107 protein-coding genes and 1 tRNA gene (1 of these 108 running past the window's edge) are annotated in these 113,008 nt (G+C 64.1%); 78 read left to right on the forward strand and 30 right to left on the reverse strand.

Translation table 11 applies throughout. From position 1 onward, the window contains the following. Positions 1–976: 976 nt before the first annotated feature. Together K8M09_RS01685 and K8M09_RS01690 are read left to right on the forward strand one after the other, a co-directional pair. Positions 977–1,585, forward strand: a complete 609-nt coding sequence (locus tag K8M09_RS01685) for a recombinase family protein (RefSeq protein ID WP_160787564.1) — start codon at positions 977–979, stop codon at positions 1,583–1,585. A gap of 105 nt (positions 1,586–1,690) precedes the next feature. After that, positions 1,691–1,885, forward strand: coding sequence for a hypothetical protein (locus K8M09_RS01690; RefSeq protein ID WP_160787563.1), 195 nt, complete (start codon positions 1,691–1,693; stop codon positions 1,883–1,885). Between the two features lie 491 nt (positions 1,886–2,376). On the opposite strand, the gene K8M09_RS01695 is transcribed toward K8M09_RS01690, so the two are convergent. Then, a complete protein-coding gene (locus K8M09_RS01695) occupies positions 2,377–3,588 on the reverse strand; it encodes an IS256 family transposase (RefSeq protein ID WP_160788268.1) in 1,212 nt (403 codons plus the stop codon). Positions 3,589–3,869: 281 nt separating this feature from the next. Here K8M09_RS01695 and K8M09_RS01700 point away from each other — a divergent pair, with 281 nt between their 5' ends. From K8M09_RS01700 to K8M09_RS01715, 4 genes are all read left to right on the forward strand, one after another. Then, complete coding sequence (locus tag K8M09_RS01700; RefSeq protein WP_160786964.1) at positions 3,870–4,256, forward strand: hypothetical protein; 387 nt, start codon at positions 3,870–3,872, stop codon at positions 4,254–4,256. Positions 4,257–4,851: 595 nt separating this feature from the next. Next, positions 4,852–5,760 (forward strand): hypothetical protein, encoded by a 909-nt coding sequence (locus K8M09_RS01705; RefSeq protein ID WP_160786965.1) that lies wholly within the window; start codon positions 4,852–4,854, stop codon positions 5,758–5,760. Between the two features lie 191 nt (positions 5,761–5,951). After that, the gene (locus K8M09_RS01710; RefSeq protein ID WP_160786966.1) at positions 5,952–6,359 is read left to right on the forward strand and encodes a Rha family transcriptional regulator; all 408 of its coding nucleotides are present in this window, start codon (positions 5,952–5,954) and stop codon (positions 6,357–6,359) included. 20 nt (positions 6,360–6,379) lie between these two features. Further along, positions 6,380–6,553: a hypothetical protein gene (locus K8M09_RS01715; RefSeq protein WP_160786967.1), complete on the forward strand. Its 174-nt coding sequence runs from the start codon at positions 6,380–6,382 to the stop codon at positions 6,551–6,553. Here the strand turns inward: K8M09_RS01715 and K8M09_RS01720 are convergent. The 3 genes from K8M09_RS01720 to K8M09_RS01730 all read right to left on the reverse strand — a co-directional run bounded on the left by K8M09_RS01720 (position 6,517) and on the right by K8M09_RS01730 (position 7,767). After that, positions 6,517–7,200 carry a BRO-N domain-containing protein gene (locus tag K8M09_RS01720; protein WP_324256109.1) on the reverse strand — a complete coding sequence of 228 codons (684 nt, stop codon included), beginning with the start codon at positions 7,198–7,200 and terminating at the stop codon, positions 6,517–6,519. The two genes, K8M09_RS01715 and K8M09_RS01720, sit on opposite strands and share 37 nt — an antisense overlap. Further along, positions 7,156–7,231 (reverse strand) — tRNA-Ala (locus K8M09_RS01725). Before K8M09_RS01725 ends, K8M09_RS01720 begins: the two co-directional genes overlap by 45 nt. A 146-nt stretch (positions 7,232–7,377) precedes the next feature. After that, positions 7,378–7,767: a TIGR02300 family protein gene (locus K8M09_RS01730; RefSeq protein WP_160786969.1), complete on the reverse strand. Its 390-nt coding sequence runs from the start codon at positions 7,765–7,767 to the stop codon at positions 7,378–7,380. A 256-nt stretch (positions 7,768–8,023) separates the two neighbouring features. Here K8M09_RS01730 and aroA point away from each other — a divergent pair, with 256 nt between their 5' ends. The 3 genes from aroA (at position 8,024) to rpsA (ending at position 11,895) form a co-directional block, all read left to right on the forward strand. Continuing rightward, complete coding sequence (gene aroA, locus K8M09_RS01735; protein ID WP_160786970.1) at positions 8,024–9,391, forward strand: 3-phosphoshikimate 1-carboxyvinyltransferase; 1,368 nt, start codon at positions 8,024–8,026, stop codon at positions 9,389–9,391. Further along, positions 9,391–10,023: a (d)CMP kinase gene (gene cmk, locus K8M09_RS01740; protein ID WP_160786971.1), complete on the forward strand. Its 633-nt coding sequence runs from the start codon at positions 9,391–9,393 to the stop codon at positions 10,021–10,023. Before aroA ends, cmk begins: the two co-directional genes overlap by 1 nt. Before the next feature lie 165 nt (positions 10,024–10,188). Next, positions 10,189–11,895 (forward strand): 30S ribosomal protein S1, encoded by a 1,707-nt coding sequence (gene rpsA, locus K8M09_RS01745; RefSeq protein WP_160786972.1) that lies wholly within the window; start codon positions 10,189–10,191, stop codon positions 11,893–11,895. A 66-nt stretch (positions 11,896–11,961) separates the two neighbouring features. On the opposite strand, the gene K8M09_RS01750 is transcribed toward rpsA, so the two are convergent. Further along, positions 11,962–13,458, reverse strand: coding sequence for a flagellar biosynthesis protein FlhF (locus tag K8M09_RS01750; RefSeq protein ID WP_160786973.1), 1,497 nt, complete (start codon positions 13,456–13,458; stop codon positions 11,962–11,964). A gap of 406 nt (positions 13,459–13,864) precedes the next feature. On the opposite strand from K8M09_RS01750, the gene K8M09_RS01755 reads away from it, so the two are divergent. Beyond that, positions 13,865–15,247, forward strand: coding sequence for a nicotinate phosphoribosyltransferase (locus K8M09_RS01755; RefSeq protein ID WP_160786974.1), 1,383 nt, complete (start codon positions 13,865–13,867; stop codon positions 15,245–15,247). 57 nt (positions 15,248–15,304) lie between these two features. Then, positions 15,305–15,640, forward strand: coding sequence for a DUF6665 family protein (locus tag K8M09_RS01760; protein WP_160786975.1), 336 nt, complete (start codon positions 15,305–15,307; stop codon positions 15,638–15,640). A gap of 9 nt (positions 15,641–15,649) precedes the next feature. Here K8M09_RS01760 and K8M09_RS01765 read toward each other — a convergent pair whose 3' ends face one another. Then, positions 15,650–16,888, reverse strand: coding sequence for a hypothetical protein (locus tag K8M09_RS01765; protein WP_160786976.1), 1,239 nt, complete (start codon positions 16,886–16,888; stop codon positions 15,650–15,652). 79 nt (positions 16,889–16,967) lie between these two features. Next, complete coding sequence (locus K8M09_RS01770) at positions 16,968–17,594, reverse strand: ribonuclease D (RefSeq protein ID WP_160786977.1); 627 nt, start codon at positions 17,592–17,594, stop codon at positions 16,968–16,970. A gap of 108 nt (positions 17,595–17,702) precedes the next feature. On the opposite strand from K8M09_RS01770, the gene K8M09_RS01775 reads away from it, so the two are divergent. Then, a complete protein-coding gene (locus K8M09_RS01775; protein ID WP_160786978.1) occupies positions 17,703–17,987 on the forward strand; it encodes a hypothetical protein in 285 nt (94 codons plus the stop codon). A gap of 18 nt (positions 17,988–18,005) precedes the next feature. Here K8M09_RS01775 and K8M09_RS01780 read toward each other — a convergent pair whose 3' ends face one another. After that, positions 18,006–18,260 (reverse strand): GlsB/YeaQ/YmgE family stress response membrane protein, encoded by a 255-nt coding sequence (locus tag K8M09_RS01780; protein WP_160786979.1) that lies wholly within the window; start codon positions 18,258–18,260, stop codon positions 18,006–18,008. A gap of 586 nt (positions 18,261–18,846) precedes the next feature. Between K8M09_RS01780 and K8M09_RS01785 the strand changes: the two genes are divergently transcribed. The 13 genes from K8M09_RS01785 to visR all read left to right on the forward strand — a co-directional run bounded on the left by K8M09_RS01785 (position 18,847) and on the right by visR (position 31,410). Next, on the forward strand, positions 18,847–20,445 hold the full coding sequence (locus K8M09_RS01785; protein WP_229342088.1) for a globin-coupled sensor protein: 1,599 nt from the start codon (positions 18,847–18,849) through the stop codon (positions 20,443–20,445). Positions 20,446–20,583: 138 nt separating this feature from the next. After that, positions 20,584–20,883, forward strand: a complete 300-nt coding sequence (locus K8M09_RS01790; RefSeq protein WP_160786980.1) for an STAS domain-containing protein — start codon at positions 20,584–20,586, stop codon at positions 20,881–20,883. Next, complete coding sequence (gene cheY1 / locus K8M09_RS01795; RefSeq protein WP_024270516.1) at positions 20,880–21,245, forward strand: chemotaxis response regulator CheY1; 366 nt, start codon at positions 20,880–20,882, stop codon at positions 21,243–21,245. Before K8M09_RS01790 ends, cheY1 begins: the two co-directional genes overlap by 4 nt. Before the next feature lie 23 nt (positions 21,246–21,268). After that, positions 21,269–23,530, forward strand: a complete 2,262-nt coding sequence (locus K8M09_RS01800; RefSeq protein ID WP_160786981.1) for a chemotaxis protein CheA — start codon at positions 21,269–21,271, stop codon at positions 23,528–23,530. A 6-nt stretch (positions 23,531–23,536) separates the two neighbouring features. After that, positions 23,537–24,001 carry a chemotaxis protein CheW gene (locus K8M09_RS01805; RefSeq protein WP_160786982.1) on the forward strand — a complete coding sequence of 155 codons (465 nt, stop codon included), beginning with the start codon at positions 23,537–23,539 and terminating at the stop codon, positions 23,999–24,001. Further along, positions 23,998–24,903, forward strand: a complete 906-nt coding sequence (cheR, locus tag K8M09_RS01810) for a protein-glutamate O-methyltransferase CheR (RefSeq protein ID WP_160786983.1) — start codon at positions 23,998–24,000, stop codon at positions 24,901–24,903. The genes K8M09_RS01805 and cheR overlap by 4 nt, the downstream gene beginning before the upstream one ends. Next, positions 24,900–25,955, forward strand: a complete 1,056-nt coding sequence (gene cheB, locus K8M09_RS01815; protein ID WP_160787078.1) for a protein-glutamate O-methylesterase CheB — start codon at positions 24,900–24,902, stop codon at positions 25,953–25,955. The genes cheR and cheB overlap by 4 nt, the downstream gene beginning before the upstream one ends. Beyond that, a complete protein-coding gene (locus tag K8M09_RS01820) occupies positions 25,955–26,344 on the forward strand; it encodes a response regulator (protein WP_160786984.1) in 390 nt (129 codons plus the stop codon). The genes cheB and K8M09_RS01820 overlap by 1 nt, the downstream gene beginning before the upstream one ends. Beyond that, positions 26,341–26,895: a chemoreceptor glutamine deamidase CheD gene (gene cheD / locus K8M09_RS01825; RefSeq protein WP_117368153.1), complete on the forward strand. Its 555-nt coding sequence runs from the start codon at positions 26,341–26,343 to the stop codon at positions 26,893–26,895. The genes K8M09_RS01820 and cheD overlap by 4 nt, the downstream gene beginning before the upstream one ends. 84 nt (positions 26,896–26,979) lie before the next feature. Beyond that, the gene (cheT, locus tag K8M09_RS01830) at positions 26,980–27,369 is read left to right on the forward strand and encodes a chemotaxis protein CheT (protein WP_160786985.1); all 390 of its coding nucleotides are present in this window, start codon (positions 26,980–26,982) and stop codon (positions 27,367–27,369) included. Positions 27,370–27,637: 268 nt separating this feature from the next. Beyond that, a complete protein-coding gene (gene fliF, locus K8M09_RS01835; protein WP_160786986.1) occupies positions 27,638–29,332 on the forward strand; it encodes a flagellar basal-body MS-ring/collar protein FliF in 1,695 nt (564 codons plus the stop codon). A 579-nt stretch (positions 29,333–29,911) separates the two neighbouring features. Then, entirely contained in the window at positions 29,912–30,655 is a 744-nt protein-coding gene (gene visN / locus K8M09_RS01840; protein ID WP_160786987.1) for a transcriptional regulator VisN, read from the forward strand. Between the two features lie 11 nt (positions 30,656–30,666). After that, positions 30,667–31,410 (forward strand): transcriptional regulator VisR, encoded by a 744-nt coding sequence (gene visR, locus K8M09_RS01845; RefSeq protein ID WP_380735392.1) that lies wholly within the window; start codon positions 30,667–30,669, stop codon positions 31,408–31,410. A 48-nt stretch (positions 31,411–31,458) separates the two neighbouring features. On the opposite strand, the gene K8M09_RS01850 is transcribed toward visR, so the two are convergent. The 6 genes from K8M09_RS01850 to motA all read right to left on the reverse strand — a co-directional run bounded on the left by K8M09_RS01850 (position 31,459) and on the right by motA (position 36,626). Next, positions 31,459–31,905, reverse strand: coding sequence for a hypothetical protein (locus tag K8M09_RS01850; RefSeq protein ID WP_160786988.1), 447 nt, complete (start codon positions 31,903–31,905; stop codon positions 31,459–31,461). A gap of 5 nt (positions 31,906–31,910) precedes the next feature. Further along, positions 31,911–32,990, reverse strand: coding sequence for a flagellar biosynthesis protein FlhB (gene flhB, locus K8M09_RS01855; protein WP_160786989.1), 1,080 nt, complete (start codon positions 32,988–32,990; stop codon positions 31,911–31,913). A 96-nt stretch (positions 32,991–33,086) separates the two neighbouring features. Beyond that, positions 33,087–34,124, reverse strand: a complete 1,038-nt coding sequence (gene fliG, locus K8M09_RS01860; RefSeq protein ID WP_160786990.1) for a flagellar motor switch protein FliG — start codon at positions 34,122–34,124, stop codon at positions 33,087–33,089. Between the two features lie 30 nt (positions 34,125–34,154). After that, complete coding sequence (fliN, locus tag K8M09_RS01865) at positions 34,155–34,736, reverse strand: flagellar motor switch protein FliN (protein WP_160786991.1); 582 nt, start codon at positions 34,734–34,736, stop codon at positions 34,155–34,157. Between the two features lie 63 nt (positions 34,737–34,799). Continuing rightward, on the reverse strand, positions 34,800–35,744 hold the full coding sequence (locus tag K8M09_RS01870) for a FliM/FliN family flagellar motor switch protein (RefSeq protein ID WP_160786992.1): 945 nt from the start codon (positions 35,742–35,744) through the stop codon (positions 34,800–34,802). A gap of 3 nt (positions 35,745–35,747) precedes the next feature. Beyond that, complete coding sequence (motA, locus tag K8M09_RS01875; protein WP_160786993.1) at positions 35,748–36,626, reverse strand: flagellar motor stator protein MotA; 879 nt, start codon at positions 36,624–36,626, stop codon at positions 35,748–35,750. A gap of 171 nt (positions 36,627–36,797) precedes the next feature. Here motA and K8M09_RS01880 point away from each other — a divergent pair, with 171 nt between their 5' ends. The 16 genes from K8M09_RS01880 to K8M09_RS01955 all read left to right on the forward strand — a co-directional run bounded on the left by K8M09_RS01880 (position 36,798) and on the right by K8M09_RS01955 (position 49,645). Continuing rightward, entirely contained in the window at positions 36,798–37,577 is a 780-nt protein-coding gene (locus tag K8M09_RS01880) for a DUF1217 domain-containing protein (RefSeq protein WP_160786994.1), read from the forward strand. Between the two features lie 2 nt (positions 37,578–37,579). Continuing rightward, a complete protein-coding gene (flgF, locus tag K8M09_RS01885) occupies positions 37,580–38,305 on the forward strand; it encodes a flagellar basal-body rod protein FlgF (protein ID WP_160786995.1) in 726 nt (241 codons plus the stop codon). A gap of 60 nt (positions 38,306–38,365) precedes the next feature. Further along, positions 38,366–39,721 carry a flagellar protein export ATPase FliI gene (fliI, locus tag K8M09_RS01890; protein WP_160787080.1) on the forward strand — a complete coding sequence of 452 codons (1,356 nt, stop codon included), beginning with the start codon at positions 38,366–38,368 and terminating at the stop codon, positions 39,719–39,721. Continuing rightward, complete coding sequence (locus tag K8M09_RS01895; RefSeq protein WP_160786996.1) at positions 39,718–40,281, forward strand: flagellar protein; 564 nt, start codon at positions 39,718–39,720, stop codon at positions 40,279–40,281. Before fliI ends, K8M09_RS01895 begins: the two co-directional genes overlap by 4 nt. Positions 40,282–40,475: 194 nt before the next feature. Further along, on the forward strand, positions 40,476–40,856 hold the full coding sequence (gene flgB / locus K8M09_RS01900) for a flagellar basal body rod protein FlgB (RefSeq protein WP_160786997.1): 381 nt from the start codon (positions 40,476–40,478) through the stop codon (positions 40,854–40,856). Between the two features lie 3 nt (positions 40,857–40,859). Continuing rightward, positions 40,860–41,279: a flagellar basal body rod protein FlgC gene (gene flgC, locus K8M09_RS01905; RefSeq protein ID WP_160786998.1), complete on the forward strand. Its 420-nt coding sequence runs from the start codon at positions 40,860–40,862 to the stop codon at positions 41,277–41,279. Next, the gene (locus tag K8M09_RS01910; RefSeq protein WP_160786999.1) at positions 41,276–41,608 is read left to right on the forward strand and encodes a flagellar hook-basal body complex protein FliE; all 333 of its coding nucleotides are present in this window, start codon (positions 41,276–41,278) and stop codon (positions 41,606–41,608) included. The genes flgC and K8M09_RS01910 overlap by 4 nt, the downstream gene beginning before the upstream one ends. A gap of 9 nt (positions 41,609–41,617) precedes the next feature. After that, complete coding sequence (gene flgG / locus K8M09_RS01915; RefSeq protein WP_160787000.1) at positions 41,618–42,400, forward strand: flagellar basal-body rod protein FlgG; 783 nt, start codon at positions 41,618–41,620, stop codon at positions 42,398–42,400. A 20-nt stretch (positions 42,401–42,420) separates the two neighbouring features. Continuing rightward, positions 42,421–42,930, forward strand: a complete 510-nt coding sequence (flgA, locus tag K8M09_RS01920) for a flagellar basal body P-ring formation chaperone FlgA (RefSeq protein WP_160787001.1) — start codon at positions 42,421–42,423, stop codon at positions 42,928–42,930. Positions 42,931–42,974: 44 nt separating this feature from the next. After that, the gene (locus K8M09_RS01925) at positions 42,975–44,042 is read left to right on the forward strand and encodes a flagellar basal body P-ring protein FlgI (protein WP_229342286.1); all 1,068 of its coding nucleotides are present in this window, start codon (positions 42,975–42,977) and stop codon (positions 44,040–44,042) included. Continuing rightward, a complete protein-coding gene (locus tag K8M09_RS01930) occupies positions 44,039–44,569 on the forward strand; it encodes a MotE family protein (protein ID WP_160787003.1) in 531 nt (176 codons plus the stop codon). Before K8M09_RS01925 ends, K8M09_RS01930 begins: the two co-directional genes overlap by 4 nt. Next, positions 44,566–45,276 (forward strand): flagellar basal body L-ring protein FlgH, encoded by a 711-nt coding sequence (flgH, locus tag K8M09_RS01935; RefSeq protein ID WP_160787004.1) that lies wholly within the window; start codon positions 44,566–44,568, stop codon positions 45,274–45,276. Before K8M09_RS01930 ends, flgH begins: the two co-directional genes overlap by 4 nt. Positions 45,277–45,308: 32 nt before the next feature. Then, positions 45,309–45,836, forward strand: a complete 528-nt coding sequence (locus K8M09_RS01940; protein ID WP_160787005.1) for a flagellar basal body-associated FliL family protein — start codon at positions 45,309–45,311, stop codon at positions 45,834–45,836. Next, positions 45,833–46,579, forward strand: a complete 747-nt coding sequence (fliP, locus tag K8M09_RS01945; protein WP_160787006.1) for a flagellar type III secretion system pore protein FliP — start codon at positions 45,833–45,835, stop codon at positions 46,577–46,579. Before K8M09_RS01940 ends, fliP begins: the two co-directional genes overlap by 4 nt. Before the next feature lie 236 nt (positions 46,580–46,815). After that, complete coding sequence (locus K8M09_RS01950) at positions 46,816–48,036, forward strand: flagellin N-terminal helical domain-containing protein (RefSeq protein WP_160787007.1); 1,221 nt, start codon at positions 46,816–46,818, stop codon at positions 48,034–48,036. A gap of 406 nt (positions 48,037–48,442) precedes the next feature. Next, positions 48,443–49,645, forward strand: a complete 1,203-nt coding sequence (locus K8M09_RS01955; RefSeq protein ID WP_160787008.1) for a flagellin N-terminal helical domain-containing protein — start codon at positions 48,443–48,445, stop codon at positions 49,643–49,645. Positions 49,646–49,704: 59 nt separating this feature from the next. On the opposite strand, the gene glf is transcribed toward K8M09_RS01955, so the two are convergent. The 3 genes from glf to K8M09_RS01970 all read right to left on the reverse strand — a co-directional run bounded on the left by glf (position 49,705) and on the right by K8M09_RS01970 (position 56,898). Continuing rightward, positions 49,705–50,859, reverse strand: coding sequence for a UDP-galactopyranose mutase (gene glf / locus K8M09_RS01960; protein ID WP_160787009.1), 1,155 nt, complete (start codon positions 50,857–50,859; stop codon positions 49,705–49,707). Beyond that, positions 50,856–52,904 carry an O-linked N-acetylglucosamine transferase, SPINDLY family protein gene (locus K8M09_RS01965; protein WP_160787010.1) on the reverse strand — a complete coding sequence of 683 codons (2,049 nt, stop codon included), beginning with the start codon at positions 52,902–52,904 and terminating at the stop codon, positions 50,856–50,858. Before K8M09_RS01965 ends, glf begins: the two co-directional genes overlap by 4 nt. A 154-nt stretch (positions 52,905–53,058) precedes the next feature. After that, entirely contained in the window at positions 53,059–56,898 is a 3,840-nt protein-coding gene (locus K8M09_RS01970) for a beta strand repeat-containing protein (RefSeq protein ID WP_160787011.1), read from the reverse strand. A gap of 752 nt (positions 56,899–57,650) precedes the next feature. On the opposite strand from K8M09_RS01970, the gene K8M09_RS01975 reads away from it, so the two are divergent. The 20 genes from K8M09_RS01975 (at position 57,651) to K8M09_RS02070 (ending at position 75,772) form a co-directional block, all read left to right on the forward strand. Further along, positions 57,651–58,928, forward strand: coding sequence for a flagellin N-terminal helical domain-containing protein (locus tag K8M09_RS01975; RefSeq protein ID WP_160787012.1), 1,278 nt, complete (start codon positions 57,651–57,653; stop codon positions 58,926–58,928). A gap of 297 nt (positions 58,929–59,225) precedes the next feature. After that, positions 59,226–59,876, forward strand: a complete 651-nt coding sequence (locus K8M09_RS01980) for a hypothetical protein (protein ID WP_160787013.1) — start codon at positions 59,226–59,228, stop codon at positions 59,874–59,876. Beyond that, on the forward strand, positions 59,873–61,108 hold the full coding sequence (locus tag K8M09_RS01985) for a MotB family protein (protein WP_160787014.1): 1,236 nt from the start codon (positions 59,873–59,875) through the stop codon (positions 61,106–61,108). The genes K8M09_RS01980 and K8M09_RS01985 overlap by 4 nt, the downstream gene beginning before the upstream one ends. A gap of 3 nt (positions 61,109–61,111) precedes the next feature. Further along, positions 61,112–62,446, forward strand: coding sequence for a chemotaxis protein MotC (gene motC, locus K8M09_RS01990; RefSeq protein WP_160787015.1), 1,335 nt, complete (start codon positions 61,112–61,114; stop codon positions 62,444–62,446). Further along, positions 62,443–63,771: a flagellar hook-length control protein FliK gene (gene fliK, locus K8M09_RS01995; RefSeq protein WP_160787016.1), complete on the forward strand. Its 1,329-nt coding sequence runs from the start codon at positions 62,443–62,445 to the stop codon at positions 63,769–63,771. Before motC ends, fliK begins: the two co-directional genes overlap by 4 nt. Next, on the forward strand, positions 63,695–64,273 hold the full coding sequence (locus K8M09_RS02000) for a transglycosylase SLT domain-containing protein (RefSeq protein WP_160787017.1): 579 nt from the start codon (positions 63,695–63,697) through the stop codon (positions 64,271–64,273). Before fliK ends, K8M09_RS02000 begins: the two co-directional genes overlap by 77 nt. Before the next feature lie 281 nt (positions 64,274–64,554). After that, positions 64,555–65,229 carry a transcriptional activator Rem gene (gene rem / locus K8M09_RS02005; RefSeq protein WP_160787018.1) on the forward strand — a complete coding sequence of 225 codons (675 nt, stop codon included), beginning with the start codon at positions 64,555–64,557 and terminating at the stop codon, positions 65,227–65,229. A 109-nt stretch (positions 65,230–65,338) separates the two neighbouring features. Next, positions 65,339–66,634 carry a flagellar hook protein FlgE gene (locus tag K8M09_RS02010; RefSeq protein WP_160787019.1) on the forward strand — a complete coding sequence of 432 codons (1,296 nt, stop codon included), beginning with the start codon at positions 65,339–65,341 and terminating at the stop codon, positions 66,632–66,634. Between the two features lie 42 nt (positions 66,635–66,676). Next, positions 66,677–68,131 carry a flagellar hook-associated protein FlgK gene (gene flgK, locus K8M09_RS02015; RefSeq protein WP_160787020.1) on the forward strand — a complete coding sequence of 485 codons (1,455 nt, stop codon included), beginning with the start codon at positions 66,677–66,679 and terminating at the stop codon, positions 68,129–68,131. Positions 68,132–68,134: 3 nt separating this feature from the next. After that, positions 68,135–69,190 (forward strand): flagellar hook-associated family protein, encoded by a 1,056-nt coding sequence (locus tag K8M09_RS02020; RefSeq protein WP_160787021.1) that lies wholly within the window; start codon positions 68,135–68,137, stop codon positions 69,188–69,190. Positions 69,191–69,228: 38 nt separating this feature from the next. Next, entirely contained in the window at positions 69,229–69,579 is a 351-nt protein-coding gene (gene flaF / locus K8M09_RS02025; protein WP_160787022.1) for a flagellar biosynthesis regulator FlaF, read from the forward strand. Next, positions 69,576–70,022, forward strand: a complete 447-nt coding sequence (gene flbT, locus K8M09_RS02030; RefSeq protein WP_160787023.1) for a flagellar biosynthesis repressor FlbT — start codon at positions 69,576–69,578, stop codon at positions 70,020–70,022. Before flaF ends, flbT begins: the two co-directional genes overlap by 4 nt. After that, positions 70,016–70,438, forward strand: a complete 423-nt coding sequence (flgD, locus tag K8M09_RS02035; protein WP_160787024.1) for a flagellar hook assembly protein FlgD — start codon at positions 70,016–70,018, stop codon at positions 70,436–70,438. The genes flbT and flgD overlap by 7 nt, the downstream gene beginning before the upstream one ends. 9 nt (positions 70,439–70,447) lie before the next feature. Next, positions 70,448–70,714 carry a flagellar biosynthesis protein FliQ gene (gene fliQ, locus K8M09_RS02040; RefSeq protein ID WP_160787025.1) on the forward strand — a complete coding sequence of 89 codons (267 nt, stop codon included), beginning with the start codon at positions 70,448–70,450 and terminating at the stop codon, positions 70,712–70,714. A gap of 98 nt (positions 70,715–70,812) precedes the next feature. Further along, positions 70,813–72,900 carry a flagellar biosynthesis protein FlhA gene (gene flhA, locus K8M09_RS02045; protein ID WP_160787026.1) on the forward strand — a complete coding sequence of 696 codons (2,088 nt, stop codon included), beginning with the start codon at positions 70,813–70,815 and terminating at the stop codon, positions 72,898–72,900. Next, entirely contained in the window at positions 72,897–73,649 is a 753-nt protein-coding gene (gene fliR / locus K8M09_RS02050; RefSeq protein ID WP_160787027.1) for a flagellar biosynthetic protein FliR, read from the forward strand. The genes flhA and fliR overlap by 4 nt, the downstream gene beginning before the upstream one ends. A gap of 1 nt (position 73,650) precedes the next feature. Then, complete coding sequence (locus K8M09_RS02055; protein WP_160787028.1) at positions 73,651–74,049, forward strand: hypothetical protein; 399 nt, start codon at positions 73,651–73,653, stop codon at positions 74,047–74,049. Positions 74,050–74,309: 260 nt separating this feature from the next. After that, positions 74,310–74,861, forward strand: coding sequence for a rod-binding protein (locus K8M09_RS02060; RefSeq protein WP_160787029.1), 552 nt, complete (start codon positions 74,310–74,312; stop codon positions 74,859–74,861). Positions 74,862–74,876: 15 nt separating this feature from the next. Then, positions 74,877–75,245, forward strand: a complete 369-nt coding sequence (locus tag K8M09_RS02065) for a hypothetical protein (protein ID WP_160787030.1) — start codon at positions 74,877–74,879, stop codon at positions 75,243–75,245. Next, the gene (locus K8M09_RS02070; protein WP_160787031.1) at positions 75,242–75,772 is read left to right on the forward strand and encodes a hypothetical protein; all 531 of its coding nucleotides are present in this window, start codon (positions 75,242–75,244) and stop codon (positions 75,770–75,772) included. The genes K8M09_RS02065 and K8M09_RS02070 overlap by 4 nt, the downstream gene beginning before the upstream one ends. A 36-nt stretch (positions 75,773–75,808) precedes the next feature. On the opposite strand, the gene K8M09_RS02075 is transcribed toward K8M09_RS02070, so the two are convergent. After that, entirely contained in the window at positions 75,809–76,597 is a 789-nt protein-coding gene (locus K8M09_RS02075) for a WecB/TagA/CpsF family glycosyltransferase (RefSeq protein WP_160787032.1), read from the reverse strand. 319 nt (positions 76,598–76,916) lie between these two features. Between K8M09_RS02075 and folD the strand changes: the two genes are divergently transcribed. After that, positions 76,917–77,816 (forward strand): bifunctional methylenetetrahydrofolate dehydrogenase/methenyltetrahydrofolate cyclohydrolase FolD, encoded by a 900-nt coding sequence (folD, locus tag K8M09_RS02080; RefSeq protein ID WP_160787033.1) that lies wholly within the window; start codon positions 76,917–76,919, stop codon positions 77,814–77,816. 40 nt (positions 77,817–77,856) lie between these two features. Here folD and K8M09_RS02085 read toward each other — a convergent pair whose 3' ends face one another. Beyond that, a complete protein-coding gene (locus K8M09_RS02085) occupies positions 77,857–78,882 on the reverse strand; it encodes a substrate-binding domain-containing protein (RefSeq protein WP_229342091.1) in 1,026 nt (341 codons plus the stop codon). 327 nt (positions 78,883–79,209) lie between these two features. On the opposite strand from K8M09_RS02085, the gene K8M09_RS02090 reads away from it, so the two are divergent. The 6 genes from K8M09_RS02090 to K8M09_RS02115 all read left to right on the forward strand — a co-directional run bounded on the left by K8M09_RS02090 (position 79,210) and on the right by K8M09_RS02115 (position 86,154). After that, complete coding sequence (locus K8M09_RS02090) at positions 79,210–80,550, forward strand: ABC transporter substrate-binding protein (RefSeq protein ID WP_170299536.1); 1,341 nt, start codon at positions 79,210–79,212, stop codon at positions 80,548–80,550. Positions 80,551–80,687: 137 nt separating this feature from the next. Then, positions 80,688–81,698: a carbohydrate ABC transporter permease gene (locus K8M09_RS02095; protein WP_160787036.1), complete on the forward strand. Its 1,011-nt coding sequence runs from the start codon at positions 80,688–80,690 to the stop codon at positions 81,696–81,698. Between the two features lies 1 nt (position 81,699). After that, positions 81,700–82,845 (forward strand): carbohydrate ABC transporter permease, encoded by a 1,146-nt coding sequence (locus K8M09_RS02100; protein ID WP_160787037.1) that lies wholly within the window; start codon positions 81,700–81,702, stop codon positions 82,843–82,845. Positions 82,846–82,868: 23 nt separating this feature from the next. Next, positions 82,869–84,521, forward strand: a complete 1,653-nt coding sequence (gene bglA, locus K8M09_RS02105) for a beta-galactosidase BglA (RefSeq protein ID WP_160787038.1) — start codon at positions 82,869–82,871, stop codon at positions 84,519–84,521. Positions 84,522–84,543: 22 nt separating this feature from the next. After that, complete coding sequence (locus tag K8M09_RS02110) at positions 84,544–85,635, forward strand: ABC transporter ATP-binding protein (RefSeq protein WP_160787039.1); 1,092 nt, start codon at positions 84,544–84,546, stop codon at positions 85,633–85,635. Positions 85,636–85,719: 84 nt separating this feature from the next. Then, positions 85,720–86,154, forward strand: a complete 435-nt coding sequence (locus K8M09_RS02115; RefSeq protein WP_229342092.1) for a hypothetical protein — start codon at positions 85,720–85,722, stop codon at positions 86,152–86,154. 54 nt (positions 86,155–86,208) lie between these two features. Here the strand turns inward: K8M09_RS02115 and edd are convergent, their stop codons facing one another. The 5 genes from edd to K8M09_RS02140 all read right to left on the reverse strand — a co-directional run bounded on the left by edd (position 86,209) and on the right by K8M09_RS02140 (position 93,248). Next, positions 86,209–88,029 carry a phosphogluconate dehydratase gene (edd, locus tag K8M09_RS02120; protein WP_160787040.1) on the reverse strand — a complete coding sequence of 607 codons (1,821 nt, stop codon included), beginning with the start codon at positions 88,027–88,029 and terminating at the stop codon, positions 86,209–86,211. Between the two features lie 124 nt (positions 88,030–88,153). After that, on the reverse strand, positions 88,154–88,852 hold the full coding sequence (gene pgl / locus K8M09_RS02125; protein ID WP_160787041.1) for a 6-phosphogluconolactonase: 699 nt from the start codon (positions 88,850–88,852) through the stop codon (positions 88,154–88,156). Positions 88,853–88,861: 9 nt separating this feature from the next. Next, positions 88,862–90,334, reverse strand: a complete 1,473-nt coding sequence (gene zwf, locus K8M09_RS02130; protein WP_160787042.1) for a glucose-6-phosphate dehydrogenase — start codon at positions 90,332–90,334, stop codon at positions 88,862–88,864. Positions 90,335–90,430: 96 nt separating this feature from the next. Beyond that, positions 90,431–91,714 (reverse strand): NAD(P)/FAD-dependent oxidoreductase, encoded by a 1,284-nt coding sequence (locus K8M09_RS02135; protein WP_160787043.1) that lies wholly within the window; start codon positions 91,712–91,714, stop codon positions 90,431–90,433. Between the two features lie 94 nt (positions 91,715–91,808). After that, positions 91,809–93,248 carry a glutamine synthetase family protein gene (locus K8M09_RS02140; RefSeq protein WP_160787044.1) on the reverse strand — a complete coding sequence of 480 codons (1,440 nt, stop codon included), beginning with the start codon at positions 93,246–93,248 and terminating at the stop codon, positions 91,809–91,811. A 166-nt stretch (positions 93,249–93,414) separates the two neighbouring features. Here K8M09_RS02140 and K8M09_RS02145 point away from each other — a divergent pair, with 166 nt between their 5' ends. The 3 genes from K8M09_RS02145 to K8M09_RS02155 all read left to right on the forward strand — a co-directional run bounded on the left by K8M09_RS02145 (position 93,415) and on the right by K8M09_RS02155 (position 97,651). Further along, positions 93,415–94,596, forward strand: a complete 1,182-nt coding sequence (locus K8M09_RS02145) for a BaiN/RdsA family NAD(P)/FAD-dependent oxidoreductase (protein ID WP_160787045.1) — start codon at positions 93,415–93,417, stop codon at positions 94,594–94,596. Between the two features lie 154 nt (positions 94,597–94,750). Further along, complete coding sequence (locus tag K8M09_RS02150; protein WP_160787046.1) at positions 94,751–94,888, forward strand: hypothetical protein; 138 nt, start codon at positions 94,751–94,753, stop codon at positions 94,886–94,888. 240 nt (positions 94,889–95,128) lie between these two features. Beyond that, complete coding sequence (locus K8M09_RS02155; RefSeq protein ID WP_160787047.1) at positions 95,129–97,651, forward strand: methyl-accepting chemotaxis protein; 2,523 nt, start codon at positions 95,129–95,131, stop codon at positions 97,649–97,651. Positions 97,652–97,731: 80 nt separating this feature from the next. Here the strand turns inward: K8M09_RS02155 and K8M09_RS02160 are convergent, their stop codons facing one another. Further along, positions 97,732–98,184 carry an Lrp/AsnC family transcriptional regulator gene (locus tag K8M09_RS02160; RefSeq protein ID WP_160787082.1) on the reverse strand — a complete coding sequence of 151 codons (453 nt, stop codon included), beginning with the start codon at positions 98,182–98,184 and terminating at the stop codon, positions 97,732–97,734. A gap of 118 nt (positions 98,185–98,302) precedes the next feature. Here K8M09_RS02160 and K8M09_RS02165 point away from each other — a divergent pair, with 118 nt between their 5' ends. Next, a complete protein-coding gene (locus K8M09_RS02165; RefSeq protein WP_160787048.1) occupies positions 98,303–99,277 on the forward strand; it encodes a nucleoside recognition domain-containing protein in 975 nt (324 codons plus the stop codon). A gap of 78 nt (positions 99,278–99,355) precedes the next feature. Here the strand turns inward: K8M09_RS02165 and K8M09_RS02170 are convergent, their stop codons facing one another. Together K8M09_RS02170 and aceA are read right to left on the reverse strand one after the other, a co-directional pair. After that, positions 99,356–99,595 carry an SMc00767 family acetate metabolism repressor gene (locus K8M09_RS02170; RefSeq protein ID WP_023516665.1) on the reverse strand — a complete coding sequence of 80 codons (240 nt, stop codon included), beginning with the start codon at positions 99,593–99,595 and terminating at the stop codon, positions 99,356–99,358. A 47-nt stretch (positions 99,596–99,642) separates the two neighbouring features. Further along, the gene (aceA, locus tag K8M09_RS02175) at positions 99,643–100,932 is read right to left on the reverse strand and encodes an isocitrate lyase (RefSeq protein ID WP_117368275.1); all 1,290 of its coding nucleotides are present in this window, start codon (positions 100,930–100,932) and stop codon (positions 99,643–99,645) included. A gap of 219 nt (positions 100,933–101,151) precedes the next feature. On the opposite strand from aceA, the gene K8M09_RS02180 reads away from it, so the two are divergent. The 5 genes from K8M09_RS02180 (at position 101,152) to K8M09_RS02200 (ending at position 106,818) form a co-directional block, all read left to right on the forward strand. After that, the gene (locus K8M09_RS02180; RefSeq protein ID WP_160787049.1) at positions 101,152–102,567 is read left to right on the forward strand and encodes a helix-turn-helix domain-containing protein; all 1,416 of its coding nucleotides are present in this window, start codon (positions 101,152–101,154) and stop codon (positions 102,565–102,567) included. A gap of 184 nt (positions 102,568–102,751) precedes the next feature. Then, positions 102,752–103,846 carry a polyamine ABC transporter substrate-binding protein gene (locus K8M09_RS02185; protein ID WP_160787050.1) on the forward strand — a complete coding sequence of 365 codons (1,095 nt, stop codon included), beginning with the start codon at positions 102,752–102,754 and terminating at the stop codon, positions 103,844–103,846. Positions 103,847–103,937: 91 nt separating this feature from the next. Then, positions 103,938–105,080 carry an ABC transporter ATP-binding protein gene (locus K8M09_RS02190; protein WP_160787051.1) on the forward strand — a complete coding sequence of 381 codons (1,143 nt, stop codon included), beginning with the start codon at positions 103,938–103,940 and terminating at the stop codon, positions 105,078–105,080. A 3-nt stretch (positions 105,081–105,083) separates the two neighbouring features. Continuing rightward, entirely contained in the window at positions 105,084–105,995 is a 912-nt protein-coding gene (locus K8M09_RS02195; RefSeq protein WP_160787052.1) for an ABC transporter permease subunit, read from the forward strand. Between the two features lie 4 nt (positions 105,996–105,999). After that, positions 106,000–106,818, forward strand: a complete 819-nt coding sequence (locus K8M09_RS02200) for an ABC transporter permease subunit (RefSeq protein WP_160787053.1) — start codon at positions 106,000–106,002, stop codon at positions 106,816–106,818. 7 nt (positions 106,819–106,825) lie between these two features. Here the strand turns inward: K8M09_RS02200 and K8M09_RS02205 are convergent, their stop codons facing one another. Beyond that, positions 106,826–108,664, reverse strand: coding sequence for an AsmA family protein (locus tag K8M09_RS02205; RefSeq protein WP_160787054.1), 1,839 nt, complete (start codon positions 108,662–108,664; stop codon positions 106,826–106,828). Between the two features lie 179 nt (positions 108,665–108,843). Here K8M09_RS02205 and K8M09_RS02210 point away from each other — a divergent pair, with 179 nt between their 5' ends. Next, positions 108,844–110,796, forward strand: a complete 1,953-nt coding sequence (locus tag K8M09_RS02210; RefSeq protein ID WP_160787055.1) for an acetoacetate--CoA ligase — start codon at positions 108,844–108,846, stop codon at positions 110,794–110,796. A 220-nt stretch (positions 110,797–111,016) separates the two neighbouring features. On the opposite strand, the gene K8M09_RS02215 is transcribed toward K8M09_RS02210, so the two are convergent. Continuing rightward, positions 111,017–112,594, reverse strand: coding sequence for an ABC transporter permease (locus K8M09_RS02215; RefSeq protein WP_160787083.1), 1,578 nt, complete (start codon positions 112,592–112,594; stop codon positions 111,017–111,019). 241 nt (positions 112,595–112,835) lie between these two features. Next, positions 112,836–113,008 carry the 3' portion of an ATP-binding protein gene (locus K8M09_RS02220; RefSeq protein WP_160787056.1) on the reverse strand. It continues 3,373 nt past the right edge of the window, so 173 of the gene's 3,546 nt are visible here — the last part of the coding sequence; its start codon lies beyond the right edge, outside the window — the gene reads right to left on this strand; the stop codon is at positions 112,836–112,838.

Raw genomic sequence — 113,008 nt, forward strand, 5'->3', positions numbered from 1 at the left:
GAACATTGAATCGCGCGCCCAAGAGCGCTGACGGCCAGATAAAGCGGAATCGTGTGGTGAATCAGCCAATAGCCGCTTGCCGACTCTGCCGGAACCTAGTATTTAAGGAACAGTTATTGCTGGCCCACACTTATGCGGCACTCTTGAGTGTCTTGGGAGGGTGCAGCTTCGTCGCATACAGTGGCGAAGGGCTGGCGAGAGCGAGTCCTCCTGGCTCTCATCTGAGGAAAGGAGGCGGGTATGGCAACGCGAGTTTCATGCCCTGCATTCAGGCCGGTATCTGTAATCCAGTACCGGAGGTTCCGTCTGGGCCAATGGGAGACAGTGTGCTCTCATTGCCGCCGCTGGCCGCGCACGAACGCGTCAGCTGCGTAACCCAGACGTACCAAGTCGAAGCATGAGAAAGGCTCCCATTTCGGTGGGGGCCTTTTTTCCTGTAATCAACAGGATGTTGATTTTGTAAGCCATAGATTCGCGCTTGACAAGCGATTCCTGGACAAATTGTCCGGCGCAAAATCGCAATTTATTCAATGCGATTCACAAATATTCATTTAAATCAATGCCTTAAAAAATCTGCGCGGCTTTTACATGATGCTCTTTTTGGAGTCAAGATTGCCGCGGTGTGAATAGTGGGGACAACGCCTCCCTAGAGTTGGTATCCTTTAGCCTAAAAATGACGGAAAAATCCGAGGTATCGACCTCGACAGGTGATGAGCCGCGTTACCCCCCGTGGCCCCTTCTGTCTCACGATCCGTTGCCCGTTCGGGGCCGCTTTCCGGTCCATACCTGTCCCGGCCTACAGGCTCCACCTTCTTCCTCTTTCCGCGCCACTAGCAGGGCCAAGATAGTCCAGCAGGGCTTGGTCTAGCTGGACTGCTAGCCATCGCTCCTCAATAGTCCAGCACGAATTGATGTTGACTTTTTGGACTGTTTGTCCGAAAGGATCAATGAAGCTATTTGGACTACGGAGGCGCAAATGACCAATGCCAGCTATCGCGGACAGCTTGTCGGATATGCCCGCACCTCGACCACAGATCAGAAGGCAGGACTTGCCGCGCAGGTCCGGGACCTTGAGGCCGCTGGATGCGACAGGGTATTCAGCGAACAGACATCAGCGAAGGACGCTAAGAGGCCGGAGCTTCAAAGGGCGCTGGATCACCTCCGGGAAGGCGACACGTTCATCGTGACCAAGCTCGACCGTCTTGCCCGTTCGGTGGCTGATTTGGTGGCGATTGTCGGCACCCTGACGGCCAAGGGCGTGAGCCTCCGCATTCTCGCCATGAACCTCGACACCTCGACACCCACGGGGAAGCTCATGCTGAACCTCTTGGGGTCCATTGCGGAGTTCGAGCGGGAATTGATGCTGGAACGCCAGCGGGAAGGCATTGCCGATGCCAAGGCCAAGGGGAAGTACAAGGGACGCGCACCAACGGCCCAGAGAGAGGCCGAGAGGATCATTCAGCTACGGGATGAGGGAAAGACCGTCCCGCAGATTGTCGCCGCCACAGGGGCCAGCAGATCAAGCGTATTCGGCATCCTGAAAGAGGCAGGGAAGACGGGCAAGGCGGAAATAAGCTCCCTGTAATGGGACCAATCGTACAACCCGATCTTCCTTTGCTACACCCTCCGATGTCAGCCGCTTCTCCCACAGAAAATTTGTGGGTATCGGCACCATAAGAGGGAAAGTAGAATGAAGATCGCAGCCAATTCGACCGTCTCACCCGCACCGATAGCAGCCCTTACGGAAGCCGCAGAGTTCCTTATGTGCGCCGTTCGGGCGATGGCATGGGGTGCTGATGCGGACAGTCAGGAAGTTCGGCAGGTGGCCGCATGGGCCATGTCGAAGATCAAGGAAGCCGGGGTCGACCAATTACACCCTAGTTAAGGACGACACTCCCCGGATCAATTATTGATGTTGGACATGGGACATGGTGGACATCAGTGGGGGTAGGGGGCAGGTCCGGCACTCATGGGAACCCATAGTGGTGACGTATCGAGACACCCACGGGGATAGCTCCTCCTTGTTCCTCCCTCATCATTCATGATCGATCATCCCAATGCAGGGGGAGCAGAAGAGCAATTACACCCTAGTTAAGCTCTCTCGTCCTCATCCTCCTCACCTTCATCATCACGCATCGAAACACGACGCAAGCTCCTCTTGTCCTTGATCGGGAGGGGCTTTCGTGGCGTTTCAGGGTCATGAACGTCAACCGGAAGTGATGACGATTTCCATGCCCTGTTCGGCTTCAACTCCGGGCAGGGCTCTCTTCCTAGTGCTTTGAACACTAGCGTCCGTGTCTCCCTATCTGTTCGGCAGAAGCGAGATAGCGTCCGTCAAGTTGGTGTAATTTCGGGTGTAGGACCGGGCCGTCATGATCAGGCGGCTCTGGGTGTAATCTGAAGTGTAGTTTCCTCTTCGATTGTTGGTGGGTTTAGCTCGGCCATTGCCTCGACCTGCATGTATCGGCTCAGGAGCTGCCATTCGTCGTTGGCTTCGAGCAGAACCGCGCCGATGAGGCGAACGATGCTGTCCTCGTTGGGGAAGATGCCGACGACATCGGCACGGCGCTTGACCTCCTTGTTGAGGCGTTCGAGTGGATTCGTTGAATGTAATTTCGTGCGGTGCTGGGCGGGGAAGGCCATGTAGGCCAGCACGTCGGCTTCGGCATTGTCCATGAAGGTACCGAGCTTGGGCCATCTGGCGCGGAGCTGGTCGGCGACATGCCGCCAGGTCTGCACGGCATTGTCATGGTCGGGCTGGATGAAAGCCTGACGGATCGCGGCGGCGACCATGGTGTGCTGGCCCTTGGGAACGTAGGCCAGCGCATTGCGTGTCGCATGAACACGGCAGCGCTGCCATGTCGCGCTGAGGATACGGGTAATGGCCGCTTTCAGCCCTTCATGGGCATCGGAGATGACCAGCTTGACGCCGGTGAGGCCTCGGCGGACCAGATCACGCAGGAAGCTCGTCCAGAACGGCTCGGCTTCGGAGGGGCCGATGTGCAGGCCGACAATCTCCCTCTTCCCGTCCGTGTTGACCGCCACCGCGATTATCGCCGCCACCGACACGATGCGACCGCCCTCACGCACCTTCAGATAGGTGGCGTCGAGCCAGAGGTATGGCCAGTCACCGGAAAGGGGGCGCTTGAGGAAGGCGTTCACCCGCTCGTCGATATCCTTGCACAGCTTGGAGACGGAGGATTTGGAGATGCCGGTCATGCCCATGGCCTGCACCAGCTCATCGACCTTGCGCGTCGAGACGCCGTTGATCCACGCCTCCTGGATCACGGCCACCAGCGCCTTCTCCACCATCTTCCTCGGCTCCAGAAAGCCGGGAAAGTAGGCTCCCTGTCGCATCTTCGGTATCTTCAGGTTCAGCGTGCCGAGCCGGGTGTCGAGCGAGCGGTCGCGGTAGCCGTTGCGCCATGTCTGGCGGCTGTCGCCACGTTCATAGCGCCCAGCGCCGATCAGGCCATCAACATCGGCTTCCATGATCAGTTGCAGCACGCTTTCGGCAATCGTGCGCAGAAAATCGCTATCGCCACTCTTCGCGGCAAGCTCGGAAAGAGCTAATCTGTCGTCGGTCATCGGGGTTCCTTTCGGCTGGTTGAAGCTTTGCAACTCCACCTTCTCCGACAGGCCCGGTGCCCACCTTGCGCTCAACGAATTCGGCAGCTCATTCTCCACCGCCGTTTCCACCTCAATGCGCCTCCGAAATTACACCACGTGCGCGGACGCTACCCAGAAGCGACACCGGCGCACCACATCGGCCCACCCATCCCCCACATCAGCCGACCTTTCGTCTCCCGGAGCTATCCGCAGGAGCGGGGTCTTCTTTTTACTCATTTGCATAAGGAGCCTCCGAAGGCATGACCTCGCAGAACAATCGCCCCCAGTTCACCTCTTACATCGATACCGAAGGCCGAAAGGTCATGAGGGTTCCGCTCGACAAGCGCGGCAAGGAACACGCCACCGTTCTTGAACGGGATTACCTGAACGTCCGCCGCAGTGGTGCCACCGGGACATGGATTGCCCACGTCGTGAACGGGCGCACCTACGTCCGAACGAACATCCCGACAGGAGCCGGTTACACCCTTGGCACGGTCGCCCGTATCATCACCGGAGCGGGACGCGGGGTCGCCATCCGATACGCTGACGGAAACCCTTTGAACCTCCTCCCGGAAAACCTTGTCTGGCGAAAGGGCAAGGCCAAGAGGTGCGACCATGAGATTGCTTTGGCAGGAGCCGCAGCATGATCGAGTTCGGCCCCGATAATCGCCCCTTCACCACCATATTCGCCACCGGCACGGGCCACAATCAAGCCGAGAGGAAACACCAAGCCTACGCGGAAAGCCTTGTCGGCATCGGCATTGGGATTTGCCGGAAGTGCAAGACCCGTTGCGCCTCCGGGCCGGGGTGGAAGGGGATTTGCACCCGATGCGCCGCAGCGGCAACGCACGTCCACACGAATGGGCCACCTGTTGCCACCATGAGCATCACACCAGCGGCACCTGTCCCTGTTCGGGGACTTGGTGAGACGGTTTCATCCATTGAACCTCCCCTAGACCGCCACGGCTTGGACGGACTGGAGGAGTGGTGACAGTGAAGACTGACCACCCCCGCAAGCTTCATATCCCGAACGATGAATGGATCAGGGACGATGACCCCGACAGGGACCGCAAGATGGCGGATCGTCTCTCCGGTCGCGAACCCGGCATGAGATCGATGCACGGTCCCAACGGCTTCGCCCAACCTCACCTAGCACCGGATTGGTGGCGCGAGAAACACGGCCTCCTCTCCCTCAATAACCCCAAATAACCCGCCCTACAGGGCCACAGAAGGAAACATATCATGACCCACGTCACCTACAGCAATGACACCTCCCCGGAAGAACTGGACGCCCTCAAGAGGGAATACGAGCGGATCAATCCTCGACAGGACGGCAAGCAGGTCGTCGGCGTCTACGTCAACGGCGGCGGTACTCAGATCGATACCGTTGATGGAAAGCAGGTCGTCCAGAAGAAGTTTGAAGCCTCCGTCGCCGTCAAATCGGCATTGCGTCCCGGTCACATCATGATCGGCGGCACGGAAACCACCATCGACGCCGCTCTAGCAGCCGGTCTCATCACCCGCGAACAGGCGGCATCCGGTTCTTTTAATCTGCCCGTCCAGCCACAGGCCAAGGCTGAAACGGGCGTAGAGGACAAGGCCCAGGAACAGGAACAGAAGGAGCCGGAGGAGCTTTCGGAGGCCGCACAGGCGGCAAAGGAAGCATCCGAGACGCTACAGGAGCTTGACGCCACGGTAGGCGCTGCGGCGGTCGATGCTGCCCTAGAGAACGTGATTGAAAGCGGCTATCTCCCGGAGGCTGATGAGCTACCGGAAGGGGCAGACCTTGGCCATGTCGTGAAGATTACGGCGGGTTATGTCGCACAGGCAAACAACGTCCTTGCCGATGTTCACGCGAACGTACCGCTCCTCATGGACTTCCTGTCTGACGACGAGTTGCGGGACGCCAGACGAGCCACCATCGGCAACGCCCCTGACAGCCTCCGAGACCTTGGCCGGATCGCGGTTGATCGGCTTGCCATGCTCCCGCAGACGAACCCGGAGCGGTTTGCCGAGCATCTGGAGGGGATGTCCCCTGCCGAGCGCAAGGCACTCAGGCGGACCCCGAACGGGGAATGGACGGTGACTGTCCCCGGTTATCCCGAAATGGGCTTTGGGGCCGCAGTACGGGCCGGGATCGTTCGCCTATGAGGGAGCTTGTCACCACGAAAGGGGCCGCGATTAGCGGTCCCTCTGCTTCCGGGAATAGCCTTGATCTGTCCAAGGGTGACGACAAAGCCAAACTCAAATTTGAGGTGGGGTATGCGGTCCCGATAGACGAACTGAGATTTCAGTCGGTCTCCCCCGATAGTGTCCCGGAAGTGTGCCGAGGGGTGCCCTTCATGACCTCCCTTGAAATCGCAGCGATGACAGGGAAGCGGCATTCCGATGTTCGCCGCGACATTCAGCGGGAGCTTGCCAAGATCGGAGAACCCGAACGCAAATTTGCGTCGGGGTATCTGGACGGCCAAGGCCAGCGCCGCCCATGCTACTGCCTCCCCGGAACCTACCTTCTCTTCATCGCATCGGCCTATGACGCCAAGCTGCGTTTCCAGATCATTCAGCACTGGGAAGCCCTGAACAACGGCGCAGCGCAGCCGGTCAGGGACGCCGCCAATGTTTTCGTCCAGCGTCTTGTGAACGGCGGACGCAAAGCCCGGATGCTGGAGCTTCAAGAGGCCGAACAGCGGGCAAGGCTGGACGGTAGGCTTCTGACGGCCAGAGAACGCAACCTCATCCTACTCCCCTGAAACCAACCAAAGGAACCGACATGACCTCAATCGAACGCCAGCCTTCCGAGGCCGAATTGTTCATCATTCACGGCACCGCCAATGACCGGCAGAAGGCCGACGAACGGGCCGCAGCACGGGCAGCAGCAGAGGCACGGAAACAAGCCGAACGGGACGCTTACACCGCCATGGTGGCGTCTATTGCCCGCCCTTGACGCGAGGTAATGGTGTGGCCCAACCACACCTTTCGAATTCCCCACACCCGCAGTGTGGGTAAGCCTGTCCCGTGCCTAGTGTGGTTTGCTCTACCTTGGACCTTCTCCTCGCCCTTGATGTAGGCCCCATCCTTCCTGATCGCCGGGAGGACTTCCTTCGTCACCCAGTCTTGGAAGGGCTTGGCTTCGGGCTTGTCGCTGCGGAGGACGAGCTTGTAGAGGCCACTTTCGGAGACAATCGAAACACGCTGCGGGCCTCCAAGGGTGTGTATCTGATGCACACCCTTTTCTCCGTCATCCAAATACCCAAGGGACCGAGTGGTGTTAGGCTTGCCGTTGGACCGGAGCCCCACTGTCAGAACTTTCAATGCGTCCTTCGCTACGAACCACGGCTCTCCCCCAATCGTCACCACCCTGATCTGGTGGCCTTTGAAGTCGAACAGGGAAACGTCAGGGGCGGCGGCAGCGAATGCCTTGTGGTGCGCCATTTCAGAAGCGTCTGCAAATTGGTCTGAAACATTGGTCTGAATTGGTCTGAGACCGAGACGAGCCGGTCGCCTAGTGGCTTGATTTTGCAGAAAAATCTTTAGTTCTGAGAAATTTGGTGGAGCTAAGCGGGATCGAACCGCTGACCTCTTGCATGCCATGCAAGCGCTCTCCCAGCTGAGCTATAGCCCCATAACGGGTCCGGCGGAGCCGGTTTCCGGGAACCGAAGCGGCGTTGCCGTTCGGTGTGGCGGCTTATTACTTCCGGGTTTCGGAGATGGCAAGCCGAAAAATGAAATCCGGCCGATTTTTTTGAAACCGGCCGGATTATCAAGGTCTTAAGCTTCGTCTTCGTCGCCGGTGACGCCGATGAGGTCGCTCATGTCGTCATCGTCGTCGTCTTCGTCCTGTTCCAGGAACGTGTCGTCGTCGTCGCCGTCGATTTCGACGTCGTCATCGCCGAGATCCGGCAGGTCGTCGCCGCCTGCTGCATCCTCGTCGGCGTCCTCGAGCGAGACGAGTTCGACTTCCGTGTTCTCGGTATCGACTTCGTTGGTGTCCTCTTCCTCTTCCTTCTCGAGAACGGCCGCAGCCGAGGTTTCCTCGAAGAAGGAGAGCGGATAGGTCTTGCCCGTGTAGGGCGAGACGATCGGGTCGCGGTTCAGGTCGTAGAACTTCTTGCCCGTTTCCGGGTCGATGCGCTTGGTGCCGAGTTCCGGTTTTGCCACTGTCAAAGCCTCTCAGGTGCCGTTCGTTTGTCGGCGGGGCCGGTGTTTCCGGCGCGTTGAAGGGGAAAATGATTAGCCGGACCCCATAATCGTCTTGGGCTATCCTGTCAAAGCCAAACTTTGCGGGAGCCGGCGACGGTCTTTCTGCCGAATGTTTTCGGGCGGGATGATGACGCTTTAAATCGTTTGTGATAGCAAGCCCGCACTTTCCCGGGCGATCCCGCCGGGGAACCGTGGAACTACAAGGAAGACGCCCATGTCGCACGGCGCCATCGCACGGCCCGCAACCGCCCGCAAATCCTCCGGCCTTTCCGGAACCGTCCGCATTCCCGGCGACAAGTCGATTTCGCACCGCTCCTTCATGTTCGGCGGCCTCGCCAGCGGCGAGACGCGCATCACGGGCCTGCTCGAAGGCGAGGACGTCATCAATACAGGCAAGGCCATGCAGGCCATGGGCGCGAAGATCCGTAAGGAGGGCGACACCTGGATCATCAACGGCGTGGGCAACGGCGCGCTGCTCGCGCCGCAAGCGCCGCTCGATTTCGGCAATGCCGGCACCGGCTGCCGCCTGACCATGGGTCTTGTCGGCGTCTACGATTTCGATTCCACCTTCATCGGCGATGCCTCGCTGACCAAGCGTCCGATGGGCCGCGTCCTCAATCCGCTGCGCGAAATGGGCGTGCAGGTCACCTCCGCCGAGGGTGATCGTCTTCCGGTGACATTGCGTGGGCCAAAAACGCCGACGCCGATCACCTATCGCGTGCCGATGGCCTCGGCCCAGGTGAAGTCCGCCGTGCTGCTCGCCGGCCTCAACACGCCGGGCATCACGACCGTCATCGAGCCGATCATGACGCGCGACCATACGGAAAAGATGCTGCAGGGTTTTGGCGCGAACCTGACGGTCGATACCGATGCGGACGGCGTGCGCACCATTCGGCTCGAAGGCCGCGGCAAGCTGACGGGGCAGGTCATCGACGTGCCGGGCGACCCGTCCTCGACGGCCTTCCCGCTGGTCGCGGCGCTGCTTGTGCCGGGCTCGGATGTTACCATCCTCAACGTGCTCATGAACCCGACGCGCACCGGCCTCATCCTGACGCTTCAGGAAATGGGCGCTGATATCGAAATCCTGAACGCACGCCTTGCCGGCGGTGAGGACATGGCGGACCTGCGCGTGCGCTCCTCGGCGCTCAAGGGCGTCACGGTGCCGGAAGACCGCGCGCCGTCGATGATCGACGAATATCCGGTCCTCGCCGTTGCGGCCGCCTTCGCCGAAGGCACGACCGTGATGAACGGCCTCGAGGAACTGCGCGTCAAGGAAAGCGACCGCCTTTCGGCCGTCGCCAATGGCCTCAAGCTGAACGGCGTCGATTGCGATGAGGGCGAAACCTCGCTCGTCGTGCGCGGCCGTCCGGATGGCAAGGGCCTTGGCAACGCCTCGGGCGCTGCCGTCGCGACCTATCTCGACCACCGCATCGCCATGAGCTTCCTGGTCATGGGTCTCGTTTCGGAGAACCCGGTGACGGTGGACGACGCGACGATGATCGCCACGAGCTTCCCGGAGTTCATGGACCTGATGAAAGGCCTCGGCGCGAAGATCGAGCTGCACGACACGAAGGCCGCCTGATGACCTTCACCATCGCCATCGACGGTCCCGCCGCCGCCGGCAAGGGCACGCTTTCCCGCCGGATCGCGGAGGAATACGGCTTCCATCACCTCGATACGGGGCTGACCTACCGGGCGACGGCGAAGGCCTTGCTGGATCGCGGCCTGCCGCTCGATGACGAGGCCGTTGCGGCCGATGTCGCCAGGCACCTCGATCTCGGTGGCCTCGACCGTTCCGTGCTGTCGGCCCATGCCATCGGCGAGGCGGCCTCCAAGATTGCGGTCATGCCTTCGGTGCGCCGGGCGCTGGTCGAGGCGCAGCAGGGTTTTGCGGCGCGCGAGCCGGGCACGGTGCTCGACGGGCGCGATATCGGTACGGTCGTCTGCCCGGATGCGCCGGTGAAGCTGTATGTTACGGCTTCGGCTGAGGTGCGCGCGAAGCGCCGCCACGACGAGATCGTCGCCGGCGGCGGGGTGGCCGATTACGGGACGATCCTTGAGGATATCCGCCGCCGCGACGAGCGCGATATGGGCCGGGCGGACAGTCCCCTGAAGCCCGCTGACGATGCGCACTTGCTCGATACCTCGGAAGTGAGTATAGAGGCGGCGTTTTCCGCGGCAAAGTCGTTCATCGACGCCGCGCTTAAGCGCTAGCAACGCCAGGAAAAGTGCGGAAGCGGTTTTCCGTCCGGTGTTGCGAAACATAAGAACAAGGCCTGTCCCCGCGCCGGATTTGCTGCCCAAGGGCAGCGGATGGAGCCTCGTTCATCACCAACGCTAACCCCCGGCGCCCGTGCCTTTGGCACATCAGGAGTTTCAATGTCTCAAGCAAACCCCACGCGCGAAGATTTCGCAGCCCTTCTGCAGGAATCCTTCGCCGCTAACGATCTCGCCGAAGGCTATGTCGCCAAGGGCATCGTTACCGCGATCGAAAAGGACGTCGCCATCGTCGACGTCGGCCTCAAGGTTGAAGGTCGCGTTCCGCTGAAGGAATTCGGCGCCAAGTCCAAGGACGGCACGCTGAAGGTCGGCGACGAAGTCGAAGTCTATGTCGAGCGCATCGAAAACGCGCTTGGTGAAGCTGTTCTCTCGCGCGAAAAGGCTCGCCGCGAAGAAAGCTGGGCCAAGCTCGAAGTCAAGTTCGAAGCCGGCGAGCGCGTCGAAGGCGTCATCTTCAACCAGGTCAAGGGTGGCTTCACCGTCGATCTCGACGGCGCCGTTGCCTTCCTGCCGCGCTCGCAGGTCGACATCCGTCCGATCCGCGACGTCACGCCGCTCATGCACAACCCGCAGCCCTTCGAAATCCTCAAGATGGACAAGCGCCGCGGCAACATCGTCGTTTCGCGCCGCACGGTTCTGGAAGAGTCGCGCGCCGAGCAGCGTTCTGAAATCGTTCAGAACCTCGAAGAAGGCCAGGTTGTTGACGGCGTCGTCAAGAACATCACCGATTACGGTGCGTTCGTCGACCTCGGCGGCATCGATGGCCTGCTGCACGTCACCGACATGGCCTGGCGCCGCGTCAACCATCCGTCGGAAATCCTGTCCATTGGCCAGCAGGTCAAGGTTCAGATCATCCGCATCAACCAGGAAACCCACCGCATCTCGCTCGGCATGAAGCAGCTCGAGTCGGATCCGTGGGATGGCATCGGCACGAAGTACCCGGTCGGCAAGAAGATCTCCGGCACCGTCACGAACATCACCGACTACGGTGCGTTCGTCGAGCTGGAGCCGGGCATCGAAGGCCTGATCCACATCTCCGAAATGTCCTGGACCAAGAAGAACGTACATCCCGGCAAGATCCTGTCCACGAGCCAGGAAGTCGACGTTGTCGTTCTCGAAGTCGACCCGACGAAGCGCCGCATCTCGCTCGGTCTCAAGCAGACCCTCGAGAACCCGTGGCAGGCCTTCGCGCACAGCCACCCGGCTGGCACGGAAGTCGAAGGCGAAGTCAAGAACAAGACCGAGTTCGGTCTGTTCATCGGCCTCGACGGCGACGTGGACGGCATGGTTCACCTGTCGGACCTCGACTGGAACCGTCCGGGCGAGCAGGTCATCGAAGAGTTCAACAAGGGCGACGTCGTCAAGGCTGTCGTTCTGGATGTGGACGTCGACAAGGAGCGCATCTCGCTCGGCATCAAGCAGCTCGGCCGTGACTCGGTCGGCGAAGCTGCTGCTTCCGGCGACCTGCGCAAGAACGCCGTCGTTTCGGCTGAAGTCATCGCGGTCAACGACGGCGGCATCGAAGTGAAGCTCGTCAGCCACGAGGACATCACGTCGTTCATCCGTCGCGGCGACCTGTCGCGTGACCGTGACGAACAGCGTCCGGAGCGTTTCTCGGTCGGCCAGACCGTCGACGCCCGCGTCCTGAACTTCTCGAAGAAGGATCGCAAGATCCAGCTTTCGATCAAGGCGCTGGAAATCGCTGAAGAGAAGGAAGCCGTCGCACAGTTCGGTTCGTCCGACTCGGGCGCTTCGCTCGGCGACATCCTCGGCGCGGCTCTGAAGAACCGCAACAACGCCGAGTAAGCCTTCGCTTACGAGACAGGAAGCCCGCGGAGAGCGATCTCCGCGGGCTTTTTCTTTGAGGGCTGATCAGGTCCAGTAGTCGCCGAGCTTCTGATAGAAGACGAGGCCGGGCTCGATGACGCCGACCATCTCCGCCGTCTTCTCGCGCCGGCGCGCCATGTCGGGGCTTTCCGGCTCCGGTTCCCCGCCGCCTTGGTCCTCCTGCGGCGCATCGCCGTCCTCTTCGCCCGCTTCATCGTCCTCGCCGGTCGCCTCGTCCTCACCGGCCTCGCGACTTTCCGGCCATGCAATGTCCTCTTCCGCCGGCAGGTAGGGCACGAAGGCGAGGGGAACGCCCTCGCGTGGAATTGCCGCGGCGGGTAGCCGCTCCGGCAGGGCGTCGGCCATCGCCGCGGATTGGGCGGCAGCCCGGGCCTGTGGCGCGGAAGTGGCCTCGTCCTGTTCGGCGGAGGGGTGCGGCGTCGCCGCTTCCGGCTCGCCGGCCTCTAGGTGGGGCTTGCCGGCCGCCTCTTCCGCGTGTTCGCTGGCGATCTGGGCCAGTTCCTGCTCGATTGCCGGATCGAAGGGGTGTTCGAGCAGCGCCCGGATGAAACTCGCCTCTTCCGGCGAAAGGTTCTCCATCAGTTGCGCCACCGCCTGCATGAGCTGGGCCGGGGGCACGTCGCGGGCGACGGCCTGCAGCACGCTGCGGGCAAGCGCCTGTCCGGCTGCGTTGGAAATCGGCGCTCTGGCCGGAATCTCTTCCCGTTTCAGCGTGGGGGAGGCTGCCTGAGCGTCTTCCGCGCCGCCCTGATGGCGGATTGCCGACTGGGCCGCGTCCGCCGGCCGCTGGTCGGTTGCTCTTGCGGCCGGGTTCGGCAGGCGGGGTTCTGCCCGTGCTGCGGTGTTCCCGGTGCTGGAGACGGCGTGTTCCGCATCGCCCGACGGTGCGGAGGCCTGGCCGGTCATGGCGCGCGGCTTGCTGCCGCCTTCAAGGTCGAAAATGCGCTTGAGCGCCGTCTGGAGTGCGCGGGCGTCGCCAAGCACCTGCATCGCCTGCTGGGGACCGTGGCGGCCAACGGCGGCAAGCTGCTGGGCGGTGAGGCCGACAGGCTTCTGCTGGCGCTCCCCGGCGGCTGGGTCGGCGGGCTGAAGGCTCGTCGCAAGCAGGTTGGCGAGCTTCTGCGCCTCCGGCCCGTTCGGATTGCGCACGATCTCCACGAGGCTGCGCGTCGGCATGGCGGAAAGCACGGTGCCGATCAGTTTCTCCACGCTCGGGCGAAGCTCCGGCGGCAGTCGGGTGATGATGTCGGCAAGCTTGCGGGCATTTCCGCCCTCGCCGTCGGGCATCGCCTTCAGCGCGGTCAGAAGCGCCTCCAGAAGCTCCCGGCCGGGATTGGGTTCGGCCGTGCGCGGCATGTGCTTGAGCATGGTTTCGAGCAGGCGCAGCAGGACCTCGGCCCTGAGATTGGCGAGAGCGGCGGCGGAGGCTGGCGGTGTGGCGGCGGCATCGGCCGCCGCACCCGCCGGCAGGGCGGGGGAGGGCTGCGATACCCCTGTCGTCGGTGCCACGCGCGGCAGCATGATGCCTCCTGTCCGTCCTTGCCGATGCGGTCCGCATCCCTGGCCTGCGAATGTTCCATCGTTCGTCGGATGGCGCATCATGCGCGACGCTGCGAGATGAAGAGCTTTCGGCCCGGAAAGCCGGGCATTTCATGCGGGGAGGCGGCGGCGGGGCCGGCGAAACACTGAACCGCTGACTGTGGCCGGACGGGACGCCCCGATACTCCGAACAACTACTCGTCGTTACAATTGGCATTTTATGGTTAATGAAACGCTAACGCCGCGAAAGGCGCTTCGCATATGCAGCATTCCGCGCGTAATTTCCCTTCCGCCACGGCCTTGCCCCTTATGCTCAGCTCGCGTAAATCTTGCCGGCACTGTCGGCCGCCGGGGATTTGCGGACCGCGGATGCGGCGGAGACCCCTCGATGAACCTCACCAACCTCATCCTCAACACCGACAGCTACAAGTTCAGCCACTACCTGCAATATCCGCCGGAAACCCGGGCGATCTCCTCCTATGTCGAGGCGCGCGGCCATTCCGACCATGCGGAAGTGCTGTTCTTCGGGCTTCAGATGTTCCTGAAGGAGTATCTGTCGAAGCCGGTGACGATGCGGGATGTGGACGAGGCCGAGGGTATCGTCACGGCGCATGGCCTGCCGTTCAACCGCGAAGGCTGGACCCATATCGTCAACAGGCACGGCGGCTTCCTGCCGCTGCTGATCGAGGCGCTGCCCGAGGGAACGATGGTGCGCCGCGGCGTGCCGGTGGCGCAGGTCGTCAACACGGACCCTGCCTGCTTCTGGCTTACCTCCTATATCGAGACGGCCTTCCTGCGCGCCATCTGGTATCCGAGCACCGTGGCCTCCAACTCGCGCAAGGTGAAGCAGATCATCCAGCCTTTCCTGGAAAAGACCTGCGACGACCCGGCCGCCGTCCTGCCCTTCCGCCTGCACGATTTTGGCGCGCGCGGGACCACGAGCTTCGAGCAGGCGGGCATCGGCGGCGCGGCGCACCTCGTCAATTTCCTCGGCACGGATACGGTGAGCGCTGTGCTTTACGCCCGCCGCTACTACGGCGCCGAGATGGCCGGTTTCTCCATTCCCGCCTCCGAGCATTCGACCATGACCTCCTGGGGTCAGGACCGCGAGGCCGAGGCCTATGGCAATATGATCGACAAGTTCGGCGGCAAGGGTCTCTATGCCGTGGTGTCGGACAGCTACGACATCAACAATGCCGTCGCGGAAATCTGGGGCAAGCAGCTCAAGGACCGCGTGCAGGCGGCCGGCGGCACGCTGGTCGTGCGCCCGGACAGCGGCGACCCGGTGGAAACGCCGGTGCAGGTCCTGCGCCAGCTCGCCTATGCCTTCGGCACGCATCTCAACGCCAAGGGCTACAAGGTGCTCGACAACAGCGTGCGCGTCATCCAGGGCGACGGCATCTCGCCCGCCGATATCGGCCTCATCCTCGGCCGCATGGAAGCCTTCGGCTTCTCGGCGGAGAACATCGCCTTCGGCATGGGGGCCGGGCTGCTCCAGCGCGTCAACCGCGACACCTATTCCTTCGCCATGAAGGCCAATGCCCGGCAGGATTTGGATGGCAACTGGCACGACGTCTACAAGCGCCCGGCGACCATGAACCTCAAGGCCTCGAAGGCCGGCCGGCAGGCGGTGGTCGAGGGCTATATCGGCCTTGAAGCCGCGCGTGTCGACCAGCTTGCGGGCCGGCAGAACCTGCTGCAGCCCGTCTGGCGCGACGGCGAGCTTCTCGTCGACTGGACGCTGGATGCGGTGCGCGCCCGCGCGGCCTGATCCCTTGCAGTCCGGCATTTCCCGCTCCATCTTGCATTTTAAGACTGGAGACGAGAGATGACGGTTCGCCCGCCGCAGGCGCTTGCCCCTTCCTTCACCAAGGAAACGGGCCTTAATATCCTCGAATACGAGCTAATGTCCGAGCGCGCCGATGCGCTGGGCCGGCATGGGCTGAAGGTCGAGAAGGCGCTGGCGCTGCTGGCGGAGCGTCTGGCCGCCGGCTGCGGGGAGGAAGAGCGCGAAGGCCTGCTCGACGATGCGGCCGATAAGGTCTGGGCCTTCTTCATCCAGCGCGAAATGTGCGGCCTGCGCAGCCAGAAGGATGCGGTCCGCCGTTATGGTATCCCGCCCGAGGTCATGGCTCGTCTCGGCATCGTGCGCCGCAAGCCTTGAGTCGCGATCCTAAGCGACGAGCTGGCGGGTGATCAGGTCGTAGATGCCGTTGTCGTCGACACGCAGCGCGAAGATGCCCTTCTTCGCCTCTTCCCGTTCCTGCTGCTCGATCACGCCCGCCGCATCGAGATTGCGGACGGCCTCGCCGGTGCTCTCGGCCGGTGTGTCCGTTTCGGCGGAGGCGTCACGATCGGACTTTACGGGGGCCTTCTCGGCGATCTCGGTCGCCTCCGCGCCGGCGGCGAGCAACTGGATCGTGTCGACGGCCTCGGTCGGCGTCCGGCCATCGGCCTTGCCCTTCACGGCGTCTTCATTGGCGCGGCCGACGGCATCCTGAAGCTTTTCGACGTCCTCGAGCTTCTCGCCGGCCTCCAGCTTGCCGATGGTTTCCTCGCGCTCCTTGCGCGTTTCCGCGTCCTCGACGCGTGTCGGGTCCCGCTTCGTGCGTTCGAGCTTCAGTTCCTCGATCGACTTCGGGTCCGCCGCGTCCTCGAGCCGGGCGAGAACCTTGCGCATTTCCGGCGTGAGCGCCTTTTCCTCCTCAGCCTTCTCCGCCAGCGCGTCCTTCACGCGCTGGGCCTCGGTGCCGTAGGGGTTGCGGATCGCGCCGATGATGTCGCTTGCGGAAAGACCGAGATCGGTGAGGCCGGATTTCCTCTCCAGCGTCGCGACGTCCGCCGGCAGTTCGCCACGCTCGCGTGCCAGCATGGCGGAAAGGCGCTGCTCGAAATTGGCGTCAGCCTCGTCCTCGCCCTGCGCCACGCCCGTTGCCAGCGCAAGGCGTGCAACGAGATTGGCGGCGGCATCGTCGGAAGGGCCGCTCATCGCCTCCTTGACGGAGGAGAGTGTGGTGCCGAGCGAGCGCAGGCTGACATCGAGCGTGGTGCCCTTGGCCGCAAGCCCGACGCTGTCGACGAGGGTGATCCTGTCGGAAAGGCGCTGGGCGAAGGCGCGGGCGGATTCGCCGTCCTGCTGGGTAATGCCGAGCGTATCGCTGAAGCGGGCGATCACCTTGGCGAGCGTCTCGCCGCCGCGGGCGTTGCTGCCGAAGAAATGTTCGTTGATGCGGGCGTTCGCCTGGCGCGCGGTATCGTCCGATTGCAGATGGGCCTGCTCGCGGATGTCGTCGTTCTTGCGCCCGCTCGCCTTCTCCGCTTCCTCGCGGCGACGATCCTCGATCGTCTCGACGATCGACTGCATGGCCGAGATGGCGGCGGTGGACTGCGCGCTCTGCAGCGGTGTCAGCATGGCAAACCTCCAGTCAACCGGAGGATAAGGCCGAGGCCGTTAACCGGGCGTTAAGCCTGCACCCGCGGATTTGCGGGGGTCAGCTATGGGCGAAGATGTCCGTTTCATCCCAGCCGAGCAGATCGAGCTTGGCGCGGGTCGGCAGGAAGGCGAAGCAGGCGTCGGCGTGCTCGGCCCGGCCGTCGCGCACGAGGCGGGCGTTGAGCTTGTCGCGCAGCGCATGGAGATAGAGCACGTCCGAGGCGGCATATTCGAGCTGCGCCGGCGACAGCGTCGCGGCCGCCCAGTCGGAGGACTGCTGCTGCTTGGAAATGTCGACCTCGAGCATTTCCTTCAGATTGTCCTTGAGGCCGTGGCGGTCGGTATAGGTGCGGGTCAGGCGCGAGGCGATCTTGGTGCAGAAGACCGGCGTGGTGGTGACGCCGAAGGTGTGGAACAGCACGGCGATATCGAAGCGGCCGTAATGGAAGATCTTCTGGCGCGTCGGGTCTTCCAGCATAGCGGTGAGGTTGGGGGCTTCCTTCTGCCCGGCGGCGATGCGGATGACGTCCGCGGTGCCGTCGCCCGGCGAGAGCTGCACGACGCACAGCCGGTCGCGGCGCGGGATGAGGCCGAGCGTCTCGGTGTCGATGGCGATGGCGCCGGTATAGCGGGCCGCATCCGCCGCCGGGATATCGCCTTCGTGATACCGGATTGCACTTGCCATGAAAAACCCCATCTAAGCTGTCTGAATATCCGCAGGCCTATACCGCATGTCGCCGGCCGGCGGTATCTCTTTATGGATTGCGAAAGGCCGGCCCAGCCGGGAAAGACGATGAAGATACGCACCGCCCTCGTGCTCCTGGCCGTCCTTGCATCCGCCTGCGCCGGGCAGGCGCAGGCCTTCAAGGATCTTCCCGGCGTCGTTCCCTCCGACGCCACGGAAGAATACAGCAACAAGGACGCGCCGCGCTGCACCCAGCAGGTGGAGGTGCCGTCCAGCGACAGGACCCACTGGATGCCGCGGAGCGTCTATGTCTGCGAGAAGAACGGCATGACGTGGAGCAGCACGCAGCCGCCGCCGTCGAGCATACGCACCCTGCGCGGCCTGGACCGGTAGTCGCAGGGCGCTTGCCGCTCAGGCGCGCTTGATGACCTTGATCAGCACGAGCAGGATCACGGCGCCGATGGTGGAGTGGAGGATGGCAGCGACGATACCGCTGCCGAGGCTGACGCCGATGGCGGGGAAGAGATAGCCGGCGATGAAGGCGCCGACGATGCCGACGACGATGTTCCCGACGAGGCCGAAGCCGAAGCCCGAGACGATGAGGCCGGCGAGCCAGCCGGCGACCGCGCCGACGATGAGGAAAACCAGAATACTTTCAATGCCCATGATGTGCTCCCTTGGACGGTATCATTCCGTCGGGATGTAATCTGGCAGCCGATTTCGCGAAAGCAAGAGGGGCTTTTAGAAAACCCGCGCCTTCGCCTGTGTGCGCGCGGTCTCTATGTCGATGAGAAGATAGAGCGCTGCGAGCGTTACGGAAGCGATCAGTGTGGCGCCCAGTCCCAGAACAATCATTGCCTGTTCTCCCTGACATCATTGTCAGTTTACGGCTGCACACTACGCGCGCGGGCTTGCCCGTGGCTTACGTTGCGTCGGGTCGTGTTAATTTTAGCGAAGTCATAAACAAGGCGTGAACTATTAACCTTCAGGCAAGGAATTAACCATAAACATGGGTCTACACGTCGGAATGGGAAACTCGCCGTTTCTCACCCAGGCATGATGCCGAACCGCCGTACCGGAACAGAGCCGGTATTCGAGTTTCACCGAATTGATCATGGATCGACGGGAAGCCGGGCATGCCGCTTTGCGGCAGTGCGGGCCGGGCCAGACCTTTCCTCCATGCAAAAGTTCAGTCGGCCATCCGTAGCGGATAGCCGGGCATCGTTGGTTTGGGAGCGGATTGGTGCAGGAAATGCCGGCAGAACAGGCTCGAACGGGACAGGCGGCAAGCCTGCGCGACCGTTTGCGCTTTGCCGGGGTGGAAAGCGCCGACGGCGATATCCTGCGCCGCCACCGCCAGACGCTCGAACGGCATGTCGAAACGGCCCTGCGCGATCTCTTCCAGCGCTTCCAGACTTTTCCCGATGCCGCCCGCCATTTCCAGAGCGAGCGCCAGATCGACCGCCTGCACGACCTCCAGAGTTCCCACTGGAGCGTCCTGACCGACGCGCGCTTCGACGGCCTCTATGCCGAGCGGGTTAAGGTTCTTTCCGACAGCGAAAGCCAGATGGGCCTCGATCCGCGCTGGCGCATCGCCGGCCATTCGGTCGTGCTCGAAACGGTCGTCACCGGCCTCATCGAGGAATATTGGCCGAAATCCATCCTCGGTGGCGGCAAGGCCCGCCGCACGGAATTGACCGAGCTCGTCTCCGCTTTCCTGCGCACCGCCATGGTGGATGCGGAGATCGGCGTCTCGCTGCGCTTCAACGAGCTGCGCCATACCCATGCCCGCGCGCTCGGCGAACAGCGCCGCGAGGACCGCGCCGAACTCGACCGCGTCTTCGGCGACACCATCCGCGGCCTCTCGCAGCTCGATTTCTCCCAGCGCGTTTCCGGCGAGATGCCGGAGGCTTGGCGCGACATGGCCGAGACGCTGAACGGCGCGCTCGATGAGATCCAGTCCCGCCTTGCCTCCGTCGCCGACCGCGCCAATGAATCCGATCGCCTCGTCGGCACGCTGGCCTCCGGCGCACAGGCATTGTCCGTCCGCTCGTCCGAACAGTCGGCCAGCCTTATCGAGACCGCCAATGCCTTGGGCGCCATCGTCGAGCGCGTGCGCCAGACATTGGGCGAAACCCGCAAGGCCCAGGCCGCTGCTGCCTCCACGCAGGCCTCCGTCGCGCTCAGTGGCAGCATTGCCGGAGAGGCCATGTCGGCCATGGCGGATATCGAGGCTTCGGCTGAGAAGATCGGCCAGATCATCGGCGTCATCGACGAGATCGCCTTCCAGACCAACCTGCTGGCGCTCAATGCCGGCATCGAGGCGGCCCGTGCGGGCGACAGCGGTCGCGGCTTTGCCGTCGTCGCGCAGGAAGTGCGTGCACTGGCCCAGCGCTCGGCGGATGCGGCGCGCGAGATCAAGCAGCTCGTCACGGGCACCAAGGCACAGGTCGAGGCCGGCGTCGAACACGTCAACCGCACGCAGGACGCCATCGGCAATATCGTGCGTCAGGTCGAGGGCATCAACGAGGCCATCACCGGCATTGCGCGCGAAAGCGCTGTCGATGCCGACGGGCTGAACGGTGTTTCCGCCGAGATCGGCCGCGCCGGCCGTATGCTCGAAGCCGATGCTGCGGAAGCAGGCCGCTTCGGCAATGCCGGTGGGGACCTCCACACCGTCATCCTCGAACTCGGCCGCACGATCCGCGAATTCCACGTTTCGTCGCAGCGCGACCTTCGCCGCCCGGCTCGCCCCGTGCAGGCGGAGCCGCGCGCGGCGATGCCGGCGGGCGATGCGCCGTCCTCTCCCCTCGATTTCCTGACGGCGCGCGCTGTCGGCTTCGGAGGCTGAGATGGCGGCAAGGCAACCCCGGCACTGGTTCTCCACGGCGCGCAGCCGGCTTTCCGAGGAAGGCCTGCCGCCCGCTCCGACCGGCAGAACGGTGAATTCCGACAGACGCAGTCATTGCTTCAGACAAGGAACGCGATAATGGCGAGCAAGAAAGCCGCTCAGAAAAGTCTAAGCCTTGCCCCCGTCCTCGATCTCAACGAGGCGACGGCGCTGCATACGCAGCTCATGGGCCTCAAGGGCAATCCGCTGACCATCGACGCCTCGGCGGTCGAGCGGGTCGGCGCGCTCTGCGCCCAGGTGCTGATGGCCGGCGCCAAAAGCTGGGAAGAGGACAAGCAGCCCTTCACCTTCACCAAGGTGTCCGACCCTTTCATCAAGACAATGCAACTCATCGGCGTGAACATCGATCACTTGCTGGCACAGGAGGCTAGGCAATGAAGAAAAAAGTCCTGACCGTGGATGACTCCCGGACGATCCGGAACATGCTTCTGGTAACGCTCAACAATGCGGGCTTCGAGACCATCCAGGCCGAAGACGGCGTCGAGGGCCTGGAAGTCCTCGAGAATGCCAACCCGGACGTCATCGTCACCGATATCAACATGCCGCGCCTCGACGGCTTCGGCTTCATCGAAGGCGTGCGCCGCAACGAGAAGTATCGGGCGATCCCGATCCTCGTTCTGACCACCGAGAGCGATGCCGAGAAGAAGAACCGCGCCCGCCAGGCCGGTGCGACGGGCTGGATCGTCAAGCCCTTCGACCCGACCAAGCTGATCGATGCAATCGAGCGCGTAACCGCCTAATCCTCCAGTCCAGGATTTTCCCGATGGATATGAACGAAATCAAAGAGATTTTCTTCCAGGAGTGCGAGGAGCAGCTCGCGGAACTGGAATCCGGTCTCTTGAAGCTGAATGACGGGGATCGCGACCCGGAAACGGTCAATGCCGTGTTCCGTGCCGTCCACTCGATCAAGGGCGGTGCCGGCGCATTCGGCCTCGACGATCTCGTCTCCTTCGCCCATGTGTTCGAGACGACACTGGATTGCGTTCGATCCAACAAGCTGGAGCCGACCCAGGACGTGCTGAAGGTCATGCTCAAGTCCGCCGACGTTCTGGCGGACCTGACCAATGCGGCCCGTGACGGCGGCAGCGTCGACGAAGCGCGCAGCCGCACCCTGATCCGGGAGCTGGAGGCGCTGGCCAATGGCGAAGCGCCGGTTGCCGCCGCTGCCGAGGCGCCCGCGCCGAAGGCGGTCGCCGCCGCGCCTGCGCCGGTCGTCGTCGAGAAGCCCCCGGTCAACGACGAGGGCTTCCAGCCGATCCCCTTCTCCTTCGGTGACTTCGACGAGGAGGGCGCCGACCATTACGTGCCGACCGTCCAGATCGCGTTCAAGCCGAAGAAGGACCTCTACGCCAAGGGCAACGAAGCAGTCCTCCTGCTGCGCGACGTTTCCCGCCTTGGCGAGATGAGCGTCTACTGCGACATGGACGCCCTGCCGCCGCTCGACAAGATGAACCCGGAGGACGCCTATTTCTCCTGGAAGATCTCGGTGACGACCGACAAGGGCGAGGACGGCGTGCGCTCCGTCTTCGAATTCGCCGAATGGGATTGCGACCTCGATATCCAGACCGTCGAGGAAGATGTGGTCAGCGAGGCGCCGGGCGACGAGGAACTGCCGATGCAGCCCGTGCCGTTCGATCTGTCGATGCTGGATGACGGCGGTTCCGCCGCCGCTGAGCCGGCCGTCATGGAAAGCGATGCGGCCGCTGCGGTCGCCGCCGCCGAGACCGCCGCCAAGGTCGCGCAGGTCGCAAGCCGCGCCGCCGAGAACAAGGCCGCCGCTGCCGCAAGCGCCGCGCAGGCCAGCCAGGCCGCCGCCGCGGGCCAGACGATCCGTGTCGACCTCGACCGCGTCGACCGCCTGATCAACCTCGTTGGTGAGCTGGTCATCAACCAGGCGATGCTTTCGCAGAGCGTGGTGGAAAACGACAACAACGGCACGTCCTCCATCAATATGGGCCTCGAGGAGCTGCAGCAGCTCACCCGCGAGATCCAGGATTCGGTGATGGCGATCCGCGCGCAGCCGGTGAAGCCGGTCTTCCAGCGCATGGCCCGCACCGTCCGCGAAATCGCGGACATCACCGGCAAGTCGGTCCGCCTCATCACGGAAGGCGAGAACACAGAAGTCGACAAGACCGTCATCGACAAGCTCGCCGAGCCGCTGACGCACATGATCCGCAACGCGGTCGACCACGGCCTCGAAATGCCGGAGAAGCGCGAAGCCCTCGGCAAGAACCCGGAAGGCACCGTTCGCCTGACGGCAAAACATCGCTCGGGCCGCATCGTCATCGAGCTTGCCGACGACGGCGCTGGCATCAACCGCGAGAAGGTGCGCCAGAAGGCCATCGACAACGACCTGATCGCGGCCGACGCCAACCTGTCGGACGAGGAAATCGACAACCTGATCTTCCACGCGGGCTTCTCCACCGCCGACAAGGTTTCGGACCTGTCCGGCCGCGGCGTCGGCATGGACGTGGTCAAGCGCTCGATCCAGGCGCTCGGCGGCCGCATCTCGATCTCCTCGAAGCCGGGGCAGGGCTCCGTCTTCACCATGAGCCTGCCGCTGACGCTCGCCGTCCTCGACGGCATGGTGGTCACGGTCGCCGGCCAGACGCTCGTCGTGCCGCTGACGGCCATCGTCGAGACATTGCAGCCGGAGGCCTCGGCCATCCATTCCTTCGGCGCGACCCAGCGGCTCATCTCGATCCGCAACTCGTTCTGCCCGCTGGTGGATGTCGGTCGGATCCTCAATTTCCGCGCCACGCAGGCCAATCCGATCGAGGGCGTCGCGCTTCTCGTGGAATCGGAAGGCGGCGGTCAGCGCGCGCTCATGGTCGATGCGATCCAGGGCCAGCGCCAGGTCGTCATCAAGAGCCTCGAGGCGAACTACACCCACGTACCGGGCATTGCCGCCGCCACCATTCTCGGTGACGGGCGCGTCGCTCTCATCCTGGACGTCGATGCGGTTGTCGCCGCCTCGCGCGGCCAGTCCCTGAAGCAAGAAACCTCACTCGCAGCCACCGGTTGATAGAAGATGACGTACGCGGTCAAAAATCTCACCCATGGACGCGAACTGATCGCCTTCAGGATCGGCGATCAGGAGTTCTGCGTGAACATCATGTCGGTCCGGGAAATCCGTGGATGGACCCCGGCGACGCCGATGCCGCATGCGCCCTCCTATGTGCTGGGCGTCATCAACCTGCGGGGCGTCGTCCTGCCGATCGTCGACATGTCGCTGCGCCTCGGCATGAAGCCGGTGGAGCCGACCGTGCGCCACGTCATCATCGTCGCCCAGGTCGGGCCGAAGGTGGTGGGCCTGCTGGTCGACGCGGTGTCCGACATCCTGACCGTGACCGACGAGAACATGCAGCCGACGCCGGACGTCGCCAACGAGGCGGCCAAGGCCTATGCCCGCGGCATCCTCGCCATCGAGGGCCGCATGATCTGCCTGCTCGAGCTTGAATCCCTGTTCCCGCACACCGAAAGCGAAGCCGCATGACCTATTCTTCGGCCATCGATACGCGGCAGTCTCCGGACGAGTGCCTTGCCAGCGGCGAATACCCGCTGACGCGCAAGGACCTCTCCGAGATCGCGGCCATGATCTACTCGGATGCGGGCATCTATCTCAACGAGACCAAGGCCTCGCTGGTCTATTCGCGCCTGTCGAAGCATATCCGCCAGCTCGGCCTCAAGGGCTTCCGCGAATATTGCGCGCTCGTCTCCTCGCCGGCCGGCGCTTCGGCGCGCAAGGAGATGCTGTCGCACCTGACGACGAACTTCACGCGCTTCTTCCGCGAGAACCACCATTTCGATCATCTGAAGAGCGACGTCCTGCCGGACCTGCTCGCCCGCGCCCGCAACGGCGGCCGCGTGCGCATCTGGTCGGCGGCCTGTTCGGACGGGCAGGAGCCCTATTCCATCGCGCTCACCGTTCTGTCGCTGATGCCGAATGTCGCCGACTACGACTTCCGGATCCTCGCGACCGACATCGACCCCAAGATCCTCGCCATCGCCCGCGCCGGCGCCTACGACGCCAATGCGCTGGAGACGGTGAACCCGGCCATGCGCAAGCAGTTCTTCCGTGAGGTGGATGCGGGCGGCCGGCAGAAATGGCAGGTCGATGACCGCGTGAAGCGCCTCATCACCTTCAACGAGCTGAACCTGATGGCCCAGTGGCCCTTCAAGGGGCCGTTCGACGTGATCTTCTGCCGCAACGTCGTCATCTATTTCGACGAACCGACGCAGATGAAGATCTGGTCGCGCTTCGCCGGCATGCTGGGTGACAACGGCCACCTCTATATCGGCCATTCCGAGCGCGTCTCGGGTGAGGCGAAGAACCAGTTCGACAATATCGGCATCACCACCTACCGCTACACCGGCAAGTACAGGAGGGGCGCATAATGGCACCAGCGCGTGTCCTCGTCGTCGACGATTCGCCGACCATGCGCGGCCTGATCACGGCCGTGCTCAACGCCGATCCCGACGTGAACGTCATCGGCCAGGCCGGCGACGCCATGGAAGCCCGCAACGCGATCAAGCAGCTCAATCCGGATGTCGTGACGCTGGATATCGAGATGCCGAACATGAACGGGCTCGAATTCCTCGACAAGATCATGAAGCTCCGGCCGATGCCGGTCATCATGGTCTCCACGCTCACCCATCGCGGCGCGGAAGCTTCGCTGATGGCGCTGGAAATCGGCGCCTTCGATTGCGTCGGCAAGCCGCAGCCGGGCGACGCCCGTCCCTTCGGCGATCTTGCCGAGAAGGTGAAGGCCGCCGCGCGTTCGCAGCGCCGCTTCCAGGCCGAGCCGCCGCCGCTTGCGCCGACCGCCTCGAACGTCAATCCGGCCGCCAGCTACCGGCCCGGCCGCCGCGTCGTCGCCATCGGCTCCTCGACGGGCGGGGTGGAAGCGCTGATCGCCGTCCTGCAGAAATTCCCGGTCAACTGCCCGCCGACCGTCATCACGCAGCATATGCCGCCGACCTTCACCAAGAGCTTTGCGGAGCGGCTGAACCGCCTCTGCGCGCCGGTGGTGCAGGAAGCGACGGACGGTGCGCGTCTGGAGATCGGCAAGATCTATCTTGCGCCGGGCGGCGACCGTCACCTTCAGATCACCAACCCGCATGCACCCTGCTGCCGGCTGGTGGAACGCGATCCGGTCAACGGTCACCGCCCTTCGGTGGATGTGCTGTTCGATTCGGTGGCGGAGCTCGCCGGCCGCAACGCCGTCGGCGTCATCCTGACCGGCATGGGCCGGGACGGGGCGGCGGGCCTGCTGAAGATGCGCCATGCAGGGGCGCGTACCATCGGCCAGAACGAAAAGACCTGCGTCGTGTATGGAATGCCCAGAGTGGCTTTCGAACTGGGTGCCGTGGAACACCAGTTTCCGCTCTCCTCCATAGGGGAGGAAATCCTGAAGATCACTGCGGCCCGTAGAGAAGGGAGCGAATAATGTCTATCGCTGAAAAAATCAAAGTACTCATCGTTGACGACCAGGTGACGAGCCGCCTGCTTTTGGGCGATGCCCTGCAGCAGCTCGGTTTCAAGCAGATCACCGCGGCGGGCGACGGCGCGCAGGGCATGGCCATCATGGCCCAGCAGCCGCACCACCTCGTCATCTCCGACTTCAACATGCCGAAGATGGATGGCATCGAGTTTCTTCAGGCGGTTCGGTCCAACCCGAACACCAAGAAGGCGGCCTTCATCATCCTCACTGCGCAGGGCGACCGTGCTCTCGTGCAGAAGGCGGCGGCGCTCGGTGCGAACAACGTTCTCGCCAAGCCGTTCACCATCGAGAAGATGAAGGCGGCCATCGAAGCCGTGTTCGGGGCATTGAAATGATAACAGACGCCGGGACGCGCCGCGTCCATGTCATTCAGGGCGAATACAAGGTCATCAACGATCCGAACGTGGTGCTGACCACCATTCTCGGCTCGTGCGTGGCCGCCTGCATGCGCGACCCGGTCATTGGCGTCGGTGGCATGAACCACTTCCTGCTGCCGGGCTCGGCCGAGGCTCTGGCCTCGGGCGGGGACGCCACACGCTACGGCGTGCATCTCATGGAGCTTCTCATCAACGGCCTCCTGAAGCAGGGCGCGCGGCGTGACCGGCTGGAGGCGAAGATATTCGGCGGCGCGCGCACCATCGCCCGCTTCTCCAATGTCGGCGAGCAGAACGCGCTCTTCGCCCGCCAGTTCCTGATGGACGAAGGCATCAAGGTTGTCGGTGAGAGCACGGGCGGCGAGCATGGGCGCAAGCTGGAATACTGGCCGTCGAGCGGCCGCGCCCGGCAATATGCGCTGACGGGCGTCGAGACGCAGAAGACGGTTGCGCTGGAGCAGCGGCCCGCTCCCGTGGCCAAGCCGGTCGAAAGCTCGATCGAATTCTTCTGAGCGGCGGTCTCGCTGCGCGGAAACGAAAGTACGAAGTGTATTGCGTTGCCGGAGTGTTCCGGCTCGTACAGAAAAGGGTAATCCATGCAAGCCGAGTATCAGAGTGCCGCGACCGCCATGGAAGAAGCCCTTCCGGATGTCCTGATGCGGATCGTGTCCGAGCTGCACGATGTCGCCTATCTCATCGAGCGCATCGAGCCGCAGCTTGCAGCCATCCAGGGCGAGGGCGCAAGCGACGCCGCCGAGCGCATGATGGTGCTGCAGGGCATCGACCTTGCCGTCCAGAAGACGCGGGGGCTTGCCGAGTTCATCGACACGATAACCGGCGGCATTCCCGATGGCTGGGTCGTCGACGTCACGACGGCGCTGAACCTCGTGAAGCTTGCCGACATGCAGAAGGCGCTTAGCAACGGCCTGCGCCACGGCCATTCCCAGCCGCTCGGCAAGGCTGCGGGCGATTTCGAGTTCTTCTGAGCGGTTTCCTTCGGGAAACCCCGTTCCTTTCGGCGGCGCCTTCGGGCGCCGTCCTGCGTTTTGCGCCCTCTTGCGCCGCTGCGGCACGACATGCTCGCGCAAGTTTCACGGTCTAGTTTCCAGGCCGGATCAGTTAGGTCCGCGTATTCCATGGGGCAGGTCGGCGCGTGCGGAAATGTGCCGGTCCCGTCTCACGAGATTGAAAATGCGTCTGGGAGCGCCGGCATGCTAGGCCGGTGGACAGGCGACTAGTCCGTGCGGGAACAGAATGAATCTGTTGGAACAGTTGACGAAAGTCTACAAGAACCTGGCATCGCTGGGGCAGGCGAAACTCGCGATGCTGGCGGGAGCCGCCGTCGTCTCGGTCGGTCTCGTGCTTGCCGCCGGGATCCTCGTGAACAAGCCCGCCTACGAGACGCTCTATGTCGGCCTCGAAAAGACCGACGTGAACCAGATTAGTCTGGCGCTCGCCGAGGCCAATATCGATTTCAACACCGGAACGGACGGTGCAAGCATCGAGGTCCCTGTCGGCCAGACGGGCAAGGCGCGGCTCTATCTCGCCGAGCGCGGCCTGCCGAGCAGCGCCAATGCCGGCTACGAACTCTTCGACAAGGTCGGCTCCCTGGGCCTCACCTCCTTCATGCAGGAAGTGACGCGCGTGCGCGCCCTCGAAGGCGAAATCGCCCGCACCATCCAGCAGATCAGCGGCATCGCCGCCGCCCGCGTCCATATCGTGATGCCCGAGCGTGGCAACTTCCGCAAAGCCGACCAGGTGCCGACCGCCTCCGTCATGATCCGCGCCAGCGCACAGGCCGGCCGTGAATCGGCCGCCGCCATCCGCCATCTCGTCGCCGCCTCCGTTCCCGGCCTCGAAGTCGACGGCGTCACCATCCTCGATTCGGCCGGCCAGCTTCTCGCCTCCGGCGACGACCCGGAGAACGGCGCGGTCAACCGCTCGCTGACGGCCGTCCAGACCGTTCAGAGCGAGATCGAGCGCAATATCGAAAAGGCGCTCGCGCCCTTCCTCGGCATGGACAATTTCCGCGCCAGCGTCACCGCCTCGCTCAATACCGATACGCAGCAGATCCAGGAAACGGTCTACGATCCGGAATCGCGCGTCGAGCGCTCCGTCCGCGTGACGCGCGAAAGCCAGAAGTCCAGCCAGCAGGCGACGAACAAGGCCGCGACCGTCGAGCAGAACATTCCGCAGGGCGGCCCGGAAGGCAGCGGCGATGGCCCGCAGTCCAAGGACGAGGCGGACAAGAAGGAAGAGCAGACCAACTACGAGATCAACAGCAAGACGGTCGCGACCGTGCGCAACGGCGTCGCCGTGGAGAAGCTGTCGGTCGCCGTGGTGGTCAACCGCGCCCGCGTCGCCGCCATGGTCGGCGAGCCGGCCGACCCGGCGAAGATCGACGCCTATATCGCCGACATGCAGAAGATCGTCTCCTCCGCTGCCGGCCTCAATACCGATCGCGGCGACGTGGTGACGATCACCGCCATGGAATTCCTCGACCACCAGCTTCTCGACGAAGCCGTGCCCGGCCCGGGCATCCTGGAAGTGCTGACGCGTAATCTCGGCGGCATCATCAATGCGCTCGCCTTCGTCGGTGTCGCCTTCCTCGTGGTCTGGTTCGGCCTTCGCCCGGCAGTCCGCTCCGTCACCGGCGGCGGTGCCTCGGCGAGCGCGCTGGACAGCGGCGCGGCGGGTCTCGAACTGCCCGACTTCTCGCCGGCCAGCGGCATCGGCGGCCCCGGCGCCACCCTCATGGACGGCTTCGGCGCGGACTTCGGCTTCGACAGCACCGACGACCTGCTCAATGCCGGCGACGATGGCGACGGCGCCTTCAACCGCCGCGTCAAGGAAGGCCCGGAACGGCGCCTCAGCCGCATGGTCGAGATCAGCGAGGAACGCGCTGCCAAGATCCTGCGCAAATGGTCCGTCGAGAAGGAAGCCGCCTGACGGCTCCTCCAGGGAAAACAGAAACGACGCGGCCGGAGACGGCCGCGTTTTTCGTTGGGCGCGAATTGGGGCGTCGCCGTTTTTGAACACCCGCTGTCGCTTTTCGGCAACGCTTGTTCAGCCCCGTTGCAACATTTTCTTCGCAGTCGGGCCGGACCTTCCCGCATGGGCGTTCACGGGCGCGTGATCTTCAAAAAAAGTTTGCCGTCCTTACAGTTGCGGGGAGGGGGTTGTGCATGCAATTTTCGCACGCATTAGCGATGTCTTCTTCATTTGCCGGCCGGAAAGGCCTCCGAATATTGCATGGTTAACAGTTACTTAAACCAAAGTTACCCGGCTCGCGCCTGCGCTTGACCTGAAGGCAAATCACTTGGCGAATGGCGATTCATAGTTGCCGGCAAAAGTAAATCCCGAGAAGGGGGCGATGGTTTTTAGCGATAGGAGATGTACACTTTAGTTACTGATTCGCTTGGTGATTCTCGCCGATGCGGCCTGACCGGCAGGGGGCTTCGGACTGTTCCGAATGACTGTTGGGAAGGAGGCGGGAATCTCCGTTCGGAATCGGAACAGGGGGCTATCATGGAAACGATCCGGTCGGATGCCGCGGCCAGGGAATCCTATGGATTCTCTGCCGAGGTTGGTGAGCGTAAGAGTGCGCGTGCGTTGTTGGTTCAACACCTCGGACGCTGTACGGGCCACGCCGGCCTCTCCCCGGGTCTGAGAGCCTTGACCGACTATGTCAGCGCCTCGCATTTCCTTCTTCTTCGCCACGATGTCATGCCGGAGGCCGGCCTGGAGAGCGTCGTCGCCTCCGACTGGCCCTTCGACATGGTGCGCGCCATCGCCGGCGCCATCCTCGCCGGCCAGTCCCGCATGAGCGAGCTGGACAAGTGCCTGACGCTCCTCAAGCCCTGCTTCAGCCATCTTGCCGACGATATCGCGGTGCCGAAGGGCATCAGCCGCGAATATTGCACCATAGCCTTCCATGTCGGCCGGGTGCGCATGTCGCTGCTGCTGCTCTTCCCGGAGCATTTCATCCTTTCCCAGAGCAAGCTGCGCGATGTCGGGGTGATGACCGGCTACTTCGCCAGCGTCTGCTGCCAGGGCGCGTTCCTGCGGCAGGATCGCGAGATGGAACTGACCGAGCGCGAGGTGGAGTGCCTCTACTGGATCGCCGAAGGCAAGACGAGCGACGAGATCGCCGTCATCCTCGGCATCTCGCGCAACACGATCAACAATTACATCACCAGCGTGATGCGCAAGACCGCGACGAAGACGCGGTCCGAGGCGATCGCCTGGGCCGTTCGCAACAATCTGGTCTGAGGGAGATGGGCATGGGTATTCAGCTTTCCCCTCCCGCCGGCATGGAGGCGGAAATCCGCCTCGCCCGGCCCCCCAAGGCCGTGACGGCATCCGATTTCGTCTCCCGGCTTCAGGTGATGCAGACGATCCTCGGCGCCGAGCACTTCGCGGTGCTCCGCCTCGGCGGCCACGGCCTGCCGTCCGCCCGCAAGCTTACGCTCGCGTTGCACAACCTCGCCCATGACGTCGACGGCCATGCGAGCGAGCTTCTCGCGGCCTACGGGCCGGCCATGCTGGAGCATCTCGAAGCCTCCATGCTGCCGCTGATCTGGGAGGGCGTTGGCGACAACCAGTTCGCCGAATCGAGCGTGGAAACCTTCACCACGCGCCTTCCGCCCCGGCTTCTGCCGTGGTCGGGCATGGCCTTCCCGGTGCGCCTCGGCGCGCATGGCAACGGCTATGTGCTCTTCATGGGCACGTTCATCGCCCCGTCCAGCGACCTCATCATCGACATGCACATGAAGAGCTGCCAGGTGCTGATCGACATGCTGGCATGCGAGGAGAAGAAGCTGGCCCCGGCCGAGGCGCTGAGCGAGCGCGAGATCGCCTGCCTGCAGATGGCCGGCGACGGCTGCATCTCGGAAGCGATCGCCGAGAAGATGGGGCTTTCCGTGCATACAGTGAACGCCTATCTCGGCACGGCCACCACCAAGCTGGATGCCGTGAACCGCATCCAGGCCATCGCGAAGGCCATCCGTCTCGGCTACATCACCTGACGAAAAAGCGGCCACGCCTCGGCATGGCCGCTTCCTTCGGTTGGTCTCTCAATGCGCGTGCTGCGCCGGCGAACCGCCGGATTTCACGTAGCGCGCTTCCGCAAGACTTTTGCGCAGGAAATCGGTGTTGTCGTCGGGGTCCGCGGACGGATCGTTGAAGGCGACATGGGTGACTTCCACGCCGGCCGTATCCTTCTGAAGCATGAGCCGTGCATAGACCGTCACGCCCTGCGGGCGAATTTCCATGTCGAGCGTCACTTCCGGCTCCGTGTCCCAGTCGAGACGATAGTCGCCGCCCGCGCCGAAATTGATCGTGCCGGGCAGGAAGTAAAGCTCCGCCGCGGAGGAGACAAGGTCGGCCAGGTTACCGTAGCACTCGAAACGCAACAACGAGACGAGATCGGCGGCATCGAGCAGTCTCAGCTCAGTGGCGACCGGGCAGATTGCTTCGGCAACAATCTTCTCGCGCTCGGCGGAATAGGTGCATTTTCTCATCGGATCTAGTTTACCCGTCTGGTCTGGGGCGAAGCTGCGTAAACCCGGTGAATCAGCTCCGCCACGGCTTTGTAGAACACCGGCGGAATGACACTATCTACCGAGACTTGCGCAAACATTGAGCGTGCGAGCGGCGGGTCCTCGAAGACGGGGATTCCGTTTTCCTCGGCGATCTCGCGAATCTTCAGCGCAATGAGGTCCTGCCCCTTGGCGACGACGACCGGCGCGTCACCCTCTTCACGCACATAGCGCAGCGCGACGGCGAAGTGGGTCGGGTTGGCGATGACGAGGGTGGCGCGCGGCACGTCCGTCATCATGCGGCGGCGGATGCGGTCGCGCTGGATGGAGCGCATGCGCGCCTTGACGATCGGGTCGCCCTGCGCCTGCTTCATTTCCTCCTTCACCTCCTGCTTGGTCATCATCAGTTCGGAGAACCAGTGATGGCGCGTCCAGGCGAAGTCGAGGGCGGCGATGATGGCGGTGGCGAAGAGGACGATCAGCAGGACCTTGTTGATGTCGGCGGTCATCATGTAGATGAGCGCCGCCGGCTCCGAGAACATGGTGTCGAGCGAGGCGAAGAAATTGTCGCGCATCGCAAGGCCGACGACGAGCGAGACGAGCAGGATCTTGATCAGCGATTTGCCGAATTCGACGAGGCCCTGCTTGCCGAACAGGCGGCTCAGGCCCTTGACCGGGCTGAGGCGGCTTATTTGCGGGCGCACGCGCTCGAGCACCGGGCTCGGCAGGTTCTGGAAGACGGACGAGGCGACGCCGAACAGCATCATCATGGCCAGGATCGGCAGCAGCAGCGCGCCGGCCTCCCAGCCGAGATGCCGGAAGATCGCGATGACGTCGGTGCCGGTCTTGAGGTTCCACGCTTCCGGCTGCTCGAAGAAATCGCGCAGCGTCTCGTTCATGCGCGAGACCCCGCCGGGCACGAAGAAGACGAGGAAGAGATAGATTGCGAGCGTCGAGGCGAAGATCGTGATTTCGCGTGAGAAGGGGGTATTGCCCTTCTCCTCCGCATCGCGAAGTTTCTTCTCGGTCGGGAGTTCTGTTTTACTGTCCTTGTCGTCGTCCGACACGTCGCGCTCCCGGGAAAAGCAAACGGCCCGAACCCCATGTCAGGAGATTCGGGCCGGAAATACGCTCCGCTCGCGGCTCTGCCGTGTCAAGCCGGATCAGGCAGCCTCGGCTTCCTGTTCCTTTTCCTTCAACTGGATTTGTCCGGCTGCGGCAAGGCGGATGGCTTCCTGCGTGATCGAGCGGCGGGCGATCGCCACTTCGCGCGGGTTGCCGGCGTCGCCCGCGGCAAGGTCCGATTCGATCATGCGGCGCTGGCGAGCGCCGATGGACGAGAGGACCGATTCGCGCAGTTCCATCGTCGCGCCGCGCAGCGCGGCGGTGATGATGTCGCCGGACACGTCGTTGAACAGCGCCACGCGGCTCTTCTGCGGCATGTAGAGCACGTCTTCGAAGAGGAAGATCTTCGGGCGCACCTTCTTGACCGATTCGGTCGAGACCGTTTCGAGCGAGGCGAGCATCTCGTCGACCTGCGACTTGTCCAGCTCGTTCATGAGGTCGGCGACCTTGTTCGAACCGACCGAGTTGCGTTCCGCGTCCAGCGCATTGATCATCTCGATCACCCGCGCCTCGACGATGGCCGTCGCCTTGGGGCTGGCGTCCTTGAGGTTGACGGTGCGGTTGATGATGTCGGCGCGGTGTTCTTCCGGAATTTCGAGCAGGACCTTCGCGCCGAAGGAAGACGGCATCATCGAGAGGATGTAGGCGATGGTCTGCGGGTGCTCGTTGAGCAGGAACTTGGCGACGAAGACCGGGTCTGCGTCCTGCAGGCGGTCCCAGATGGTCGTCTCGAAGGCCTGGAAGGCGGCGCGGCGGCCGAGCAGGCCGTCCACTTCGTCCGGCGTCAGGCCTTCTTCGAGAATGCCTTCCATCATCTTGGCGTTGTCCATCAGGCCCGCGCCCTCGGTGAACAGGTCCTCGAATTCGTTGACGAGGTCGATCAGTTCATGGGGCGGGATGGCGCGCAGGTTCTGCGCGGCGGCGATGATCTGCTGCAACTCGCTCTGGGTGAAATATTTCAGCAGCTTGCCGGCGACACCCTTGCCCATGGCCAGAAGGACGGCTGCTGCCTTCTCGACCTGCGAAAGCGGCGTTCCGACCGCCGTGGTTGTCCCGAAATTCTCGAAATCCATCATGGATTTATCCCCCTGAGACCTAACCGGTCATCAGATCTTGCGTGTACTCTTCACTTCGATGAGCTTGACCCCGAAGCGGGTGTCGTCGTTTTCCAGAACGGTGATTTCGCCGCGGCCGATGATCCGGCCGTTGACCATGACCTCGACCGGCTCGCCGATGCGGCGGTCGAGCGCGATGGTGGCGCCTTCGCTAAGGTTCATGAGGCTGGAGACCTGCATCTGCGAGGAACCCAGAACGATCTGCAGATCGATCGGGATGTCCATGATGAGGTCCATGTTGGATTCCATGGCGCTGCCCGGACGGGGCGCTTCGCCGAGGTCGGCGGAGAAGTCGTTGCCGCCGCCGAAGTCGCCGCCACCGAAGTCCGAACCGCCGAAGCCGGTATCCGCGCCGAAATCCGACGTGGCCGCGCCGCCGCCGAAGTCCGAGCTGCCGAAATCGCCGCCGAAGGCGGCAAGCGGGTCGTCGCCGGCGGGAGCCGGGAAATCGGCGCCGGCGGCATCCTGCTGAAGAACGCCGCGCAGATCGTCGATCGCCTGCTCCAGTTCCTGGTCGCCTGCGTTGATGGAAGACATGATGTCGTCAGCGATGGGTGTTTTCTTCGGTGCCATAAGACCACTATTCCATTCGAAACTTGCCTGAGGCGTGCCGCCCCGCAGGCTTCACGCGCAAAACTATCCGATGATGTGCTGGAGAAGGTCTTCCTCCGAGCCGTAGGTATCCTTGACGCGCACCGTGTAGCGGGCGCCCGACCGGCCGAATTCGCAGACATAGAGATTGCGCCCGTTGGCGTTCACCTCCACGCGCACGTCGCCCGTCTCGTTGAAGGGGATGATGTCGCCCGGCTGGAGCCTGCTGATCGTGTCGAGGGTCTGGCGTTCGAGGCGCACGCGCGCCTCCAGCGTCACCTTCGAGCGGCGGACCTGCTCGCCGAGCTGCTCGCTCCATTCGACGCGGGTCTTCGGCGCATTCGCCGGCTTCGGCGCGGTGATGGTCGATTTCAGCATCACGGCCTGGGGAATGACGACGTGGAAGGTCGACAGGACCGGCCCGATCCCGACGGCCATGTTGACCATGGCGACGAAGGCGTCGTCGCTGGCGTCTTCGGAAGGCTTGCGAGTCTCCGCATTATGGGCCGAGCTGAGGTAGGGTTCGAAGCCGCCAGCGCCATTGACGGCCGTCTTCAGCACGCCGGAAATGCGGTCGAACATCATCGCCGCGACGTCCAGCTCGATCTTGGAGAGCGGGCGCGGCTCCGGGTCCTCGACCGAATCGCTGACGGCGCCGAGCATGTTCTCGACGAGCGTGATGATCATCGGGCTGTCGCAGATCAGCGTGAAGCGGTCGCACCAGTCGCGCAAGGAAGCGTCGCAGCAGGCCATCGCGCCGCCTAGGCCGGAGACGAGCGTGCCGTAACGGCCGGTCTCGAAGCCGGCATAGGAAACCGCGACCTCGAAGCCGAGTTCGCTTTCCAGCATGTCGGGCAGGAATTCGGCGAAGACGTCGCCGAGGCTGGCGCAGAGCTTCGAGATGGTCGCCTGGTCGCCGAGCTTGCCGGTGAGGCGCGCGAGCACGATCGGGTCCATGGTGGGATGAGGGGTCACGGTCGCTTCGCTCATGGATCAGGCCGCCTTCGAATCGCCGCCGCCGCCCGGATTCATCATTTCCTGCTCGACGGCGTCGATGGACGGGCGCTCGTAGGAGGAGATGGTCTTGCGGCCGTATTCGAGCGCGACCTGCGGCACCGAGCCGTTCATGTAGGCCAGCAGCGTCTGCTTGACGATGACGTAGAGGCGGTTCTGCTTCTCGCGCACCACCTTGATGTTGGTGGTGATCGGCGCGACGACCGAGTAGGACAGGAAGATGCCGAGCATGGTGCCGACGAGCGCCGAACCGATGAGGCCGCCGAGAACCTCGGGGGACTCGTTGATCTTGCTCATGGCCTTGATGACCCCGAGAACGGCGGCGATGATGCCGATGGCAGGGAAGGCGTCGCCCATCGTCGACATGGCGTGGTAGGGCTTCATCTTGTCGCGCGTGATCGTCTGGATTTCCTCGTCCATCAGCGCCTCGATCTCGTGGGAGCGGGCATTGCCGATGATGATGAGGCGGACGTAGTCGCAGATGAAGGCGGTGAGTTCCTTGTTCTTCAGCACGGTCGGCGCGGACTGGAAGATCGGCGATTCATCCGGATTGTCGATATGCGCCTCGATCTCGTTGCGCGACTTCGTGCGCAGGTCCCGCATCAGGCTGTAGAGCACGCCGAGCGTGTCGAGATAGTCGCGTTCCTTTGGAACCTTGTGCTTGAAGGCTTCGCCCAGCGCCTTTCCGGTTTCCTTGATCACCTTCATCGTGTTGGCCACGATGAAGCCGCCGACGCCGGCGCCGCCGATGATCATGAGTTCGAATGGCTGGTTCAGCACTTCGATGTGCCCGCCCATGGCCATGAAGCCGCCCAAGACGCAGCCGATGGTGACGATGAGACCGATAATGATGTTCATGAGCGCAGGTGTCCCGACACAATTCTGACCCTTCCGGCAATACGGTTCCAGCCTTGCGTGAGGCTGTACCGGGCGGTGGGTTCGCGGATCAGGTTCGCACAAGCAAAAGCCGCAAGGATCGCGGTTCAAAACGGGCATTCATGCCTTCTTGAACCTGAGCGGCGGCCTATCGTGACGACCACCTATACGAGCTACAAGCTGATTTCCTCCGACCTCCAGATGTCGCTGAAGCGCGTCTCGGAGCAGCCGGACGTCAAGCGCGAGACGGAGTACTATCTTTCGAAGATCGGCAGCATAAAGTCGATCGACGAGTTCTTCGCCGACAGCCGGCTCTATAACTACGCCATGAAGGCGCATGGGCTGGATGACATGGCCTATGCCAAGGCCTTCATGCGCAAGGTGCTGACGGAAGGCATCGACGACAAGGCGGCCTTCGCTAACCAGCTCAGCGACACGCGCTACAAGGAACTGGCGGAATCGCTGAACTTCGCCCGTCACGGCGAGCTGGCCACCACCTTCGAGCGCGCCCAGAAGGGCGTTGTCGACAAATACACTCGCCAGACGCTGGAAGTCAGCGTCGGCGAGGACAATACGGGCGTGCGCCTGGCGCTCTATTTCGAGCGCATGGCCTCCTCCATCACCTCGGGCTATTCCATCATCGCCGACGATGCGCTGGCGCAGGTCGTGCGCACCGCGCTCCAGCTTCCCGCCGAGTTCGCCGCCACCGATATCGACCGTCAGGCCGCCTATTACGAGGACGCGCTGAACCTCGAGGAGTTCAAGGAACCGGCCAAGCTCGGCAAGTTCCTCGAGCGTTTCACCTCGATGTGGGAGATCGAGAACCCTTCCGGCAGCTACGATCCGATGACCGTGTTCCAGCCGTCCAGCCTCACCGGCATCTCGACGGACCTCCTGCTGTCCATCAACAACCTGAAACTTGGAGGCCGCTGAGCATGCAGACCGGGCTTTATGTATCGCTTTCGTCCCAGATCGCGCTCGACCGCCGCATGGCGACCCTCGCCGACAACGTCGCGAACTCCACGACGGTCGGCTTCCGCGCCACCGAAGTGAAGTTCAACGAGGTCGTCAGCGACCAGAAGACTGCCGATGTCGCCTTCGTCTCGAAGGGCGACGAATTCATCTCGACCCGCAACGGCGGCCTCACCGAGACGGGTGGCCAGTTCGACTTCGCGATCAAGGGCGAGGCCTGGTTCCAGGTGGAAACGCCCTCCGGCCCGACGCTGACGCGCGACGGCCGCTTCACGCTGACGGATGCCGGTGAACTGGTGACGCTCAACGGCTATCCGGTGCTCGATGCCGGCGGCGGCCCCATCCAGATCGACGCCAATGCTGGCCCTGTCATGCTCAGCGCCGATGGCCAGCTCAACCAGGCCGGCCGGCCCGTCGCGGCGCTCGGCATCTTCGAGGCGGATCTTTCCGCCGGCTTCGTGCGCGCCGGCAACAGCGGCATCATCCCCAGCAATCGGCCGCAGCCCATCGTCGACCGCGTCGATGCCGGTGTGGTGCAGGGCTATGTCGAGGAATCCAACGTCAACGCCATCGGCGAGATGACACAGCTCATTCAGGTCACCCGCGCCTTCGAGAACATCGCCGCGCTGATGCGCAGCAGCGAAGATTCGATGAATGAGGCGGTCCGCACGCTCGGGGGCAGCAAGTAATCCATGACGGCGGCAGAGGGCACCACGGCGAAGTCCACCCAGACACCCGACGGCGGGCGCATGCTCAATGCCCTGGCGGGGCTGGTGCGGCGTTATTCCTCGCCGGAATTCTCGGTCACCCACGGTGGCCGCGTGCAGACCATCGCGGCCGGCAACTACACGGTCAGCGGCCTGTCGCGGCATGTGCGGCTCGGCGAATTCGTGGCGCACAAGAGCGCGACGGGCATCCATCTCGGCGAGGTCGTCCGCGTCGAGCAGGAGACGGTCGTCGTCTGCCCCATCGAGCCGGGCGAACCCATCGGCATCCATGACACGGTCATCCGCAAGGGCGCCTTCCGCGTCGCGCCGACCGCTTCCTGGTGCGGCCGCACGATCAACGCGCTCGGCGAGCCCATCGACGGGCTGGGTCCGCTGCCGCAGGGCGAGGACCGCCGGTCCATTTCCAACACCGCGCCGCCCTCCATGACGCGCAAGCGCATCGAGAAGGGTTTCAGCACCGGCGTGCGCGCTATCGATATCTTCGCCCCGCTCTGCCTCGGCCAGCGCCTCGGCATCTTCGCCGGTTCGGGCGTCGGCAAGTCGACGCTGCTGTCGATGCTGGCAAGGGCCGACGCCTTCGACAAGGTGGTGATCGCGCTGGTCGGCGAGCGTGGCCGCGAAGTGCGTGAATTCATCGAGGATACGCTGGGCGAGAACCTCGCCAAGTCGGTCGCGGTCGTCGCGACCAGCGACGAAAGCCCGATGCTGCGCAAGATGGCGCCGCTGACGGCCGTCACCATCGCCGAGCATTACCGCGATCAGGGCGACAACGTGCTGCTGATCATCGACAGCGTGACGCGCTTCGCCCATGCGATCCGCGAGGTGGCGACCGCCTCCGGCGAGCCGCCCATTGCCCGCGGCTATCCGGCCTCCGTCTTCACCGAGCTGCCGCGCCTTCTGGAGCGTGCCGGTCCGGGCGCGGAAGGGGCGGGCACGATCACCGCGATCATCTCGATCCTCGTCGACGGCGACAACCACAACGATCCCATCGCCGACTCGACGCGCGGCATCCTCGACGGCCACATCGTCATGGAGCGCAGCCTTGCCGAAGAGGGGCGTTATCCGCCGATCAATCCGCTCGCCTCCATCTCGCGCCTTGCCCGCAAGGCCTGGACGCCGGACCAGGAGAAGCTGGTGTCGCGGCTGAAGTCGCTCATCCACCGCTTCGAGGAAACGCGCGACCTGCGCCTCATCGGCGGCTATCGCCCGGGCGGCGATCCCGATCTCGACATGGCGATCAAGCAGGTGCCGATCATCTACGACGTATTGAAACAGACGCCGGGCGAGCAGCCTGCCGCGGACGCCTTCTCCGACCTTGCCGTCGCATTGAGGAATGCGGCCGCGCAGGGCGCCGCGCCGGCAACGCGAAGGGGATGACAGTGACGGACTTCGACGCAGACGAGACCATCCAGCCGCTCAAGCGGGCGGATCGCGGGCATTACAGCATGGGCGACAAGATGCTGGTCGGCGCGGGCGTGCTGCTTGCGGCGGGCGCGGCCTTCTTCCCCTGGTATGTCTTCCTCAATCCGGAGCAGTTCTCCGTGCCGACGCTCTGGCAGGGAACGACCCGCGACCTGCCCGAAACGGCGGCGCGCGAAGTGGTGAGCGTCTCGCCCTCCGCGATGATCGACAACGACAACGACCCGGCGCTCAAGGGCCTCGACCCCGTGGCGACCGCCACGACATCCGGCCTCGGCGCGGAAAGCAAGCTCGGTGCGCCGGTGGAAACCGGCCTCGACCAGCCGCTGCCGGCCAATTCCGGCTTCCGCCTCATGCATGTGGCGAACGGCCGGGCGCTGATCGAGGATGCGCGCGGCATGTATATCGTGCGTGTCGGCTCGATCCTGCCGGACAACAGCCGGCTGGCAACGCTCGAACAGCGCGACGGCGCCTGGGTGATCGTCACCTCGAACGGGACCGTGGTTAAGCGCAACTGACGGGCGGCGGGCTGCCGCCCGCCCTCGATTCGGCCGGGCCGCCTTGCTGCGCCCGGCCTTCCGCTCGCCTGGAAATAAACGGCTTGAGCACTTTATCCTCCATGAATTCAGTTGGTTGGCGGGAAACCGCAGCACAGCAAGTCTGACGCAAGATTGGCTCCGTAGGTTCGCCGTGAACAAGGATGGAGCTTGTCATGCAACCGATACAACTGTTTGAACTGGCATCGAAGCAGGCCGAATGGCTCTCAGTCCGCCAGAGTGTGGTTGCAGGCAACATCGCCAACGCCAACACCCCGGCGTTCAAGGCGAAGGACGTCACTCCCTTCCAGTCCGTGCTCGAGACGACGGGCATGCGCATGGCGGCGACGCAGCCGGGCCATTTCACCGAAACCGAAATGGCAAGCCGCGTCATCGAGACCCGTCCCACCGAGGAGATCGGCGTGCAGGAGTCCGGCAACACGGTCGGCCTTGCCGAGGAACTCATGAAGGAGGGGCAGGTCAAGCGTGATTTCGAGTTGAATGCCGGCCTCGTCAAGGCCTTTCATCGCATGATGCTGATGACAGTCAGAAGGTAAGAAATGGATCCGCTCGTAGCTTCAATGAAAGTCGCGGCCTCGGGACTTGAGGCGCAATCCACCCGCATTCGCATCGTTTCGGAAAACCTGGCGAACGCCCGCTCGACCGGCGACACGCCCGGCGCGGACCCGTTCCGCCGCAAGACCGTGACCTTTGCCGCCGAACTCGACCGCGCGACCAACGCGGCGCTCGTCGAGGTCGAACGCCTCGGCGTGGACGAGGGCGATTTCTCGACCGAATACGACCCCGGCAACCCGGCGGCCGACGAGAAGGGCTTCGTCAAGATGCCGAATGTCAACGTGCTCGTCGAGATGGCCGACATGCGGGAAGCCAACCGCTCCTATGAAGCCAATCTGCAGAGCATCAAACAGTCGCGCGACCTGATCAGCGCGACCATCGACCTTCTGAGGGCATCGCAATGATCGACAGCATCAAGGGCGTAACCAGCCTTTTGTCCAATGACGCGCTCACCGGCGTCGAGGCGACCGCCTCCAAGGGCGTGACCGCCGCCGCCGCGCAGGGCACCGGAACCCAGATGTCCTTCGCCCAGGTGCTGGGCGACATGGCGAGCGACATGGCCGGCGCGCTGAAGCTCAGCGAGACCAAGTCCTTCGAAGCCATCCAGGGCAAGGCGGGAACCCGCGAAGTGGTCGACGCCGTCATGAATGCCGAGCAGTCGCTGCAGACCGCCATCGCCATCCGCGACAAGGTCGTCACCGCCTATCTCGAAGTAGCCAGAATGCAGATCTGAGGACCGGACATGAAAGCCCTTGCCATTGCCGCCACCGGCATGAACGCGCAGCAGACGAACCTCGAAGTCATCGCGAACAACATCGCGAACATCAACACGACGGGCTTCAAGCGCGCCCGAGCCGAGTTCTCGGACCTGCTCTACCAGACCGAGCGCGCAGCCGGCGTGCCGAACCGCGCCAACCAGGCGGTCGTGCCGGAAGGCGCCATCATCGGTCTCGGCGTGAAGACGGCGGCCGTGCGCAACCTGCATCTCCAGGGCGGCCTCGTTTCCACCGGCAACTCCTTCGACCTCGCACTGATCGGCCGTGGCTGGTTCCAGATCGAGGCCTCGGACGGCTCGACGCTCTACACCCGCGCCGGCGCCTTCAACACCAATGCCGATGGCCAGCTCGTGACGCTCGACGGCTATACGGTCGTGCCGGGCATCACCGTGCCGCAGGACGCGACGGAGGTCACCGTCACGCGGTCCGGCCAGGTCTTCGCCACCGTGGCGGGCCAGCAGCAGGATCTCGGCCAGATCACGCTGGCGAACTTCGTCAACGAGGCCGGCCTCGAGCCGCTCGGCGAGAACCTCTACCGCGAGACCGCCGCCTCCGGCCCGGCCAATGTCGGCGCACCGGACGAGGCGGGCTTCGCCTATATCCAGCAGAACTATCTCGAAGCCTCCAACGTCGATCCGGTCAAGGAAATCACCGACCTGATCTCCGCCCAGCGCGCCTACGAGATGAATTCCAAGATCATCCAGGCGGCGGACGAGATGGCCGCGGTCGTCAGCAAGAACCTGAGATAGCAACCGGACACGCGGGGAACATGATGTTTCGCCTGATAGCAGCTCTTCGTACCGCAAAGACCCTCGGCGCATGGCGGCGCACGGCACTTGCCGTGCCGGCCGTGCTGGCGGGTCTTGTCGTGGCCGATGCGGCCCTTGCCGACGCGCGCACCGCCGTCGTGCCGAAGCGCACCATCTATCCCGGCGAGGAGATCGATGCCGGTCAGGTCGAGGAAGTCGAGGTCACCAACCCGAACATCGTGAAGGGCTTTGCCGAGACCATCGCCGATGTCAACGGCATGGTGAGCAAGCGCACGCTGCTTCCCGGCCGCGTCATCCTCGTCTCGGCCCTGCGCGAACCCTTCGCCGTTTCCCGCGGCACCACCGTCCAGCTCGTCTTCGACAGCGGCACGCTGGTGCTCCGGGCGGCCGGAACGTCCCTTGAGGATGCCGCGGTCGGCGCTCTCATCAAGGTCCGCAACAAGGATTCCGGCGTGATCGTCGCCGGCACGGTCATGGCGGACGGAACCGTACACGTGGTGGCGAAATGATGCAGTCCCTTCTCGGTCGCGCGCTTGCCGTTGTCGCCTGCCTGATGCTCGCGGCAGGCCCGGCACTGCCGGCCGCCCGCATCAAGGACGTGGCCTCGGTGCAGTCCGGCCGCGAGAACCAGCTCATCGGCTACGGCCTCGTCGTCGGCCTCCAGGGCACCGGCGACAGCATGCGCGCCGCGCCCTTCACCGAGCAGTCCATGCGCGCGATGCTGCAGAACCTCGGTATCTCGATGGTCGGCAACCAGACGCGCGCCAAGAACATCGCGGCCGTGCTCGTCACCGCGAACCTGCCGCCCTTCGCCAGCCCCGGCAGCCGCATCGACGTGACGGTCGGCTCGCTGGGCGACGCCTCGTCGCTGCGCGGCGGCACATTGGTCATGACCTCGCTTTCCGGCGCCGACGGCCAGATTTACGCTGTCGCGCAAGGCTCCGTCGTCGTTACCGGCATCAATGCCAGCGGCGATGCGGCGAGCGTGCAGCAGGGCGTGACGACCGCCGGCCGCGTGCCGAACGGCGCGATCATCGAGCGCGAGCTGCCCTCGCGCTTCAAGGACGCCTCCGATCTCGTGCTGCAGCTTCGCAACCCCGACTTCTCGACGTCCGTCGGCATGGCGGATGCGATCAACCGTTATGCGGCCGCGCAATATGGCGGGCCGATCGCCGAATCGCGCGATTCCCAGGCCGTGCATGTCGCCAAGCCCCGCATGGCGGATCTCACCCGCCTGATGGCCGATATCGAGAACCTCGTCATCGAGACCGATGCGCCGGCGCGCGTGGTGATCAACGAGCGCACGGGCACCATCGTCATCGGCCAGGACGTGCGCATTTCGCCCGTCGCCGTCAGCTACGGCACGCTGACCGTGCAGGTCACCGAAATGCCCACGGTGGTCCAGCCCGAACCCTTCTCCCGCGGCGTCACGGCCGAGGAGCCGCGCACGGATATCCTCGTCCAGCAGGAGGGCGGCAACGTCGCGATGCTCGACGGCTCCAGCCTGCGCTCGCTCGTCTCGGGCCTGAACAGCATCGGCGTGAAGCCGGATGGCATCATCTCCATCCTGCAAAGCATCAAGACAGCCGGAGCCCTCCAGGCGGAACTGGTATTGCAATGACGAACACGACCCTTTCCCTTCTCGCAAGAAGGCTCGCCCTTCCTCTCGCCGGCCTCGTGATGATGGCCATTCCCGGCGCCTTCGCCGAGGAGCGCCCCGTCATCATGACGACCAAGGCGAGTGCCGACGAGATCCGCGAATTCTGCACCAACATTGCGGATGCCGCGCGCGACCAGCGCTATCTTCTCCAGAAGCAGGAGCTTGAGAAGCTGCAGAAGGACGTCGACGAACGCATCAAGACGCTGGAGATGCGGCGCGCGGAATACCAGGACTGGCTGAAGCGCCGCAACGACTTCCTGAAGTCCACGGAAAAGGACCTGGTGGACATCTACCGCAAGATGAAGCCGGACGCCGCCGCCGCGCAGCTCGCCGAACTGGACCCGGAGATCGCCTCGGCCATCGTCATGAAGCTGCCGCCGCGCCAGTCGAGCACCATTCTCGGCGAGATGCCGGCCGACAAGGCCGCCGCGCTCACCCGCATCCTCGTTTCGGCGACAGACCCGAATACCTCAAAGGACCCGTCATGAAAAAGATCGCCTCCGCACTCGCCGTCGCGCTGGCCCTGTCGGGCTGCCAGAGCCAGGCGGTCAAGGAAATCGGCCGGGCACCGGCGATGAGCCCCATCGGCAGCGGCCTCAGCTATGCCGAGACGCCGCAGATGGCCATGTATCCCAAGCAGCCGCGCAATTCTGTCGCCGGCTATTCGCTGTGGAGCGACCAGCAATCGGCGCTTTTCAAGGATTCGCGCGCCTTCAAGATGGGCGACATCCTGACCGTCAACATCCGCGTCAACGACAAGGCGAGCTTCGACAACAAGACGGACCGCTCGCGCACCAACAAGAGCGGCATGAATTTCGGCTTCGGCGGAAAATCCGCCAGCAGCAGCGTCGATGCCGAGGGCGATCTTTCCTTCGGCTCGTCGACCAGCACCAAGGGCGACGGCTCCACGGAGCGCGCGGAGAAGCTGAACCTGCTCGTGGCGGCGGTTGTCACCGGCGTCGTGGAGAACGGCAACCTTCTGATCAGCGGTTCGCAGGAAGTGCGCGTGAACCACGAGCTTCGCATCCTCAACGTCGCCGGCATCGTGCGGCCGCAGGATGTCGACGCCTATAACCAGATTTCCTACGAGAAGATCGCGGAAGCCCGCATCTCCTACGGCGGCCGCGGCCGCCTGACGGAAGTGCAGCAGCCGCCGTGGGGCCAGCAGGCCATCGACCTGTTCTCGCCGATCTGACGATCCCATTCTCCTAACCCGGAAACACGAACATGGCGGACGAAGAACAGGGCGTCGAGACCAGGAAGAAGCCCTCGCTGGTCATCACCATCGCGGTCGTCGCCGTGCTGACGCTGCTGGCCGGCGGCGGCGGCTGGTTCGTGGGCAACATGCTCGCCCCGCCGCCGGCCGAAGAGCCGGCGCAAGAGGTGGCGAAGGCCGAGCCTCCCGCCGAGGGCGGCCATGGCGGCGGCGAGAAGGCGGAGGCGGGGGAAATCCCGCATATCTCCACCGAGGCGAACGGCATCGTGCTGCTCGACCCGATCACCAGCAACCTCGCCTATCCGTCCGACAACCGCGTGCGGCTCGAAGTGGCGCTGATGTTCAAGGGCGCGCCGGACGCGGTTCTGGCGGAGGAGATTCACCAGGATATCATGGCCTATATGCGCACGGTCTCGCTCCAGCAGGTGCAGGGACCGCGCGGCTTCCAATATCTGCGGGAAGACCTGGAGGAGCGGGTTGACCTCAGGTCCGAAGGGCGCGTAACCAACGTCATGTTCCGCACCTTCGTGATCGAATGATTCGAGCCCTTCTGACCTTTCTCGCCATGATGGCGATGACCGGCATGGCCTACGCCCAGCAGCAGTTGCAACTGCCGGGCGGCCTCCTGAACGCGCCCGTCGACGGCTCCGCGGCGGCCTGGATCATCCGCACCTTCGGGCTTCTGACGATCCTTTCGGTTGCGCCCGGCATCCTGATCATGGTGACGAGCTTTCCGCGCTTCGTCATCGCCTTCTCGATCCTGCGCTCGGGCATGGGCCTTGCCACCACGCCGTCGAACATGATCCTCGTCTCGCTGGCGCTGTTCATGACCTTCTACGTCATGGCGCCGACCTTCGACCGCGCCTGGCAGAACGGCGTGGAGCCGCTGATGGCCAACCAGATCGACGAGACGGAGGCCGCCAAGCGCATCGCCGAGCCGTTCCGCGAATTCATGGTCGCCAACACGCGCGACAAGGATATCGAGCTGTTCATCTCGCTGGCGGAAGAGCGCGGCCAGACCATGGTGAAGGACAATGTGGCGGACCTGCGCGTCGTCATCCCCGCCTTCATGATCTCGGAAATCCGCCGCGGCTTCGAGATCGGCTTCCTCGTCGTGCTGCCCTTCCTCGTCATCGACATGATCGTCGCCACCATCACCATGGCCATGGGCATGATGATGCTGCCGCCCACCTCGATCTCGCTGCCCTTCAAGATCCTGTTCTTCGTGCTCATCGACGGCTGGAACCTGCTCGTCGGCAGCCTCGTGCGGTCCTTCAGCTAGGCCGCTCCCGTCGGCTTTTACCGGCGGTTAACCATAAATCTTAGTGCGTTGAAGTCGAATCGCCGATTTAATCAGTTGGCAAGGAATGGCTGCGAATTTCACCGTGACACGACGGGTTTGGTATCCCTCCGACCGCGAGAGGAACCGAGTTGGCATGAGGCCGAACCGCCGTAACCGGTAAAGTTTTTTGAGTCCGGTATGTCCCCACCAGTACTTCGTTCAAAGGGACAACGACAATGACGAGCATCCTCACCAACGCAGCAGCAATGTCTGCTCTCCAGACGCTGCGCTCCATCAACAACAACATGGACGAAACCCAGGCGCACGTCTCGACGGGCCTGCGCGTCGGCAGCGCGTCCGACAACGCCGCCTACTGGTCGATCGCAACGACCATGCGTTCCGACAACATGGCGCTTTCCGCCGTTCAGGACGCCCTCGGCCTCGGTGCGGCGAAGGTCGATACCGCCTATGCCGGTATGAATTCCTCGATCGACGTGGTCAAGGAAATCAAGAAGAAGCTGGTGACGGCAACGGAAGACGGCGTCGACAAGACCAAGATCAACGAAGAAATCAAGCAGCTCCAGGGCCAGCTCAAGAGCATCTCCGAAGCTGCTTCGTTCTCGGGTGAGAACTGGCTGGAAACCGACATCGCCAGCGGCGGCCCGGCCAACAAGGCAACGGTCGTTGCCTCCTTCGTCCGTAACGACCTCGGTGCGGTCTCGGTCAAGAAAGTCGATTACACGCTCGACGCAAATTCGGTGCTGTTCGACAAGTCCGGTGCCGATGCGGGTATCCTGGACCAGATGAACAGCCTTGGCTCCGATAGCATCGTCGTCAACGTCAATACGGGCGGCACGGTCGCTGCCGTCAACGTGAAGAAGTTCACGACGGCTGAAGTCAGCACTGCCGTCACCGGTGCAACCGGCGGCTTCGATGCAGGCGGCAACATCGCCTGGACGGTGGCTAGTGATGGCGCCGGTGCCGGTCGGGGCTTCGTCAAGATCGCTGATGACACCTGGGTTGCTGCAGAAGAGCAGGACAAGGGAGCCAACGACGGTCAGGAAACGTTTGCGACGGACGCCGGCACGAACCTCTGGAAGATCGATGTCACCAGCCCGTCTACTACTCCGACGGCGTCCGTATCGGGCTTCTCGATCAGCAACTCCACCACCGGCACGGAGTTGGACGCACTGATCCAGAACGTCGACAACGCGCTCAAGAGCATGACCAGCGCCGCTTCGGCTCTCGGTTCGATTTCTTCCCGTATCGGCCTGCAGGAAGAATTCGTTTCCCAGCTCAGCTCGGCCATCGACAAGGGCGTTGGCCGCCTGGTCGATGCAGACATGAACGAGGAATCGACCCGCCTGAAGGCCCTGCAGACCCAGCAGCAGCTCGCCATCCAGTCGCTGTCGATCGCCAACAACGCATCGCAGAACGTTCTGTCGCTGTTCCGTTAATCGAGACAGCAGGACCGGTGGGGATTTTCTCCACTTCTCTATGGAGGCCGCGCTTCGCAAGAAGCGCGGCTTTTGCGTTTTAAACCTCGCCTCATCTGCGGTCATCATCCTCGAACCCGCCCGGGATATGTCAACTCATTGAAAAACTGCAACGTTTGCGGATGCTCGGGACAGACCCGAGCATGACGAGGGAGAAATTTTTGCCTTGCGTCGGCGGTTATGGTTACCGCACGGTGTATTTTCTCGCTCACTTAGCAGTTCGTTAACCATGAGCGCGTTACCTAGGACCATCGAAGCGACAAGCCGACCGCGAGAACGACTGGTCTGGCAAGCATGATGCTGGTTGGCGCTCCCGGTGGAACCCGGAATGTCCCTTCTCCTGAAGCCAATCAAGGGGCACCATTCAATGACGAGCATTCTTACCAATGTTGCGGCCATGTCCGCTCTCCAGACGCTGCGGTCGATCAGTTCCGATATGGAAGACACGCAAGCGCGTGTTTCCTCCGGCCTGCGCGTCGGCGGCGCGTCCGACAACGCCGCCTATTGGTCGATCGCGACGACCATGCGCTCCGACAACATGGCGCTTTCCGCCGTTCAGGACGCCCTCGGCCTCGGCGCCGCGAAGGTCGATACGGCCTATGCCGGTATGAACTCTTCGATCGAAGTCGTGAAGGAAATCAAGAAGAAGCTGGTTGCCGCTACGGAAGACGGCGTCGACAAGACCAAGATTCAGGAAGAAATCTCCCAGCTTCAGGACCAGCTCAAGAGCATTTCCGAAGCCGCTTCCTTCTCCGGGGAGAACTGGCTTGAAGCCAATGTTGGCGACAAGACGAGCGTTGTTGCCTCTTTTGTCCGTGATAGCAGCGGTTCCGTCTCGGTCAAGAAGGTTGCCTACGACCTCACCATTGACAATGTTCTGTTCGACAAGGGCGGTGATACCGGTATCCTCGACCAGACGCAGAACATCCTCGGCGATGGCGTTGCGGTCAACGTCAACAAGAACGGCACGACTGCAACCTATAACGTTCCGAAGTTCACTTCGGCCGAGGTTAGCGATGCCGTGACGCTTGCAAGCGGAAGCTTCGATGCCGGCGGCAAGATCGCCTGGACGGTGGCTGGCGACGGTGCCGGTGCCGGTGTCGGCTATGTCAAGGTTGCCGATGACGTCTGGGTGGCCGCTGTGGAACAGGATCTGGCCGCGAACAACGGTCAGGAAGCCTACGCCAAGGATGGCACCAACTTCCTCTGGCAGATTGATACGATACCCGTTGCAGCCTCTTCGCTCGAATCCGTTTCGGAGTTCAAGATCGACGGCACGACCACTGGCGCACAACTTGACGGCCTGATCACGCTGGTTGACGAAGCCCTCGGCAAGATGACCTCCGCCGCCGCCGACCTCGGCTCCATGGCGATGCGCATCGGCCTGCAGGAAGACTTCGTCTCCAAGCTGACCGACTCCATCGACTCGGGCGTTGGCCGTCTCGTGGACGCCGATATGAACGAGGAATCGACCCGCCTGAAGGCCCTGCAGACCCAGCAGCAGCTCGCCATCCAGTCGCTGTCGATCGCCAACTCGGCTTCGGAAAGCATCCTCACGCTCTTCCGTTAATCGGAAAACGCAGGATACGGAAATCAGAAGGCCCCGGTTTACCGGGGCCTTTTCGCGTTTCAGAGCGGCGGGTTCAGGAAGGTCGGCATGGCCGCGTTTTCCGCCCGGCGGGCAAGGTAGAGCCTTGCCGTGTCGAGCGCTTCGCGGATCGTCACGTCCATGTCGAGATAGCGGTAGGTTCCAAGCCGGCCGACGAAGGTGACGCCCGCTTCCTGTTCGGCGCGCGCGACATAGTCGGCAAGCTGCGCCTTCTCCTCCACGAGGCGGATTGGGTAGTAGGGGATGTCGCCCGGCTCGCAGGCCCGCGAGAATTCCCGGTAGCAGACCGAACCCCGGTGCTCCTCCCAGGGGGAGAAATGCTTGTGCTCGGTGATGCGCGTATAGGGCACCGAAACGTCGCCGTAGTTCATCACCGCGCAGCCCTGGTAGTCGCCGTCATAGGTGAAGCGCTCGAAATCCAGCGTGCGATAGCCGAGGCGGCCGAGTTCGTAGTCGAAATAGCCGTCGAGCGGGCCGGAATAGAAGATGTGGGAATAGCCGTCCGCCGCTTCGCGCCGGAAATCGGTTGTGAGCCGCACCGTGATGTTCGGATGGTCGAGGATGCCGGCGATCATCTCGGTATAGCCGTTTGCCGGCATGCCCTGGTATTTGTGGAAGAAGTAGTTGTCCTCGTAGTTGAAGCGCACTGGCAGGCGCTTCAGGATCGAGGCGGGCAGGGCGGTCGGCGAGCAGCCCCACTGTTTCTGCGTATAGCCCTTGAAGAACGCCTCGTAGAGCCCCTTGCCGACGAAGCGCAGGGCCTGTTCCTCGAAGGTCTGCGGATCGGCGATGGACGTGTCCGCCTCGCTCTCGAGGAAGGTGCGGGCCTCGTCCGGGCGCAGGGTCTTGCCGAAGAACTGGTTGATCGTGTGCAGGTTGACCGGCAGCGAATAGACCTGCCCGCCGCTCGTCGTCTTCACGCGGTTCTTGTAGGGCATGAAGGTGGTGAAGCCGTTCACATAGTCCCAGACTTCCTGATCGTCCGTGTGGAAGATGTGCGGGCCGTAGACATGCACCATCACGCCCGTCGCCGCGTCGCGCTCCGTGTGGCAGTTGCCGGCGATATGTGCGCGCGAATCGACGATCTCGATCCGGTAACCCTTCTGCGCCAGCTCGCGGCCGATGACGGCGCCGGAAAGGCCGGCGCCGACGATGAGGATCGTTTCCTGCGTCATGGCGCATCGCCCTGCCAGAGACGGGCATCGGGCGAAAGCGGCGCAAAGGCGTCGAGGGCGGCAAGCTCCGCCCGGTAGCGCGCGCGATAGGCTTCCTCATCCTCGAATTCGATGCCCTGCGCGGCAAGCTCCGTGCCGACTTCGTAATAGATGTCGAGGTTGCGCAGGTCCGGCACGGGCGTTTCGCCGCGCTCGGCCTCGTTCTGCATTTGCCAGAACAGTTCTTCGAGGCGGAGGGCGAGGGCGGGCATGTCGCGCAGCGGCGCGGTCTCGCGCTGGCGCTCGATGGCGTCGCGCACCGCCCTGAGGCTCGCGGGATCGCGCGCGAAGGCGACGGCCTTGCGGACATATTCGTCCGGCCCGCTGCAAACCAGTTCGGGAACGCCGGCGGCCGTGACGATGCTGGCGCAGAAGCGCGAGGCGAAGCTCTTGCCGGCGACGGTGAGCACCGGCAGGCCCTGCGTGACGGCGTCGGCCGCGGTGGAATGCGCGCCATAGGGGAAGGTGTCGAGGAAGAGATCGGCAAGGCCGATGCGCGCGAGATGATCCGGGTTCATCGCCTTGCCGGCGAAGATCAGCCGTTCCGGCGCGATGCCGGCGTCGGACGCCATCTTGCGCAGCCGCTCGTTGGCGCTGTCGTCGCCGGCCAGCAGCCAGAGCACGCTGCCGGGCGTGGCGTGGAGAATGGCCAGCCACCGGGCAAAGCAGGGGGCGGTGATCTTCTGCATGCCGTTGAAGCTGGCGAAGACGAAGGCGTCTTCCGGCAGGCCGGCAGCCGCGCGGGTCGGGCGCGAGCTGACCGCGCGCTTGCGGTCCACCGGCTGGTTGCAGGCGATGCGCAGGACCTTTTCCGTATAATAAAGCTCGTTTTCCGGTGGCACGATCACGTCGTCGGCGATCATGTACTGGTGGTACGGGGTCGCCATGGTGCCGGGGTAGCCGCAGAAATTCACGATGACCGGCGCGGGCCGGTAGGCGAAGATCCTCGTACGGGCGTTCTTCGTATAGCCGTTGACGTCGATGAGCACGTCGATCTCGTCGTCGACGATCTGGCGGGCGGCCTCGAGATCGCCGAGACCCGCAATGTCGCGCCAATGGTCGACGGCCAGCTTGATGCGCGCCTGCGTCTGGTCGATCGGGGCGGGGTCGCCGCAGTAATAGGCGAAGACCTCGACATTGGCCTTGTCGTGCAGTTCCAGCACCTCGCTGAGCGCGAAGCCGACGGCGTGCTGGCGCAGGTCCGAGGAGACGTAGCCGATGCGCAGGCGCTGCCCGGTGCCGGTCTTCATCCGCACCGGCCGGCGCTCCAGCGCGGCAAGGTCGGCGGGGCGGCCGACGGTGCGGTGGCCGTAGCGATAGGCCTTCGCCAGATGGAACAGCGGGTCGTCCGCATAGCAGGCGATCGTCATGGAGGACATGGCGTCCATGAAGTTGCGCATCGTCAGGTGCATGGACGGCGCGGTGACGGGCCACTTGCACTGCCGCGCGCGCAGCGAGATCCAGTGCTGGGCGGCCTCGGGGCGGGAGGGCTGCAATTCCATCGCCTGCCAGAGCGCGGCCTCGGCTTCGTCGAGCTGGCCGGCGCCTTCCAGCACGCGGCCGATATGCTGCAGGCTGAGCAGGCGGTTGCTGAGCTTGTCGGGCGTCATCTCCGCCGTTGCGTCGACGAAGACGCGCCATTGCTGCACGGCCTCGCCGATCAGCCCGCAATCCTCGAGCGCCCGGCCGAGATTGATATGCGCCTGGCCAAAGAGCGGGTTCAGCCGTATCGCCGCGCGCAGCGCATGCATCGCGCCGGCGATATCGCCGGCGGAGGAGAGGGCCACGCCATAGTTGAAATAGGCCAGATGCAGCAGCGGGTTCGCGTCGTTGAAGGCGATCCAGGTCTTGTAGAGTTCCACGGCCGCCGCCTTCTGGCCGGCGCCGGCAAGGGTTTCCGCCGTCTGGAACAGGTCTGCGAGCGAAAGCTGCTGGGTGCGGGCGCGCAGGAGAAGCTGGAGAAGCGGCGCGTTCGGATCGGGAACGGTGGAAGGGCTGACGGTCATGACATCCTGCGGCAAGGGGCCTGCTGGCCGGGCTGTTGAACGGACTCTGGATGAGCTCGTCCGCCTTGCTATCGGAGTTGACTTGCGTCGGGCTGGTCGCCGGAAAGGGGGAAAGGCGGCGCGGTTTGGAAACCGCGCCGCCCTCTATCGTGCGTTAGACCGTCTTGTAGGCCTGGATGATGGCTTCGACCTGCGCCGTGTTCATCGCGGCGATCTGCTCGGCCTTCAGGGCCCGGACCTGGGCGGAGCTCAGGGCAAGGATGTCTTCCGTGGCAAGGCCGGCAATCGCCTTGGCGCTGATGGCGGCCAGTTCGTCGGTGGTGAAGCTCTTGATCTCGTCCGAGCTCAGAGCCTGCAGGACGGCGGCGGTGAGGCCGGCGATCTGCGTGCTGTTGAGCGCCTCGACCTGGGTCGAGGAGAGGGCCGCGACCTGGTTGGAGCTGAGACCGTTGAGCTGCTTGGCGTCGAGAGCCGCAACCTGCGTGGTGCTGAGCGATGCGACCTGGCCGGTCGTCAGGCCCGTAAGCTGCTTGGCCGAGAGGGCCGCGAGCTTGTCGGAGCTGAGCGAGTTGAGCTGGGTGCTGCTGAGAGCGCCGAGCTGTGCCGACGAGAGGGCTGCGACCTGCTTGGTATTCAGGGCCGCGAGCTTGTCGGTGGTCAGGCCTGCGAGGGCAGCGGTTTCAAGACCTGCGATCGCCTTGTCGGAGATGGCGGCCAGTTCACCGGTGGAGAACAGGGCCAGTTCCGCGGAGTCGATGGTCTTGAGGGCGGCAGCGCCGAGGCTGGCAATCTGCGAGGACGTCAGAGCCTCGACCTGATCGGTGCTGAGGGCGGCGGCCTGTGCCGTCGTCAGGGCGGCAACCTGCTTGGCGCCGAGCGAGGCGATCTGGCCGGTGCTGAGGCCTGCAATCTGACCGGTGGTCAGGCCTGCAAGCTGCTTGGCGGACAGCGCGCCGAGCTTGTCGGAGCTGAGCGAGTTGAGCTGTGCGCTGCTGAGGGCGCCGAGCTGCGCCGACGAAAGGGCTGCGACCTGCTTGGTGTTGAGCGCAGCGAGCTTGTCGGTGGTCAGGCTTGCGAGGGCAGCGGTTTCGAGACCTGCAATCGCCTTGTCGGAGATGGCGGCCAGTTCGTCGGTGGCGAACAGAGCCAGTTCCGCAGAGTCGATGGTCTTGAGGGCAGCGGCGCCGAGGCCGGCGATCTGCGATGAAGTGAGGGCCTCGACCTGCGCCGTGCTGAGGGCTGCGGCCTGTGCGGTGGTGAAGGCCGCAACCTGCTTTGCGCCGAGCGAAGCGATCTGGCCGGTGCTGAGGCCGGCGATCTGACCGATGGTCAGGCCTGCGATCTGCTTTGCGGACAGCGCGCCGAGCTTGTCGGAGCTGAGCGAGTTGATCTGAGCGCTGCTGAGAGCGCCGAGCTGAGCTGACGAGAGGGCTGCGACCTGCTTGGTGTTGAGGGCCGCGAGCTTGTCGGTGGTCAGGCTTGCCAGAGCAGCGGTTTCGAGACCTGCAATCGCCTTGTCGGAGATGGCGGCCAGTTCGCCGGTGGAGAACAGGGCCAGTTCCGCGGAGTCGATGGTCTTGAGGGCAGCCGCGCCGAGGCTGGCGATCTGCGAGGAAGTGAGGGCTTCGACCTGAGCGGTGCTGAGGGCGGCGGCCTGTGCCGTCGTCAGCGCAGCAACCTGCTTTGCGCCGAGCGAGGCGATCTGTCCGGTGCTGAGGCCGGCAATCTGGCCGGTGGTCAGGCCTGCAAGCTGCTTTGCGGACAGCGCGCCGAGCTTGTCGGAGCTGAGCGAGTTGAGCTGTGCGCTGCTGAGAGCGCCGAGCTGGGCCGAGGAGAGGGCGGCGACCTGCTTGGTATTCAGGGCGGCGAGCTTGTCGGTGGTCAGGCTGGCAAGGGCTGCGGTTTCGAGACCTGCGATGGCCTTGTCGGAGATGGCGGCCAGTTCGTCGGTGGAGAACAGGGCCAGTTCCGCAGAGTCGATGGTCTTGAGGGCAGCGGCGCCGAGGCCGGCGATCTGCGAGGAAGTGAGGGCCTCGACCTGCGCCGTGCTGAGGGCGGCGGCCTGTGCCGTCGTCAGGGCGGCAACCTGCTTGGCGCCGAGCGAAGCGATCTGTCCGGTGCTGAGGCCTGCGATCTGACTGGTGGTCAGGCCTGCGATCTGCTTGGCGGACAGCGCGCCGAGCTTGTCGGAGCTGAGCGAGTTGATCTGAGCGCTGCTGAGGGCGCCGAGCTGTGCCGACGAGAGGGCCGCGACCTGCTTGGTGTTCAGGGCGGCGAGCTTGTCGGTGGTCAGGCTGGCAAGGGCAGCGGTTTCAAGGCCGGCAATCGCCTTGTCGGAGATGGCGGCCAGTTCGCCGGTAGAGAACAGGGCCAGTTCCGCGGAGTCGATGGTCTTGAGGGCAGCAGCGCCGAGGCTGGCGATCTGCGAGGACGTCAGAGCCTCGACCTGAGCGGTGCTCAGGGCGGCGGCCTGTGCCGTCGTCAGCGCAGCAACCTGCTTGGCGCCGAGCGAGGCGATCTGGCCGGTGCTGAGGCCGGCAATCTGGCCGGTGGTCAGGCCTGCAAGCTGCTTTGCGGACAGCGCGCCGAGCTTGTCGGAGCTGAGCGAGTTGAGCTGTGCGCTGCTGAGGGCGCCGAGCTGCGCCGACGAGAGGGCTGCGACCTGCTTGGTGTTGAGGGCGGCGAGCTTGTCGGTGGTCAGGCTGGCAAGGGCAGCGGTTTCGAGACCTGCGATGGCCTTGTCGGAGATGGCAGCCAGTTCGTCGGTGGAGAACAGGGCCAGTTCCGCAGAGTCGATGGTCTTCAGAGCGGCGGCGCTGAGAGCGGCGATCTGCGTGGAGGTCAGGGCCTCGACCTGAGCCGTGCTGAGAGCGGCGGCCTGCGCCGTCGTCAGGGCGGCGATCTGCTTTGCGCCGAGCGAGGCGACTTGTCCGGTGCTGAGACCAGCGACCTGACCGGTGCTGAGGCCTGCAAGCTGCTTGGCCGAAAGGGCGGCAAGCTTATCGGAGCTGAACGAGTTGAGCTGTGCGCTGCTGAGAGCGCCGAGCTGAGCCGACGAGAGGGCTGCGACCTGCTTGGTGTTGAGGGCGGCGAGCTTGTCGGTGGTCAGGCTTGCGAGGGCGGCGGTTTCGAGACCTGCGATGGCCTTGTCGGAGATGGCGGCCAGTTCGTCGGTGGAGAACAGGGCCAGTTCCGCGGAGTCGATGGTCTTGAGGGCAGCGGCGCCGAGGGCGGCGACCTGCGTGGAGGTGAGGGCAGCAACCTGGGCGGTGTTCAGGGCGGCGGCCTGCGCGGTGGTGAAGGCGGCGATCTGCTTGGCGCCGAGCGAAGCGACCTGACCCGTGCTGAGGTTGGCGATCTGGCCGGCGCTGACGCCCGCAAGCTGCTTGGCCGTGAGGGCCGCGATCTTGTCCGTGCCGAGCGACGTGATCTGGGCGCTGGTCAGCGCGTTGAGCTGGCCCGAGGAGAGGGCGGCGACCTGCTTGGTGGTCAGCGCGGCGAGCTTGTCGGTGGCCAGGCTTGCGACGGTGGCGGTGGTGAGGCCGGCGATGGCCTTGTCGGAGATGGCGGCCACCTCGTCCGTGGTGAACAGGGCGATTTCGGCCGAATCGAAGGTCGTGAAGACGTCATAGCCGAGGGAAGCGATCTGCGTCGCAGAGAGCGCGCTGACCTCGTCGGTCGTGAAGGTGGCGACCTGCGCGCTGGTGAGCGAAGCGGCCTGCTTGGCCGTCAGGCCGGCGATGTGGCCGGAATCGAGAGCGGCCATCTGAGCGGCGCTCAGGCCCTTCAGCGCCGTCGCGCTGATCGCGCTGATCTGGCCGGAGGTGAAGGAGACCAGGCTGGTCGAGGTGAAGGCGTTGAGCTGTGCGGACGAGAGTGCGGCGACCTTATCGGAGGTCAAGGCCGCGACGTCTTCGGTGTTAAGCGTCTGGATCGTCGCCGTGGCGAGATTCTTGATCTGGCTGGCGGTCAGATTGGAAATAATTGAAGTCATGGACGCGCGCCCTTGTTCTAGCGGATCTGGTCGACGTCGTCTTCGTGCCACCGACCGTGCGGGAAGAGTTGGCTCTTCTCCTCGGGTCCCCAAGCGCCTTGCGCTGGCCGTCGTACCGCTCGGTCGGGCGCCAATTGCGGGCGCTTACGCTCCGGACGTCCGGTTGGACGAAAACTATGTCAATTGAAACATGGCTCGAACGAGCCAGCGCATCGGAAGGGCATCATGCGCGGAAGCCGAAGCGGCTCCGATCCCTACGCCATTTGGTCACAAACGCCTTGCATCGGCTGTGCTGTGTCAGGGGGAGCCACCGGAGCGGACGAAATGCCCCATTACTCCCCTTTTCGACCAAGGCCAGTTCTAAACCGGCAGCTTTTAATTTTAGGTTAACAGGCCTCGCAAGGGTTGCAATCCCGGCCCGCCGTTTCGTCCGGCGAACCGGGGCGCGCCAAGGGGGGCGATCCGCGCGAAAATCCCCTCGATTATCAGTGGCGACGGCGGGATTGCCACCTGGGGGGAAGCATCGGTGAGGTAAGATCTGGCCATTGGAAATTTACGCTTTCTTCAATTTCCTTTACGCGCGCCGGCGATGTTAACCATTTGTTAACCATTTCCCGTTAACCAATTGTTAAGAACGATGGATCGGCGCCCAGGGCAAGCAGGCGGCGCCGAATGCATGACGCCCCCTGTCGTTACCGGTCCCGCCTCACTCCGGCATGTCCCCGACAATCTCCTTTTCAGGGCAAGTGCCAATGACCAGCATTTTGACCAACTCCGCCGCCATGGCGGCGCTGCAGACCTTGCGCAGCATCGACAACGGCCTCGAAACCACCCAGGCGCGCGTTTCCTCGGGCCTGCGCGTCGAGACCGCCTCCGACAACGCCGCCTACTGGTCGATCGCGACGACGATGCGCTCCGACAACCGCGCCCTTTCCACGGTGGCCGATGCGCTCGGCCTCGGCGCCGCGAAGGTCGACACCGCCTATGCCGCGATGGCAAGCGCGATCGAGACGGTGAAGGAGATCAAGGCCAAGCTCGTCGCTGCCTACGGCGTCGGCACGGACCGCGCCAAGATCCAGGAAGAGATCACGCAGCTCCAGAACCAGCTTCGCAGCATCTCCGAATCGGCCTCCTTCTCCGGCGAGAACTGGCTGCAGGGCGTCATCAGCAACGGCGCCACGCCGCCCGTCGAGCGGCCGATCACCAAGCAGGTCGTCGCCTCCTTCATCCGCACCTCTTCCGGCCAGGTCGCCGTCACGACGGTGGACTATCCGCTCGATTCCAAGACGGTTCTGTTCGACCAGAGCGGCGGCAAGTTCGGCGTCCTCGACAAGGAAGCCGGTTTCCTCTCGGAAAAGGAAGTGGCCGTCTCCATTGAGGAAACGGATGGCGGCGGGGATGTCGCGACGAAGAAATATGCCGTCGCCAGCTACACCAATGCGGACCTTGCCGTGAAGGGACCGACGACGGGGAGCGATCCGCGCGTCTACGAGGTCGCCGGCGAATTCTATCTGAAGATTGCCGACGATAGCTGGATCGAGGTCACGACGACCGATCCGAGCATCAACGGGGGCACCACGACCGCGGCCTATGACAACGGTACGCCCTATTATGCGGTCGCCGCTGCCGCGAACGACATGGAAACCCGCTCCCTCGGCTTCTCCGTCGCCACGCTCGACATCAACAAGCTGCTCGATCTCGCCACCACGATGGGCGGCATGACGGGCGAGAATTATGTCGAGGTCGACGTGCTCGACGTGATGACGCGCTTCGTCGACCAGCAGCTCCTCGCCATGACGAGCGCGGCCTCCTCGCTCGGTTCGATCCAGAGCCGCATCGGCCTGCAGGAGGATTTCGTCGCCACGCTCGTCGACGTGATCGACAAGGGTATCGGCCGTCTGGTCGATGCGGACATGAACGAGGAATCCACGCGGCTCAAGGCCCTGCAGACCCAGCAGCAGCTTGGCATCCAGTCCCTCTCGATCGCCAATTCGAGCGCCGAGAACATTCTCCAGCTCTTCCGCCAGTAAGAGCGGAAGGCATTTATCCGCCCGGCCGTGGTCATCGGCCGGGTGGGCGGTTGGGCCGCGCGATTGCCCTGGCGCGGCCCAACACCCTTCATCTTCATCCTCGCACAAGTTTGAACCCCTAGGTTCGGTGGCACGATCAGGAAGATTGTGCGCCCTCCGCCTCCCGGCGGGGCGCGGTGTCCGAGGAGACAGGTCAGCGGTGTTGTCAGGCAAGAGTGTCCCCATGAGCGAACGTCGAAGCGGCTCGCGGCTGTCCCGCCGGGCCTTCCTTCCGTTCGTCCGGCAGGAGGCGATGGCATGAGCACCCATCTCGCCCGCTATCTCAAGGATTTCAGCACGCCGCGCGCGCCCGCGCCGGTCTTCCAGCCGCCGAGCTTCGCGCAGGAAAGCGCACCGGCAATGGCCGAACCCCTTGCTCTCCTGCCCGCCCTGCCGGCGGTGGATGTGGAGGCCGAAAGGGCCGCCGCGCTGGCGGAAGGCCGGGCGGAGGCCGAAGCCGAGCTTCAGGCCAGGCACGAGGCCAGCCTTGCTGCCCTGAAGGAAGCCCACAAGACCGAGATCGAGGCGCTGAAGGCGCGCTACGAACAGGACTACGCGGCGGCGCTCGCCGAGCGGTTCACTGCGCTGACGGGCGAGGTGGCCGATCAGGTCGCCGCGCAGACGGCGCAGGTGCTTGCCCCCGTCATGAGCCAGGTGCTGACCAAGGGCGCGGTCTCCGACCTCGCGCGCCTCGTCGCCGAAGGCCTGAAGGACGGCGAGGGCATGACGATTACGGTGAAGGGGCCGTTGAACCTCTTCGAGCAGTTGAAGTCGCACTTCGAGGACCCCATGCCGGTGTTCCGGCATGTCGAGGTGCAGGATGTCGATCTGACGGTGGAATTCGGCGACGCCGTCCTGGTAACGCGGATGGCGGCCTGGGCTGACACCGTACGCAAGGTGCTTGCATGAGCGAAGGCGAAAATCACCACCACGGCAAGAACGAGATCATCATCGTCAAGCGACATGGCGATCACGAGGGCGACCACCATGCGGCTGCCTGGAAGATCGCCTATGCCGATTTCATGACGGCCATGATGGCGTTCTTCCTCGTCATGTGGCTCGTCAATGCCGCCAACGAGGAGACCAAGGCGTCGGTCGCCTCCTATTTCAATCCGATCAAGCTGACGGACGACAAGCCGGCGGACAAATCCGTGAAGAAACCCGCCAACAGCAAGGAAGGCGAGGCGACGCAGGACAAGTCCAAGGAGCAGGGCCAGCAGCAGGCGAGCGGCAACGGCGCGGAAAAGGGCAAGGACGAGAACACCACGGCCGGTGAGGAAACGAAATATTCCGAGGCCGACTTCTTCTCCAATCCCTATTCGGTGCTGTCCGAGATCGCGCAGGAAGTCGGCCAGCAGGCCAATGTCAGCGCCAAGGGCGAGGGCGGCGCGGCCAGCTCCGGCCCGGCCACCGGCGCCAGCGGCGGCGAGGCCTATCGCGACCCGTTCGATCCCGATTTCTGGACGCAGCAGGTCGAAATCTCCGAGGCGACCAGCGCCGGCAGCGAGACCAAGGCGCAGGAAGGCAAGCCCGGCCAGCAGACGATGGCGGCGGTCGATGCCGACAGGACGGTCGAGGAGGCGCTTGCCAAGGCGGATGCCGAAGAGGCCGTGAAGAAGGCCGAGGAAGACAGGCACGAGGCGGACAAGAAGGCCGACGAGGCTGAGAAGGCGAAGAAGGACAAGGATGCCGACGCGCTGAAGAAGCAGATCGCGCAGGAGATCGGCGCTGTCGGCAAGCTTGCCGAGGGCCTCAGCGTCACCCCCGCCGAAGGCGGCCTCCTCGTCAGCCTCACCGACCAGCTCGACACGACCATGTTCAATGTCGGCTCGGCCGTGCCGCGACAGGAAATGGTGCTCGCCATGGAGAAGATCGGCAAGATCCTCGAAGGCAAGCCCGGTGCCATCGCCATTCGCGGCCATACGGACGCGCGCCCCTTCGCCGGCGGCAAGAACGACAACTGGCGTCTTTCCCTCGACCGTGCGCAGAGCGCCTATTATATGCTGGTGCGCGGCGGCCTCGAGGAGAAGCGCGTCAGCCAGGTCACAGGCTTTGCCGACCGCCGCCTGAAGGTGCCGGCCGATCCGATGGCCGCCGCCAACCGCCGCATCGAAATCCTCATCCAGTCCGAGGGCGGCTGATCGATGGGTTTCCTCCGGCGCACGCTCCTGACGGGTACGGTTTTCTGCGCGGCGCTTGCCGCCGGCGCGTCGGCGCGTGCCGAAAGCCCGGACGATCTCGCGCCCTACAAGATGATCCGCTCGCTGCAGTTCGTGCAGGACACGGTTGTGCTCGGCGATCATTCGGCGATGGAGATGCAGCGCTTCCTGCTGACCACCATCGACGAGCGGTTGCGCACCGCCGATCCCTCGATCTTCGACGACCCGCGCAATGTGGATGCCGCGCTCGTCTACGCCATGAGCGGCGGCAATCCCGAGACGCTGCAACTGCTGCTGGAGCGGGATGTCGCCGGCCATTTCGATTCCCGTCTGACCGACACGCTGAGCAATTATCTCGGCGGGCGCGGTAGCCAGAGCGTGAAGTCGCTGGCGGAAATCTTCCCGGAATACAAGCGCTCGCGCGTCGGCCCCTATCTGGCGCTCGTCTCGGCCAATTCCGTCATCCGCAAGGATCCGAAGCTGGCGCTGACCTATTTCGACTGGGCGCGCCTCGTGGCGCCCGGAACGATCCTAGAGGAGGCGGCGCTGCGCCGCTCCATCTCCATCGCCAGCGAAGCCGGCTGGATCGACAAGAGCATGGCCTATGCGAACCGCTATGCGCGGCGCTACCTGCGCTCGCCCTATGCCAGCCAGTTCGCCGATCTGTTCGTCAAGCTCGCCGTCGATCACTTCGATGCGCTGAAGCAGGACGACATTCTCGAAATCCTCTCCTTCATGGACGTGCCTCGCCAGCGCGAGGTCTACCTGCGCATGGCGCGGCTGGCGGCAATCTCGGGCAAGAACCAGCTCGCCAGCCTTGCGGCCGAACGCGCGCAGATTCTCTCGGGCGACGGCGAAAGCGTTCCGAAGGTGCTGGCGGACCTCTATTCGGGGCTGGCCTCCGTGCCCTCCGGCGACGTGGCGTCGGCGATGCAGGAAATCGTCGCCATTCCGGACGACAAGCTGTCTGCCAAGGACAGGGCCTTGAAGGAGGCCGCGCGCGTCGTGGCCGAAGAGGTTTTGCGCGCGCCCGTTGCAAGCGGCGCACAGGAAAAGGCGGCCGTGCCCGCGAAGGCCGAGGACCCGTCCTACGAAGGGCTGAGCGAGGCCGAGGCGGCAGCGGACCGGGCGATGGACCCGCGCGCGGGGGCGCAGGAAACGCCGGTCGCCGTCGAGAGGCCGGAGCATGAAAAGCCGGAACAGGAAAAGCAGGCGCAGCAGGCGGAAGCGGGTGACGACCCGGCCTTCGACAATTTCGTGTCGACCGGCCGGTCCAAGCTCGACGAAATCGACGCGCTCTTGAAAGGAGAAGGCAGTTGAGCACCATCGGCAGCGGGGTTCTGGGCGCCGTTCAGGCAGAGGCGCCAACCAAGGGCAAGGCCGGCCACGGCAAGGCGGGCGAGGCATCCGGCGGCGGCGATTTCGCCATGGCGGTCGAGAGCCTTCGTTCCCGGGACGGGGAGGGCGGCCGCCTGTCGATCTCGGGTAATGGCGATCGGGCGGGCGGCGCAGGGGCCAAGGCCGGTCATCGCGACGCGCAGGCCCTTGCCGAAGCGCTGGGCAAGGCCGGCGGCGATGTTCTGGAAGAGGGGAAGTCTTCGCTCGACGGGAAGACCAGAGGCGCGGCGCAAGCCGGCGGCAGGACCCGCATGGAAGGTCATGAGGCGGCGGGAAATACCGAAGCGACCGAGGGTGAGGTCGATCCGAACGCGTCGGTGGCCGGCGAAACGGATGTCGGCAATCTTCTCGACCTGCTAGCGACACCGAACGCGGCCTTGCCGCATGCCGGCGCCAATGGCGCGGCCGCCTTCGGCATCGCACCGGAGGGTAAGATCCAGTCCGCCGGCAAGACGGCGGCCAAGGCCGACATGGCCGGCAAGGCGGATGCGGCCGATACCGTCGAGGCGGATGGCGGCGAGGTGCCGCAATCGGAGACTGACAAGCTCTTCCGCCTCATCCGGGCGGATGGCAAGGGCCGCGATCTCGATGTGAGCATCGGCGACGAGCGTGCGTCCTTCCGCGACGCCAGCCCCACCGGACCGAAGGGCGAGACGGTGACGGTGGTCGATTCCCGCCGCTATATCGGCCTCGCGCAGGCCGGCAATGCGGCGGCGGTGACGAGCGCCATCACGCAGGACCCCGAATGGACCGCCTCGCTCAGCGCGACGGGCGGCCTCAGCCATTCGGAAGCGGCGGCGACCGGCAAGGTGGTCAACACGCTCAAGATTCAGATGCACCCGATCGAGCTTGGCCTCGTGACGGCGACGCTGCGCCTGCATGGCGACGAGCTGGTCGTCTCGCTGCAGGTGGAGACGGGCGAAGCCTACCGCCAGCTTGCCGACGATCAGGACGCCATCGTGCGGGCCTTGCGCGGCCATGGCTTTGCGGTGGATCAGGTCTCCGTGCAGCTTGCGCCGGCCGATCGCAGCGCCGGCACGCAGGGCGACGGGCAGGGCCAGCAGGCCCAGCAGCAATTCTCCAGCCAGCCGCAGGCCCGCGAGGGCGGCAACGGCCGCGGACAACGCGGTGACGAAGGCGCAGGCACGTTCGGACGCGAGGGAAGGTCCCATGAAGGCAACGTCACGGAAACCGCTGCTGGCCTTGCTGGCGGCCAGTCTGGGCGCTCTGGCGGCGTCTATCTCTGACGCCTCGGCCGCCGTCGGCACCTGCGAGCGGGAAATCCTCGCCGCAGCCGCCAAATACGACATTCCCGCCGGTATCCTCTATTCGGTCGGCCTTACCGAGACCGGCCGGAAGGGATCGCTCCAGCCCTATGCCCTGAACGTGGAGGGCAAGGCCTATTTCGGCGGGAGCCGGGAGGAGGCGCTGCGCACCTTCGAGGCGGCGCGGGCGAGTGGTGCGAAGCTGATCGACCTCGGCTGCATGCAGATCAACCACCACTTCCATGGCGACCAGTTCGCCTCGCCCGCCGAGATGTTCGACCCGCACAAGAACGTCGAATATGCGGCGGCATTCCTGGCCCGCCTGCATGCCCGGCACGAGACATGGACCATGGCCGTCGCACGCTACCATGCCGGCCCCAACAACGACCCCGCGCAGAAGCGCTATGTCTGCCGGGTGATCGCCAATCTCGTCGCCACGGGCTACGGAAGCTGGACACCGAACGCGAAAGCGTTCTGCCAATAATTCCCTCAAAGGTTGAGATTTCGCCTCCCGGAAGCGCTGTCCCGTAATGTGGCAGGAATGCGCTTACTTTGGGGCGTGCAAGGCTGCGCGTTAACCTTTGTTAACTTTTCCACCGTAAAATTGTGGCGTTGGCGAGGTGTGGCCACTATATATAGATCAAATCGGCACGCAAATCTTAATCAACTGTTAAAATCAGCCAATTAGTTCCTCTAGTTGCCGGTGATTCGCCCGATTCGTACCACTGCCTGAACGAAACACCACACTGATTCGGAGGCGGACGAATGATCGTAGTGGTTGATGAGCGCGAGCTCGTTAAGGACGGCTATACTTCTCTTTTTGGTCGCGAGGGCGTGCCCTCGACGGGGTTCGATCCCCGTGAATTCGGCGAGTGGGTCAACACCGCCGCCGATTCGGACATCGACGCGGTCGAAGCATTCCTGATCGGCCAGGGCCAGCTTTCCATGGAGTTGCCGCGGGCCATCCGCGATCGCTCGCAGGCCCCGGTGATCGCGGTCAGCGACACGCCGTCCCTGGAAACCACGCTTGCCTTCTTCGACAGCGGTGTCGACGATGTCGTGCGCAAGCCGGTCCATCCTCGCGAGATTCTGGCCCGTGCGGCGGCCATCCGGCGTCGCCTGAAGGCGCTCGCCAACTACACCGATATCGGCCCGATCCGCGTCTTCTCGGACGGCCGCGATCCGGAAATCCAGGACGAGGTCTTCCCCCTGCCGCGCCGCGAGCGCCGCATTCTGGAGTATTTGGTCGCCAACCGCGGTCGCCGTCTTTCCAAGACCCAGATCTTCAACGCGATCTACGGCATCTTCGATGAGGACGTCGAGGAGAACGTCGTGGAAAGCCACATCAGCAAGCTGCGCAAGAAGCTGCGCAAGAAGCTCGGCTTCGACCCGATCGATTCCAAGCGCTTCCTTGGCTACTGCATCGACTGGCAGGGCTGAGATCCGTTACCGGGTCGGAGGGGAGGGGACCCCTCCAGCGGTCCCGGCAGCCAGCTTCACGCAAGGCCCGTCCCATAGGGTCTGAGCACGAGACGAACGGGGAAATCCAATGAGCCTTTACGGTACGATGAGAACGGGTGTTTCCGGCATGAATGCCCAGGCCAACCGCCTGAGCACGGTCGCCGACAACATCGCGAATGCGAACACGACGGGCTACAAGAAGGCCTCGACCCAGTTCTCCTCGCTGATCCTGCCCACGACCGGCGGCGCCTACAATTCGGGCGGCGTCACCACGGATGTGCGCTATTCCATTTCCTCGCAGGGCACCTTCACCTACACGACGTCGACGACGGACCTTGCCATCAACGGCAAGGGCTTCTTCATCGTCAACGGCTCGGATGGCGTCGAGTACCTGACCCGCGCCGGCGCCTTCACCGTGATGGACGACGGCACACTGAGGAACTCCGCCGGCTTCACGCTGATGGGCTACCCCTATTCCTCGACCGAGGACCCGACGATCGTCATCAACGGCTTCGCCGGTCTCGAAGAGATCAACCTCGCTTCCGGCGAACTGAACGTGAAGGCCTCCGAATCGGGCTACCTGCACGTCAACCTGCCGTCGAACGAGGACGTAGGCTTCAAGAAGGCGACCTCGCTGGTCGCCTATGACAGTCTCGGCAACACCCGCAAGCTCGACTTCACCTATACGAAGGTCAGCACCACCGCCGGCCCGCCGCCGACCAGCGACTGGTCTGTCGGTGTGACCTACACGGACCCGGTGACCGGCGATATCTACGACATGATGAGCGGGACGAACCCGCCGGGAACCATCGCATCGGCGGACCTGGCAACGACCAAGACGCTGACCTTCGGCGCAGATGGTAAGCTTGACCTTACCACGAGCCCGGCGGACCTCGTCCTCGACGAGCTTCCGATCGACGGCGCGATCCTCAATCCGCTGACGGTCTCCATCGGCGGCGCCAGCGGCGGCAGCACCCAGCTTGCCGCGTCCTTCGCGGCCAAGGGCGACATCGACGGCATCGGCCCGAGCGGCGTGTCGGGCTACGAGATCAGCGACGACGGCATCGTCTACCTGAAATACGAGAACGGCGACCTTGCGCCGAAGTACCGTATCGCGATGGCGAACGTGCAGAGCCCGGACAACCTCAAGCCGCTCGCCGGCAACGTCTATTCGCAAAGCCCCGATTCGGGCGTCATCGTCATGGGTTATGCCGGCAACGGCGGCTACGGCACCATCATCTCGGGCGCGCTGGAAGACTCCAACGTCGATATCGCCGAGGAGCTGACCAGCATGATCGAATCGCAGCGTAACTACACGGCGAATTCGAAGGTCTTCCAGACCGGCTCGGAACTCATGGAAGTCCTCGTCAATCTGAAGAGATAAGGCGCTTTAGCCGCGCAAGCATTCGAGAATTAGGTAGAACCGATGTCGCTTTCAACAGCAATGAAGACTGCACAGTCCAGCTTCTCCAACGTGGGGCTGCAGTCGGCCGTCGCGTCGAAGAACATTGCCAATGCAAGCAACCCGGCCTACGCGCGCCGCGCGGCGATCCTCGCCACGGCGTCCTCGGGTGCCACCGTGGTGGAAACGCAGCGCGCCCAGAACGAGGCGCTGCTGAAGCAGAACCTGCTCTCGATCTCCAAGGCAGGCGGGCAGGACACGCTGCTCGCCGGTCTCACGCAGATGAAGATGATGCTCGGCGGCGAGGATTACGAACTCGCCCCGTCCACCTATCTCGCCAAGCTGCGCGACAATCTCCAGACCTTCGCCGACAAGCCGAACGAGGTCTCGCTCGCCGAGACCGTGGTCTCGGATGCGATCGACGTCGCCAATTCGCTGAACAGCACCTCGCTGTCCCTGCAGAAGCTGCGCGCCGAGGCGGACGCGGATATCGATACGGCGGTGGTCGAGCTGAACCGCCTGCTCAAGGAATTCCGTACCTATAACGACCAGGTCCGTCAGGGCACGGCCGCCGGCACGGATGTCAACGACGCCCTCGACCAGCGCGACAAGCTGCTGACCGAAATCTCGGCCATCGTCGGCGTCAACACCGTGACCCGCACCAACAACGATCTGGCGCTCTACACCAGCGACGGGACCGTGCTGTTCGAGACGGTCGAGCGCAGCGTGTCCTTCCAGCCGACGACGACCTACACGGCGACGGTGACCGGCAATCAGGTGCTGATCGACGGCGTGCCGGTGCAGGCCGGCGCGGGCGGCAATACCAGCGCGCGCGGCTCCATCGCGGCACTGCTCCAGATTCGCGATCATACGGCCCCGACCTTCCAGGCCCAGCTCGACGAGATGGCGCGCGGCCTCATCAACATGTTCTCCGAGAACACCGCCGGCGGCGTGGTGGACGGCCTGTTCGTCCGCAACGGCCTCGCCGTGGGCGACGACCTCAGTGTTACTGCCGTCGTTCCGGGTCTTTCCACGGTGATCAAGGTCAACCCTGACGTGATCACCAGCCAGGGCGGCAACGCGATGCTCCTGCGCGACGGCATCTACGAGACCTTCAACAATCCCGGCGGCGATCCGCTGGCGAGCTTCTCGGACCTGCTCAACAATTATGCGTCGGCCTTCGAAGCGCCGATGACGTTCGACACGGCCGCAGCCATCGACACGACGGGGACGATCCTTGCCTTCTCGAGCGGTTCGGTCGGCTGGCTGGAGGAAATCCGCGGCGCTGCCACCACGGCGGGCGACGACAAGAATGCATTGCTGGGCCGTACCCAGGAAGCGTTGCAGAACGTGACTTCGGTCAGCCTCGACGAGGAGTTGGCGCTGCTTCTCGACCTCGAGCAATCCTACAAGGCGTCGGCGAAACTCGTGGCGGCGGTCGATGAGATGATCACCGCGCTCCTACAGGCGGCAGGCTAAGTCATGAAGGCTTCCTTCGTTTCCAACATGTCCCTCCAGAACGCCATGCGGCTCACCGTGTCGAAGGCGCAGAAGGAGATGGTGCAGCTCCAGGAGGAGACGGTTACCGGCCGTCACGCGGATGTCGGCGCCACGCTCGGCGCCAAGACAGCGCGCACGCTGAACCTGCATCGCGATCTGCAGCGCATGGAATCGCTGAAGAGCACCAACGCGCTCACCACCCAGCGCCTCGCCGCCTCGCAGGAAGCCCTCGGCAAGATGTCGGAAGCGGCGAACGGGGCGATGGAGGTGCTGATCGCGCTGTCCGGCATCACCACGGCCGACCAGCTCGATCTGGCGCAGAAGAACATGGGCAACGCGCTCTCCACCTTCACGGCGGCGGCCAACACGTCCTTAAGCGGCGAATATCTCTTCGCCGGCATCAATTCCGACGTGATCCCGTTCAAGGATTATTTCGAGGGTTCTCCGGCGTCCGACGCCAAGACCGCCTTCGACAATGCCTTCTTCGTGCATTTCGGCTTCACCCAGACCGATCCCGGCGTCGCCGATATCACGCCGGACGATATGAAGGCCTTCATCGACGATCTGGAAACGAGCTTCATGGGGCCGGACTGGCAGACCAACTGGTCGACAGCCTCGGACGAGAACATGCAGAGCCGCGTCAGCGCCGCCGAAACGGTGCAGAGCTCGACCAACACCAACACGGAAGGCATGCGCTACATGGCGCTCGGCCTCGTGCTCGGCCAGGAGCTGCTGGCGCTCGGTACGACCGAGCAGACGCGCAAGACGGTCAGCGACGCGGCGATCAACTATATGGGCCGCGCTGTTTCCGGCGTCGACAGCGAGCGCTCCAAGCTCGGCATTTCCGAATCCCGCGTCACGCAGGCGAATGTCTCGCTCAACGCGCAGATCACCATCCTGGGCACCAGCATCAAGGACATGGAGGGTATCGATACCTATGAGGCCGCGACGCGCGTGACAACGCTCGAATCGCAGCTCTCGCTCGCCTACACGCTGACTTCGAGGATCCAGAATCTCAGTCTGCTGAATTACCTCTGATGAACCAGAGGGTACGGACACACATGAAGGATGTCTGAATGTACCAGTTTTCATACGCCGAGATCATGGAGGAGGGGGTTACCGTCTCCAAGGATCGGGAACGGCAGGTTCTCGACCGGTCGATCGCGCTTCTGAAGGCGGCGATGGCCAGCGGGGAAAGCTACGGCAAGGAGACGGTCGAGGCCGTCTACTTCACCCGCCGGGTCTGGATCCGCTTCATCGAGGATCTCGGCAACCCGGAAAATCAGCTCGAGGAGGAGCTGCGGGCCAATCTCATCTCGATCGCCATCTGGATTCTCAAGGAGGTCGAAAAGATCCGCAAGCGCGAATCCTCGAATTTCCAGGGCATCATCGACATTACCACCATCATCAAGGATGGCATCAAATGAAAAGTACACTGCGTATATCGCTGAAGTCGGGTGAGCGCATTTTCGTCAACGGCGCGGTTCTCAGGGTCGATCGCAAGGTCGCCATCGAATTCCTCAACGACGTGACCTTCCTTCTGGAAAACCACGTCCTGCAGCCGGAACAGGCGACCACGCCGCTCCGTCAGCTCTATTTCATCGCGCAGATGTCGCTGATCAACCCGGAAGGCGCCGAGCAGTCGGTCGCCATGTTCCGCAAGTCGGTCATCATGCTGCTGTCGTGCTTCAAGAACGAGGAAGTGCTGGCCGAGCTGAAGCGCGTCGACGCCCTCGTCACGCAGGGCCGCGCCTTCGAGGCGCTGAAGGCGATCCGCGGTCTCTACCCGATCGAGGACCGCATTCTCAACAACCACGAAATGGCGCCGGCCACGATTGAACAGATCCGCAGGGAGATCGCACCATGGTAGACACATCCGCCGTCGGCTCCGCGACTTCCAGCGGCTACATGCCGTCCGTGACGGCCGCCGATTCCACCAAGGCCACGAAGGACGCGACGCTGAACTACGAGAGCTTCCTGAAGCTGCTCGTGGCGCAGATGAAGAACCAGGATCCGACCGAGCCGATGGACGCGACCCAGCAGATGGCGCAGCTTGCGACCTTCTCGCAGGTCGAGCAGACCATCAAGACGAACAAGAACCTGGAAAGCATGCTTCAGCGCACCTCGCTGCAGGAGGCCAACTCCGTCATCGGCCGCACGGTCGTCAGCAACGACGGCGCGACGTCTGGTGTCGTCAAGGAAGTGACGCTATACAACGACGGTATCGTTGCGACGCTTGATTCGGGCAAGAAGCTTGTCATCGGACCCGGCGTAACCGTGAAGTGACCCTATCCCGTGAATGAGGCAGACGCCCTCGACATAGCGCAGGCAGCCATCTGGACGGTCGTCGTGGCCTCCGGTCCGGCCGTTCTCGTCGCCATGCTCGTGGGCGTCGCCATCGCCTTCGTCCAGGCGCTGACGCAGGTGCAGGAAATGACCCTCACCTTCGTGCCGAAAATCCTCGCGATCTTCGTGACGATCGCCATCTCGGCCCCGTTCATCGGCTCCCAGATCTCCATCTTCACCAATCTCGTCTTCTCGCGAATAGAATCCGGATTCTAGCTCACTTTCGCGCAAGCTTCGTTCTGTACTTCATCGGGTGAAATGGGCGACGCGTGTGACGCGCCGCTGCCTCTCATGATGAGACGGGACGCATTCTGATGGCGCAAGTACCGGCAATAAACCTTCCGAAGGTCAGCCCCAGCGGCCGCGATATCGCGTTCGCCGTCGGCATTCTGACGATCCTGTCGATCCTGTTCCTGCCGATCCCGGCCTTCATGATCGATATCGGCCTTGCCTTCTCCATCGCCTTCTCGGTGCTGATCCTGATGGTTTCGCTGTGGATTCAGCGGCCGCTCGATTTCTCGTCCTTCCCGACCGTCCTCCTCATCGCGACCATGGTGCGCCTCGCGCTCAACATCGCGACGACGCGCGTCATCCTCTCGCACGGCAACGAGGGGCACGATGCGGCCGGCGGGGTGATCGCGGGCTTTGCCAGCCTCGTCATGTCGGGCGATTTCGTCATCGGTATCATCGTCTTCATGATCCTGATCGTGGTGAACTTCATCGTCATCACCAAGGGTGCGACGCGTATCGCCGAAGTCGGCGCGCGCTTCACCCTCGACGCCATCCCCGGCAAGCAGATGTCGATCGACGCTGACCTTTCCGCCGGCCTCATCGACGAGAAGCAGGCGCAGCTTCGCCGCCGCGAACTGGAAGAGGAAAGCTCCTTCTTCGGCTCGATGGACGGTGCCTCGAAGTTCGTGCGCGGCGACGCCATCGCCGGCCTGCTCATCACCGCAATCAACGTCTTCGGCGGCATCATCATCGGTTACTTCCGCCACGACATGGAACTGGGCGAGGCGGCCGACGTCTTCGTGAAGCTGTCGGTCGGCGACGGTCTGGTCTCGCAGATCCCGGCCCTCATCGTCTCGCTCGCCGCCGGCCTCATCGTCTCGCGCGGCGGCACGGCCGGCTCCACCGACCAGGCGGTCGTCAACCAGCTCTCCGGTTATCCGCGTGCGCTCTTCGTCGCCTCCGGCCTGATGATGCTGCTCGCCGTCATGCCGGGCCTGCCCTTCTTCCCCTTCATGATCCTTGGCGGCGTCATGGCGTTCGGCGCCTGGATCATCCCGCGCCGTATCGCCGAGGAGAACCGCATCAAGCGCGAGGAAGAGGCCCAGCAGGTCCAGGCCTCGCGCGATCAGGAGAAGGATTCGGTCAAGTCGGTGCTCAAGACCGCCGAGATCGAGCTTCTGCTCGGCAAGCAGGTCTCCACCCGTCTTCTCGGCGCCCATCAGGAACTGGCGTTCCGCGTCGGCAAGATGCGCAAGAAATTCGCCGGGCAATACGGCTTCGTCGTGCCGGAAATCAAGGTTTCCGACGACATCACCATCCCGGACAAGTCCTACCAGATCCGTATCCACGGCACGACGATCGCCTCGAACATCGTGCGCGTCGGCGAAGTGCTGGTTGTCACCGGCGGCGGGCGCAAGCCGAGCGTGCCGGGCGACGATATTCGCGAGCCCGCTTTCGGCATGCCGGCCGTCTCGATCCTCGAAACCTTTGCCGACGACCTGCGCCGCGAGGGCTTCCACCCGATCGACAACGTCTCGGTGGTCCTCACGCACCTTTCCGAAGTCATCCGCAACAACCTGCCGCAGCTTCTGTCCTACAAGGATGTGAAGGTGCTGATCGAGCGCCTCGACCCGGAATACCGCAAGCTTGCGGACGAAATCTGCTCCTCGCACATGTCCTATTCCGGCCTTCAGGCCGTGTTGAAGCTGCTGCTCGCCGAGCGCGTTTCCATCCGCAACCTGCATCTCATTCTCGAAGCGGTCGCCGAACTTGCCCCGCATGTGCGCAAGACCGAGCAGATCGTCGAACATGTCCGTATCCGCATGGCGCAGCAGATCTGCGGCGACCTCACGGACAATGGCGTGCTGCCGGTGCTGCGCCTCGGCAACAAGTGGGACATGGTCTTCCACCAGGCGCTCAAGCGCGACAGCAAGGGTGAAATCGTCGAATTCGATATCGATCCGCGGCAGTTGGAAGAGTTTTCCGAGCAGGCGACCCGGGTTATCCGCGAGTTTCTCGACCGGGGCACGCCCTTTGTACTGGTCACGTCGCCCGAATCCCGCTCTTATGTGCGCATGATCATCGAGCGCCTCTTCGCCACATTGCCGGTTCTCTCGCATGTCGAGCTTGCCAAGGGCATCGAGATCAAGATTCTCGGCTCCATTTCATGATTGCGGACCCGCAGGGCACGGTGCTGGCGCTGTTCGCCGCCTTCTGCCGTGTCGGCGGGTGCTTCATGCTGCTGCCGGGTTTTTCATCTGCGCGCCTTTCCGTGCAGATCCGCCTGTTCCTGGCGGTCGCGGTTTCCATCGCGATCCTGCCGATCCTCTGGGACACGATCTATCCGCGCGCCACCGGCTCGCTCGACGGCTATATCAAGATGATCGTCTTCGAGACGCTGACCGGCGCGGTCATCGGCCTCATCGCGCGCTACTACGTGCTCGGCCTGCAATTCGCCGGCACGGTGCTGACCATGATGATGGGCTTCAACGCCCCGCCGACGCCGGACGTGCTGGAAGACGCGGCCGAAAACCAGTTGACGAACCTCCTGTCCTTCGCCGCCCTCATGGTGCTCTTCATGCTGGATTTCCACCATGTCATCATGCGGGCGCTGGTGGAGTCCTACAATGTCATGCCGCTCGGCGCGGGCTTCAATCCGCAGAGCGCGCTGATCACGCTCACCGACACGCTGAGCCAGACCTTCATGATTATGCTGCGGCTCGCCAGCCCCTTCATCCTCTACGGTCTCGTCTTCAACGTCACCATCGGCCTCATCAACAAGCTCGCGCCGCAGATCCCGATCTATTTCGTCTCGCTGCCCTTCATCATCATGGGCGGCATGATCCTGATGTATTTCGGCATCCAGTCGCTGCTCGAAATTTTTGCGGCCGGCTTCATGCCCGTGTTCCAGGGCGGCTGACATGGCGCAGAACCGGTCCGACAAGCTCAAGCGCCTCGTCAACGTCCAGCGCCATCTCGAGAAGATCGCGGAAATGGACCTCGCCAACACGACCCGCCAGCGGCAGGAGGTCGCCGAGACGATGGACGTCGTCGTCGAGGCGATCAATTCGCTCGATCCGGTACACCGCAGCTTCTCGCATCACTATTCCGGCCAGTACAGCCGCCTGCAGCAGCAGGAACAGATGCTGTCCAACGTGCAGCAGATGCACGAGATGCGCGTGGTGCGCGAGCGCACCAAGGGCGACCGCATGGAAGACCGCATGAAGGAGGCCCGCGAGGCCGAGGAGCGTGTGGCGGCGGACGATTCGATCTACGACCTCATCGACCAGCACATCGCCTACAAGACGGACGAGACCTAGTCTCCTCCGCAAGCCTCTGGAAGAGAAGGCGATTTTCCGCCTTCCTCGCAAGCTTGCGTCAGGGTGGATCGCCAATGCGGCACCGTCATGGCTTCGTCATCCGCCACCAGCCTCCCGTAAGGTTGAGCAGCGATAGTCGTATCAGGACGATGAAGGGGCCTGCCGAAGCGGCGGGCCGATGTCCGGAATGGTCATGAGGCCGGCGGACCGCCATGAGGACGGGTCCGGCTGTTGAGAATCATCAGAAAAGGCTCTGACACGTGGCAATTTCTCCCCCCAGCGACCTGGTGCTGGATGTCGTGCGCGCCGCCGACCCCACGCAGGTTCAGGAAGCGCAAGCCAAGCTGAAATCGAACCGCGCCGCTTTCGAGGCGACCAGCCTTGCCGAGGCGGGCGCCGGTTTCCAGGCCGCCGTCGGCATTCTCAATCGCGATTCGGTCACGACCCATGCCGCCAAAGAGGGCGTCAGCGCGGTCGGTGGCAAGGCCATCCCGGAACATCTGCGCAAGTTCGAGACGATGGTGCTGCAGAATTTCGTGAAATCGATGCTGCCGGCCGAAAGCGAAGATACCTACGGCAAGGGCACGGCCGGCGAGATGTGGCGCGGCATGATGGCCGACCAGCTCGGCGAAGTGCTCTCCAAGGGCGGCGGCATCGGCATTGCCGAGAGCCTTGCCAAGAAGAGCGGCGTCACCGTCGATCCCAAGGAAAAGGATGTCGACCGTGTCGCAGCCGGCATGGTGCAGTCGATGCAGCGTGAGGCCTTCGCGGACCTGACGCCCGGCATCAAGGAACACGACAAGAAAGCATAAGCGGAGAAGAGAACAATGGAACAGGCGAACAACGAACTCCGGATCCGCACCGTCCTCGGCCGGCTTGAAACGATCATCGACAACGAGAACGACAATATCGGCAGCGATCCCGATTTCGACCTGCCCACTTCCAACGCTCACAAGAGCCGCTGCCTCTATGAGCTGGCGATGCTGACGCGCGACGTGCGGCCGGACGAGGTTCCGCCGACCTTCTCCACGCAGCTCGGCCGCGTGCGGGAAAAGCTCGCCACCAATGCCCAGCGCGTCTCCGCGCATCTGGAGGCCGTGCGCGAGGTGGTCAGCATCCTGAAGAACGCCGTGCAGGACCTCGAGGCTGACGGCACCTATTCGCAGGAACAGTTCCGCCTGGGTTACGGCACATGATCAAGCTCATCGGCACCGGCGTCTGGGTTCTCGCGATCACGCTCGCCTCGGTCTATTTCTCGCTGAAGATGGCCTCGGCCCCCAAGGTGGATACCGCCGCGGCCGAGCGCGAGGCGGCGATGGAATTCGTCAGCGGCTATACGACCACCCTGCCGGTGATCGGGGAGGGCGGCGTCAACGGCTATCTCCTGACCAAGCTCGCCTACAAGGCCAACAAGGACCTTGCGGCCAAGCAGGTCGTGCCGCTGCCGCAGATGATCACCGACGAACTCTATACGCTGCTTGTCGGCCAGAAGATGATCGACGTGGCCAATGCCGGCAGCTTCGACCTCGAAGCCTTTCGCGGCATCGTGAAGGAGGGGCTGAACCGCCGTTTCGGCGAGGAGGTCATTGCCGAGGTCTATGTGGAGCAGATCGACTATCTCACGACGGCGTCGGTGGAAAATCCGCCGCCGAAAAAGGGCGTGACCCTTCTCAAGGGAGAAGTCCCGGTCGTCGAGACGGAGGCCAAGAGCAGCGGGCACTGAGCGCGCGCCAAAGGGGTGATTTTCGAGGGCCGGCCGCTAGAGCGAGCCGGCCTTTGCCGTTGCGGCCGGTCCCCGCGCGGCGGAAACGCCCGACAGCCTGTAGCGCAGGATATGATAGAGGAAGAGCGGCGCTTCGAGGTTCGGCGCCCGCATGAAGCGGGAAAGGCCCGCAAGGCGGCGACGGCGCAGACCGACCGGCGCGCGGGAAACGCCGGCGGTGAGGGCGGTGAACAGGCCGCGCACGCTGAGCACGAGGCGCGCATGGCCGGGACCGACATGGCGGTCGATCCAGGTTTCCTGCGCCGGGCCGTCCATGGCGATAATCAGGATATCGGCCTTCGCCGCGCGCACGCGCTCCATGATCTCGTCGGACTGGGCCGGCGCAAAGGCGCTGTCGGCGATGGGGAGAATGTCGTGCCAGGGCGCGTGGCGACGCAGCGTCTCGGCAGCCTGTCCGAGCGTTGCCGTGTCGCCGCCGATCAGCGCGACGCGCATCGGCCGGGCCATATAGGTCAGCAGCGCGGGCACGAAGGATGCGCCGCTCAGATTGGCCGGGAAGCTGCGGCCATGGAACAGTCGGGAGGCGATGTCGACGCCTTCCCCGTCCGGCAGGACGATCTGGCGCTGTAGCACCGCCCGGTATTCCGCGTCGCGCACCATCCGGTTGCCGTTCTGCGCATCGAGAAAGGTTATGACGCTCTGCCCGAAGGGCATGCCTGCGACCTCTTCGGCAAAGGCGAAGGCGTCCGCCCAGCCCAGGTCGCACACCGGCAGGCCGAGAATATCCCGTTGCGAGGCGATGATGTTGCCCGACACGAATGCCATATGCGTTCCTTCCTGCCACTTTCGTCCTCTCCTCTAGCAGGATGGGTTGAAAAGCCGTTTAAGGATTTCGAGAAAAAGTGATCGCTGATGTTCACCTTCCGCTAACCATGGAGGCAAGGGTTTGAAGATGCTCGAAATTCTCGCCCTCGCCCGATTTTTCTGCCTGCGGTCCGGTGAATTTGTCAAAGGCGTGGGCCGCCGGCTCTTCCCATTCGGCCGACTTGAATTTATGCGTTTTCGACAGCATAGGGCGTTGAGAGGCCATCCCGCCGCGCGCTCGCCCCACTAGACTGGGCGCAATTCATCCAGGGAGAGTTATGTGACCACCATTATCGATGGGAAGCAGGTTGCCGCTTCCGTGATTGACGCCGTGAAGTCCGCCACCGCCGCCCTGGAAAAGGATGCCGGCGTCAAGCCGGGCCTCGCCGTCGTCATCGTCGGCAACGATCCGGCAAGCCATGCCTATGTCTCCGCCAAGGGGCGCATGGCCAAGGAATGCGGCTTCAACTCCATCCAGCATACGCTGCCGGAAGCAACGACGCAGGAGGAGCTTGCCCGCCTCGTCGAGACGCTGAACGGCGATGAGAGCATCCATGGCATTCTCGTGCAGCTTCCCCTGCCGAAGCACCTGAATTCCGAGCCGATCATCCAGTCGATCCGGCCGGAAAAGGACGTCGACGGCCTGCATGTCGTCAATGCCGGCAAGGTCGCGACCGGCGATCTCGACGGCGGCCTCGTGTCCTGCACGCCGGCCGGCGCCATGGTCTTCGTGCGCCGCGTTCATGGCGAGGACCTGTCGGGTCTCAACGCCGTGGTGATCGGCCGCTCCAATCTCTTCGGCAAGCCGATGTCGGCCCTGCTGCTTGCCGCCAACGCGACGGTGACGACCGCCCATTCGCGCACGAAGGACCTACCCGCCGTCTGCCGCAACGCCGATATCCTCGTTGCCGCCGTCGGCCGCCCGGAAATGGTCAAGGCCGACTGGGTCAAGCCCGGCGCGACCGTCATCGACGTCGGCATCAACCGCATCGCCGCCCCGGAAAGGGGCGAGGGCAAGTCCCGTCTCGTCGGCGACGTCGCCTTCGAGGAATGCGCGAAGGTCGCGGGCGTCATCACTCCGGTTCCCGGCGGCGTCGGCCCGATGACCATCGCCATGCTGATGGCCAACACGGTCATCGCCGCCTGCCGCAAGGCCGGCAGGACGCCGCCGAAGTTCTGATCGACCGGCATGTTGCGAGGGCGCCCTGCGAGGCGCCTTTTCATTTGCCCGGAGCCGGTCCCGTCGAGGCGCGCACGATAAGGTCGGTCTTCCACAATTCCTGCTGCGGCAGGGTTTCCAGTTGCAGGATGCCGGCGATGAGGCGGCGGCCGATGCGCTGGCCGGCGGCGCGCAGCGACGAACGCGTCGTCGTCAGCGGCACCATGAAGTTCTCCGGCTTCAGCATCGGCAGCACGTCGTCATGGGCGATCAGCGAGATGTCCGTGCCGAGTTTCAGCCCCGCCTGGCCGATGGCGCGCACCGCGCCGAGCGCCAGCACGGTGCTGGAACACAGCACCGCCGTCGGCGGTGTATCGAGCTGGAGGAAGCGCTCCATGGCGCGGAAGCCGTGCTCGTCCGTCATCTGCGAATGCTGCACGCAATCCTCGCGCAGTTCGAGGCCGTGTTCGGCAAGGGCGCGCACGGTGCCCTTCTTCCGGCGGATGGCAAAGGTCAGGTGCTCGGGGCCGTTGAGGAGCGCGAAATGCCGGTGGCCGAGCTGCGCCAGAAGGCGCGCGGCATCGTAGAAGGCGCCGGTATTGTCGATATCCACGAAGGGATAATCCGTCGGCATGCCGATCGAGCGGCCATGCACCAGGAAGGGAGTCTTCAGCGATTTCAGCATGGCGATGCGCGGGTCCTTCTCGCGCATGTAGGCGAGGAGCAGCGCGTCTACATTGCCGCTCGCCACCAGCCGCCGGCAGGTGGCGACCTCGTCTTCCGGGTGGCTCGGATTGATGACGAAGTGGAAATCGTGCTTGACCGCCTCGTCGCCGAGGCCGGCCAGGAATTCACCGAAATGCACGTCGGATTCGATGCCGTCGGCCGTCGGCATGACGAGGCCGATCGAGCCGGCGCGCCCTGTCGCAAGACGCTGGGCGGCGCGGTTCGGCCGGTATCCCGTCTCCCGCACGGCGTCGAGCACGCGCTGGCGCGTCTCGGCGTTCACCTCCTGATAGCCGTTCAGCGCCCTGCTCACGGTTGTCTGCGAGAGGCCCAGCAATTGCGATAACTGCTTGAGATTCACATGCTTAGCTTTCTTGAAAGACCAAAAGCGCTTTGGATGCCACCTGTTTTGTCCCCGATTGTGTTCCCAAAGCGCTTCGGCATCTAACATCAGCCCATCCCGCAGGAAAAGCGGCATTTGGTCATTTTGCGGCGCAAAACTACGCTGCACTGCGTCAGAAGCGCCATTCTTGCCCGCAAATGATTCGGAGGGTCTTGACGAGGGCAAGGGGGAAATGGGATGAAGGGAAATCCAAAGCGCTTTGAATTTTGGGCTAGGGAAGAGACCGCCTGCTCCGGGAGAGCGGGTTTGCTATGGGAGGCAAATCAGGTGAAAAAGACATTGTTGATGACGGCTGCGCTCGCTCTGTTCATGGCGGGCGGCGCTATTGCTGCCGACTTGAAGTTCAAGCCGGGCGAAGATTCCAAGTTCAACTGGCAGAGCTTCGAGGACTTCAAGAAGGGCCACGACCTCAAGGGTCAGACGCTGACCATCTTCGGCCCCTGGCGCGGCGAGGACGAAGCCCTCTTCAAGAATGTCTACGCCTATTTCGTCGAGGCGACGGGCGTCGAACTGAAATATTCCTCTTCCGAGAACTATGAGCAGCAGATCGTCATCGACACACAGGCCGGCAGCCCGCCGGACGTCGCCATCCTGCCGCAGCCGGGCCTGATCGCCGACCTCGCCTCCAAGGGTTATCTGACGCCGCTCGGCGACGAGACCAAGCAGTGGCTGCTCGACAACTACGCCGCCGGCCAGTCCTGGGTCGACCTTTCGACCTACAAGGGCAAGGACGGCAATGCCGCGCTCTATGCCTTCCCCTACAAGATCGACGTGAAGTCGCTCGTCTGGTACGTGCCGGAAAACTTCGAGGATGCCGGCTACGAAGTGCCGAAGACCATGGAAGACCTGAAGGCGCTGACGGAAAAGATCGTCGCCGACGGCGGCACGCCCTGGTGCATCGGCCTCGGTTCGGGCGGCGCGACCGGCTGGCCGGCGACCGACTGGGTCGAAGACCTGATGCTGCGCACACAGACGCCGGAAACCTACGACAAGTGGGTGACGAACGAGATTCCCTTCACGGACGCCGCCGTTGTCGGCGCGCTGGATGAATTCGGCTGGTTCGCCAAGAACGACAAGTTCGTCGATGGCGGCGCGGCTGCCGTCGCCTCCACCGACTTCCGCGACAGCCCGAAGGGCCTCTTCGCCTCGCCGCCGAAGTGCTACCTGCACCACCAGGCGTCGTTCATTCCGTCCTTCTTCCCGGAAGGCACGGTCGTCGGCGAGGATGCGGACTTCTTCTACATGCCGCCCTATGCCAGCAAGCCGGAACTCGGCAATCCCGTCCTCGGCGCCGGCACGCTCGCCATGATCACCAAGGACACGCCGGCCTCGCGCGCCTTCATCGAGTTCCTGAAGACGCCGATCGCCCATGAACTCTGGATGGCGCAGACCAGCTTCCTGACGCCCTTCAAGAGCGCCAACAAGGACGCCTACGCCAACGCGCCGATGAAGAAGCAGGGTGAAATCCTGCTGAACTCGACGACCTTCCGCTTCGACGGTTCCGACCTGATGCCGGGCAAGATCGGCGCGGGCGCGTTCTGGACGGGCATGGTCGACTTCGTCGGCGGCAAGTCCGCTGCTGACGTCGCCGCCGGCGTCCAGAAGGCCTGGGACGCCATCAAGTAAATTTCTGGTGAACCGGCCGGCATCCGCCGGCCGGTTTTCTCTACGCATGCGAAAGTGCAGCCGGACCATGCGGTGGGAGCCGCGTGAACGATCGATGCGCCCAAGAGGGCGGGGTGCATTCCTGGGGAGGGACCGCCATGCAGCAATTGTTATTCGCCGTCTTCACGATGGTCGGGGGCGTTCTCGCCTGCGTCGTCTATTTCTTCGGAACGAACTGGCTGCTCGACAGGATATTCCCGTCCAAGGGCATGACGGGGCCTGAAGCCTCGCGTAATCTGCGGCTTACCAATGCCATCCGCCCCTGGCTCTTCATGGCCCCTGCGCTCTTCGCGCTCGCCATCTATCTCGTCTATCCGGTTTTCGAGTCCGTGCGGCTCTCCTTCCTCGACCGCTCCGGCCAGCAGTTCGTCGGCTTCAGCAATTACATCTGGATGTTCAGCGACGGCGAATTCCGCCAGTCGATCTTCAACAATTTCCTCTGGCTCCTCGTGGTGCCGGCGCTTTCCACCTTCTTCGGCCTCGTGGTCGCCGCGCTGACCGACCGCATCTGGTGGGGCAATATCGCAAAGACCCTCATCTTCATGCCGATGGCGATCTCCTTCGTGGGTGCCGCCGTCATCTGGAAGTTCGTCTACGACTTCCGCCCGGAAGGCTCCGAACAGATCGGCATCCTCAACGCCGTCGTCGTCGCCTTCGGCGGCACGCCCGAGGCCTGGATGACCATTCCCTTCTGGAACAACTTCTTCCTGATGGTCATCCTGATCTGGATCCAGACGGGCTTCGCCATGGTCATCCTCTCCGCGGCCCTGCGCGGCATTCCGGAGGAGACCATCGAGGCGGCCGTCATCGACGGGGCCAACGGCTTCCAGATTTTCTTCAAGATCATGGTGCCGCAGATCTGGGGCACGATCGCCGTCGTCTGGACGACGATCACCATCCTCGTCCTCAAGGTCTTCGACATCGTGCTGGCGATGACCAACGGCCAGTGGCAGACGCAGGTTCTGGCGAACCTGATGTTCGACTGGATGTTCCGCGGCGGCGGCGATTTCGGGCGCGGCGCGTCCATCGCCGTCGTCATCATGATCCTCGTCGTCCCGATCATGATCTGGAACATCCGCAACGCCACCAAGGAAATGGAAGGCCACTGAGATGATCGCTTCGTCCCGTTCGCCGCTTACCATCGCCGTCCATATTTCCGTCCTGCTGCTTGTCGCGCTCTGGACCCTGCCGACCGCCGGCCTTCTGATTTCCTCGCTGCGCGACAAGGACCAGCTCGCCGTCTCGGGCTGGTGGACCGCGCTCTCCACCTCCTCGCAGAACCTCACCGGCCGCGCCGCCTCGCCGGAGGCGCAGGTGGAGAAGGACGGCAAGTTCGTCATTGCGGGCGATCTTCTGGAGGGCGGCGACGCCAAGGTCTCCGCCTTCGGCTTCCGCCCCTTGCAGCCTGCCGCCTTCGAGGCCGGCAAGCCCGCCGATATCGGCGACGGCCAGACGCTGACCGTCAACGAGGACGGCAGCTACGAGATCGTCTCGCCGACCAAGATGGAAGGCACGCGCGGCCAGCGCATCTTCTATACGGCCTCCGTGCCGCCGCGCTTCACGCTCGACAATTATCGCGAGGTGCTGAGCGCCGCGGGCATCGGCTCGTCCTTCATCAACTCGCTGACGGTGGCGATCCCCTCGACCATCATCCCGATCCTCGTCGCCGCCTTCTGCGCCTATGCGCTCGCCTGGATGCCGTTCCCCGGCCGGGCGATCCTGATCGCCGTCATCGTCGGCCTGCTCGTCGTGCCCTTGCAGATGTCGCTGATCCCGCTGCTGCGTCTCTATAACGGCGTCGGCGCCTTCCTCGGCGTGCCGGCAAAAACCTATGTCGGCATCTGGCTCGCGCATATGGGCTTCGGCCTGCCGCTCGCGGTCTATCTGCTGCGCAACTACATGGCCGGCCTGCCGCGCGAGATCATGGAGTCGGCCCGCGTCGACGGCGCGTCGGATTTCGATATCTTCGTGAAGATCATCCTGCCGCTGTCTTTCCCGGCGCTCGCTTCCTTCGCCATCTTCCAGTTCCTGTGGACCTGGAACGACCTGCTCGTCGCCATGGTCTTCCTCGGCACGGGCAATGACGAACTGGTGCTGACCGGGCGTCTGGTAAACCTGCTCGGCTCGCGCGGCGGCAACTGGGAAATCCTCACGGCCTCCGCCTTCATCACCATCGTCGTCCCCCTCATCGTCTTCTTCAGCCTGCAGCGCTATCTCGTGCGCGGCCTGCTGGCGGGGTCGGTCAAGGGCGGCTGACGCATACCCATAGGACAAGCAGAATGACGACGTTGGATTCCACTCTTCTCACGCCGGACAAGGACTGGTGGCGCGGCGCGGTGATCTACCAGATCTATCCGCGCTCCTTCCAGGACACCAATGGCGACGGGATCGGTGACCTCAAGGGCATCACCGAACGGCTCGCCCATGTCGCCTCCCTCGGGGCGGATGCGATCTGGATTTCGCCCTTCTTCACCTCGCCGATGAAGGATTTCGGCTACGACGTCTCGGATTATCAGGACGTCGATCCGATCTTCGGCGTGCTTGCCGATTTCGACGCGCTGATCGCCGAGGCGCATCGCCTCAACATCCGCGTCATGATCGACCTCGTGCTGTCGCACACCTCCGACAAGCACCCGTGGTTCGTCGAAAGCCGTTCGCGCCGCAGCAATCCCAAGGCCGATTGGTATGTCTGGGCCGATTCCAGGCCGGACGGCACGCCGCCCAACAACTGGCTGTCGATCTTCGGCGGTTCCGCCTGGCAATGGGACCCGACGCGCCTGCAATATTACATGCACAATTTCCTGACCTCGCAGCCGGACCTGAACCTGCATAACCCGGAAGTTCAGGACGCGCTGCTCTCGGTCGCCCGTTTCTGGCTGGAGCGCGGCGTCGACGGCTTCCGCCTCGACACGATCAACTTCTATTTCCACGACAAGCAGCTTCGCGACAACCCGTCGCTCGCCCCCGAGCGCCGCAACGCGCAGACCGCGCCGGCCGTGAACCCCTATAACTATCAGGAGCATATCTACGACAAGAACCAGCCGGAGAACCTGGAGTTCCTGAAGCGCTTCCGCGCCGTCATGGAGGAATTCCCGGCGATTGCCGCTGTAGGCGAGGTGGGCGACAGCCAGCGCGGCCTCGAAATCGCCGGTGAATACACCTCCGGCGGCGACAAGATGCACATGTGCTACGCCTTCGAGTTCCTCGCGCCCGAACCGCTGACGCCGGCCTTCGTGGCCGAGACGCAGCACGCGCTGGAAAAGGCCGCGCCCGAAGGCTGGGTCTGCTGGGCCTTTTCGAACCATGACGTGATGCGCCATGTCAGCCGCTGGGGCGCGGGCGTCACCGATCACGACGCGCATGCCAAGCTGCTCGCCAGCCTCCTGATGTCGCTGCGCGGCTCCGTCTGCATCTATCAGGGCGAAGAGCTTGCTCTGCCGGAAGCCGAGCTTGCCTATGAGGATCTGCAGGATCCCTACGGCATCCAGTTCTGGCCGGATTTCAAGGGCCGCGACGGCTGCCGCACGCCCATGGTCTGGGACGGTCGCCAGCAGTCCGGCGGCTTCAGCCTCGGCAAGCCCTGGCTGCCGGTGCCATCAGCCCATCTGGAGCGCGCGGTCAACGCGCAGGAGGGTGACGAGGCGTCGGTTCTGGCGCACTATCGCCGCTTCCTCGCCTTCCGCAAGGAGCATGTGGCGCTGGTCAAGGGCGAGATCGAATTCCACGTCGCGGAGGGCGCGGTGCTGTCCTTCGTGCGCACGCATGGCAACGAGAAGGTCTTCTGCGCCTTCAACGTGAGTCCCGTCGCGCGCCTTGCCGATCTGCCGTCCGGTACGCTGGAAGCGCTGGAAGGCCACGGCTTCGCCAGCGTGATGCATGAGGAAAATATCGAACTTCCGGCCTGGAGCGGGTTCTTTGCCCGCTTCGTATAACGGACTTAAGGGGAGTATGAAAATGACAGGGCTGGTTCTCAAGGATATCCGCAAGTCCTACGGTTCGGTGGACGTGATCCACGGCATCGATCTCGATATCAAGCAGGGCGAGTTCATCGTCTTCGTCGGCCCGTCCGGCTGCGGGAAGTCGACGCTCTTGCGCATGATCGCGGGTCTGGAGGAAATCACCGGCGGCGACATGACCATCGATGGCGAGCGCGTCAACGACGTGCCGCCCTCCAAGCGCGGCATCGCCATGGTCTTCCAGTCCTACGCGCTCTACCCGCACATGACCGTTTACGACAACATGGCCTTCGGCATGCGGATCGCCGGGGAAAGCAAGGAGGAGATCGACCGCCGCGTGCGCTCGGCCGCCGATATCCTCCAGCTCACCAAATATCTCGACCGCCTGCCCAAGGCGCTTTCGGGCGGCCAGCGCCAGCGCGTCGCCATCGGCCGCGCCATCTGCCGTAACCCGAAGGTCTTCCTCTTCGACGAGCCGCTGTCGAACCTCGATGCGGCGCTGCGCGTCGCCACCCGCATCGAGATCGCCAAGCTCAACGAGCAGATGGCCGATACGACGATGATCTACGTCACGCACGACCAGGTGGAGGCGATGACGCTCGCCGACCGCATCGTCGTACTCTCGGCCGGCCATATCGAGCAGGTCGGCCCGCCGCTGGAACTCTACGAGCGCCCGGCGAACCTCTTCGTCGCCCGCTTCATTGGCTCGCCGGCCATGAACATCATCCCTGCGAAGATCACCGCCGCCGGCGAGACGACTTCGTTGGAGCTGACCGGTGGGCGCACCTGCGGTGTCGGCATACCCACGGCGGCATCCGAGATCGGCAAGACGGCGAGTTTCGGCGTTCGGCCGGAGGACCTGCAGATCACGACCGGCGACGATTTCCTCTTCGAGGGTACCGTCTCCATCGTCGAGGCGCTGGGCGAGGTGACGCTGCTCTATATCGACGGCCTCGTGCAGGGCGAGCCGATCATCGCCAAGATTCCCGGCATCCTCGACGTCAAGCGCGGCGACAAGGTTCGCTTCATCGCCGACAGGACCAAGCTGCATCTCTTCGACGCTGCCGGCAAGAGCTACCGCGCGGCCTGATTTGTCCCGTGGGCGGCAGGATTTTGCCCTGCCGCTCAACCCGATGTTAAGCGTTGGTGCCTAGTCTTTTTCCCGGAATTGATCATGCCGGGGGGCATCGGGCATATGCGTTTTCAGGATCAGGCGTCGCGCAGCAACTACCTGAACAAGGAAGAGTCCTTCATGTACGATCGGGAGAAGAGTTTCCCGATGGAGGACACCTGCAACGAGGCCCGCATCGAGTTCACCGAGAGCGGCGGCATCGTCAACCTCGTTTCGCGGCGCGGGGTGATCGTCAAGCTGTCGCGCAGCGGCGCGGTCCTCACCATGACCTCGAAGTTCCAGCTCCCGCGCAACTTCTATCTCGATATCGTCAGCGCCCGCATCCCGATGATCGGTTGCCTGACGCAGCGCGTCTATCCCAACGACGTGGTCGAGGCCCGCTTCCTGCGGCTCCTGTCCGACAAGGATCTTCAGCGCATCTTCGTCTACTCGACGCACCGGAACCATCAGGGCCGGACGCTGGATATCTATAGCTGATAGTTCAGGGATAGCCCCCCATCCGGTCTGCTGGATGAGAGGCTACGCGCCCGCTTACGCGAACAACACGCTCGCCCCGTGATCCGCCGGCCCGGCAATCGCGCGGAAGGGGGCGAAGAGTTCGCGGCCCATGCCGAATTCGTTGCCGGAAAGGTCGGCCGCCGCCTGCGGGCGGGCGGAAAATTCCGCGGCGTCCACCAGTACCTCGATCGTGCCATGCGTCGCGTCGAGGCGGATCGTGTCGCCGTTGCGGATGCGGCCGATGGGGCCGTTGTCCACCGCTTCGGGCGTGACGTGGATTGCGGCGGGCACCTTGCCGGAAGCGCCGGACATGCGGCCGTCCGTCAGGAGGGCGACTTTCTGGCCGCGATCCTGCAGGATGCCGAGCACGGTGGTCAGCTTGTGCAGTTCCGGCATGCCGTTCGACTTCGGCCCCTGGAAGCGCACGACGGCGATGAAATCGCCCGTCAGCTCGCCGTTCTTGAAGGCGACGTTGAGTTCCTGCTGGTCGTGGAAGACCTTGGCCGGCGCTTCGATGACATGGCGCTCCGGCTTGACGGCGGAGATCTTGATGACCGCGCTGCCGATATTGCCGGTCAGCATCTTCAGGCCGCCGGTCGGCTGGAAGGGGGTTTCGATATTGGCGAGCACCTTCGGGTCGTGGCTGACCTTCGGCGCGGGTTCGCGGTGGACCGCGCCGTTCTCGCCGAGCCGGGGATCGATCGTATAGGCCTGAAGGCCCTGGCCGTAGACGGTGCGCACGTCGTCATGCAGCATGCCGCCCTTCAGGAGTTCCTGGATGAGGAAGCCCATGCCGCCGGCCGCATGGAAATGGTTCACGTCGGCAAGGCCGTTGGGGTAGACGCGGGCGAGCAGCGGCACGACGTCGGAAAGGTCGGAAATGTCCTTCCATGTCAAAACGATGCCGGCGGCGCGCGCCATGGCGAGAAGATGCAGCGTGTGGTTGGTCGAGCCGCCCGTGGCGTGGAGGCCGACGACGCCGTTGACGATGGATCGCTCGTCGATCATCTCGCCGGCCGGGGTGAATTCGTTGCCCTGCGCGGTGATGGCCAGCGCCCGCTTGGCGGCTTCCTTCGTCAGCGCGTCGCGCAGCGGCGTGCCGGGATTGATGAAGGAGGCGCCGGGCATGTGGAAGCCCATGATCTCCATCAGCATCTGGTTGGAATTGGCGGTGCCGTAGAAGGTGCAGGTGCCGGGGCCGTGATAGGACTTGGACTCGGCTTCCAGCAGCTCGGCGCGGCCGGCCTTGCCTTCCGCATAGAGCTGGCGCACGCGGGCCTTCTCGTCGTTCGGCAGGCCCGAGGTCATGGGGCCTGCGGGAATGAAGACGGCCGGCAGGTGACCGAAGGTCAGCGCCGCGATGGTGAGGCCCGGCACGATCTTGTCGCAGACGCCGAGATAGACGACCGAATCGAACATGTTGTGCGACAGACCTACGCCCGCCGCCATGGCTATCAGGTCGCGCGAGAAGAGGGAAAGTTCCATGCCCGGCTGGCCCTGGGTGACGCCGTCGCACATGGCGGGCACACCGCCGGCCACCTGCGCCACGCCGCCGGCTTCCCGCGCGGCCTCGCGAATGAGGGCCGGATAGGTCTCGAACGGCTGGTGGGCCGAGAGCATGTCGTTATAGGAGGTGATGATGCCGAGGTTCGGGACGCGGTCGCCGGCGAGCGCGTCCTTCTCGGCGGGGGAACAGACGGCAAAGCCGTGCGCAAGGTTGCCGCAGGAGAGCACGCCGCGATGCACGCCCTTGGAGGCGGCGGCGCGCACGCGGTCCAGATAGGGCTGGCGGTGCGGCTTCGAACGTTCGACGATGCGGGCGGTGATGGCTTCGATGCGCTTGTCGGCGGACATGGGAGTTATCCTGACTTCCTCGATTGCATGTTTGCACGAAAAGGCGAGCGGGAAAGCTGCGCCATCCGCGGGTAAGCGGCGTCCTCGGACGCCAGTCATGTTCGGCTTCAGCCGGCTGGGCGCGCTAGGGCGCCCAGTAGATGTCGAGCGGCGTTGCCGCGCGCCGCAGAATGGCGCGGATCGGCATGTCTTCCTCCGGTCCGTCCGCTTGCGCGGCGGCAAGAACGTCCTTCTTGCCCTGTCCCTCGATATGCAGCACCAGAAGGCGGGCATCCTGAAGGCTGGCGAAGGTGAAGGTGAGGCGGGTTTCACCCGCGCCTTCCGCTTCCATGGTGATCACGCCGCGCGGCGTTGCGGCCGAGATCGCCTCGGCGAGCCGGTTGCCGCGCGGGAAGAACGAGGCCGTATGGCCATCCGTTCCCATGCCGAGGATCGCGACGTCGAAGGGATGGCCGAGGCTTGCGGCGTCGGCGGAAGCGATCTTCGCCGCCTCTTCCGCGCTGCCGGCATCCCGGTAGAGCGGCAGGAAGCCCGCGGCCTTCGCCTTGCCCTGCAACAGGTTGTCGGCGACGAGCAGGTGGTTCGAGCGCGGATTGTCCGCCGGCACGAAGCGCTCGTCGACGAGCGTCACCGTCACCTTGCTCCAGTCGATATCGCGGCTGGAAAGCGCCTTGAAGAAGGCCTTGGGCGTGGAACCGCCGGAGACCGCGATGGTCGCGCGGCCGCGCGCGGCGATGGCGTCCGAAAGCGTGGCGGAAACCTTGTCCGCCAGCCCCTCGGCCAATGCCGCGCCATCCTTGAATTCATGCATTTCAGCGCTCATCGGCCGTCCTTACGTTTCATGCCAGGTGCGGCCGTCGCGCTCGATGAGGGCGATGGCCTGGCTCGGGCCCCAGGTGCCGGCGGTGTAGCCCTGCGCCTGCTGGCCGGTCGCTTCCCAGGCCTTGAGGATCGGGTCGACCCAGCGCCATGCGGCTTCCACTTCGTCGCGGCGCATGAAGAGCGTCTGGTTGTTGCGGATGACGTCGAGCAGCAGGCGCTCGTAGGCGTCGGCATTGCGGGCGTCGAAGGCCTCGGCGAAGCTCATGTCGAGCGAGACATTGCGCAGGCGCATGCCGCCCGGACCCGGGTCCTTGATCATCAGCGACTGCTTGACGCCTTCGTCCGGCTGCAGGCGGATGATGAGCTGGTTGGCCTCGATGCGGCCCGCCGAAGGATCGAAGATCGAATGCGGGATCGGCTTGAAGGTGATGACGATTTCCGACATGCGCGCGGCAAGGCGCTTGCCCGTGCGGATGTAGAAGGGCACGCCTGCCCAGCGCCAGTTGCCGATCTCGGCCTTGACGGCGACGAAGGTCTCCGTGTTGGAAACGCCGCCTTCCAGCTCTTCGAGGTAACCCTTGACCGGGCCGCCCGCCGAAGCGCCGGCGCGGTACTGGCCGCGCACGGTGAGGCGCTCGACATTGTACTGGTCGATGGGCTTCAGGGCGCGCAGCACTTTCAGCTTCTCGTCGCGCACGGCCTCGGCATCCATGGAGGAGGGCACTTCCATCGCCACGAGGCAGAGAAGCTGGAGAATGTGGTTCTGCACCATGTCGCGCAGCGCGCCCGCCTTGTCGTAGTAGCCGGCGCGGCTTTCGAGGCCGACCGATTCGGCGACGGTGATCTGCACATGGTCGATATGGGCGGAGTTCCACAGCGGCTCGTAGAGCGCGTTGGCGAAGCGCAGCGCCATCAGGTTCTGCACCGTCTCCTTGCCGAGATAGTGGTCGATGCGGAAGATCTGCTCTTCGTGGAAGACCTTGCCGATCGTGTTGTTCAGTTCGTTGGCGGAGGCAAGATCGCGGCCGATCGGCTTTTCGACGACGATGCGCGTCTGCCTGGTGATCAGCTTGTGGTCGCGGATCTTCTCCGAGATGTCGCCGAAGATGGCGGGCGCGACGGCCAGATAGAAGGCGCGCACGCGGTCCTTGCCTTCGTCCAGCAGGGTTTTCAGCTTGTCCCAGCCCTGATCGGACTTGGCGTCGACCGCCACATAGAACAGCCGGTCGCAGAAGGTCTTGACCTGCGCGTCGTCGAATTCCTCGGCCTTCAGGTGCTCCTTCAGCGCATCGACCGCGAACTTGCGGTATTCCTCGTCCGTGAAGGCGGTACGCGACGCGCCGATGATGCGCGTCGGGTCCGAAAGCTGGCCGGCGAGCTGCCGGTGGTAGAGGGCCGGAAGGAGCTTGCGTTCCGCAAGGTCGCCGGTTCCGCCGAAGACGACATAGTCGAAAGGCTCAACGGGAATGATCTGGCTGCTCATCGGATATCTCGATCTCGTTCTGTTGGCTTGTGTTATAATCTAATCGATTTAAAAACACCAGCATGCAACGCAACAAAATCGGTTTTTCCATGTCGGTCAGAGCCGGTCGCGCATCGCATACCATGTCATGGCGAGGAAGAGGAGCGGCGAGCGGAAGCGCGCACCACCCGGGAAGGCCGGGATTTTCAGGGCCTTCAACAGGTCGAGCTGGCTGCCGCCGCCGGTCACCTCGTCCGCATAGAGCTTGCCGCAATAGTTCGACAGCATCACGCCATGGCCGGAATAGCCGCCGATGGTGGTAATGCCGGGCAGGACCTCGCGCACATAGGGCTTGCGCGGCATGGTGATGCCGACCGAACCGCCCCAGGCATGGGTCAGCTCGATGCCCTTCAGTTCCGGATAGACCTCTTCGATCTGCCGGCGGATGGGCGGCGTCATGTCGTCGAGATTTTCGGAGTAGGCCTCGCGCCCGCCGAAGAGCAGCCGGCCGTCGCGGGTCTTGCGGAAATAGCGCACGACGAACCGCGTGTCGGCGATGGCCTCGCCGCCGGGAATGACGGACGGGAACTTGTCGAGCGGCACGGTCGCGCCGATGAACGAGCGGATCGGCATGACATGCGCCGCCGTCTTCGGCTCGAGGTCGCCGATATAGGCGTTGCAGGCGATCAGCGCCTTGTCGGCGCGGATGGTGCCCTTGGCGGTGGTGATGACCGCCTTGCCGCCCGCCCGCTCGATCTTCAGGGCAGGGGTCTTTTCGTGCAGGCTGGCGCCCGCTTCCCGCGCGGCGCGCGCGACGCCGACCAGAAGCTTCATCGGGTGGATATGGCCGGTGCCGGTGTCGCGCAAGCCGAAGAAGAAGCGCTTCGAGCCGACCCGTTCCTCCGTCTCCGCCCGGTCCATATAGGTCATGTGCGGATAGTTGTAGCGCGTCGCGGCGATTTCGACGTGATCGCGGAAATCCTTCTCGTAGCTCGCCTTGTGGCTGACATTGAGCTGGCCGGCCACATAGTCGATATCGAGGTTCTGTGAAGCAGCGAAATCGTGGATATGGCGTTTGGCGTCCTCGGCCATGTCGAACAGGGCCCTGGCGCGCTCGAAGCCGAGTTCGGCCTCCAGCTCCTCCGCCTCGGCGCGCTGGCCGGTGCCGAGCTGGCCGCCGTTGCGGCCGGACGCGCCGTCGCCGAAGCGATGCGCCTCGATGAGCGTGACGCGCACGCCCTTCTTCGCAAGATTGTAGGCGGCCTGCAGGCCGGTGAAGCCACCGCCGACAATGGCGACATCGGTCTCGACGGAGCCGTCGAGGGGGGCATATTCGGGACGCTCGCCGACGCTCGCCTCATACCAGGAGACGCCGGGGGAAATCGGGCTTTGCCAGGGCATTGCACACACTCGCATTCAGGAGGGTGCGGCGGCGCGCCGGGGCGCCGCCGCTCTCTGGGTCTGGTCTCTTGCAGCGGCCCGGACCGCCGGCCGCTCAGACGTTGAGCAGCAGGAACTCGCGTTCCCAGGGGCTGATCACCTGCATGAAGGTCTCGAACTCGCCCCGCTTGACGCCGGCATAGAGGCCGATGAATTCGGCGCTCAGCACGTCGGCCAGCGTGGGATCGGATTCGAGCAGCGACACGGCTTCCAGCAGGCCGCGCGGCAGGTCGATGGATCCTTCGTTGGCGGTGTCCTCCGTCGGTGCGGTCGGCTCGATCTGGTTCATGATGCCGAGCAGGCCGCAGCCGAGCGAGGCCGCGAGCGCGAGATACGGGTTGGCGTCCGAGCCGGGCAGGCGGTTTTCGACGCGCCGGGCCGCCGCGTCCGACACCGGCACGCGGAAGGCCGTCGTGCGGTTGTCGTAGCCCCAGGCATTGTTCACCGGCGCCGACATGTCGGGCGTCAGGCGGCGATAGGAGTTCACATAGGGCGCCATCATCACCAGCGTCTTCGGCACATAGGCCTGCATGCCGCCGATGAAGTGGAAGAACTCCTTCGAAGCCGATCCATCCGGATTGGAGAAGACGTTCTTGCCGGTGCCGATCTCCACCACCGACTGGTGGATATGCATGGCCGACCCCGCCTGTCCCTGCATGGGCTTGGCCATGAAGGTGGCGTAGATGCCGTGCTTCAGCGCCGCCTCGCGGATCGTGCGCTTGAACAGGAACACCTGGTCGGCAAGCTCGATGGGATCGCCGTGGCGCAGGTTGATTTCGAGCTGCGCCGGCCCCTCCTCGTGGATCAGGGTGTCGATCTCGAGGCCCTGCCGTTCGGAGAAGTGGTAGATGTCGTCGATCAGCTCGTCGAACTCGTTGATGCCGGCGATGGAATAGCCCTGTCCGCCCTGGATGGCGCGGCCGGAGCGGCCCTTCGGCGGATGCAGCGGATAGTCCGGGTCGTCGTTGACGGCGACGAGATAGAATTCGATCTCGGGCGCGACGACCGGCTTCCAGCCGCGGTCGCTATACATCTTCACGACGTTCTTCAGCACGTTGCGCGGCGTATAGGGCACGTTCTCGCCGGTCGAGCCGACGATATCGCAGATGACCTGCGCGGTCGGATCGGTTTCCCACGGCACGACGGAGAGCGTGGACAGGTCCGGCACGAGCTTCAGGTCGCTGTCGCGCGGCTCATAGCGGAAATTGCCGGTCTCTTCCGGGTAGTCGCCGGAAATCGTGTGGCGGTAGAGCGCGGAGGGCAGCGCCAGCGACGTGTTCGAGGTGAATTTCGAAGACGGCATCATCTTCCCGCGCGGCACTCCTGCGAGGTCGGGCGTGATGCATTCTATATCCTCGATGCCGCGGGCGCGAAGCCAGTCTGCGGCGTCCTTCCAGGTCTTTACCCCGCGCGGCACGCTGATGGCGGGAGGGATTTTCGTGGAGCGTGCGGCCTTTTCGATGGTGGGAGTAACGACTTTCTTTTTGGACGGCATGAGGCACCGGGTTTGGTTGACGATGTACCATCATAGCTGGTGTTTTAGCCTTTGCTAGCTCCCCCCGGGGGGTAGAAAGCGCGATTTTTCCAGGAATTTACGCATGGCGTGGCAGTTGACTTTCGCCCGGTAAGACCGAAAGGAAAGCGAAACGGGGAACGGTTACGTGGCGGAACGGCGGGACGTCGTCATCATTGGAGCGGGCGCGGCGGGCATGATGTGCGCCATCGAGGCGGGGCGGCGCGGCCGGCGCGCGCTGGTGCTCGACCATGCCCGCGCGCCGGGCGAGAAAATCCGCATTTCCGGCGGCGGCCGCTGCAATTTCACCAACATCCATGCCGGACCGAAGAACTTCCTCTCGGTCAATCCGCATTTCTGCAAGTCGGCGCTGGCGCGCTATACGCCGCGCGATTTCCTCGACCTCGTCGAGCGTCACCGCATCCCCTGGCACGAGAAGACGCTGGGCCAGCTCTTCTGCGACAACTCGGCGAAGGATATCATCGCCATGCTGCTGGCGGAGATGAAGGCGGTTGGCGCGGAACTGCGTCTTTCCACGTCGATCGGCGCCGTCGAGCATGATGGCGCGTCCTTCCGCATCGTCACGGAAAACGGCACCGTGGAGGCGGCCTCGCTGGTGATGGCGACCGGCGGCAAGTCGATCCCGAAAATGGGCGCGACCGGCTTTGCCTATCGCATCGCCGAGCAGTTCGGCCTGCCTGTCGTGGAAACGCGGGCGGGCCTCGTGCCCCTCATGCTCGATCCGGCGACGCTTGCCGCCCATGAAGGCCTGCCGGGCGTTGCCGTCGACGTCATCGCCCGGCACGGCAAGACGGAATTCCGCGAGGCGGCGCTGTTCACTCATCGCGGCCTCAGCGGCCCCGCCATCCTGCAGATCTCGTCCTATTGGCGCGAAGGCGAGGAGATCGCGCTCGCCCTCTGCCCCGACGTCGATTTCGCAGACGTTATCGCCGCCGCGCGACGGCAGAACGGCCGGCAGGCGGTGCAGACCGTGCTGGCCGAGCACATGCCGAAGAAGCTTGCGCAGCTCTTCGTTACCGAACTCGGCATCGACGGGCCGTTGGCCGAGCAGCCGGGCAAGCGCATCGACGCGCTGCTCCAGCGCCTCAAGGGCTGGCGGTTGCGCCCGCCCACCTCGGAAGGATACCGCACGGCGGAAGTCACCCTCGGCGGCGTCGATACGGCCGCGCTGGATTCGCGCAGCATGGCGGCGAAAACGGTGCCGGGCCTCTATTTCATCGGCGAGGCGGTGGACGTGACGGGCTGGCTCGGCGGCTATAATTTCCAGTGGGCCTGGGCCTCGGGCCATGCGGCGGGGCAGGAAGCCTGAGATTCGCGCAGGTCTTTACCGTCCTTTAACATCTTGCGGCGGATGCTCGGGCAATGTCGGCGTTTCCTCTTCCTGCGGGGAGGGGAACAACATGATGTGGGCCGGCTGGCCGGATCATCCGGGTTACCTGTTTTGCGTAACGGAGTATCGCCGCATGCCTCAAGCAAACCGCCCCGCCCGCGCCATAGCCATCGCCGCCGCCGAGGAAAGCCGCCGCCGCCTGTTCGCCATCGGCGTCAACTGCGCGCTCGCCGCCAGCCTTGCCGCGCTGCTCGCCTTTCTCGCGCTCTGACGCCGCCCGATAGCTACAAATCGGTTTAAGCGGTGATGGAATTTTAAAGATTGCCGCCGAATATCGCCCGATAGGGTTCCGGATGCCGCGTCGTCCCGCGGGATGGCGTGCGGCTGGCAATGATTGCTCCCCCGGATGCGCGGCATTGCGGCCGCATGAAAGTCGGTAATCCGGCGTCCGAATCCTGGGGAGGCCCTGAAAGGGCAGGGGTGGAGCACGCCGACAACGGATGTCCCGCCAATGTTCATTGATAAGATTCTCGCCCGCTTCAAGATCCAGACCAAGGTTCTGGTCTTCATCCTGCCCTTCGTTCTCAGCATCTGCGCCGTGGGCTTCACCGGGCTTTATGCCTCCGGCCTGCTGCAGGGCCGCATGGAGATTTCCAACAGCGTTCTCCAGTCGCTGAGCGGCTTCAAGGATGTCTATGCGGGCATGAACCGCTTCCTGCAGGACACGACCGAAGCCAATCGCGATGCCGTCCACGAGCGCCTGACGGCGCAGGGCGAGGTTCTGCGGGCCACGATGGACAGCCTGGCGCCCGATGCCGACCGGTCGAAGCTGATCGATGCCGAGGCGCAGACCAAGGATATCCAGGCGCGCATGGACGGTCTCTGGACGCTCTATGTCAACGAGCTCGCCCTGCACGAGACCATGACGAAGAACCTCAACACGCTTTCCAGCGAACAGATGAAAATCCTCGACGAGGCGACGAAGCTCCAGCGCTCGGTGCGGCAGAACGAGAATGCCGCCAAGATCATGCTGCGCGAGGCCGACCGCCTGACCGCCGCCGCCAAGTTCTTCGGCGATTTACTCTCCGAGTTCAGCCGGGGCGCGACGCCCGAGGAGCAGTTGAAGGTCGTCCGGGAGCGCTACCCGCTCTTCAGCAAGACCGAGCGCTCCATCTCGATGATCCTGCCGAAGAACCAGACGGTCGTCTTGATCACCATCCGCAACACGATCGACGAACTGGGCGCGCTGCTCAAGTCGACCGATCCGGCAAGCGTCACCGTGCCGGAAATCGCCCGCCGCGTGAACCGCTTCCGCCAGGTCACCATCCAGCTTCAGGGCGCTGCCGCCGCGAAGATGCGCGAGGCGACCCGCACCTTCAACGAGCTGGACACGCCGATCATCAAGTCGGAAGCGGTACTCGGCTCCACCCGCAAGCTCGTCTCCTCCATCGACGATATCGAGGTCGCCGCCGCGCGCTTCCTCGGCGAGACCTCGCAGGAGAACCGCGTTAAGCTCACCGGCAATCTCGCCATCATGCGCATCGACATGAACGGCCTGCGCGGCGCTGCCAGTGACCAGCCGTTCTTCGCCACCGTGGACAAGACGCTGCCGGCATTGCTGGAGCGCATCGAGGCCGACAGCGCCGAGCTCGTGAAGATCAGCACCGAGCGCGCCGCCCAGTTCGAGGCCGCCGGCCAGTCGATCGACACGATCTGGAACCTGCTCAGCCAGTTCGCCGAGGAGCAGAAGACCAGCGCCGGCACCGAGCGTGAGAAGGCCAACCAGGTCTCGGTCCTCGCGACCGTCGCGGGTGCGGCCATCGCCGTTCTCGCGGGCATTGCCCTCGTGCTGACGCTGAAGGGGCCGATCGGCCAGATCACCGGCGCGATGCGCCGCCTTGCCGACGGCTTCCTCGACACCGGCATTTCCGGCGAAGGCCGCGCCGACGAAATCGGCGACATGGCCCGCGCCCTCGGCGTCTTCAAGGAGAATGCCCTGTCGAAGATCCGCATCGAGGCGGAAAGCGAACAGCAGCGCGCGGCGGCCGAAGCCGAGCGCGCCCGTAACGATGCCGAGAAGCAGTCCCTCGACCGCGATATCGACTTCGCCGTGAACGCGCTTGCCGCCGGTCTCGGCCGTCTGGCGCAGGGCGACCTGTCGCGCCAGATCGAGACGCCCTTCACCGGCCGTCTCGAACAGCTTCGCCGGGACTTCAACGTCTCGCTGGAGCGCCTGCACGACACGCTCGGCCAGATCCGTACCAATGCGATGTCGATCCAGCGCAGCGGCTCGGACATGCTGCAGTCGGCCGATGCGCTGTCCAAGCGCACCGAGGCGCAGGCCTCTTCGCTGGAAGAGACCGCCGCCGCCGTCGAGCAGATCACGGTCACGGTTCGCTCCTCCGCCGAGCGGGCGCATGAGGCGAACACCGTCGTCGGCACGACGAAGCGCAGCGCCGACAGTTCCGCCGCCGTCGTCAACAACGCGATTGCCGCCATGGGCCGCATCGAGGGGGCTTCGCGCCAGATCGAGCAGATCATCGAGGTGATCGACGACATCGCCTTCCAGACCAACCTGCTCGCCCTCAATGCCGGCATCGAGGCCGCCCGCGCCGGGGAAGCCGGCAAGGGCTTCGCGGTGGTGGCGCAGGAGGTGCGCGAGCTTGCCCAGCGCTCGGCGCAGGCGGCGAAGGAGATCAAGGGCCTTATCGAGAAATCGACACAGGAGGTCAGCGCCGGCTCGCATCTGGTGCAGGAGACCGGCGCGGTACTCGCCTCGATCAGCCAGCAGATCGTCACCGTCAGCCAGCATGTGGACATGATGGCGACTGCCAGCCGCGACCAGGCGACGGCGCTGCAGGAGGTCAACGGCTCCGTCAACCAGATGGACCAGATGACCCAGCAGAACGCCTCGATGGTGGACCTGACGACGGCCGCCAGCCGCAAGCTTGCCGGCGACGCCGACACGTTGATGATGCTGGTCGAGCAGTTCCGCCTGGAGGCGGACGGGCAGAGCCTTCACCGCGCGGCCTGATTTCCGCCGCTTCAATGGAACGATAGCCCCCGGTGCGCGGAAAACGCGCCGGGGGTTTTGCGTGACCGGCGATGCCCCGGTCACAGCCGGATCGCGGTTTCCTCTTTTGCCGTGCGCATGACCACCATGGTGAAGAACCGGGCGACGTTGTGCTGGTCGCTGAAGAGCCTGTCGCAGAGGACGACATATTCCTCCATGTCGCGCAGGCGCAGCATCAGGATGACATCGGTCTCGCCGGTGACGGCATAGGCGTGTGACACGGCATCCTCCGCGACGGCGACGTCGAGGAAGCGGCGCATGTGCTGTTCGCCGTGCAGCTTCAGTTCCACGGTGACCAGAGCCTTGATCATGCGCTCGGCCTTGGCCGGATTGAGGATCGCGACGATGCGGTCGATGACGCCGGATTTGCGCAGCCGCTGCGTGCGGCGCAGGCAACTCGAGGGCGACAGGCCCACCTCGTCCGCCATGTCGACATTGGTGCGCGATGCGTCGCGCTGCAGGAGGTTTAGCAGTTTCCGGTCGATCCGATCCATGACGACAGCATAGGCGCCGCTGCCATATTTGCAATAAAATTGCATTGTTCTGCAATCTTTGACCGAAACTGCGAAGCGACCCGGGTTAGGAAAATCCAGCCAACGAAGGGAGCCTCAGATGCCGTTCTTCACCACCGCCCTGCAGAAAACCCGGGAAACCCTCGATGTGTACTGGGTGCTTGTCCGTATCACCGTGCCCATCGCGCTTGCGACGGAGCTTCTGGCGCGCCTCGGCGCGATCAAGGCCATAACGCCTGTTTTCGCGCCGTTCATGAACCTCGTCGGGCTTCCCCCGGAGCTGGGGCTGGCGTGGCTGACGGGCATGCTCATCGGCATCTGGGGCGCCGTGCCGCTGCTCTTCACGCTCGTGCCCGTCTCCTCGCTCAGCGTGGCGGACGTCACGATCTTCTCCGCGCTCATCCTGTTCGGCCACGCCCTTCCCATCGAGCAGAAGATCATCCAGCAGGCCGGCCCGGGCATTGTCGTCTCGACCGTGCTGCGCTTTGCCGGCGGCCTGCTGTTCGCCTTCCTGCTGCATCAGGTCTTTTCGGCCACGGGCTGGCTGTCCGCGCCGGTCGCGCCGGCCTGGATCCCGATCAGCGCGACGCCCGACTGGCTGGAATATCTTCGCGGTCTTGCGGAAACCATGCTCTGGATGCTCGTCATTCTCGTCGTCCTCTCCTGGGGCCTCGAAATCCTCAAGGTGACGGGCATTCTGGGCCTGCTGATGAAGGCTCTCTCGCCGGTGCTGCGGCTGGCCGGTATCCGGGGCGAGGCGGAGCACCTCACCGCCGTCGGCTTGTTTCTCGGCATCTCCTATGGCGCGGGCCTGCTGATCCGCGAGGCGCAGTCGGGCGCGGTGTCGCCGCGGCAGATCTTCCTGTCCTGCGTCTTCATGGGCTTCGCGCATAGCGTGATCGAGGATACGCTGATCGTTCTCGCCCTCGGCGCGGATATTTATAGCGTGCTCGTCGCGCGGGTCGTCTTCGCTGTTGTCGCTACGGCCGTCATCGCCGCCGTGCTGGGCAATCTCTCTGACCGCACGTTCTTCACGCGGATGTTCCGGCCGAGCATCGTCAAGGCGGAAGGCTGACGCGCGAGCGCTCCGCTGAACGAAAAATCCCCGGCGCAGGGAACGCCGGGGATTTTCCTTGACTGGACTATGCCTTGATCAGCCGCGACCCTGCGTCACGATGACCGGGATCAGCAGGTCGCCCCAGTTGCCCTCTCCGCCATGGTGGCGGGCGGAGCGGACGAGCTCCACCGAGACGCCGGCCTCGACCGCCTTCATGACGGACTGGTTGAGGCGGTGCAGGTCGTTGGCGACCATGCGGATCATGGCCTGCTGGTCGGGGGTCATGGCGGAAGCCTGTTCTTCGGCTCGTTCCTTGACGCGGGTCTGGACTGTCATGGCATTTCTCCTCTTATAACGGGGTTCTTGAAGGTTGACGTTCAGGGTTATTCGGCGGCCGGGCGGAACTGTTCGTGCTCGGTCGATTCATGCATGGCGGTCGTCGAGGACTGGCCGCCGGTGATGGCCATGGAGACGGCATCGAAATAGCCGGTGCCGACTTCGCGCTGGTGCTTGGTCGCGGTGTAGCCGTTGATCTCGGCGGCGAATTCCGCTTCCTGCAGCTCCGAATAGGCGGCCATCTGGCGTTCCTTGTAGCCACGGGCCAGCTCGAACATGCCGAAGTTGAGCTGGTGGAAGCCGGCGAGTGTGATGAACTGGAACTTGTAGCCCATCGCCCCCAGCTCACGCTGGAACTTGGCGATCGTCGCGTCGTCGAGGTTCTTCTTCCAGTTGAACGACGGCGAGCAATTGTAGGCGAGCAGCTTGCCGGGATGGGCCTTGTGGACCGCTTCTGCGAACTTGCGGGCCTGTTCGAGGTCCGGCTTGCCGGTCTCCATCCAGATCAGGTCGCAATGCGGCGCATAGGAGATGGCGCGGGCAATGCACGGCTCGATGCCGTTCTTGACCTGGTAGAAGCCCTCGACCGTGCGGCCCTTGTCCTTGTCGACGAAGGGCTGGTCGCGCTCGTCGATATCGGAGGTCAGGAGCTTGGCGGCCTCGGCGTCCGTGCGGGCGACGATCAGCGTCGGCACGCCCATGACGTCGGCGGCAAGGCGCGCGGCATCGAGGTTGCGGATATGGGCGGCGGTCGGGATGAGAACCTTGCCGCCGAGATGGCCGCACTTCTTTTCAGAGGCGAGCTGGTCTTCGAAGTGGACGCCGGCCGCGCCCGCCTCGATGAAGGCCTTCATGATCTCGAAGGCGTTGAGCGGGCCGCCGAAGCCGGCTTCCGCATCGGCGACGATGGGGGCGAACCAGGTGTCGACCGAAAGGCCGTTGCCTTCCGCCGTCTCTATCTGGTCGGCGCGCTGCAGCGTGCGGTTGATGCGCTTGGCAAGCTCCGGCGCGGCGTTTGCCGGATAGAGCGACTGGTCGGGATACATGGCGGACGCCGTGTTGGCGTCGGCGGCGACCTGCCAGCCGGAAAGGTAGATCGCCTTCAGGCCGGCGCGGACCATCTGCATGGCCTGGTTGCCCGAGAGCGCGCCGAGCGCATTGACGAAATCTTCCTCGTGGATGAGCTTCCAAAGGCGGTTCGCGCCGTTCTCGGCCAGCGTGTGGCGGATCTGGACCGAGCCGCGCAGCTTCTCGACCGTCTCGGCCGTGTAGGGACGTTCGATACCGTCGAAACGGCCCTTCGGTGCGCTCGGAACGAGATTGTAAAAGTCGGTCATAGTATCCTCCAATGCGATGTCTCGGGATCGGGATGGTGCTGTCTTGCTGCCCGATTTCATGTGACAGTATTTACATCGCACCGCACAATAGGGCGAGAGAAAACCGTAAAATCAGCACTGTAATCGGGTAATGATGTCTTGTCTTTGACAGGATCGGTCTGTAAAAAAGTAAAATCTGTAAAATTGACTGGCGACCCGGTCGTGTAAAGGATTTGACATATGGCGGAGAACAAGATCTTTGCCGGCCCGAAGGTCCGGCGTATCCGCAACACGCTGGGCCTTACCCAGACGGCGATGGCCGAGGGCCTTTCGATCTCGCCGTCCTATCTCAACCTCATCGAGCGCAACCAGCGGCCGCTGACGGTGCAGCTCCTCCTGCGCCTCGCCTCCGTCTACAAGGTGGACCTCGACGAGTTGCAGGGCGAAAGCGCCGGCAATGCGCGCCAGCTCCGCGAGGTCTTCGCCGATCCGCTGCTGGCCGGCGAACTGCCGGGCGACCACGAGCTGGTGGAGATCGCCGACGCCGCGCCGAATGTCGCCAGCGGCATCCTCAAGCTCTACCGCGCTTACCGCGAACAGGCCGCGCGCCTCACCGACCTTGCCGATCTTCTCGCCCGCGAGGGCCATGCCACGACGCTTTCCGGCGCGCTGCTGCCGATGGACGAGGTGCGCGACAAGCTGGAGGGGCGGCCCAACTACTTCGCCGCCATCGACGAGGCGGCCGAGCGTTTCCACGCCGCGCTCGCGCCGGGCGACGATCTGGCAAGCGCCCTCAAGGCCTGGCTGCGCAAGGAGCACGGCGTCGTCGTGCGCCTGCTGCCCGTCCACACCATGCCGAACCTGCGCCGCCGCTTCGACCGGCACTCCATGCGCCTCTTCCTGTCGGAGCGCCTGTCGCCCTTCGATCAGGTGCGCGAGATCGCCATGGAGACGGTGCAGCTCGCCTTGCAGGACGAAATCTTCGCCGAGCTCGACCTGCTCGCTTTGTCGACGGCCGAGGCGCGGCGCATCGCCCGCTTCGAGCTGGCGCGCTACGCCGCCCATGCCCTGATGATGCCCTACGAGGCCTTTCATTCGACGGCGCAGCGCGCGCGCTACGATATCGACGTGCTGCGCGCCCGCTTTTCCGTCTCCTTCGAGCAGGCGGCGAACCGGCTGACCATGCTCCAGCGTCCCGGCAAGGCGGGCGTGCCCTTCTTCCTGCTGGAGATCGACAATGCCGGCAATCGTTTCCGGCGGGCGGGCGCGCAGGGCTTTCCGCAGGCGCGGTTCGGCGGCGGCTGTCCCAAGCTCGGCGTGCACTCCGCCTTTTCCCAGCCGGGCCAGATACTCGTCGACCGGGTGGAAATGCCGGACGGCGCCGCCTTCCTGACGGTCTCGCGCACGCTGGAGGGGCCGCAGGGCGTCTTTGCCGAGCGGGTGCGGCGCACCGCGCTGCTTGTCGGCTGCGATGCCGCCCATGCGGAGGAGACGGTTTACGGCGAAGCGGTGCGGCGCGATGCGGCGGTCGCCGTCGGCACGGCCTGCCGGCTGTGCGAGCGGCAGGGCTGTCTGGCGCGGGCCGAGCCGCCCGTCACACGGCCCCTCGGCCTGGACGAAATGGTCGCCGGCCTCAGCCTTTTCGACTTCCAGTAAATTTCTGCTTGCTTTCCGTCCGCGATAGGGCTTCAAATATGATAGGAATGGGAACAATGTGATATAAAAATTCAGCCTCCATTTGCGTCGAATGCCGCTTGTCGCCTCTCGAAAAACAACCATAATCGGCGGCGGTTCTTCATGCGAACGCAGAGGCCCGCGAAAGAAACTGGGAGAAAAATCAATGATAAGACGTGCTCTTTTGGCGACGGCGGCAATGGCTGCGATGTTTGTGGCGGGCGGTGCGCTCGCGCAGGAAAAGGTCGTCAACGTCTACAACTGGTCGGATTATATCGACGCATCGATCATCGACGACTTCACCAAGGAAACGGGCATCAAGGTCGTCTACGACGTCTACGATTCGAACGAGATCCTGGAAACGAAGCTGCTGGCCGGCGGCACCGGCTATGACGTCGTCGTGCCCACCAACACCTTCCTGCAGCGCCAGATCGCGGCGGGCGTCTACCAGAAGCTCGACAAGTCCAAGCTGCCGAACCTCAAGAACATGTGGGACATGGTGAGCGAACGCATGCAGCCGTTCGATCCCGGCAACGAATATTCGATCAACTACATGTGGGGCACGATCGGCATCGGCTTCAACCGGGCCAAGATCAAGGAAGCGCTCGGCACGGACCAGATCGATAGCTGGAGCGTGATCTTCGATCCGGCCAATGCCGAGAAGCTCAAGGATTGCGGCATCAACATGCTGGATTCGCCGACCGACATCATCCCGGTCACGCTCGCCTATCTCGGCCTCAACCCGGACAGCCACGATCCGGCGGATATCGCCAAGGCCGAGGAAGCCCTGCAGAAGATCCGGCCCTTCGTGCGCAAGTTCCACTCGTCGGAATTCATCAACGGCCTTGCCAACGGCGACATCTGCATCGCCATCGGCTGGTCCGGCGATATCTTCCAGGGCCGCGACCGCGCGGAAGAGGCCGGCAACGGCGTCGAGGTCGGCTACTTCATCCCGAAGGAAGGCACGCAGATGTGGTTCGACCAGATGGCGATCCCCGCCGACGCGCCGCATGTCGACGAGGCCCATGCCTTCCTCGACTACATCATGCGCCCGGAAGTGATCGCCAAGGCGTCGACCTATATCCACTACGCCAACGGCAACAAGGCCGCGCAGGCGGTGATGCCGGAAGAGATCATCAAGGACACGACGATCTATCCGGATGAGGCGACGCTGAAGAAGCTCTTCACCAACACGACGCTGGACGCCAAGACCCAGCGCCTGTTCACCCGCACCTGGACCAAGATCGTGACCGGCCAGTAACCGGCCCGACCCGAATTGCCCGGAAGCCTCTTCCGGGCAATTTCAATTTGACTGCCAGAAAAAGCCAGAAAAAGAGAGTTGGGGACAGGCAATGAAATCTCTCGGCAATATCCGTCGCTCCTTCGCGCCGTGGACGGATCCGGACGCAAAACCGTTCATCACCTTCCGAAACGTCACGAAGCGGTTCGGCGATTTCACCGCCGTCGACGACCTCACCCTCAACATCTATCACCGCGAGTTCTTCGCCCTGCTCGGTGCCTCGGGCTGCGGCAAGTCCACGCTCCTGCGCATGCTGGCCGGCTTCGAGCGGCCGACCTCCGGCGAGATCATCCTCGACGGCCAGGACATCGCCGGCATCCCGCCCTACAAGCGGCCGGTCAACATGATGTTCCAGTCCTATGCGCTCTTCCCGCACATGACGGTGGAGAGCAATATCGGCTTCGGCCTCCGGCAGGACGGCATGCCGAAGAACGAGATCGCCGAGCGCGTCGCCCAGATGCTGAAGCTGGTGAAGCTCGAGAAATTCGCCAAGCGCAAGCCGCACCAGCTTTCCGGCGGCCAGCGCCAGCGCGTGGCGCTCGCCCGCTCGCTCGCCAAGCGCCCCAAGGTGCTGCTGCTCGACGAGCCGCTCGGCGCGCTCGACAAGAAGCTGCGCGAGGAAACCCAGTTCGAGCTGATGGACCTGCAGCAGGACCTCGGTCTCACCTTCGTCGTCGTCACGCACGACCAGGAGGAGGCGATGACCATGGCCGACCGCATCGCGGTCATGAGCCACGGCAAGGTCATCCAGGTCGCCACCCCGGCGGAAATCTACGAAGCGCCGAACTCCCGCTTCGTGGCGGATTTCATCGGCGACGTGAACATTCTCGACGGCAAGGTCTCGGCGAGCGGCAACGGCCGCATCGAGCTTGCCGCCAGCGACGGCTTCACCATCCGCACGGCAGCCGCCGACGCTCCTGCGGCGGGCAGCGCGGCGGGCTTTGCGATCCGCCCGGAAAAGCTGAAAGTATCGCGCGCCGCGCCGACGGACGCCACGGTCAATGCGGCCCAGGGGGAAATCTGGGATATCGGCTATCTCGGCGACATGACGGTGTTCTACGTCAAGCTCGACAGCGGCAAGGTCGTCAAAGCCTCCATGCTGAACGCGCAGCGCGAGGTGGAGAACCCGATCGCCTACGATGAAAAAGTCTGGGTCTCCTTCGGCGAAACGGCCGGCGTCGTCTTGAAGGATTGATCGATGAACAAGCTCGGCTCCGCCATCTTCAGCCGCCTCGTCATCATCATTCCCTATGCCTGGCTGCTGTTCTTCTTCCTCATCCCCTTCTTCATCGTCTTCCGCATCTCGCTGTCCACCACCGCCATCGCCCAGCCGCCCTATGAGCCGGTGTTCTCGCTGGCGGATGGCCTTTCTGGCCTGTGGGGCAAGATCAGCCAGCTCCATTTCGACAATTTCATCTGGCTGACCGAAGACGCGCTCTATCTCAACGCCTATCTGTCTAGCCTCTGGATCGCCGGCGTCTCCACGCTGATAACGCTGCTGATCGGCTATCCCATCGCCTATGGCATGGCGCAGGCGCCGCGCACGCTGCGCCCGACGCTGCTGATGCTCGTCATCCTGCCGTTCTGGACGAGCTTCCTCATCCGCGTCTATGCCTGGATCGCGATCCTGAAGCCCGAAGGGCTGCTCAACCAGTTCCTCATCGGCACCGGCATTATCGACCAGCCGCTGATCATCATGAACACCAACTGGGCGATCTATATCGGCATCGTCTATTCCTATCTGCCCTTCATGGTGCTGCCGCTCTATTCGGCGCTGGAGAAGATGGACCACACGCTGATCGAGGCCGCGCAGGATCTCGGCTGCCCGCAGATGTCGGCCTTCTGGAAGATCACCTTCCCGCTCTCCATTCCGGGCGTCGTGGCGGGCTGCATGCTCGTCTTCATTCCGGCGGTCGGCGAGTTCGTCATTCCCGACCTTCTCGGCGGGTCGCAGACGCTGATGATCGGCAAGACGCTGTGGAACGAATTCAACGCCAACCGCGACTGGCCGGTTTCCGCCGCCGTCGCAACCATCCTGCTCCTCATCCTGGTCGTGCCCATCGTGTTCTTCCAGAATGCGCAGGCCAAGGCCGAAGAGCAGGGAAGGTAAGCCCATGAACACCTGGTCCCGTTTCAACATCGTCTCGGTCGTTCTCGGCTTTGCGTTCCTCTACCTGCCGATCGTGCTTCTGGTCGTCTTCTCCTTCAACGAGTCCAAGCTCGTGACGGTCTGGGCCGGCTTCTCGACCAAATGGTACGTATCGCTCTTCCACAATCAGGGCCTCATGGACGCCGCCTGGGTGACGATCCGCGTGGCCCTGCTGTCCGCCACCGTGGCGACGGCGCTCGGCACCATGGCGGCGCTGGCGCTCACCCGCTACACGCGCTTCCGCGGCCGCCTGCTGTTCTCCGGCATGGTCTATGCGCCGCTCGTCATGCCCGAGGTCATCACCGGCCTGTCGCTGCTGCTGCTCTTCGTCGCCATCGGTTTCGACCGTGGCTTCGTCACGGTGACGCTCGCCCATATCACCTTCTCGATGTGCTTCGTTACGGTGGTGGTGCAGTCGCGCCTGCTCTCCTTCGATCGCTCGGTCGAGGAGGCCGCGCTGGACCTCGGCGCGACGCCCGTGAAGACCTTCTTCGAGGTGACGCTGCCGATCATCGCGCCGGCCGTGCTGTCCGGCTGGATGCTGGCCCTGACGCTCTCGCTCGACGACCTCGTCATCGCGAGCTTCACCTCCGGTCCGGGCGCGACGACCCTGCCGATGAAGATCTACAGCCAGGTGCGCCTCGGCGTGACGCCGGAAATCAACGCGGCCTGCACGCTGCTCATCGGCCTCGTCGCCATCGGCGTCGTCATCGCCTCCATCATGACCAAGCGCCGCGAGGTGCAGCGCCTGCGCGACGAACAGGCGGCCTTCGCGGGCCGCTGATCCGCGATCACTGGCGGGGCTGCGGCTCCGTCAGGATCGAGGCCGGCGAGATGACCGGCTCGGGCCAGGAACCGCCGACGAAGAAGCTGAGTGGCGGATTGGCCGCTGTGGCGGCCCCGCTCGCCGGTATCCGGTCGGCCAGCGTGCCCACCAGCGCTACGCTGCCGGTGCGGTAGGGGATCATGCCGGAAAGCGTCAGCAGCTTCTCGTTACCCTCGATTTCCGCCTTCGTAAGTTCCGCAAGCCCCCGGTCGAGCCGGGCTTCCACATCGGCGCGCAGGAAGTCGAAGGCGCCATCGGCGGTTTCCGAGACGTTGAAGAACGTGTTCTTCGCCGCGCGCTCGGCGAAAGCCTGCGCGTTGAAATGGGTGAGCGTGCCGCTCCCCATGGCCAGCTTGAACCGGCCGGACATGTCGGAGACCGTCGTTGCCCAGAGCGGGCGGTCCGTCGAAAGCTCGAAATCCGCCGAGCCGATGCCGGATGGCAGCGGGCCGGGCAGGGCCAGCGCCCCGACGATGCCGCCGATATCCACATTGTCCAGCGACATCTGCAACCGGCCGCCGCCGCGAAAACCGTTTTCGGCAAGCGCGATGCGCCCGGTCAGGCGGCCGTCGAGCAGGGTGCTGTCGCCGATGTCGAAGGTTGCGCGGCCGTTCTCGATGCGCATGCCGGCGGCAAGGTCCCGCAGGGAGAAGGGGGCGAATTCCGCCGTCTTGGCCGAGAGGCGAAGATCCATGCCGAACTGGTGGATGAACGCGGTGTCGATGGTCGGTGCGTTGGGATCGGTGCCCGGCAGCGGCGAAAAGGCGGTCAGGAAGGCGTGCAGGTCGATCCGGTCGAAGGCAAGCGTTCCGCCGACCCGCGGCACGCCGCCGGGCGGCATGGCGATGTCGAGCACGCCGCTCGCCTGCGCATTGTCGAGCGCCAGCTTCACATTCTCCAGCTTCGCGGCATAGCCGGACGTCGCCACATTCGCGTCCAGGCTGACCTGCCCGACCGTGCCGACCGCCGGAATGTCCTTGCCCTGCCAGGCGAGCAGGCGGCTGAGCGATGGCGTGGAAAGCTGCGCCGCGCCGGCAACGAAGGCCCTGTCCGAGAGATTGGCGGTGCCCTCGAAGTTGAGGGTCGCAGGATCGGCGGCAAGGGTGCTGCGCACCGCGGCGTCGCGCCCCGCCAGAAGCCGGAGAGGCTGGTCGCAGCCGAAGGTCCAGCGGGTCATCTCACCATTGACGACGCCGGAAAGCGACAGGTCGAGCCGCTGGCGCAGCGCCGGCCATGTGACGCTGCCGTTGATGTCGGTGATGCGGTGGACGCTGCCGTTCGCCCGCGTGATGTCGAGCACCCCGTCGCGAAGCGAGACCGTGCCGATACGCTCGTCGGTGAGGGCGGCTGCGGGCTGGCCCTCCGGCGCCTTGGCGGTCGCGTCGATGGCCTGCATCAGCCAGCCGCTATGCCGCCAGTTGAAGACACCCTCGGCATTCCAGCCGACATGGATGGCCGGGCGGACGAGTTCGAAATCGCTGAAGGCCGGCTTGCCGCGCACCGCCCCGAGAAGATCGAAGGTGGCCGAGATGGTTTCGGCGGAGGCAACCTCGCCCGCCGCACCGCCAAGGATGCGGACATTGCGCAGCGTCACGCGCGGATAGGGCCAGAAGGCGAATTCGGCGTCCTCGCCGACATGCACGTCCGCGCCCGTCCAGTCCTCGAGCGTCCGCTCGATGCCGCGCTCCACGGCCTCCGTCTGCACCAGGAAGGGAAAGGCGATGCGCACGGCCGCGACGACGACGAGAACGACGAGGATTGCCCGTATCAGGTGCTTCGATCGGAGGAGACGGGAAAGGGTCATTCGGCGCAGGTCCTCTGCCGGCGGCAGTCATATCTCAAGCAGAACGGGGATAGGCGCTCGTGCGGAAGAAATCAAATGCCGCCATGACGGAATTGCGTTCGGCAAGGGCGCGATCCGGCGTTCGCCGCTTTATAGTGCGGCGCAACATGCTATAGGAATGCCATGGAGTGGAGGAAAGCATGACGTCAGAAATGCCCCTGTGGACGCCTTCGGCGGAAATCCTTGAAAAAAGCCCGATGGCCCTGTTCATGAAGGCCGCAAGCGGCAGAGCCGGGCGCACGCTTGCCGGCTATGACGATCTCCATGCCTGGTCCGTCGAGGACCGCGCCGGCTTCTGGACCATGGTTTGGGACGAGTGCGGCGCCATCGGCGAAAAGGGCGCGGTGGCGCTCGAGAACGGCGAGCGCATGCTGGAGGCCCGCTTCTTCCCCGAGGGGCGGCTGAACTTTGCGGAAAACCTCCTCAGGAAAACCGGCAGCGGCGATGCCATCGTCTTCCGCGGCGAGGACAAGGTGTCCTATCGCTGGTCCTGGGACGATCTGCGCGATCGCGTTTCGAAGCTTCAGCAGGCTTTCTCCGCCATGGGCATCGGGGAGGGCGACCGCGTCGCCGCCATGATGCCGAACATGCCGGAAACCATCGCCTGTATGCTGGCCGCCGCCTCGCTCGGCGCCATCTGGTCCTCCTGTTCGCCCGATTTCGGCGAGCAGGGCGTGCTCGACCGCTTCGGCCAGATCGAGCCGAAGCTCTTCATAACCTGCGATGCCTATTGGTACGCCGGAAAGCTGCAGGACGTCTCGGCCAAGGTGAAGGCCGTCGCCGGCAGGCTAGGTGCGCCCGTCGTCGTCGTGCACTATGCGGGGGATGCGGAGGCGCTGGCCGCCGCGCTGCCGGACGGTCGCACGCTCGATACGCTGCTGGCCGCCCATGAGGCCAAGCCCCTTGCCTTTGCGCAGCTCCCGTTCCGCCATCCGCTCTACATCCTCTTCTCCTCGGGCACGACGGGCGTTCCCAAATGTATCGTGCATTCGGCGGGCGGCACGCTGTTGCAGCACCTCAAGGAGCACAATCTGCATTGCGGTCTCGTCGAGGGCGAGCGGCTGTTCTACTTTACCACCTGCGGCTGGATGATGTGGAACTGGCTGGTCTCCGGCCTTGCCGTCGGCGCGACGCTCTGCCTCTTCGACGGCTCGCCCTTCCACCCGGATGGCAACGTGCTGTTCGACTATGCGCAGGCGGAAAGGTTCGCCGTCTTCGGCACCTCAGCCAAATATATCGACGCCGTTCGCAAGGGCGGCTTCACGCCGCGCACGACGCATGACCTTTCCAGCCTGCGGCTCCTGACCTCCACGGGCTCGCCGCTCTCCCCGGAAGGCTTCTCCTTCGTCTATGAGGGCATCAAGCCGGATGTGCAGCTTGCCTCCATCTCCGGCGGCACGGATATCGTCTCCTGCTTCGTGCTCGGCGTTCCGTTGCGGCCCGTCTGGCGCGGCGAGATCCAAGGGCCGGGTCTCGGCCTTGCCATGGATGTCTGGGACGAGGACGGCCGCCCGGTGCGCGGCGAGAAGGGCGAGCTGGTCTGCACGAAGGCCTTCCCCTCCATGCCGGTGATGTTCTGGAACGACCCGGACGGCGCGAAATACCGTGCCGCCTATTTCGAGCGGTTCGACAATATCTGGTGCCACGGCGATTTTGCCGAATGGACGCGCCATGACGGCATTATCATCCATGGCCGTTCGGATGCGACGCTGAACCCCGGCGGCGTGCGCATCGGCACGGCGGAAATCTACAATCAGGTCGAGCAGCTCGAGGAAGTCGCCGAAGCGCTCTGCATCGGGCAGGACTGGGACGACGATGTGCGCGTCGTGCTGTTCGTGCGCCTTGCGCCCGGCAAGGTGCTGGACGAGGCGCTGGAAAAGACCATCCGCACGAAGATCCGCACCGGGGCCTCGCCGCGCCATGTGCCGGCGAAGATCGTTCAGGTCGCCGATATCCCGCGCACCAAGTCCGGCAAGATCGTCGAGCTTGCGGTGCGCGAGGTGGTGCATGGCCGCCCCGTCAAGAACAAGGAGGCGCTTGCCAACCCGGAGGCGCTGGAACTTTTCGCCGGCCTTGCGGCTCTGGAATCGTGAGCATCGGCGGCGTTAACGATTTCTGACCGGCCCATTAACCAGGCTGACGAAGTTGTGAACGAAACCTTTGCGCCGGGCCGGGCCGGGTAAGGATTTGTTAAACCGCAAGGGCGCAAGGTCGCCCCAGCTTGAGCGCACCCGATCCCGACGGCATGAGGCCGTTCACCGTCGCTTTTGTTGGGCAGCAATCACTATCGGGGCGGCTTCTGCCGCCCCTTTTTTATCCGTGGTGCCTGTCCAGCGAGCGCGAGACGAGGAAGACGGGAATGAGGCCGACCGCGACGATGATCATGGCGGGCACGCCGGCATCCTCCACCTTCGCCCGCGAGGCATCCTCGTAGACCAGCGTCGCCAGCGTGTTGAAGTTGAACGGCCGCAGCATGATCGTCGCCGACAGTTCCTTCATCGTCTCGATGAAGACGAGCAGCGCCGCCGTCAGCGTCGCCGGCCGCATCATGGGCAGCAGCACGCTCCAGAGCGTCTGGCTGCTGGTGCGCCCCAGCGTACGGGCCGCCATGTCGAGATGCGGCGAGAGCTTGTGGAAGCCGGCATCGATCGTGCCTTCGGCCATCGTCAGGAACCGCACGGTGCAGGCATAGATGATGGCAAAGCCGGTGCCGGAGAGCACTAGTCCCGTGGAGACGCCGAAATTGGCGCGCAGGAACGCATCCACCGCATTGTCGAAATTGGCGAGCGGGATCAGCACGCCCATGGCGAGCACGGTGCCGGGCACGCCGTAGCCGAAGGAGGCGAAGCGGCCGGCGGCGACATTCACCCGCGAACGTGTGGTGCGCGCGGCATAGGCGAGCAGGAAGGCGAGAAGCACGGCGATCAGCGCCGTCGAGCCTGAGACGAGGATGCTGTGCCACAGGGCGGAGAGAAGCCGCGCCGAGGCGAATTGCTCCAGTCGCCGTGCGGCATAGCCGCCGAGCACGAAGACGGGAATGGCAAAGCCGATGACGGGCGGCAGGAGGCAGGCAAGGCCCGCCGCCCACTGTTTCCAGCCCGTGAGCCGCAGGCGCACGGAATCGTGTACGGCGGCCGTGGTCTTCTGGCTGGCGAAGCGCTGGCGGCGGCGGGCGGCGCGTTCCACCACCATCAGGCAGATGACGAAGACGAGCATGATGCAGGCGATCTGCGCCGCGCCGGCAAGGCTGCCGCGGTTGAGCCAGGTGTCGAAGATCGAGAAGGTGAGCGTCTGCACGCCGAGATATTCGACCGCGCCGATATCGTTCAGCGTTTCCATGGCGACGAGCGTCAGCCCCACCATGATCGCCGGCCGCGCCATCGGAATCTGGATCCGCGCGAAGACTTTCAGCGGCCCCGCGCCCAATGTGCGCGCCACGTCCGCCGCCGCGCGGCCCTGCATCAGGAACATCGAGCGGGCGGCAAGGTAGATATAGGGATAGAGCACGCTCGACAGCACCAGCATCGCCCCGCCGGTGGTGCGCACTTCCGGGAACCAGTAGTCGCGGCTGGTGTGGAAGCCGAAGAGGGCGCGCAGGCCCGTTTGCACCGGGCCGGTGAAGGAGAAGAACTCCGCGAAGGCATAGGCGCCGAGATAGGCGGGAATGGCGAGCGGCAGGACGAGCAGGCCGGACAGCACACGCCGCCCCGGAAACTCGCAGCTCGCCACCAGCCAGGCCGTGACGACGCCGACCGTGGCCGTGACCGTGCCGACGCCGGCCAGCAGGATCAGCGTGCGCAGGGTCGCGCGCGGGATGACATTGTTGATGAGGTGCGGCCAGTTGTCGGTGCCGCCCGTCGCCGCGATGACGACGATGGCGATGGCCGGCATCAGCACGATGGCGGCGGCGAGCACCGCGGACGCGGAAAGGAGCGGATGGCGGGCGGCGGCGGAACGGCGCTGGACGCGCGCCGGCGCGCTTTCGGACAGGATCTGCAAGGCGTTACCTCGACGATACGGCAATCCCGCTCAAGGCGGGACCGGGCGTTTCAGCCGGTCTGGCGCGTTTCGGCGCAATCCCGGACGCAAAACCGCTGCGCACTTTTGCTGGACTTGCTCTAGCCCAATCGCCTCAATCTGCCAACACGCGGGGCGAGGGAAAGATCACTTCGACCAGCGTGCCCTCGTTCGGCGTGGAGCTGATGGAAAAGTTCGCCCGGTTGGCGTCGACCATCGCCTTGGTCAGCGGCAGGCCGAGGCCGGTGCCGTCGCCGCGCTTGCGCGCGCCCGTCGTCACCTGCCGGA

This window comes from Shinella zoogloeoides, assembly GCF_020883495.1.
GTDB lineage: Bacteria > Pseudomonadota > Alphaproteobacteria > Rhizobiales > Rhizobiaceae > Shinella > Shinella zoogloeoides.

Bases quoted from the DNA above. Each gene is read 5' to 3' on its own strand.
- K8M09_RS01685 (WP_160787564.1), top strand. From the start codon at position 977: ATGACCAATGCCAGCTATCGCGGACAGCTTGTCGGATATGCCCGCACC.
- K8M09_RS01690 (WP_160787563.1), top strand. From the start codon at position 1,691: ATGAAGATCGCAGCCAATTCGACCGTCTCACCCGCACCGATAGCAGCC.
- K8M09_RS01695 (WP_160788268.1), bottom strand. From the start codon at position 3,588: ATGACCGACGACAGATTAGCTCTTTCCGAGCTTGCCGCGAAGAGTGGC.
- K8M09_RS01700 (WP_160786964.1), top strand. From the start codon at position 3,870: ATGACCTCGCAGAACAATCGCCCCCAGTTCACCTCTTACATCGATACC.
- K8M09_RS01705 (WP_160786965.1), top strand. From the start codon at position 4,852: ATGACCCACGTCACCTACAGCAATGACACCTCCCCGGAAGAACTGGAC.
- K8M09_RS01710 (WP_160786966.1), top strand. From the start codon at position 5,952: ATGACCTCCCTTGAAATCGCAGCGATGACAGGGAAGCGGCATTCCGAT.
- K8M09_RS01715 (WP_160786967.1), top strand. From the start codon at position 6,380: ATGACCTCAATCGAACGCCAGCCTTCCGAGGCCGAATTGTTCATCATT.
- K8M09_RS01720 (WP_324256109.1), bottom strand. From the start codon at position 7,200: ATGGCATGCAAGAGGTCAGCGGTTCGATCCCGCTTAGCTCCACCAAAT.
- aroA (WP_160786970.1), top strand. From the start codon at position 8,024: ATGTCGCACGGCGCCATCGCACGGCCCGCAACCGCCCGCAAATCCTCC.
- cmk (WP_160786971.1), top strand. From the start codon at position 9,391: ATGACCTTCACCATCGCCATCGACGGTCCCGCCGCCGCCGGCAAGGGC.
- rpsA (WP_160786972.1), top strand. From the start codon at position 10,189: ATGTCTCAAGCAAACCCCACGCGCGAAGATTTCGCAGCCCTTCTGCAG.
- K8M09_RS01750 (WP_160786973.1), bottom strand. From the start codon at position 13,458: ATGCTGCCGCGCGTGGCACCGACGACAGGGGTATCGCAGCCCTCCCCC.
- K8M09_RS01755 (WP_160786974.1), top strand. From the start codon at position 13,865: ATGAACCTCACCAACCTCATCCTCAACACCGACAGCTACAAGTTCAGC.
- K8M09_RS01760 (WP_160786975.1), top strand. From the start codon at position 15,305: ATGACGGTTCGCCCGCCGCAGGCGCTTGCCCCTTCCTTCACCAAGGAA.
- K8M09_RS01765 (WP_160786976.1), bottom strand. From the start codon at position 16,888: ATGCTGACACCGCTGCAGAGCGCGCAGTCCACCGCCGCCATCTCGGCC.
- K8M09_RS01770 (WP_160786977.1), bottom strand. From the start codon at position 17,594: ATGGCAAGTGCAATCCGGTATCACGAAGGCGATATCCCGGCGGCGGAT.
- K8M09_RS01775 (WP_160786978.1), top strand. From the start codon at position 17,703: ATGAAGATACGCACCGCCCTCGTGCTCCTGGCCGTCCTTGCATCCGCC.
- K8M09_RS01780 (WP_160786979.1), bottom strand. From the start codon at position 18,260: ATGGGCATTGAAAGTATTCTGGTTTTCCTCATCGTCGGCGCGGTCGCC.
- K8M09_RS01785 (WP_229342088.1), top strand. From the start codon at position 18,847: ATGCCGGCAGAACAGGCTCGAACGGGACAGGCGGCAAGCCTGCGCGAC.
- K8M09_RS01790 (WP_160786980.1), top strand. From the start codon at position 20,584: ATGGCGAGCAAGAAAGCCGCTCAGAAAAGTCTAAGCCTTGCCCCCGTC.
- cheY1 (WP_024270516.1), top strand. From the start codon at position 20,880: ATGAAGAAAAAAGTCCTGACCGTGGATGACTCCCGGACGATCCGGAAC.
- K8M09_RS01800 (WP_160786981.1), top strand. From the start codon at position 21,269: ATGGATATGAACGAAATCAAAGAGATTTTCTTCCAGGAGTGCGAGGAG.
- K8M09_RS01805 (WP_160786982.1), top strand. From the start codon at position 23,537: ATGACGTACGCGGTCAAAAATCTCACCCATGGACGCGAACTGATCGCC.
- cheR (WP_160786983.1), top strand. From the start codon at position 23,998: ATGACCTATTCTTCGGCCATCGATACGCGGCAGTCTCCGGACGAGTGC.
- K8M09_RS01820 (WP_160786984.1), top strand. From the start codon at position 25,955: ATGTCTATCGCTGAAAAAATCAAAGTACTCATCGTTGACGACCAGGTG.
- cheD (WP_117368153.1), top strand. From the start codon at position 26,341: ATGATAACAGACGCCGGGACGCGCCGCGTCCATGTCATTCAGGGCGAA.
- cheT (WP_160786985.1), top strand. From the start codon at position 26,980: ATGCAAGCCGAGTATCAGAGTGCCGCGACCGCCATGGAAGAAGCCCTT.
- fliF (WP_160786986.1), top strand. From the start codon at position 27,638: ATGAATCTGTTGGAACAGTTGACGAAAGTCTACAAGAACCTGGCATCG.
- visN (WP_160786987.1), top strand. From the start codon at position 29,912: ATGGAAACGATCCGGTCGGATGCCGCGGCCAGGGAATCCTATGGATTC.
- visR (WP_380735392.1), top strand. From the start codon at position 30,667: ATGGGTATTCAGCTTTCCCCTCCCGCCGGCATGGAGGCGGAAATCCGC.
- K8M09_RS01850 (WP_160786988.1), bottom strand. From the start codon at position 31,905: ATGAGAAAATGCACCTATTCCGCCGAGCGCGAGAAGATTGTTGCCGAA.
- fliG (WP_160786990.1), bottom strand. From the start codon at position 34,124: ATGATGGATTTCGAGAATTTCGGGACAACCACGGCGGTCGGAACGCCG.
- fliN (WP_160786991.1), bottom strand. From the start codon at position 34,736: ATGGCACCGAAGAAAACACCCATCGCTGACGACATCATGTCTTCCATC.
- K8M09_RS01870 (WP_160786992.1), bottom strand. From the start codon at position 35,744: ATGAGCGAAGCGACCGTGACCCCTCATCCCACCATGGACCCGATCGTG.
- motA (WP_160786993.1), bottom strand. From the start codon at position 36,626: ATGAACATCATTATCGGTCTCATCGTCACCATCGGCTGCGTCTTGGGC.
- flgF (WP_160786995.1), top strand. From the start codon at position 37,580: ATGCAGACCGGGCTTTATGTATCGCTTTCGTCCCAGATCGCGCTCGAC.
- fliI (WP_160787080.1), top strand. From the start codon at position 38,366: ATGCTCAATGCCCTGGCGGGGCTGGTGCGGCGTTATTCCTCGCCGGAA.
- K8M09_RS01895 (WP_160786996.1), top strand. From the start codon at position 39,718: ATGACAGTGACGGACTTCGACGCAGACGAGACCATCCAGCCGCTCAAG.
- flgB (WP_160786997.1), top strand. From the start codon at position 40,476: ATGCAACCGATACAACTGTTTGAACTGGCATCGAAGCAGGCCGAATGG.
- flgC (WP_160786998.1), top strand. From the start codon at position 40,860: ATGGATCCGCTCGTAGCTTCAATGAAAGTCGCGGCCTCGGGACTTGAG.
- K8M09_RS01910 (WP_160786999.1), top strand. From the start codon at position 41,276: ATGATCGACAGCATCAAGGGCGTAACCAGCCTTTTGTCCAATGACGCG.
- flgG (WP_160787000.1), top strand. From the start codon at position 41,618: ATGAAAGCCCTTGCCATTGCCGCCACCGGCATGAACGCGCAGCAGACG.
- flgA (WP_160787001.1), top strand. From the start codon at position 42,421: ATGATGTTTCGCCTGATAGCAGCTCTTCGTACCGCAAAGACCCTCGGC.
- K8M09_RS01925 (WP_229342286.1), top strand. From the start codon at position 42,975: ATGCTCGCGGCAGGCCCGGCACTGCCGGCCGCCCGCATCAAGGACGTG.
- K8M09_RS01930 (WP_160787003.1), top strand. From the start codon at position 44,039: ATGACGAACACGACCCTTTCCCTTCTCGCAAGAAGGCTCGCCCTTCCT.
- flgH (WP_160787004.1), top strand. From the start codon at position 44,566: ATGAAAAAGATCGCCTCCGCACTCGCCGTCGCGCTGGCCCTGTCGGGC.
- K8M09_RS01940 (WP_160787005.1), top strand. From the start codon at position 45,309: ATGGCGGACGAAGAACAGGGCGTCGAGACCAGGAAGAAGCCCTCGCTG.
- fliP (WP_160787006.1), top strand. From the start codon at position 45,833: ATGATTCGAGCCCTTCTGACCTTTCTCGCCATGATGGCGATGACCGGC.
- K8M09_RS01950 (WP_160787007.1), top strand. From the start codon at position 46,816: ATGACGAGCATCCTCACCAACGCAGCAGCAATGTCTGCTCTCCAGACG.
- K8M09_RS01955 (WP_160787008.1), top strand. From the start codon at position 48,443: ATGACGAGCATTCTTACCAATGTTGCGGCCATGTCCGCTCTCCAGACG.
- glf (WP_160787009.1), bottom strand. From the start codon at position 50,859: ATGACGCAGGAAACGATCCTCATCGTCGGCGCCGGCCTTTCCGGCGCC.
- K8M09_RS01965 (WP_160787010.1), bottom strand. From the start codon at position 52,904: ATGACCGTCAGCCCTTCCACCGTTCCCGATCCGAACGCGCCGCTTCTC.
- K8M09_RS01970 (WP_160787011.1), bottom strand. From the start codon at position 56,898: ATGACTTCAATTATTTCCAATCTGACCGCCAGCCAGATCAAGAATCTC.
- K8M09_RS01975 (WP_160787012.1), top strand. From the start codon at position 57,651: ATGACCAGCATTTTGACCAACTCCGCCGCCATGGCGGCGCTGCAGACC.
- K8M09_RS01980 (WP_160787013.1), top strand. From the start codon at position 59,226: ATGAGCACCCATCTCGCCCGCTATCTCAAGGATTTCAGCACGCCGCGC.
- K8M09_RS01985 (WP_160787014.1), top strand. From the start codon at position 59,873: ATGAGCGAAGGCGAAAATCACCACCACGGCAAGAACGAGATCATCATC.
- motC (WP_160787015.1), top strand. From the start codon at position 61,112: ATGGGTTTCCTCCGGCGCACGCTCCTGACGGGTACGGTTTTCTGCGCG.
- K8M09_RS02000 (WP_160787017.1), top strand. From the start codon at position 63,695: ATGAAGGCAACGTCACGGAAACCGCTGCTGGCCTTGCTGGCGGCCAGT.
- rem (WP_160787018.1), top strand. From the start codon at position 64,555: ATGATCGTAGTGGTTGATGAGCGCGAGCTCGTTAAGGACGGCTATACT.
- K8M09_RS02010 (WP_160787019.1), top strand. From the start codon at position 65,339: ATGAGCCTTTACGGTACGATGAGAACGGGTGTTTCCGGCATGAATGCC.
- flgK (WP_160787020.1), top strand. From the start codon at position 66,677: ATGTCGCTTTCAACAGCAATGAAGACTGCACAGTCCAGCTTCTCCAAC.
- K8M09_RS02020 (WP_160787021.1), top strand. From the start codon at position 68,135: ATGAAGGCTTCCTTCGTTTCCAACATGTCCCTCCAGAACGCCATGCGG.
- flaF (WP_160787022.1), top strand. From the start codon at position 69,229: ATGTACCAGTTTTCATACGCCGAGATCATGGAGGAGGGGGTTACCGTC.
- flbT (WP_160787023.1), top strand. From the start codon at position 69,576: ATGAAAAGTACACTGCGTATATCGCTGAAGTCGGGTGAGCGCATTTTC.
- flgD (WP_160787024.1), top strand. From the start codon at position 70,016: ATGGTAGACACATCCGCCGTCGGCTCCGCGACTTCCAGCGGCTACATG.
- flhA (WP_160787026.1), top strand. From the start codon at position 70,813: ATGGCGCAAGTACCGGCAATAAACCTTCCGAAGGTCAGCCCCAGCGGC.
- fliR (WP_160787027.1), top strand. From the start codon at position 72,897: ATGATTGCGGACCCGCAGGGCACGGTGCTGGCGCTGTTCGCCGCCTTC.
- K8M09_RS02055 (WP_160787028.1), top strand. From the start codon at position 73,651: ATGGCGCAGAACCGGTCCGACAAGCTCAAGCGCCTCGTCAACGTCCAG.
- K8M09_RS02065 (WP_160787030.1), top strand. From the start codon at position 74,877: ATGGAACAGGCGAACAACGAACTCCGGATCCGCACCGTCCTCGGCCGG.
- K8M09_RS02070 (WP_160787031.1), top strand. From the start codon at position 75,242: ATGATCAAGCTCATCGGCACCGGCGTCTGGGTTCTCGCGATCACGCTC.
- K8M09_RS02075 (WP_160787032.1), bottom strand. From the start codon at position 76,597: ATGGCATTCGTGTCGGGCAACATCATCGCCTCGCAACGGGATATTCTC.
- K8M09_RS02090 (WP_170299536.1), top strand. From the start codon at position 79,210: ATGACGGCTGCGCTCGCTCTGTTCATGGCGGGCGGCGCTATTGCTGCC.
- K8M09_RS02095 (WP_160787036.1), top strand. From the start codon at position 80,688: ATGCAGCAATTGTTATTCGCCGTCTTCACGATGGTCGGGGGCGTTCTC.
- K8M09_RS02100 (WP_160787037.1), top strand. From the start codon at position 81,700: ATGATCGCTTCGTCCCGTTCGCCGCTTACCATCGCCGTCCATATTTCC.
- bglA (WP_160787038.1), top strand. From the start codon at position 82,869: ATGACGACGTTGGATTCCACTCTTCTCACGCCGGACAAGGACTGGTGG.
- K8M09_RS02110 (WP_160787039.1), top strand. From the start codon at position 84,544: ATGACAGGGCTGGTTCTCAAGGATATCCGCAAGTCCTACGGTTCGGTG.
- K8M09_RS02115 (WP_229342092.1), top strand. From the start codon at position 85,720: ATGCCGGGGGGCATCGGGCATATGCGTTTTCAGGATCAGGCGTCGCGC.
- edd (WP_160787040.1), bottom strand. From the start codon at position 88,029: ATGTCCGCCGACAAGCGCATCGAAGCCATCACCGCCCGCATCGTCGAA.
- pgl (WP_160787041.1), bottom strand. From the start codon at position 88,852: ATGAGCGCTGAAATGCATGAATTCAAGGATGGCGCGGCATTGGCCGAG.
- zwf (WP_160787042.1), bottom strand. From the start codon at position 90,334: ATGAGCAGCCAGATCATTCCCGTTGAGCCTTTCGACTATGTCGTCTTC.
- K8M09_RS02135 (WP_160787043.1), bottom strand. From the start codon at position 91,714: ATGCCCTGGCAAAGCCCGATTTCCCCCGGCGTCTCCTGGTATGAGGCG.
- K8M09_RS02140 (WP_160787044.1), bottom strand. From the start codon at position 93,248: ATGCCGTCCAAAAAGAAAGTCGTTACTCCCACCATCGAAAAGGCCGCA.
- K8M09_RS02150 (WP_160787046.1), top strand. From the start codon at position 94,751: ATGCCTCAAGCAAACCGCCCCGCCCGCGCCATAGCCATCGCCGCCGCC.
- K8M09_RS02155 (WP_160787047.1), top strand. From the start codon at position 95,129: ATGTTCATTGATAAGATTCTCGCCCGCTTCAAGATCCAGACCAAGGTT.
- K8M09_RS02160 (WP_160787082.1), bottom strand. From the start codon at position 98,184: ATGGATCGGATCGACCGGAAACTGCTAAACCTCCTGCAGCGCGACGCA.
- K8M09_RS02165 (WP_160787048.1), top strand. From the start codon at position 98,303: ATGCCGTTCTTCACCACCGCCCTGCAGAAAACCCGGGAAACCCTCGAT.
- K8M09_RS02170 (WP_023516665.1), bottom strand. From the start codon at position 99,595: ATGACAGTCCAGACCCGCGTCAAGGAACGAGCCGAAGAACAGGCTTCC.
- aceA (WP_117368275.1), bottom strand. From the start codon at position 100,932: ATGACCGACTTTTACAATCTCGTTCCGAGCGCACCGAAGGGCCGTTTC.
- K8M09_RS02180 (WP_160787049.1), top strand. From the start codon at position 101,152: ATGGCGGAGAACAAGATCTTTGCCGGCCCGAAGGTCCGGCGTATCCGC.
- K8M09_RS02185 (WP_160787050.1), top strand. From the start codon at position 102,752: ATGATAAGACGTGCTCTTTTGGCGACGGCGGCAATGGCTGCGATGTTT.
- K8M09_RS02190 (WP_160787051.1), top strand. From the start codon at position 103,938: ATGAAATCTCTCGGCAATATCCGTCGCTCCTTCGCGCCGTGGACGGAT.
- K8M09_RS02195 (WP_160787052.1), top strand. From the start codon at position 105,084: ATGAACAAGCTCGGCTCCGCCATCTTCAGCCGCCTCGTCATCATCATT.
- K8M09_RS02200 (WP_160787053.1), top strand. From the start codon at position 106,000: ATGAACACCTGGTCCCGTTTCAACATCGTCTCGGTCGTTCTCGGCTTT.
- K8M09_RS02205 (WP_160787054.1), bottom strand. From the start codon at position 108,664: ATGACCCTTTCCCGTCTCCTCCGATCGAAGCACCTGATACGGGCAATC.
- K8M09_RS02210 (WP_160787055.1), top strand. From the start codon at position 108,844: ATGACGTCAGAAATGCCCCTGTGGACGCCTTCGGCGGAAATCCTTGAA.
- K8M09_RS02215 (WP_160787083.1), bottom strand. From the start codon at position 112,594: ATGCCGGCCATCGCCATCGTCGTCATCGCGGCGACGGGCGGCACCGAC.